Source organism: Paenibacillus sp. FSL F4-0125 (assembly GCF_038008565.1).
GTDB lineage: Bacteria > Bacillota > Bacilli > Paenibacillales > Paenibacillaceae > Paenibacillus_AQ.
The window spans coordinates 1845489-1960831 of the sequence record NZ_JBBOZJ010000001.1; the positions used below are offsets into that span (position 1 = coordinate 1845489).

At 44.1% G+C, this 115343-nt stretch carries 95 protein-coding genes, 1 pseudogene, 1 riboswitch and 1 other annotated feature (2 of these 98 cut by a window edge); of the genes and pseudogenes, 80 read left to right on the plus strand and 16 right to left on the minus strand.

The annotated features are described in order from the left end of the window. The 3 genes in view from NST74_RS08095 to NST74_RS08105 are tightly spaced (at most 22 nt apart) and all read right to left on the minus strand, a layout consistent with a single transcriptional unit that may run on beyond the window. A protein-coding gene (locus NST74_RS08095) for a glycoside hydrolase family 130 protein (protein WP_445668133.1) crosses the window boundary here: on the minus strand, nt 1-556 show its start. 614 nt of this gene lie to the left of the window's left edge; 556 of the gene's 1170 nt are visible here — the first part of the coding sequence; its start codon is at nt 554-556; its stop codon lies off the left edge, out of view. Continuing rightward, a complete protein-coding gene (locus NST74_RS08100) occupies nt 556-1770 on the minus strand; it encodes an AGE family epimerase/isomerase (protein WP_341111399.1) in 1215 nt (404 codons plus the stop codon). Before NST74_RS08100 ends, NST74_RS08095 begins: the two co-directional genes overlap by 1 nt. A gap of 22 nt (nt 1771-1792) precedes the next feature. Continuing rightward, complete coding sequence (locus NST74_RS08105; protein WP_341111400.1) at nt 1793-2743, minus strand: glycoside hydrolase family 113; 951 nt, start codon at nt 2741-2743, stop codon at nt 1793-1795. 304 nt (nt 2744-3047) lie between these two features. Here NST74_RS08105 and NST74_RS08110 point away from each other — a divergent pair, with 304 nt between their 5' ends. The 8 genes from NST74_RS08110 to NST74_RS08145 all read left to right on the plus strand — a co-directional run bounded on the left by NST74_RS08110 (nt 3048) and on the right by NST74_RS08145 (nt 14592). Further along, a complete protein-coding gene (locus tag NST74_RS08110; RefSeq protein WP_341111402.1) occupies nt 3048-3827 on the plus strand; it encodes a response regulator transcription factor in 780 nt (259 codons plus the stop codon). Nucleotides 3828-4146: 319 nt separating this feature from the next. Further along, complete coding sequence (locus NST74_RS08115) at nt 4147-5517, plus strand: ABC transporter substrate-binding protein (protein ID WP_341111403.1); 1371 nt, start codon at nt 4147-4149, stop codon at nt 5515-5517. A gap of 127 nt (nt 5518-5644) precedes the next feature. Continuing rightward, the gene (locus NST74_RS08120; protein ID WP_341111404.1) at nt 5645-6526 is read left to right on the plus strand and encodes a carbohydrate ABC transporter permease; all 882 of its coding nucleotides are present in this window, start codon (nt 5645-5647) and stop codon (nt 6524-6526) included. A 3-nt stretch (nt 6527-6529) separates the two neighbouring features. Beyond that, the gene (locus NST74_RS08125; RefSeq protein ID WP_042186110.1) at nt 6530-7363 is read left to right on the plus strand and encodes a carbohydrate ABC transporter permease; all 834 of its coding nucleotides are present in this window, start codon (nt 6530-6532) and stop codon (nt 7361-7363) included. Nucleotides 7364-7435: 72 nt separating this feature from the next. Then, nucleotides 7436-8467 carry a glycoside hydrolase family 130 protein gene (locus NST74_RS08130; protein ID WP_341111406.1) on the plus strand — a complete coding sequence of 344 codons (1032 nt, stop codon included), beginning with the start codon at nt 7436-7438 and terminating at the stop codon, nt 8465-8467. 518 nt (nt 8468-8985) lie between these two features. Beyond that, a complete protein-coding gene (locus tag NST74_RS08135; RefSeq protein WP_341111407.1) occupies nt 8986-9948 on the plus strand; it encodes an acetylxylan esterase in 963 nt (320 codons plus the stop codon). A gap of 48 nt (nt 9949-9996) precedes the next feature. Then, nucleotides 9997-12069, plus strand: coding sequence for a methyl-accepting chemotaxis protein (locus NST74_RS08140; RefSeq protein ID WP_341111408.1), 2073 nt, complete (start codon nt 9997-9999; stop codon nt 12067-12069). A 714-nt stretch (nt 12070-12783) separates the two neighbouring features. Next, nucleotides 12784-14592 carry a peptidoglycan D,D-transpeptidase FtsI family protein gene (locus NST74_RS08145; protein ID WP_341111409.1) on the plus strand — a complete coding sequence of 603 codons (1809 nt, stop codon included), beginning with the start codon at nt 12784-12786 and terminating at the stop codon, nt 14590-14592. Here NST74_RS08145 and NST74_RS08150 read toward each other — a convergent pair. Beyond that, the gene (locus tag NST74_RS08150; RefSeq protein WP_341111410.1) at nt 14553-15752 is read right to left on the minus strand and encodes an AI-2E family transporter; all 1200 of its coding nucleotides are present in this window, start codon (nt 15750-15752) and stop codon (nt 14553-14555) included. The genes NST74_RS08145 and NST74_RS08150 overlap by 40 nt on opposite strands. 208 nt (nt 15753-15960) lie before the next feature. Between NST74_RS08150 and NST74_RS08155 the strand changes: the two genes are divergently transcribed. After that, complete coding sequence (locus tag NST74_RS08155) at nt 15961-17361, plus strand: polysaccharide deacetylase family protein (RefSeq protein ID WP_341111411.1); 1401 nt, start codon at nt 15961-15963, stop codon at nt 17359-17361. Between the two features lie 173 nt (nt 17362-17534). On the opposite strand, the gene ilvD is transcribed toward NST74_RS08155, so the two are convergent. Together ilvD and NST74_RS08165 are read right to left on the minus strand one after the other, a co-directional pair. After that, nucleotides 17535-19220, minus strand: coding sequence for a dihydroxy-acid dehydratase (gene ilvD / locus NST74_RS08160; protein ID WP_042125516.1), 1686 nt, complete (start codon nt 19218-19220; stop codon nt 17535-17537). Nucleotides 19221-19536: 316 nt separating this feature from the next. Further along, nucleotides 19537-20577 carry an acyltransferase family protein gene (locus NST74_RS08165; protein WP_341111413.1) on the minus strand — a complete coding sequence of 347 codons (1041 nt, stop codon included), beginning with the start codon at nt 20575-20577 and terminating at the stop codon, nt 19537-19539. Between the two features lie 189 nt (nt 20578-20766). Between NST74_RS08165 and NST74_RS08170 the strand changes: the two genes are divergently transcribed. The 3 genes from NST74_RS08170 to NST74_RS08180 are packed head-to-tail and all read left to right on the plus strand — an operon-like array spanning nt 20767 to nt 23085. Further along, entirely contained in the window at nt 20767-21507 is a 741-nt protein-coding gene (locus tag NST74_RS08170; protein ID WP_341111414.1) for an alpha/beta hydrolase, read from the plus strand. A 38-nt stretch (nt 21508-21545) separates the two neighbouring features. Continuing rightward, on the plus strand, nt 21546-22310 hold the full coding sequence (locus NST74_RS08175) for an HAD family hydrolase (RefSeq protein ID WP_341111417.1): 765 nt from the start codon (nt 21546-21548) through the stop codon (nt 22308-22310). 34 nt (nt 22311-22344) lie between these two features. Beyond that, nucleotides 22345-23085 (plus strand): NAD-dependent protein deacylase, encoded by a 741-nt coding sequence (locus tag NST74_RS08180; RefSeq protein ID WP_042125524.1) that lies wholly within the window; start codon nt 22345-22347, stop codon nt 23083-23085. Nucleotides 23086-23178: 93 nt separating this feature from the next. On the opposite strand, the gene NST74_RS08185 is transcribed toward NST74_RS08180, so the two are convergent. Further along, nucleotides 23179-24075, minus strand: coding sequence for an AraC family transcriptional regulator (locus NST74_RS08185; protein ID WP_231574082.1), 897 nt, complete (start codon nt 24073-24075; stop codon nt 23179-23181). 188 nt (nt 24076-24263) lie between these two features. Between NST74_RS08185 and NST74_RS08190 the strand changes: the two genes are divergently transcribed. The 13 genes from NST74_RS08190 (at nt 24264) to pulA (ending at nt 42639) form a co-directional block, all read left to right on the plus strand. Further along, nucleotides 24264-25439, plus strand: a complete 1176-nt coding sequence (locus NST74_RS08190) for a galactokinase (protein WP_341111419.1) — start codon at nt 24264-24266, stop codon at nt 25437-25439. 4 nt (nt 25440-25443) lie between these two features. Further along, entirely contained in the window at nt 25444-26430 is a 987-nt protein-coding gene (galE, locus tag NST74_RS08195; protein ID WP_076120839.1) for a UDP-glucose 4-epimerase GalE, read from the plus strand. A 49-nt stretch (nt 26431-26479) separates the two neighbouring features. After that, nucleotides 26480-28060 (plus strand): UDP-glucose--hexose-1-phosphate uridylyltransferase, encoded by a 1581-nt coding sequence (locus tag NST74_RS08200; RefSeq protein ID WP_341111421.1) that lies wholly within the window; start codon nt 26480-26482, stop codon nt 28058-28060. Between the two features lie 224 nt (nt 28061-28284). Beyond that, nucleotides 28285-29448 carry an iron-containing alcohol dehydrogenase gene (locus NST74_RS08205; RefSeq protein WP_341111422.1) on the plus strand — a complete coding sequence of 388 codons (1164 nt, stop codon included), beginning with the start codon at nt 28285-28287 and terminating at the stop codon, nt 29446-29448. Nucleotides 29449-29824: 376 nt separating this feature from the next. Next, nucleotides 29825-30361, plus strand: coding sequence for a protease (locus NST74_RS08210; RefSeq protein WP_076120836.1), 537 nt, complete (start codon nt 29825-29827; stop codon nt 30359-30361). Next, nucleotides 30361-31935, plus strand: a complete 1575-nt coding sequence (locus NST74_RS08215; RefSeq protein WP_445668134.1) for a flotillin family protein — start codon at nt 30361-30363, stop codon at nt 31933-31935. Before NST74_RS08210 ends, NST74_RS08215 begins: the two co-directional genes overlap by 1 nt. A 111-nt stretch (nt 31936-32046) precedes the next feature. Beyond that, complete coding sequence (locus NST74_RS08220; protein ID WP_339289866.1) at nt 32047-32754, plus strand: ABC transporter ATP-binding protein; 708 nt, start codon at nt 32047-32049, stop codon at nt 32752-32754. Then, a complete protein-coding gene (locus NST74_RS08225; RefSeq protein ID WP_341111423.1) occupies nt 32747-34360 on the plus strand; it encodes a hypothetical protein in 1614 nt (537 codons plus the stop codon). The genes NST74_RS08220 and NST74_RS08225 overlap by 8 nt, the downstream gene beginning before the upstream one ends. Before the next feature lie 129 nt (nt 34361-34489). Then, the gene (glcT, locus tag NST74_RS08230; RefSeq protein ID WP_341111424.1) at nt 34490-35365 is read left to right on the plus strand and encodes a glucose PTS transporter transcription antiterminator GlcT; all 876 of its coding nucleotides are present in this window, start codon (nt 34490-34492) and stop codon (nt 35363-35365) included. Nucleotides 35366-35702: 337 nt separating this feature from the next. Beyond that, entirely contained in the window at nt 35703-37766 is a 2064-nt protein-coding gene (gene ptsG / locus NST74_RS08235) for a glucose-specific PTS transporter subunit IIBC (RefSeq protein WP_341115853.1), read from the plus strand. 98 nt (nt 37767-37864) lie between these two features. Then, on the plus strand, nt 37865-38140 hold the full coding sequence (locus NST74_RS08240; RefSeq protein WP_042131974.1) for an HPr family phosphocarrier protein: 276 nt from the start codon (nt 37865-37867) through the stop codon (nt 38138-38140). Next, complete coding sequence (gene ptsP / locus NST74_RS08245) at nt 38133-39845, plus strand: phosphoenolpyruvate--protein phosphotransferase (protein WP_341111425.1); 1713 nt, start codon at nt 38133-38135, stop codon at nt 39843-39845. Before NST74_RS08240 ends, ptsP begins: the two co-directional genes overlap by 8 nt. 454 nt (nt 39846-40299) lie before the next feature. After that, nucleotides 40300-42639, plus strand: a complete 2340-nt coding sequence (gene pulA / locus NST74_RS08250) for a type I pullulanase (protein ID WP_341111426.1) — start codon at nt 40300-40302, stop codon at nt 42637-42639. Nucleotides 42640-42698: 59 nt separating this feature from the next. Here the strand turns inward: pulA and NST74_RS08255 are convergent, their stop codons facing one another. Beyond that, entirely contained in the window at nt 42699-44309 is a 1611-nt protein-coding gene (locus NST74_RS08255; protein WP_341111428.1) for a diguanylate cyclase domain-containing protein, read from the minus strand. A gap of 468 nt (nt 44310-44777) precedes the next feature. Further along, nucleotides 44778-44879: pseudogene (locus NST74_RS29945) on the minus strand (hypothetical protein); the annotation flags it as partial. A gap of 255 nt (nt 44880-45134) precedes the next feature. Between NST74_RS29945 and NST74_RS08265 the strand changes: the two are divergent. Together NST74_RS08265 and NST74_RS08270 are read left to right on the plus strand one after the other, a co-directional pair. Beyond that, nucleotides 45135-45308 (plus strand): hypothetical protein, encoded by a 174-nt coding sequence (locus NST74_RS08265; protein WP_341111430.1) that lies wholly within the window; start codon nt 45135-45137, stop codon nt 45306-45308. Nucleotides 45309-45314: 6 nt separating this feature from the next. Then, the gene (locus tag NST74_RS08270) at nt 45315-46271 is read left to right on the plus strand and encodes an S-layer homology domain-containing protein (protein ID WP_341111431.1); all 957 of its coding nucleotides are present in this window, start codon (nt 45315-45317) and stop codon (nt 46269-46271) included. Nucleotides 46272-46341: 70 nt separating this feature from the next. Here the strand turns inward: NST74_RS08270 and NST74_RS08275 are convergent, their stop codons facing one another. From NST74_RS08275 to NST74_RS08285, 3 genes are read right to left on the minus strand one after another with little or no spacing between them, the layout of a single operon-like run. Continuing rightward, nucleotides 46342-47301 (minus strand): sugar ABC transporter substrate-binding protein, encoded by a 960-nt coding sequence (locus NST74_RS08275; RefSeq protein WP_341111432.1) that lies wholly within the window; start codon nt 47299-47301, stop codon nt 46342-46344. Further along, on the minus strand, nt 47298-48893 hold the full coding sequence (locus NST74_RS08280) for a response regulator transcription factor (protein ID WP_341111433.1): 1596 nt from the start codon (nt 48891-48893) through the stop codon (nt 47298-47300). The genes NST74_RS08275 and NST74_RS08280 overlap by 4 nt, the downstream gene beginning before the upstream one ends. After that, on the minus strand, nt 48890-50689 hold the full coding sequence (locus tag NST74_RS08285; RefSeq protein ID WP_341111435.1) for a sensor histidine kinase: 1800 nt from the start codon (nt 50687-50689) through the stop codon (nt 48890-48892). The genes NST74_RS08280 and NST74_RS08285 overlap by 4 nt, the downstream gene beginning before the upstream one ends. 262 nt (nt 50690-50951) lie before the next feature. Here NST74_RS08285 and NST74_RS08290 point away from each other — a divergent pair, with 262 nt between their 5' ends. The 8 genes from NST74_RS08290 (at nt 50952) to NST74_RS08325 (ending at nt 63340) form a co-directional block, all read left to right on the plus strand. Next, nucleotides 50952-51983 carry an ABC transporter substrate-binding protein gene (locus NST74_RS08290; RefSeq protein WP_341111436.1) on the plus strand — a complete coding sequence of 344 codons (1032 nt, stop codon included), beginning with the start codon at nt 50952-50954 and terminating at the stop codon, nt 51981-51983. Between the two features lie 84 nt (nt 51984-52067). Beyond that, the gene (locus NST74_RS08295; RefSeq protein ID WP_341111437.1) at nt 52068-53579 is read left to right on the plus strand and encodes a sugar ABC transporter ATP-binding protein; all 1512 of its coding nucleotides are present in this window, start codon (nt 52068-52070) and stop codon (nt 53577-53579) included. 6 nt (nt 53580-53585) lie between these two features. Beyond that, nucleotides 53586-54626, plus strand: coding sequence for an ABC transporter permease (locus NST74_RS08300; RefSeq protein WP_042125563.1), 1041 nt, complete (start codon nt 53586-53588; stop codon nt 54624-54626). Beyond that, on the plus strand, nt 54616-55584 hold the full coding sequence (yjfF, locus tag NST74_RS08305; RefSeq protein ID WP_042125565.1) for a galactofuranose ABC transporter, permease protein YjfF: 969 nt from the start codon (nt 54616-54618) through the stop codon (nt 55582-55584). The genes NST74_RS08300 and yjfF overlap by 11 nt, the downstream gene beginning before the upstream one ends. Before the next feature lie 113 nt (nt 55585-55697). Further along, a complete protein-coding gene (locus NST74_RS08310; RefSeq protein ID WP_341111441.1) occupies nt 55698-56732 on the plus strand; it encodes an ABC transporter substrate-binding protein in 1035 nt (344 codons plus the stop codon). A gap of 186 nt (nt 56733-56918) precedes the next feature. Then, nucleotides 56919-57205: a binding site (T-box leader), on the plus strand. Nucleotides 57206-57265: 60 nt separating this feature from the next. After that, complete coding sequence (gene pheS / locus NST74_RS08315) at nt 57266-58300, plus strand: phenylalanine--tRNA ligase subunit alpha (protein WP_076120826.1); 1035 nt, start codon at nt 57266-57268, stop codon at nt 58298-58300. Nucleotides 58301-58637: 337 nt separating this feature from the next. After that, nucleotides 58638-61082 (plus strand): phenylalanine--tRNA ligase subunit beta, encoded by a 2445-nt coding sequence (gene pheT / locus NST74_RS08320; RefSeq protein ID WP_341111443.1) that lies wholly within the window; start codon nt 58638-58640, stop codon nt 61080-61082. Between the two features lie 206 nt (nt 61083-61288). Next, nucleotides 61289-63340 (plus strand): hypothetical protein, encoded by a 2052-nt coding sequence (locus NST74_RS08325; RefSeq protein WP_341115854.1) that lies wholly within the window; start codon nt 61289-61291, stop codon nt 63338-63340. 238 nt (nt 63341-63578) lie between these two features. On the opposite strand, the gene NST74_RS08330 is transcribed toward NST74_RS08325, so the two are convergent. Beyond that, a complete protein-coding gene (locus NST74_RS08330) occupies nt 63579-63962 on the minus strand; it encodes a cupredoxin domain-containing protein (RefSeq protein ID WP_341111446.1) in 384 nt (127 codons plus the stop codon). A 326-nt stretch (nt 63963-64288) separates the two neighbouring features. Between NST74_RS08330 and NST74_RS08335 the strand changes: the two genes are divergently transcribed. Continuing rightward, on the plus strand, nt 64289-65302 hold the full coding sequence (locus NST74_RS08335; protein WP_052414522.1) for a diguanylate cyclase: 1014 nt from the start codon (nt 64289-64291) through the stop codon (nt 65300-65302). A gap of 68 nt (nt 65303-65370) precedes the next feature. On the opposite strand, the gene NST74_RS08340 is transcribed toward NST74_RS08335, so the two are convergent. Then, on the minus strand, nt 65371-65718 hold the full coding sequence (locus tag NST74_RS08340) for a phage holin family protein (protein WP_060625232.1): 348 nt from the start codon (nt 65716-65718) through the stop codon (nt 65371-65373). A 150-nt stretch (nt 65719-65868) separates the two neighbouring features. On the opposite strand from NST74_RS08340, the gene NST74_RS08345 reads away from it, so the two are divergent. From NST74_RS08345 to NST74_RS08355, 3 genes are all read left to right on the plus strand, one after another. Beyond that, on the plus strand, nt 65869-68235 hold the full coding sequence (locus tag NST74_RS08345; RefSeq protein ID WP_341111448.1) for an endonuclease MutS2: 2367 nt from the start codon (nt 65869-65871) through the stop codon (nt 68233-68235). 31 nt (nt 68236-68266) lie between these two features. Then, the gene (locus NST74_RS08350; protein ID WP_042125581.1) at nt 68267-68686 is read left to right on the plus strand and encodes a DUF350 domain-containing protein; all 420 of its coding nucleotides are present in this window, start codon (nt 68267-68269) and stop codon (nt 68684-68686) included. 215 nt (nt 68687-68901) lie between these two features. Then, nucleotides 68902-69444 (plus strand): hypothetical protein, encoded by a 543-nt coding sequence (locus NST74_RS08355; RefSeq protein ID WP_341111451.1) that lies wholly within the window; start codon nt 68902-68904, stop codon nt 69442-69444. 55 nt (nt 69445-69499) lie between these two features. On the opposite strand, the gene NST74_RS08360 is transcribed toward NST74_RS08355, so the two are convergent. Continuing rightward, nucleotides 69500-70756 (minus strand): NAD(P)/FAD-dependent oxidoreductase, encoded by a 1257-nt coding sequence (locus NST74_RS08360; protein WP_341111453.1) that lies wholly within the window; start codon nt 70754-70756, stop codon nt 69500-69502. Nucleotides 70757-70933: 177 nt separating this feature from the next. On the opposite strand from NST74_RS08360, the gene NST74_RS08365 reads away from it, so the two are divergent. From NST74_RS08365 to NST74_RS08515, 31 genes are all read left to right on the plus strand, one after another. Next, complete coding sequence (locus tag NST74_RS08365) at nt 70934-71167, plus strand: hypothetical protein (RefSeq protein WP_042125585.1); 234 nt, start codon at nt 70934-70936, stop codon at nt 71165-71167. Between the two features lie 31 nt (nt 71168-71198). Further along, the gene (locus NST74_RS08370; protein ID WP_042125587.1) at nt 71199-71588 is read left to right on the plus strand and encodes a spore coat protein; all 390 of its coding nucleotides are present in this window, start codon (nt 71199-71201) and stop codon (nt 71586-71588) included. Nucleotides 71589-71848: 260 nt separating this feature from the next. Continuing rightward, nucleotides 71849-72349: an Lrp/AsnC family transcriptional regulator gene (locus NST74_RS08375; RefSeq protein WP_042125589.1), complete on the plus strand. Its 501-nt coding sequence runs from the start codon at nt 71849-71851 to the stop codon at nt 72347-72349. Between the two features lie 13 nt (nt 72350-72362). After that, nucleotides 72363-73583 (plus strand): aminotransferase class I/II-fold pyridoxal phosphate-dependent enzyme, encoded by a 1221-nt coding sequence (locus NST74_RS08380; protein ID WP_341111454.1) that lies wholly within the window; start codon nt 72363-72365, stop codon nt 73581-73583. Between the two features lie 316 nt (nt 73584-73899). After that, entirely contained in the window at nt 73900-74088 is a 189-nt protein-coding gene (locus tag NST74_RS08385) for an aspartyl-phosphate phosphatase Spo0E family protein (protein ID WP_076120863.1), read from the plus strand. 182 nt (nt 74089-74270) lie between these two features. Beyond that, nucleotides 74271-75944, plus strand: coding sequence for an amidohydrolase (locus NST74_RS08390; protein WP_341111455.1), 1674 nt, complete (start codon nt 74271-74273; stop codon nt 75942-75944). 97 nt (nt 75945-76041) lie between these two features. After that, nucleotides 76042-76608 (plus strand): cob(I)yrinic acid a,c-diamide adenosyltransferase, encoded by a 567-nt coding sequence (locus NST74_RS08395; protein ID WP_042125597.1) that lies wholly within the window; start codon nt 76042-76044, stop codon nt 76606-76608. Between the two features lies 1 nt (nt 76609). Continuing rightward, nucleotides 76610-77599, plus strand: a complete 990-nt coding sequence (locus NST74_RS08400; RefSeq protein WP_341111457.1) for an RluA family pseudouridine synthase — start codon at nt 76610-76612, stop codon at nt 77597-77599. Nucleotides 77600-77689: 90 nt separating this feature from the next. Continuing rightward, on the plus strand, nt 77690-78064 hold the full coding sequence (locus tag NST74_RS08405) for an arsenate reductase family protein (protein ID WP_042125601.1): 375 nt from the start codon (nt 77690-77692) through the stop codon (nt 78062-78064). 257 nt (nt 78065-78321) lie between these two features. Then, on the plus strand, nt 78322-79248 hold the full coding sequence (locus tag NST74_RS08410) for a 5'-3' exonuclease (RefSeq protein ID WP_341111459.1): 927 nt from the start codon (nt 78322-78324) through the stop codon (nt 79246-79248). Between the two features lie 300 nt (nt 79249-79548). Next, entirely contained in the window at nt 79549-80907 is a 1359-nt protein-coding gene (locus NST74_RS08415) for a hypothetical protein (RefSeq protein ID WP_341111460.1), read from the plus strand. Then, a complete protein-coding gene (locus NST74_RS08420; protein WP_341111462.1) occupies nt 80908-81789 on the plus strand; it encodes a hypothetical protein in 882 nt (293 codons plus the stop codon). Beyond that, nucleotides 81768-82595 (plus strand): hypothetical protein, encoded by an 828-nt coding sequence (locus NST74_RS08425; protein ID WP_341111463.1) that lies wholly within the window; start codon nt 81768-81770, stop codon nt 82593-82595. The genes NST74_RS08420 and NST74_RS08425 overlap by 22 nt, the downstream gene beginning before the upstream one ends. Before the next feature lie 13 nt (nt 82596-82608). Beyond that, the gene (locus NST74_RS08430; RefSeq protein ID WP_341111464.1) at nt 82609-84081 is read left to right on the plus strand and encodes a CpaF family protein; all 1473 of its coding nucleotides are present in this window, start codon (nt 82609-82611) and stop codon (nt 84079-84081) included. Further along, nucleotides 84059-85042, plus strand: coding sequence for a hypothetical protein (locus NST74_RS08435; RefSeq protein ID WP_042125613.1), 984 nt, complete (start codon nt 84059-84061; stop codon nt 85040-85042). Before NST74_RS08430 ends, NST74_RS08435 begins: the two co-directional genes overlap by 23 nt. After that, the gene (locus tag NST74_RS08440; protein ID WP_042125615.1) at nt 85039-85920 is read left to right on the plus strand and encodes a hypothetical protein; all 882 of its coding nucleotides are present in this window, start codon (nt 85039-85041) and stop codon (nt 85918-85920) included. The genes NST74_RS08435 and NST74_RS08440 overlap by 4 nt, the downstream gene beginning before the upstream one ends. A 29-nt stretch (nt 85921-85949) precedes the next feature. After that, on the plus strand, nt 85950-86165 hold the full coding sequence (locus NST74_RS08445; protein WP_076119201.1) for a hypothetical protein: 216 nt from the start codon (nt 85950-85952) through the stop codon (nt 86163-86165). A 1-nt stretch (nt 86166) separates the two neighbouring features. Beyond that, on the plus strand, nt 86167-86640 hold the full coding sequence (locus tag NST74_RS08450; protein WP_042125619.1) for a hypothetical protein: 474 nt from the start codon (nt 86167-86169) through the stop codon (nt 86638-86640). 45 nt (nt 86641-86685) lie between these two features. Continuing rightward, nucleotides 86686-87159 carry a hypothetical protein gene (locus tag NST74_RS08455; RefSeq protein WP_341111469.1) on the plus strand — a complete coding sequence of 158 codons (474 nt, stop codon included), beginning with the start codon at nt 86686-86688 and terminating at the stop codon, nt 87157-87159. Continuing rightward, a complete protein-coding gene (locus tag NST74_RS08460; protein ID WP_341111471.1) occupies nt 87159-87407 on the plus strand; it encodes an EsaB/YukD family protein in 249 nt (82 codons plus the stop codon). The genes NST74_RS08455 and NST74_RS08460 overlap by 1 nt, the downstream gene beginning before the upstream one ends. A 14-nt stretch (nt 87408-87421) precedes the next feature. Beyond that, nucleotides 87422-88261 carry a DUF5050 domain-containing protein gene (locus tag NST74_RS08465; protein ID WP_341111473.1) on the plus strand — a complete coding sequence of 280 codons (840 nt, stop codon included), beginning with the start codon at nt 87422-87424 and terminating at the stop codon, nt 88259-88261. After that, nucleotides 88254-92138, plus strand: coding sequence for a type VII secretion protein EssC (gene essC, locus NST74_RS08470; RefSeq protein WP_341111475.1), 3885 nt, complete (start codon nt 88254-88256; stop codon nt 92136-92138). The genes NST74_RS08465 and essC overlap by 8 nt, the downstream gene beginning before the upstream one ends. A 16-nt stretch (nt 92139-92154) precedes the next feature. Beyond that, complete coding sequence (locus NST74_RS08475; protein ID WP_341111477.1) at nt 92155-92502, plus strand: WXG100 family type VII secretion target; 348 nt, start codon at nt 92155-92157, stop codon at nt 92500-92502. A 45-nt stretch (nt 92503-92547) separates the two neighbouring features. Further along, a complete protein-coding gene (locus NST74_RS08480) occupies nt 92548-92847 on the plus strand; it encodes a WXG100 family type VII secretion target (RefSeq protein WP_042125627.1) in 300 nt (99 codons plus the stop codon). A 99-nt stretch (nt 92848-92946) separates the two neighbouring features. Next, nucleotides 92947-94086: an Mbeg1-like protein gene (locus NST74_RS08485; protein WP_341111480.1), complete on the plus strand. Its 1140-nt coding sequence runs from the start codon at nt 92947-92949 to the stop codon at nt 94084-94086. A 37-nt stretch (nt 94087-94123) separates the two neighbouring features. Then, the gene (locus NST74_RS08490; RefSeq protein ID WP_341111481.1) at nt 94124-94960 is read left to right on the plus strand and encodes a hypothetical protein; all 837 of its coding nucleotides are present in this window, start codon (nt 94124-94126) and stop codon (nt 94958-94960) included. After that, nucleotides 94960-96882 carry an Mbeg1-like protein gene (locus tag NST74_RS08495; RefSeq protein ID WP_341111482.1) on the plus strand — a complete coding sequence of 641 codons (1923 nt, stop codon included), beginning with the start codon at nt 94960-94962 and terminating at the stop codon, nt 96880-96882. The genes NST74_RS08490 and NST74_RS08495 overlap by 1 nt, the downstream gene beginning before the upstream one ends. Before the next feature lie 33 nt (nt 96883-96915). Continuing rightward, a complete protein-coding gene (locus NST74_RS08500) occupies nt 96916-97773 on the plus strand; it encodes a copper amine oxidase N-terminal domain-containing protein (protein WP_341111483.1) in 858 nt (285 codons plus the stop codon). Nucleotides 97774-97816: 43 nt separating this feature from the next. After that, nucleotides 97817-100543 (plus strand): hypothetical protein, encoded by a 2727-nt coding sequence (locus NST74_RS08505; protein WP_341111485.1) that lies wholly within the window; start codon nt 97817-97819, stop codon nt 100541-100543. 264 nt (nt 100544-100807) lie between these two features. Then, nucleotides 100808-101689, plus strand: a complete 882-nt coding sequence (locus tag NST74_RS08510; RefSeq protein WP_341111486.1) for an ROK family protein — start codon at nt 100808-100810, stop codon at nt 101687-101689. A 212-nt stretch (nt 101690-101901) separates the two neighbouring features. Then, a complete protein-coding gene (locus NST74_RS08515; RefSeq protein WP_341115855.1) occupies nt 101902-102918 on the plus strand; it encodes an HRDC domain-containing protein in 1017 nt (338 codons plus the stop codon). 82 nt (nt 102919-103000) lie between these two features. On the opposite strand, the gene corA is transcribed toward NST74_RS08515, so the two are convergent. Next, nucleotides 103001-103936 carry a magnesium/cobalt transporter CorA gene (gene corA / locus NST74_RS08520; protein WP_042125638.1) on the minus strand — a complete coding sequence of 312 codons (936 nt, stop codon included), beginning with the start codon at nt 103934-103936 and terminating at the stop codon, nt 103001-103003. A gap of 397 nt (nt 103937-104333) precedes the next feature. Next, a riboswitch (SAM riboswitch) is annotated at nt 104334-104464 on the plus strand. A 114-nt stretch (nt 104465-104578) separates the two neighbouring features. Here corA and metA point away from each other — a divergent pair. The 10 genes from metA to NST74_RS08570 all read left to right on the plus strand — a co-directional run. Beyond that, nucleotides 104579-105499, plus strand: coding sequence for a homoserine O-acetyltransferase MetA (gene metA / locus NST74_RS08525; RefSeq protein WP_042125640.1), 921 nt, complete (start codon nt 104579-104581; stop codon nt 105497-105499). A gap of 36 nt (nt 105500-105535) precedes the next feature. After that, nucleotides 105536-106708, plus strand: coding sequence for an aminotransferase class I/II-fold pyridoxal phosphate-dependent enzyme (locus NST74_RS08530; RefSeq protein ID WP_341111488.1), 1173 nt, complete (start codon nt 105536-105538; stop codon nt 106706-106708). A 268-nt stretch (nt 106709-106976) separates the two neighbouring features. Beyond that, the gene (gene mqnC, locus NST74_RS08535; protein ID WP_042125644.1) at nt 106977-108113 is read left to right on the plus strand and encodes a cyclic dehypoxanthinyl futalosine synthase; all 1137 of its coding nucleotides are present in this window, start codon (nt 106977-106979) and stop codon (nt 108111-108113) included. Nucleotides 108114-108326: 213 nt separating this feature from the next. Further along, complete coding sequence (locus tag NST74_RS08540) at nt 108327-109169, plus strand: SPFH domain-containing protein (RefSeq protein WP_042125646.1); 843 nt, start codon at nt 108327-108329, stop codon at nt 109167-109169. Between the two features lie 11 nt (nt 109170-109180). Continuing rightward, nucleotides 109181-109351 (plus strand): toxin-antitoxin system HicB family antitoxin, encoded by a 171-nt coding sequence (locus tag NST74_RS08545; protein WP_042125648.1) that lies wholly within the window; start codon nt 109181-109183, stop codon nt 109349-109351. 495 nt (nt 109352-109846) lie between these two features. Next, nucleotides 109847-111784 carry a threonine--tRNA ligase gene (thrS, locus tag NST74_RS08550; RefSeq protein WP_341111492.1) on the plus strand — a complete coding sequence of 646 codons (1938 nt, stop codon included), beginning with the start codon at nt 109847-109849 and terminating at the stop codon, nt 111782-111784. Nucleotides 111785-112088: 304 nt separating this feature from the next. Next, the gene (locus NST74_RS08555) at nt 112089-112796 is read left to right on the plus strand and encodes a 3D domain-containing protein (protein ID WP_445668181.1); all 708 of its coding nucleotides are present in this window, start codon (nt 112089-112091) and stop codon (nt 112794-112796) included. A 174-nt stretch (nt 112797-112970) separates the two neighbouring features. Further along, on the plus strand, nt 112971-113114 hold the full coding sequence (locus NST74_RS08560; RefSeq protein WP_156114753.1) for a hypothetical protein: 144 nt from the start codon (nt 112971-112973) through the stop codon (nt 113112-113114). Between the two features lie 239 nt (nt 113115-113353). Beyond that, a complete protein-coding gene (liaF, locus tag NST74_RS08565; protein WP_341111497.1) occupies nt 113354-114430 on the plus strand; it encodes a cell wall-active antibiotics response protein LiaF in 1077 nt (358 codons plus the stop codon). Beyond that, nucleotides 114431-115343, plus strand: partial view of a HAMP domain-containing sensor histidine kinase gene (locus NST74_RS08570; protein WP_042125653.1) — the 5' portion only. 164 nt of this gene lie beyond the right edge of the window; only the first 913 of its 1077 coding nucleotides appear in the window; the start codon lies at nt 114431-114433; its stop codon lies off the right edge, out of view. It abuts the gene before it with no gap.

A 115343-nucleotide genomic window follows, 5' to 3' on the forward strand; every position in this document is an offset into this window, starting at 1 on the left:
TCTTAAGATCAGCAAGACGTTCCCAGGTCTTTAAATCCTTTGTGCGAACAATACCACATTGTGCTACTGCGCTGGAAAGATCGCCGTGTGGGGCGTTTGGATCTTTGCGTTCTGTACAAAAGAGACCGTAGATCCAGCCATCTTCATGGCTTACGAGGCGCATGTCGTAGACGTTGATATCCGGAACTTCTGTCTCAGGCAGCACGACTGGGTGATCCCAGAAGCGGAAGCCATCCACCCCATTGTCACTTTCAGCTACAGCAAAAAAAGATTTGCGATCATTACCTTCAACGCGGGCTACGAGATAGAACTTGCCGTTCAGTTCAATCGCACCAGGGTTGAATACACCGTTTACACCGATTCTTTCCGCGAAGAAAGGGTTGGTGTCTGGGTTGAAGTCGTAACGCCAGATTAGGGGAGCATGCTCAGCGGTAAGCAGTGGATAAGCATAGCGGTCATAAATACCGTTTCCATAAGGAAGCTTTTCATTTTTACGGGTGATCAGTGTTTCATAACGATCTGTTAATTGTTGTTTGCGTTCTTGAAATAATGACATTATACAGTCTCCTTTATAGTTGATTTCAGTCGTGCGATCATTTCGAAGCAGGCTCTGCTGTTATGATAAGGACATTTCCAGGCACTAACCTTTGGAGCATGAGCTAAAGGCTGGTAATTCTCATCTACACTCCAGTACCATTCGCCTAACTGGTGATCTACCATATATTTATCAATAAAAGTCCAGGAGGCTTGGGCAGCCTCGTTAAATTTGCTGTCACCGGTCAGCTGATAAGCATTATAGAATCCTACAACCGCCTCGGCTTGCGGCCACCAATCTTTCTCTTTGCTCAGTAATCCGTTCGGGTCTGCTTCATTCCATATTCCGCCGTCGTTATCTATGCCTTCCGCAAGAACAGCCTCTGCCATGGAGATGGCTACTGTATGTACACGATGCAGTAGTTCTTCATGTCCAAGGGTTTCTGCTGCTTCCACAAGTAACCAGCTACCTTCGATATCATGTCCGTAGGAGATAATATCTGATTTCACAGTCCATGCTTCATCTAAGAAAAGATGAAAATGCTTCCCTTCCTTATCAATGATATGATCCAGCATTGTTTCGATTAGCTCAGCCAGCTTGCTCTCTAGTTCCTTTGACTTCCATACTCGAAAAAGTCCGGTATAAGCCTCTAACACATGCAGATGCGTATTCATAGATTTTTTCTCATTCATATCCTTACTGCTAAGACTTAGGTTATCCGTGATTTGCCATTCCCGGGATAAAGCTTCAACATAACCTTTATAAATAGAATCATAGCCGTATTTCTCTACAAGCTGGAACAAATGAATCGCATCATCCAATACCTCAGATCGTTCGGTCGCATGGTAGTACTCAGCCAATGCGTAGATAGCAAAAGCTTGGCCGTAGATCTGTTTTTTCTCCTGAGCAGGTTTGCCTTCAGCATCGACCATCCAGTATAATCCGCCATACTCTTTATCGATGAAGTGATCCATCAGATAGGCATAGGCACGTTCTGCCATAGCCAGATATTCTGTCTTGCCGTAAATCCGGTAAGCGCTCGCAAAGGACCATAGAATACGGGCGTTAAGCACAAGGCTTTTCTCCGCGTCAGGACTAGTGTTCAGCTGATTGTCAATCTCGCCAACAAATCCCCCATTAATTTTGTCCTTCGTTTGTTTCATCCAAAAACTGAGGATATTACCCTGCAGCTCATCTTCAAGCTGAGTAATCCATAATTCTGGTGAATTAATCATTGGTTATTAGTCACTCCTCACATTACTTATTGATTTTTGAGGTGAAATATTCGTTGATAATCCCTGCGGCTTGCTTGCCATACATACAATAATCATCATTCTTAGCAGCTTCATGAATGGGATAAAGTTGAGTAGGCCAGTCCCAGAGCATAAAGCCCTGAACCCAATCTCTGCGCTCACAGCCTTGAAACATTGCCCGATAGAACTTGCTTTGTTCCTCTTGGTTCGGTTCACCCTTTAAGGTCCAGTCATTAGGAATCGCGGCGCTTCCGCTCCGGCTTGGGCAACCGGCTTCCATGAAAAAGAAAGGCTTATTCTGTGATCGCACTACATTCTCAATGCGGTCTAGCTGAGCTTCCCAGTCGTTAGCTGGATAATACCCACTTGAAGAAATCACATCGAGCGCATCCCACCAGGTTACGTTGTCCTCCTGATACTTATCGCAATTGTAAGTAAGAATTCCTGAGTAAACCTTCCGAACCTCAGCAATAAGTGTGCGCCATTCAGTTTCCCGCCTATCCGTTTGTACAAGCTCACAGCCGATACATAACATCTCACAGCCTGTTTCCTCAGCGATGGAGGCATAGTGCAGAATGAATTTGGTATATGAGCTGAACCACTCAGACCATTTAGGCTCGCAAGGAACATCCTTATCGAAAAAGTTAATGTGAGCACGCCAAGTTCCGTCAGCGCAATTAACAATCGGCTTCAGGCATACCTTTAACTGTAATGATTTCGCTTTACTGATGGCCGATTTCACTTCTTCATCACTAACGGTTGGAGTTTCCCAATAGGGAATTTCCGTTGAATGAGCGGTAGCTTGAAGCGCACTAAGAGCAATAGCTGTCCAGTTCGCTCCAGTAACTGAAGACATGAGTTCCATCGAACGTTCTGCTTCTTCTGTTTTCCATGAACCACGAGTACCCGAGAAACCCCAGGTTACACCTGCAATGTATTCGTTGTTAAATCGCATCGAGAATCCCCACCTTACATTGAAAATAGAAAAGAGAAAAATTAGAAAAACTTAATTTTGTTATATAGTTATTATTAATTTGTTAGTTTATAATAACAACTTAATTTAGTTATATACTTTTTTGAAGATGATTTCAAGGACAATTTATAGTTGCGGCTGGGAAATTTGAATAACTTTCGTTATAGTAAAGACAAGACTATAAATGAGCGCAATCCTACATTGACGTAATACTTGGGGAGAATACTATTCGTGATGATAGCGCAATCATAATAACTGGCCGATACAACTGGAGGGAAGTACTCAAATGATAAATATTATGATTGCGGACGACGAGGAAGTCATTCGCAGAGGGCTTGAAAAAATCACATCCAGGATGGAATTAGACGTACATGTAATTGGATCCTACGGAAACGGGTTGGAAGCTTGGGAGCATATTGAAAAGTTATCCCGAGAGGATATGGATCTGCTTATTACAGATATAAAAATGCCTAGAATGGATGGTTTTAAGCTAATTGAACAGGTTAGAGGACAGATGGAGGATATGCCTATTGCTGTCCTTAGCGGGTTTAGTGAATTTGAATATGCCCGTCGAGCAATCCGTCATGGGGTGATGGATTATTTATTAAAACCGATTGATAAGACTCAGCTATATGAACTGCTCAAGAGAGTAGAGGGTGCGAAGAAAAAGAATGTCAAAGAACAGGAGGAGATGTTCTCTCAAGCGGCAGACGGTGGAGAGCATTACGTAGTTGAACAGACTAAGAGCATACTGGAGAGGGAGTATGATCAGAACTTCGAACTCGAGCGCTTGGCGGAGACCGTCGGTATGAATGCGAGCTACCTCAGCCGTTTGTTCAAAATAAAGACGGGACTTACCATTACCGATTATCTAATTCGGATTCGTATTACTAAGGCGAAAGAATTGCTGATGGAGCATCCTGACCTGAAAAATTATGAAATTGCCGATAAGGTAGGTTATAGTGATCCTGTTTATTTTAATAAATTGTTCAAGAAAATGTGTGGTATGACACCTAAGGATTATAAAAGCGGCTGTAAAATATCGAAAATGGAACGAGAGTTTTAGACTTATATAGGAAGCTATTATTTAAGAGGGCGATAAGCTCTCTTTTTTTGTGGTTATTTTCGATAAATTATATAACATAATATAAATAACAAAAACAAAAATAACAAATACAAGACCAGAAAAAGCAATTCAAACCATCGTTTTGCGTTAAAAATAGATTTATAATGAGTATGTAAGCGATATCATCACTTGTTTTCATGAGTAATTCAATAATTGTGGAATTGATAAATACTCATCCCAACTATTCGTGATGATAAAAGTTATTATTTTGTTATTTACTAAAAATTAGATTCGAAACGAAGAGAGGGGTCGTAAAAGCATGAAAAAAGGCAAAACAATAGTGAGCTTAATGGCACTGACACTTGTTGCGGGATTGTTTAGCGGTTGTTCCTCAAACAACAACTCCAACAATGAGGGTGCAAAGAACACAGGGAATAAGGGGACATCCACAGAGGCGACGGCAGCTCCGGCTGATGATGCAGCAACCAAGGATATTAAAGGGGATATCACGGTTATTACGCAAAGAACGGATATTGTTGATACCGTATTCAAAGAGTATGCGGCTAAGTTCAATGAGAAGTATCCTGATGTAAAGGTAAACTTTGAAGCGCTTGCTACTTACGAAGATCAAATTAAAATTCGCATGAGCACTAGTGACTATGGCGACGTTCTTTTGTTACCTACAAGCATAGCTATTAAAGATATTCCCGATTTCTTCGAACCACTAGGTACGCTCGAAGATATGCAAAAACAATATACAGGTGTGGAAGAGCGTGCAGTAGACGGAATGGCTTACGGAATTCCAATGACCATCAACTTTAACGGCATTATTTACAACAAACAAGTCTTTAAAGATGCCGGGATTACACAGGTTCCAAGAACGCCTGAACAATTCTTAACTGCTCTGCAATCTGTTAAAGACAAAACAAAAGCTGTACCGTTGTACACAAACTATGCAGCAGGTTGGACATTGACCCAATGGGAAGCGGATCTGGCTACAGTAGCTGGTAACCGTGATTATGTGAACATTGGTCAAGTTGCTAGTGATGACAACTATGTTCCAGGTCAACCTCACTATGAGCTGTACAAAATTCTATATGATGCAGCGCAAAAAGGTTTGATTGAAGAAGACCCAACGACAACAGATTGGGAATCTTCCAAAGCGGATCTGGCAAACGGAAAAATCGGCACGATGGTTCTTGGATCTTGGGCGATTGGTCAAATTAAAGGCCTTGCTACTAACCCTGATGACGTTGGCTTTATGCCATTCCCTACGAATGCAGATAAAGTGCTTGTACCACTAGCGGGTGACTACAATCTGGGTGTCAGCGTTCATAGTAAAAACAAAGAAGCTGCTAGAGCTTGGGTGGATTGGTTCATTAACGAATCTGGCTATCCAACGACTGAAGGTGGCGGTATGAGCCCAGCTATCGGTGCTGAGCTTCCAGAAATTCTGAAACAATATGAAGGCACTGAAGTAACCTTTGATACACTTGCAGCTGCTAAAGCCGGCGAAGAAGGCTGGTCTGATGAAATTGACAAGCAAGCTGAAATCGGTGCTTGGCAGCCAGACTTCAAGAAACGCATTATTGAAGCAGCAATTGGCAACAGAAAAGAATCCTATGATGACATCATGAAAGACCTGAATGACAAGTGGAAGGCCGCTCGCGCGAAAGTCATAGCTCAGTAACATCTATAAGCTTTTAAATGCTATAGGCGGTAGTGGATGTGGGAGGGGATTTGCTAACAGGCATTTCCCCCTTCACATTTAAATGAGTCATAAATAAATGAGGATGCTTTTTCTGGAGGTGTATCGGGTGTTCAAGTTTTCGAATTTGAGTTACAAAAATCAACGGATTGCCATCATATTCTTGTTCTCATTAGTGCCGATCGTATTACTACTAACGTTTGCTTATTATCCAGTCATCAGTATGTTTCGATACAGCTTCACCAGCTGGAATGGACTAAGTAAAAATATGGAATACGTTGGGCTGGAGAACTACAAGACTATTTTTACGAAACCGGAGTATTTTTCTGTATTTAAGGTCAGCTTGTATTATTTCTTCACCACCTTTATTCAGATGGCGCTTGCTTTATATTTTGCGACCATTCTGAGCTTTAGTGTTCGTATGAAAAATTTGTTCAAAGGGATTTTGTTCTTCCCAACCTTGCTAAATGGTGTAGCCATCGGTTTTATCTTTCTTTTCTTTTTCAAACCAGATGGAACGCTAGACACGATTCTTAACCTGCTCGGACTTAGTGGTTTACAACAGAAGTGGCTGCTCAATCCGAATTTGATTAACTTCTCACTTGCAGGTGCGTCACTGTGGAGATACATGGGGATGAACTTCCTGATCTTCCTTGGGGCTATCTCCTCGATCGGTTCGGATATTTATGAAGCCGCTGAGATTGATGGTGCAAACAGATGGCATCAGTTTATGCATATTATTTTGCCAAGTATTAAGCGTATTCTGCAATTGAACTTGATCTTAGCGGTTAGTGGCGCCATTGGTGTATTTGAAATTCCATACGTCATGACAGGCGGATCTAACGGAAGTAGCACATTTGTTATTCAGACAGTCGATGTAGCGTTCAAATATAGCAAAGTTGGATTAGCATCAGCGATGGCCGTAGTTTTGCTGGGTATCGTTATAGTAGTTACTATTTTGCAGCGCGTTCTGATCAAGGAGGAGAAATAAACTATGCATTCTGTAAAATATACCACTGCTAGTATATTCAAATATCTCACCTTGATTTTGGGAGCACTTGCAGCATTAATACCAATCGTAGTTGTATTCTTCGCCTCATTAAAGACAGGGCCAGAATATGCTTCTACCGGACCGTTAACACTGCCAGAGAATTGGCTGAATTTCTCTAACTACACTAAGGCTTTTGTTGATGGCAAAATGCTTCTTGGTTTTAAAAACACGGTCATTATCGTTGTGATCTCTATCCTGGGTGCAACGCTGACGGGTTCGATGATGGCTTATATTTTATCCCGCTTCAAATTTAAAGGTAGTAAAGTCCTCATCAGTATGTTTTTGATTGCTACCCTGATTCCGGGTGTTACCACGCAAGTGGCGACTTTCCAAATCATCAATCACTTGGGCTTGTTTAATACCAGATGGGCACCCATCGTAATGTACCTCGGTACGGATATTATCGCTGTATATATTTTTATGCAGTTCTTGGATTCGATCTCCGAATCACTGGATGAATCCGCGATGCTGGACGGAGCTTCTTATTGGACGATTTATTGGAGAATTATTTTGCCATTGCTGAAGCCGGCGATTGTGACAGTAATTATTGTGAAGGGCGTAAATATTTATAACGATTTTTACACTCCTTTCCTTTATATGCCGAAAACAGATCTCCAAACGATCTCCACCGCACTCTTTAAGTTTAAAGGTCCATATGGATCACAGTGGGAAGTCATATGTGCGGCGATTATGATCGCAATTATCCCGACATTGGTTGTGTTTACCGCGTTGCAAAAGTATATCTACAATGGATTTTCGCAAGGTTCAGTGAAGTGAGTTAGTAGATTTAATAACTTTAATAGATAAAATAGCAACTCGATAGGTTGCATACATTTGGAGGGAATACTAATGAGTGAAGTGAAATTGGTAGGAGCTAGTGCAATTAACATCCCTAATATGCCTTGGCAGGATAAGCCTGCTGGCTACGAGAATCCGATTTGGAGACATAATGATAACCCGGTTATCAAGAGAAATCCTGCAAAAGGTGTGGCGCGTATTTTTAATAGTGCGGTTGCTGCGTATGAAGGTAGCTTTATCGGAGTATTTCGTGTAGAAGATAACACAACTCGCCCACATCTGCGTATGGGACAAAGTGTTGACGGTCTGGATTGGAAGATTGATGATGAGCCGATCCAATTTATAGATGAAGAAGGTAAACCTTATCAGCCGCGTTATGCTTACGATCCACGTCTAGTTAAGGTCGAAGATACATTTTATATTATCTGGTGTACTGATTTCTACGGTGCAGCAATCGGTGTAGCTAAAACACAAGATTTCAAAACATTTATCAGCTTGGAAAACCCATTCCTACCCTTCAACCGGAACGGCGTATTGTTTCCAAGAAAAATCAACAATAACTTCGTGATGTTGTCCCGTCCAAGTGACAGTGGTCATACACCATTCGGTGATGTATTCCTTAGTGAGAGTCCTGACTTTGTATATTGGGGTAAACACCGCCATGTGATGAGTAAAGGTGGTCAAGGCTGGTGGCAAAGTGTCAAGATTGGCGGCGGACCTGCACCGATTGAAACTACAGAAGGCTGGTTGATGTTCTACCATGGCGTTACTGGAACCTGCAACGGTCTTGTATATAGCATGGGCGCGGTTATTTTGGATATTAATGAGCCTTCGAAGGTGAAATATCGCTCAAAGAACTTCGTATTAACACCGGAAGAATGGTACGAGGAAAGAGGTTTTGTAAATAACGTTCTTTTCCCATGTGCTACTCTGCATGATGCAGAAACCGGTCATATCGCTATCTATTATGGCGCTGCTGATACTTATGTAGGCGTTGCTTATACAACGGTTGATGAAATCGTCAACTATGTGATCGACACCCATGAAGAGGTTGGAGACGATGCGGGTTTAGGTAAGATCTAATAGGGTGAGCAATCTTTTGGGGAACAACTTTTTGTTAGAGTGAAATTGGGTAGATGCTTGGCGCTGTGTTTTGATGCTGGGTTCTACACGTTGTGAGCTCTATATTCATTGATTTGGGCTTTTCATTGCATTCTTTGCAATAGAAACTCTCGATTTCGTCTGAAAAATAGAATCTATTGCACTCTCTGCAATGGTTTTCCGCAAAAATAAATTTTATGCTCGTTTTCGCTCTAGCTGATTGCACAGAGTGTACTTAAACTAACCTGTTTGGTGATGTTTAGTGTAAATAGCTGCACATTGTACACTTATCTCAGGCGATTTGCCTCGTAATCCCTGCTGTGAGCAAATTTAGTTGTATGGAGTGCAATTAAATGAACAACACATATATTTTGTTGTAAATAGTTGCAGAAAGTGCAATTATCGAGTCTTGTTATTAGAAAAACGAACGGAAAATCCGATTCAGAGGATTTTCCGTTTCCATTATTTTCGAGAGGGAAAACCTAAAGGAGGATCTTAATATGGGAAGCGACATGACATTGTCACAATTGAAAAATTATAACGGAAGCAGCCCAAAGCCGGATGATTTCAATTCATTTTGGGAGCAGGCTTTGCGTGATCTGGACGCCCAGTCACTAGAGTATGAACTAGAGCCTGCGGAGTTTGTCAGCGAGCTGGCAGAATGTTTTCATCTCTATTTTACCGGCGTTGGCGGAGCAAGAATCCATTGTAAATATGTAAGACCGAAGAAAAGAGGGTCAGAAAAAGGTTCAGGTGTAGTGATGTTCCACGGATATTCCTGTGACAGCGGGGATTGGATGGAGAAGGTGACTTATGCGGCCCATGGAATTAGCGTTCTTGCAATGGATTGCCGGGGACAGGGCGGACTTTCCGAGGATAATCTAACTGTAAAAGGCACAACCATTCGTGGACACATCATTCGCGGCATTGATGATCCTAATCCGGACAATCTTTACTATCGTAATGTGTTTCTGGATACAGCACAGACTGCTCGAATATTGATGGCTATGGAAGAAGTTGATCCGGGACGTGTAGGTGCTTTTGGTTTATCTCAAGGCGGAGCGCTTACAGTAGCTTGTGCAGCATTAGAGCCGCGGGTGAGTATGGCTGTTCCTGTGTACCCGTTTCTTTCGGATTACAGACGGGCTTGGGAGCTTGATATCACTACGTCAGCTTATGAGGAAATTAACTACTATTTCCGCTTTTTTGATCCGCATCATTTACGTGAGGAAGAGATTTTTAATAGACTGGGCTACATCGATATTCAGAATCTCGCAGAGCGAATTCAGGGTAACGTGTTGTGGGTTACAGGGTTATCCGATACGATTTGTCCCCCTTCTACACAGTTTGCCGCATACAACAAAGTACTAGCGCCCAAAGAACTTATGGTTTATTATGAGTACGGTCATGAGTATTTGCCGTATCTTGCCGATCGGGTGTTACAAATGTTCATGACCTTGTAAATGATAAGCCAGTAGGCATTACAGACAACAATGGTGGTGAATGATTAGATGAAAGAACAAGTAAAAAAAGAAAAAAGGGCATTCCAGCTGCATCCATCCAAATCCATTGGGGTGCGGCTTTTTCTCATCTTCTTTGTTTCGACGATGGTGCTCGTGCTCTCGCTTGGCTACACTTCCTATTCCGTAGCAGAGCATACGATCGAGACGAATGCGCTGTCAGCCAATCAACAGACAGTCGTTCAAACCGCCGAGAAGTTTGATGTGGAATTGTTACGTTATGAGGATGGTCTAGGAAGAATCTTGTACGACAATGAAATTCAAAATGCACTCAAACAAGGGAATAATCCCACTACAAGTAATGAGGAACGTAAGGTACTGTCTAATCAGATTAGTGCGGAGCTAAATGATTGGCTCACTGCTTCAAACGGTGTGGAAGCCGTATACCTTATTCCGATGAATGAAGGTTTTCCAATTTCTTCGGCGGGTACAAAAGATAACGCTTTTATTGAGAGTTTCAAAGAATCCTCATGGTTTAAGCAGCTAGTGGAGAAGCCGCAGAGTGTATGGATTCCACGTGAGTTACAGGGCCAGGAAGGAAATACGTCAGGTGTTTTCCATTTGGCTAAATCGATTGCCGGTGATTCTAAAAGCTCGGGATACATAGTCATTAGTGATATCAGAATTAGCGAATTAGAAAATCAGCTTCGCAAAGTAGATCTTGGAACAGGCTCCTACATGCAATTGCTGACGAATAAGGATGAATTGATTGCCTCTTCTCAGCAAGTGGGGACGGATACATATTTGAATCTGGGAGGAACGCTTCTGGGGGGGCTGCAGAATACAGCAGGGTCATTGCCAACAAAGGATGAGAAGGGGAAATCCATATTAGCTGTCTATGGGACACTAGAAACCTCGGGATGGCGATTACTTGGTGTTGTACCCGCTGAGAACTTGACGAAAGACGCGCTGCGTATTCTCAACACTACCTATCTTATCGTAGCTGTAGCGGCAGTTATCGCGATTCTGATTGGGTACTGGATGGTAAGGATGGTATCTCGTCCGTTGACCAGACTTAAGAATCTGATGTCTGAGGGAGCCGAAGGGAATCTAGGAGTGCGTACGAATATCACCTCACGTGATGAAATCGGCCAGTTATCCAGCTCTTTTAACATGATGATGGAACGGATAACAGAGCTGGTTATTCATACGAATGAAACTGCTCAGAAGGTACTGGAAACCGCCGATGAGCTTAGCGGTGTATCACGTAAGACAGCTGATGCAGCCATGGATATTGCCGCGGCCACGGAAGAAATTGCGGGTGGTGCAGGCAGTCTAGCCTTGGAAGCTGATCGTGGCAATGCGTTGACGGGGCAAATTTCGGTACAGATGGATTTAGTCAATTCAGCTACTCACGAGATGGATCATACCGCACACAGCATCGGCGAACTCAGTGAGGAAGGTTTCAACAGATTGAAAGAATTACTTAATGAGACGAATAGGACGGGCCTGAAGACGAATCAGCTTGTGATGAAGGTTAACGAGCTGACAGAAACGGCATCTTCCGTTATGAAGGTTCTTAATGTGATGCAAAATATTACTCAGCAGACGAATATCTTGTCTCTGAATGCCACCATTGAAGCAGCAAGAGCAGGCGAGGCTGGACGCGGATTCATGGTGGTAGCTGATGAAATACGCCAGCTTGCTGATCAATCGAAAGAGTCTATTGCTGTTGTGGCAGAAATAACAGATACCGTAATGAGAGATATGAACGAGACAGTTGTGGTTCTATCAGAAGTTGCACCGCTTTTTAATCAGCAAATGACCTCCGTGCAGAGCACCAGCAATATCTTCGTTTCTGTGCAGGATCAGATGCAGCATTTTATCGCCCGTCTGAATGCTGTAACTGTGTCGATGGACAGCCTGAGCCAATCGCAAAAGGTTCTATCCGATTCGATGAGCAACGTAAGCTCTATAGCTGAGGAATCATCAGCTGCATCTCAAGAGGTTGCCTCACTTAGTGGAGAGCAACAAAGTGTAAGTGATCATTTGGTAGAGCTTTCTTTGAAGCTGGAGGATGCATCCTTGCAGTTAAAGGAGAAATTATCCAAGTTCAGCGTGTAGAGTAGGCTTAACAGAATACTAAATTAAAGAACCGCTTATTCCTTTAGGAGAAGCGGTTCTTTGTTTTGAGCGGCATGTAGCCAGTATAAAATAATCCAGATGCATCTGAAGATAGTCTAGATAAGCCCGAAAAACGACCCTACGAACCTGCTGATCTGAAGGCAAACATTACGTTACATTGCAGAATGTACAATAGAAGACGCCATTTCCGCTCATAAAATAACATCTACTGCACTTTGTGCAATCAAACTACTGGAAATATGCTATTAAAGGGCATTTTTTATTTATTGGTTGTACAAAATATAATCGAATTACAATTCAGCATGATTTATAAAAATTCTGCTGCACGAAATACAACGACTCTACCAGAAAATAAACATTACGAATCAATTGCTTATGTGTAACGGACTCAGATGCAGCTATTTGCGCATTTTGATGCTTATGGGGGGAGTTGCGGACTCGAGAGACGTTAATCATCATAATCAGGGGCGATATCGTAATTTTTAGTCCGATAAAGTCCCTGGCGTCCGAACGCATTGCTGGTGAGGTGATAAATGAAACAGAAGGACAAACGCTTTCCGTTCTTACAGGACGACGAAGGCGTTTTTGTTTGGAAAAAAATTTTGCTACTGATGTTGTGAAGGCAAATTTATGGCGATTCTAATGGATGTAGGTGGGACATAATAGTGTTGAGTCTGGTCAGGAGGGAAGACATTGCGTAATAACAAACACCGGCGTGTATTCAGCGGTCTTTTTATTTTATCTGCGGCTGTAGCCGTGTTGATCCTTAGGCTGGCGTGGGTTCAACTAATTATGAAGGAACAGACGGTTCCTGGAACAAAATATACACTTGCGAAGATGGCGGAAATTCAAAGTGAACGGGAGACGGTACTGGACAGTGGTCGGGGACGTCTGTATGACCGCAAGAATGAACCCCTTGCCGGGGAAACTATTTGGACGGCGGCGTTTTTTCCACAGGAGGAGATGGCTAAGAAACCTGTGACGAAGGTTGTTTACGAAGAAGCGAAACCCATGCACCGACTGGCGGAGATTCTGGGTGTCAGCTATGAACAACTGCTGAATAAGCGATCTTCGCTTAAAGAACCTTTACTTTGGCCATCTTCAGTGGGAAAAGAACCCCTCGCGTTGTCCCAGGCACAGGCAGAAGAAGTGAGTGCACTGGGGATTGACGGAGTAGGCGTGCTTCCTTTTGCACGCAGATATGACGGGAATTCTTCAGGTCGGCAATGGCTAGGCTATTTATCGGAAGCCACCATGCATGCTGGAGCTAAAGCCTCTCCTACGGGTCTTAGAATACCTATGACAGGAACGGATGGTTTAGAAAAGACGTTAGAGCCTTTGCTTCAAGGTGTGGGTCACACCGAAGCTTATGTACAAGTGGACGCGCGAGGCAATCGCCTTCCAGGCAGCCCCATCCAAGTTAAAGCACCGGGCAATCCTTATTTCCCACTGTCTTTATATACAACAATTGATAAGAAGCTTCAGGAGGAGATTGAGGCGTTAGCGCTCAAATCCGGAATGAAGGAAGGAGCCATAGTGGTGTTAGACAGCGGGACGGGAGATATCGAAGCCATGGTATCTTTACCCTTCTATAACCCAGAGAAGATATCTCCTCAAGGGGGGGAGTGGAATAATCGGGCGCTCCAGGCCGCCGTTCCTGGATCGATCTTCAAAATCGTTACAGCCGCCGCAGCGTTAGAAGCGGGTGTAACCTCCGCTGACGAGCTTTTTTATTGTTCAGGGCAATATGAGAAATATGGATTGTCTTGCCTGACAGGAAAAGGACACGGCCCCCTTACGCTGGCGCAAGGATTTGCCGTGTCCTGTAATACTGTATTTGCTGCTCTGGCAGAGCGATTGAGCGGTGTTCAGCTTCAATCAACAGCATTTGCGCTAGGACTTGGAAGAGATATTAGCTGGCAAGCGGAGAAGACGCTTGGGTTCCCACTTCTAAAACCACTAGCCGGCGAGCAAAAGGGGACCATCTTCACTACCTTACTTCCAGATGACAAGGGAGCCAGGGTACAGACTGCAATTGGACAGCGAGATGTGCAAGTCACACCTTTACAAGCAGCAAATCTAATCGTAACGCTACTGCATGGTGGGGAAGTAAGAGCACCAAGAATTCTGCAGCGAGTCACGTTTGCAAATGGACAGAAGCTGGAGGAGCTTCCGGGTCATCTGTCCCCATCCTCCGCAGGTAGGATCTCTAAGTCTACAGCCCGCCAGTTACTGTCCATGATGCGCAAAGTAGTGACGGAAGGCACCGGAACCCGTCTACAAAGCACACACTGGCCCGTTGCAGGTAAATCAGGGACGGCACAGACCCAAGTTAAGGGTATAGCACGCAACAATCAATGGTTTATCGGCTACGGTCCGGTGGATCACCCAAGATATGCTGTATCAGTTGCTGTAGAGAATGTCGCTCCGGACAGTCAGCATCTTGCCATTAAGCTGTTCGGTCAGATATTTGATTTGTTATCGGATTCGTCAGAAGCTTGAGTCTCCGGAGGAGCAGCAGGAGCAGGAGTAGCCTTGCCCTTAGATGAAGGGCCGTTTGCGGCAAAGGGCGAAACGATAAACTCCTCTTGAGGCAAATAGATCCAGCTCTGAAGATATCCTTGTTGGATAAGCTCTTTGATCAGAATAAGCAGAATCGGCGACAGGATCAGACCGGCCATACCGAAAGCAGATGTGGACAGAATGACGAAGGACAGCATTAGAAAAGCGGACGATACGCCAATCGAATTCCCGGTAATCTTAGGCTCCAGTAGCTGTCTTACAATCAGTACAATCGCGAGAAGTACGATTAGACCGATTGCTAAAGAGGTATTGCCAACAATGAACAGATAAATAATCCAAGGAACTAAAATCGTTGTTACACCAAGCAGTGGCAAGACATCAAATACAGCACAGATAAGCGCCATAGTGATTTCGTTACCGGTCCTTAGTATGAATAAGCCAACCAGTACGATAACAAAGGTAATGCTGATCAGAATAAGCTGAGCTTTTAAATAAGAGCCGATGGCTTTAAATACATTACCCTGCAAAAAGGCATAAGCGGTTTTAAATGTTTTTGGCATTTTGTCATGGGCGATTTTGCGCCAGTCTTTAATTTCCATACTAAGAAAAAATGCTAAAATAATGGCAATCCCAAAATTGGCCATGAAAGAGGAAAAGGATCCAAGAACACCGACCATGTATTTTAGAAAAGCAACAAGCCATCCAGTAAGAACATTCGTGGCATCTTTAAAGTATCCATTCACTTTGTCGGTAATATCCGGCGGCAGGCTATTGATTTTTTGCTGAAGGTAGGTTGTGAATTCCGCGAAATGTTGTTGTACCACATATGTATACTTAGGAAGATTATCTTGAAAATGAAGCGCTTGGATCGTGACCAATAGCCCAGCACCAAATAACGTACCTAGAAGAACGATTAGAAACAGAAGCACTGAGATTGCCGAAGCGAATGGTTTGGCTAGTCCCCGCCGGTTCAAGAAACGGGCAAGCGGTTCAATAAGCAAAAATACAAAAAAAGATAGGAATACAGGTGCAGCTAACTGATACAATTTACTGAAGGCAAACATAACCAGATAGACCGTGAGGACAATTAATCCAATGTCGAAGAACGTGCGCCAATATTTTTTGTATAACGGCAGCATAGATATAAACAACTCCCTCTTTAAATTGTTGATAGGTCAGGTTGAATACATTGTACATGATTTTACTTAAAAAACGTCTATTTCTTTGATACATGTGTTAAAATAGGGGGTAACGTATTTTTTGTCTAATTTCACTTGGCCGTATCACAGGTTCTGCTTGCAGACGTAAGGCGAGCCAAAGTCAACTCTGGAAAAGCGAGGAATTCATATGCAGACTTTGCTGCTCTGGTTATTTTATATCTCATCTTTTTATGCTTTTATCCCGGGTATGATTAGCCGCATTTTTGGTTACCGTGTCTTTCGTAAAGGAACTGGGCTGAATGAGTTCGCGTTGACCTTTGACGATGGACCTGACCCTCGATTTACACCGTTACTCCTGGATTTATTGAAGAAGTATGATGCAAAAGCAACCTTTTTTGTAGTAGGATCTAACGCTGAACGTTATCCGGAGCTTATTAGGCGGATACATGAAGAGGGACATCTTATTGGAATTCATAATTATGTTCACAAGACGAACTGGCTCATGCGGCCCGCAACCGTTCGTCGGCAGATTCAGCGCACGAACGATATTATCTACAACATAATAGGCGAGCGTAGTACGTATTACCGTCCACCTTGGGGGATTGTCAATTTGTTCGATATTTCTAAGCGTCGCCAAGTTGAAATTGTTCTTTGGTCGGTAATGTTTGGCGATTGGCGTGAGAAGCTTGGTGCGCAGCGGCTCACCGAAAAAATGCTTGCCCGATTGAATCCCGGTGAAGTAATGCTGCTGCATGATAGCGGTACAACGCTGGGTGCCGATCCGGACGCACCCGAGAATATGCTTGTAGCCCTTGAACTGACGCTGCAGGAAGCCCAAAGAAGAGGACTGCGTAGCATTCGAGTGGATGACATGATCAAGATGGCGGAGAAATCACCGATTCGGCGTTTATCCTTTGGTAAACGAGTACTGGTAGGACTCTGGTTGGCTTGGGAGCAAGTATTTCAAGCATTGTTCCAGCTTAAGACGATTAACCCGGCGGATCCATTCATGCATTATCGAATGCGTAAATATCAGGGAGAGCCTGTTCAACTCGGTGATGGAACTCAGCTGAGAAAAGGCGATAAAATCATTGAGCTGCATATTGATAACAAGCAATTATTCGAATTAGGTATTCATTCTCGTTCTTCTGCTCAACTTGCGATTCGAATGATCCGCAGAATGGAGAAAGGGTTGCCAATGCTGGCGGAAGTCATTGCCAAGGATGTGGATCTTGCGCAAGCCAAAGCACTTTATGGGGTTAGTATGATAAACCGTGGGCCAGAGAAATTCGGCTTTAGTGTACATGATTTGCCGGATGGTTTATTCGCACGCTCCACCAAGTTTTACTTAAAGATCCTGTTAAGTGTGATTCATCCAGATGGTGGTGCTAGGCTCAAGGAGCGGAGTGAGGTCCTTGTACCGAAGCTAATCTTGATGCCTGTCTCAGAATTGCTCAAGAAGATGAATCAGCAACTGCCTCATGATGAAAGGTCAGTAAGAAAACGTAAACCACAGCAAGAGGAAGCATTGTCGCTTAACGATTCACTTTCAGAAGTGGAATTACCAGGAGCAACAGTAACGAATTGATTCTTGATATTATTAGTCTTATATAATGAACGGCAATGTAGATGCCTCACAAACCAGAAATGGATTGTGGGGCATCTTTTCTTATGTCCAATAAAAAAGAGCAGTCCGACCATAGATTATCTAAGGTGGACTGCTCTTGTATGCTAGGGACAATTAGAACTAGGGTATGCGAATTAAATCTTCAGTACTGCACCGTTACTTGCGTTGGTAACCATTTTGGAATAGCGAGCCAGGTAACCAGTCTTAACTTTAGGCTCAAACTCTTTCCAGCCTGTACGGCGAACCGCCAATACTTCTTCGTCAACCAGCAGTTCAATCTTACGATTGTTGAGGTCGAGTTCAATGATGTCACCATCCTCAACAAAAGCGATCGGGCCGCCTTCAGCAGCTTCTGGAGAAATATGACCGATACTGATTCCGCGGGAAGCCCCCGAGAAACGTCCGTCAGTAATCAGACCAACCTTAGCACCCAGACCCATGCCCACGATTTGCGAAGTAGGAGCTAGCATTTCCGGCATTCCCGGTCCACCCTTTGGACCTTCATAACGGATAACGACTACATGGCCTTCTTTAACCTTACCGTTAGCGATACCTTCGAGTGCGGATTCTTGGGAATCAAAGCAGATCGCAGGACCTTTGTGATATCCGCCAACAGAAGCATCTACTGCACCTACTTTAATGATGGAACCTTCAGGAGCCAGGTTGCCGTATAGGACGGCGAGACCGCCTCTTTCGGAGTAAGGGTTATCGATCTTATGAATTACGGAAGTATCTTGGATCTCATGTCCGATTACGTTTTCGGCTAATGTTTTGCCGGTAACCGTCATGCAGTCTCCGTACAGAGCACCTGGTTTCTTCAGCAGTTCATTCAAGACGGCACTAACGCCGCCTGCGCGGTCCACATCTTCGATGAAAATATCGGATGCTGGAGCCAGCTTCGCCAAATAAGGAACACGGTTAGCCACTTCGTTAATACGTTCAAGCGGATAATCGATACCAGCTTCTTGAGCTAGCGCAAGGGTGTGCAGCACCGTATTGGTGGATCCGCCCATTGCCATATCCAGTGCAAAAGCGTTATCTAGGGATTCCTTAGTTACGATATCTCTTGGTTTAAGATCTAATTTAATTAATTCCATCAATTGAGTAGCAGATCTGCGTACAAATTCTCTACGCTCATCAGCTACAGCTAGGATGGTACCATTACCTGGCAATGCAAGTCCAAGTGCTTCTGCCAAGCAGTTCATGGAGTTGGCTGTGAACATTCCTGAACAAGATCCGCAGGTAGGACAACCGAATTGTTCTAATTCAAGCAGCTCAGCATCGTTGATTTTGCCGACTTGGTGAGCACCTACGCCCTCAAATACGGAGGTAAGGGAGAGTTTTTTACCTTTACTGTCTACGCCGGCTTTCATTGGTCCGCCGCTTACGAACATGGTTGGGATGTTGACACGCAGTGCGCCCATCATCATACCCGGTGTGATTTTATCGCAGTTAGGGATGCAGACCATGCCATCGAACCAATGCGCGGAAACTACAGTTTCCAAGGCGTCAGCGATGATCTCACGGCTTGGCAGTGAATAACGCATGCCGATATGTCCCATTGCGATACCGTCATCTACTCCGATCGTATTGAATTCGAAAGGAACGCCGCCAGCTTCACGAATCGCTTCCTTAACGATCTTACCGAACTCTTGCAGATGCACATGACCTGGAACAATATCAATATAGGAATTGCAGACCGCAATAAACGGCTTTCCGAAATCTTCTTCTTTTACTCCGGCTGCACGCAGGAGACTACGGTGTGGAGCACGGTCAAAGCCTTTTTTAATCATGTCTGAACGCATTTTCTTAGCTGCCATATTGACATTTCCCCCCTAAATAAATTGCAATGAAATATAGTGTCGCATTAACGCAATGAACTCCAAAGACCTGCGTATATACGGTTTATAGAATGAACGGGGACGAGCTTCCTAGAGAAGAAGGGCGAAGCCGATTCTATAAATTATGCCGCTGTTTTGGTATAAACGTTTCCCGCCTATAATGAACGGAAAAGTCATTGTTATTAGTGAGTCTATCACAAAGAGCACGTTTTTTCTACCGGACAATGTGAAGTTTCTCATGAGGAGAGCAGCCTTAAATCGTATAAAAAAACCTATCCGCTAGGGGATAGGCCACTTATAATGAGCGCCTTAAGGCAACACGCTGCAGGGTGATCATCCAGCCAACGGGGGGCTCAACAATAGGATGCATCAGTCGTTTTACACTTGGTTGGGCTAAGAGAATGGTTAGTAAGATTGCGGAGAACACTAATAAGACGGCGCCTATAGAATGGTTGATATAGGAGTACAGGCCAGAAACGGCGGCAAAACGAATGATAAATCCGTGAAGTAGAAAAACATACAATGTACGGGAACCCCAGTCAGTCATCCGGCTGAGCAAGTAAGGAATCCACCCCATAAAGGCTATTGCAGCAGTGATTTGCAGACCGTAAACAGCTAACCGATAAATTCCTGCGTACCATTCATGAAGTCCAAGCTGCATGTAAGTCATACTTCCGTAAAGCCAGCCTATCGGGAACTCTGAGCCCCAAGATGCAAACAGAAGGAATAGAAGGATGGAGACTGCGGCAGCAGTGATTTTAATCTTTTTTTGAAAAAAGCGTAAAAAGGTCTGGAACGGAAAATGATAACCTAATACGAAAAATGGCAGGTATACGAAAGTGCGGCTAATGCTGAACCATATGCCATCAAGTTGTAGGTATCCAATGGCAATTCCAGCAACGATAGCAAAAATGAATTGCATGGCAGGCGTCCATTTACGCATCCCGATCATTAGCAAACGCCAGAAGGCATGACTTGCCAGGAACCATAAGAGCAAATAGGGGGCGAAAAAAGAATGATGGATACCCTGTACGTGATATATGGCGGCGTCTAGCACAGAGTAGAGGCTTTGAAAAATAATGTACTGCAGTCCGATTTGCATGATTATGCGACGGCCTTGCGTCCCTGTAAGGTGTTTATTGGCAAAAAAGCCTGTAACGAGCACGAAGAGGGGCATATGGAAGCTGAAGATCCACAAATATAAGCTATGCAAGCTGCTCATTGAGCCTATCAGTGGTTCTATGGCGTTTCCAACGATTACAGTGACAATGAGAACAAAACGTAAATTTAGAAAAAAGGTCTTTCCAGGTGTGTCTAGCGAGTTATCCCCTACCATGACTTCCCCCCAAAGATGCTTGATGCTTTAATTTTAAAATACAAAATTTTCTTCGATTGAATTGTGAATTAACTCACTAGTGAAAGCGTTATCATGAGTACCAAATGTGGCGATGTGTTGAAGGTTGTTAGAATAGTGGGTTTCCACTATAATTTTCTTATATACAGTAACATCCGGGAGTGGAGCATATTGAAGAGAAGAATAAATAAGCGTCGTATTGGTTTAACTGTACTAATCATTCTTGTTATAGCCGGATTGCTGTTATGGAAATATTTAACTCCGTATGCACCAGCCGAACAAGCAGAAACTGCCCTGATTTCCAGTGGTGGAGTTACCGTCGAGCAGAATGACAACTGGATCTCGTTCGAACCTTCCATTACTAAAGGTGCCTCGATCATATTTTACCCTGGAGCTCTGGTGAAACCAGAAGCTTATTCCCCGCTTGCGAAGGGCATTGCTGCTGCGGGACATCCTTTCTACATCGCCAAAATGCCGTTTAATTTAGCAGTAACAAAGGGCGATGCCGCAGAAGAGATTATTCGTGTACATCCGAAGCAATCTTTTGTTCTAGGTGGACATTCCCTTGGGGGCGTCATGGCGTCACGTTATGCAGTTGAGCATGCGGACCAGCTGGAAGGTGTATTTTTTCTAGCCTCTTATCCGGATGAAAAAGGTAGTCTACGAGAGACCACTTTGTCAGTATTGTCGCTGGTAGGGACTGAGGATCAAGTGATTGACAGAGACAGCTACAGTAAAGGGCGCTCTTATCTGCCGGATAATACGGTCTATAGTTCAATCGTCGGTGGTAATCACGCTCAGTTTGGAAGCTATGGACCTCAAAAGGGAGACGGGAATGCAGCCATTTCTGAAGAAGAGCAGCAAAAAGAAACAGTGAGAGCTATGCTGGATTGGCTAGGGAATCTTAGGTAGTCTCCGGTTCGGTCTTTCCAACAAAGGGAGTGAGGATTATGCCATTATTACACATTAACGATGACTGCATTCCCTGTTCAGGAATATTGTTCGACAAAGATGGCACGCTATTGGATTTGTTAGCCACATGGGGGAATTGGGCCGAGCTTGTTCTTCGTGGAATGGAAAACCAGCTTACGGTTATGGGAACTGATTTTATTGTGGATCGAAGTAAAGTGCTTGGTACTCAGCATGATGCTGCAGGTAAGTTGATTGGTTATGATCCTGCAGGGCCGCTCACCATGGCTACAGAGGAAGAAAGTTATGGAGTGCTTGCCTGGCAGCTATATGCTGCGGGCGTGCCTTGGAATGAAGCGTTGACCCGTGTAAAGAGCATAGCGAAGGACGCAATGTATGAGTTGCGCAGACGCCGCACGGTACAGCCGCTAGAAGGTCTTCATTCTTTTCTGGAAAATTGCGCGGCTGCATCGTTGAAGCTTGGTGTGGTTACCTCAGATGGTGCGAAGACGACTCAGGAGCATCTGGATTGGCTTGGTATTGCCCATTATTTCGATTCGGTAGTTACAAGAGACAGAGTATTAAACGGAAAACCCGAACCTGAAATGGCTGAATTAGCCTGCAGGGAGCTTGGACTTTCTCCAGAAGTAACGATTATTATTGGTGACAGTAATGCAGATATGCAATTGGGTAAAGGTGCAGGATTACGCCTCGCCGTTGGAATCTCCAACATGGGTGATGGAAATCACTTGATCGACGCAGATGTGATTATTTCTAGCTATAATGAGCTAAGGATCACCTACTGATCAGCATACTAATGGAAAGGATGTGCTACAACATATGGATCAATTGCAGACACTTGCTTCTTGGATTAAAGACTGTGACAATATCGTTTTTTTCGGAGGGGCAGGTACATCAACAGAGAGTGGAATCCCGGATTTCCGCTCGGCAGCGGGATTATACCAGACTCAGCACAATTCACCTTATCCGCCTGAAGTGATGCTGAGCCGCACTTTTTTTATGTCCTCACCGGACATTTTTTTTGATTTTTACCGTAGTAAAATGATTCATCCCGACGCTCGTCCGAATGGTGCTCATCAGCTGCTTGCAGAATTGGAACGTCAGGGCAAGCTTAAGGCTGTTATTACGCAAAATATTGATGGTTTGCACCAGCTGGCAGGCAGCCAAAAGGTACTTGAGCTGCATGGTTCCATTCATCGTAACCATTGCATGGACTGCTCACGTTATTACGGGTTGGAGCAACTCCTAAGTTCCAATGAGATCGTCCCTCGCTGTCCTGAATGTGGTGGCATTATTAAGCCGGATGTTGTGTTATATGAAGAAGAATTAGATCACTCGGTGCTGGTGAATTCCGTTGAAGCGATAGCAGCTGCAGATATGCTTATGATTGGTGGCACCTCTCTTACGGTCCAGCCTGCGGCTAGTCTGGTTACTTATTTCAGGGGGAAACGTACGGTGCTGCTGAATGGCGACCCGACCCCCTATGATGATCGAGCTGATCTTCTGATTACAGATCGGATTGGGAAGGTACTCGGCAGTGTAAAGGATCTAATTGGTTAGAGAAGGAATAGTAATAGAGAAACAGCCCGGTTCCTTAAGCTAAGGAAGCCGGGCTGTTGTTGTAGAAGTGAATTTTTAAAAGTGAAAAGCCTCTTAAAGATCTGGCTTCTTTACATGTCTGGTCGTTGTGAGGCGGTAGGCAGTGGGTGACTGGGCGCAAAAGCGTTTAAATTGACGCGAGAAGTATAGGGCGTCAGTGAGTCCAACGGAAGCGGCAACCTGTTCGACAGACAGTTCTGGTCGCTCACGGAGCAGTTGTCTAGACTTCTCAATACGCAGCTTCAGCAAGTATGTTACCGGAGACAAACCGGTTTCTTGCTTGAACACACGGGAGAGATAGGCCCGGTTATAGCCAAGGGTATCACACATTTGTTCAATAGATACTGGATGAGCGTATTGGGAGGCCATGTAGTGGATCATTTGCTTCACAGTACGCTTAACCTGCGATTCAGCTCCGGGAAGACGGGAGAAAGAAGAGAGCAAATCTGCAGCTTCACCTACAATGAGATAAAGATATCCCAGAGAAGTTAGGTGGGCACTTTCTTTGTTTGCTTTGAAGGCTTGCATGATACTGGAAAGGGCACCTGGGATGACGCTGTCACCCGTTGTAGTCAACACAGGTTTTTGAGGTGTAAAGCCAGTCTGCAGCACAAGGTCGTCAGCCTCGCTCCCAGTAAAGGCTGCCCAGCGATAGCACCAGGGCTGTTCTTTATCCGAAACATAACTGACCAGCTGCCCTGGATGAATAAGGAAGCAGTCACCTTGTCCTAGTGTATATTGATGATGTTCAGTACGGAAAATACCTGAGCCTGACTCTATAAAGTGAAGTAAATAATAATCGTAAATCTTAGGGCCAGCTTGATGCATAGGAATCGTCTGACTTTGACCGGCAAACAATACATGGAGATTTTGTTTATCGTAATACACGGGATTGGATCCTACGGAATAAGTATGCTCCATATGGGACAGCCTTTCTTGTGTTATTGTCATTTTATGGCTTATAGTTTAGGGTGTATCATTTCTCTGTGTAATTATTATATTATGGGAAGTCACATTTATCCATACATTACACACATGATTGCATTATCAGAGGATCACTGATTACATTATAATGAATACATAAAGAACGCTTTACTAATTCCCACTGGCTGAAGCAGCGAAAGGATGGAGTGGCATTAATGAGCACACAGGAACTTAATAAGAAATTCATCGAAAAATACGGGGTAAGCGAGCAAGAGGCTCAAGTATTTTATGCACCAGGACGTGTCAATCTCATTGGAGAGCACTTGGATTACAACGGTGGATACGTGCTACCCGCAGCTTTGGAATTCGGTACAACTTTGATTGTTCGCCCACGCAGTGACAGCAAAGTGAATTTTGCATCTACTAATTTTCCTTATGAAGCATCTATTGATTATAGTGAAATTGGCAAGGCCAAAACGGGAGAATGGATCGACTATCCGGTTGGAGTAATGGTTGAATTGGAGAAGAAAAACACTCCAGTATCTAAAGGTTACGATCTGCTGTTCCATGGTGATATTCCGAATGGCGCAGGCTTGTCCTCATCGGCTTCTCTTGAAGTCGTGACTGCTTATGCTTTCCTGACGCTTGAAGGCGGCGACACGGATACCGTTGAGATTGCACTCTTGTCTCAGCGTGCTGAGAACCAGTACGTAGGTGTAAACTCCGGAATTATGGATCAGTTCGCAGTTGCTAATGGCAAACGAGATCATGCAATCCTGTTAATGTGCGATACGCTTGAATATAATCTGGTACCTTTCATCACAGGTGCTTACAAACTGGTTATCGGCAACACGAACAAACGCAGAGGACTTGTAGATTCCAAGTATAATGAGCGTCGTCAGCAGTGTGATGAGGCCTTGTCTATTTTGCAAAAAGAAGTGCCTTCACTAGCTTATCTGGCACAGCTCAACCGTGAACAATTCGAAGCACATCAAGATAAAATCACGGATGAAGTTGTTAGACGCCGCGCTCGCCATGTTGTGGAAGAGAATCAACGTGTACTAGATTCTGTTGAAGTATTAAAGAACAATGACCTGAAGCAGTTTGGTCAGTTCATGAATGACTCACATGCTTCCTTGCGCGACTTGTATGAAGTTAGCTGTGAAGAGCTAGATATTATGGTTGAAGAAGCACAGCGTATTCCGGGTACACTCGGTTCCCGTATGACTGGCGCAGGTTTCGGTGGTTGTACTGTATCCTTGGTACATGAAGATGATGTAGAACGTTTTATTTGTGAAGTAGGCGAGGCGTATACCACAAGATCTGGTTTGGTTGGTGAGTTCTACGTTTGCGGCATCGGTAATGGTGTCCAAGAATTGAAGGGAGTGTAATCAAATGGCGATTTTAGTAACAGGTGGAGCAGGTTATATCGGATCTCATACTGTAGCGGAGCTGTTGGATCGCGGCGAAGAAGTGGTAGTCATCGACAACTTGCTGACAGGGCATCGTGAGGCGCTATTGGGTGGCAAGCTGTACGAAGGCGATCTGCGTGATAAGGAGCTGCTAAGTAAGCTGTTTGCTGAGAACGAGATTGAGGCAGTCATTCATTTCGCGGCGAGCTCTTTGGTTGGTGAGAGCATGAAGGACCCCGTTAAGTATTATGACAACAACGTATACGGCACACAATGTCTTTTGGAAGCTATGCAAAAAGCTGGCGTGAACAAAATCGTATTCTCGTCCACAGCGGCAACCTATGGCGAACCGGAAAAAGTGCCGATTGAAGAAACTGACCGTACCGAGCCAGCTAACGTTTACGGCGAAACGAAGCTGACCATGGAACGCATGATGGCTTGGTTTGATAAAGTACTGGGTATCAAATATGTAGCGCTTCGTTACTTTAATGCTGCAGGTGCACATGCTAGTGGCAAAATCGGTGAAGACCACCGTCCGGAAAGTCATTTGGTTCCGCTGGTATTGCAAACCGCTTTGAAGCAACGGGAGAGCATCGCCGTGTTCGGAGACGACTACCCTACAGAAGACGGTACTTGCGTGCGCGATTACATTCATGTGAGTGATCTGGCTGATGCCCATGTTCGTGCAGTAACCTATCTTCGCAGCGGAAGCAGCAGTAATATTTTCAACTTGGGGAATGGACTTGGCTTCTCGGTGAAACAGGTTATTGAAACAGCGAAGAAGGTTACAGGACTGGAAATCCCTGTAGTTATTCAAGAACGACGTGCTGGAGATCCGGCAGTGCTGGTAGCCTCCTCCGACAAAGCGCGCTCTATCCTTGGATGGAACCCTCAGCATGCTGACTTGGAAAATATCATTCAAAGCGCCTGGAACTGGCATTCTGCCAATCCGCAAGGATACGGAGAATAAGGGATTTAGCTCGAATTGAGCTTACGATCCTACTTAAGGAGAATTAAAAATGCACAACGAGAATAAGGTTACGCCTGCTGGCCAGAAAGCATTATATGCGATTGAGCAACTTGTTCTGTTCGCACTCCGCGAGCAGCTCATTGCACCATCCGATGAAGATTTTAGCCGTAATGTGCTGCTAGATCAGTTCGGATTTAGTGAGCCGTTCGTTGGCGAGGTCGATCAAAGTCCACTTACAGGTCCACAGGTTCCACTGGATGCACTGATTGATTATGGTTTTGAAATCGGGTTGATTCCAGAGAATAGCGACACTTACCGTGACTTGCTGGATGCTAAGATTATGGGGCTCCTAATGGCCCGTCCATCAGACGTAAATGCGGAGTTCAACCGTTTAGCTGCTGAAAAAGGCATCTCCGCGGCTACAGATCGCTTTTATAAATTAAGCATAGATTCCAACTATATCCGGATGGACCGGATTTCCAAGAACGTCTACTGGCTGCAAGATTCGCCTTATGGTGACATCGAGATGACAATCAATTTGTCCAAGCCTGAGAAAAGTCCGAAGGAAATTGCTATGGCCCGGCTGCTCCCGCCGCCGGTCTATCCAAAATGTCTGCTGTGCCGTGAGAATGTTGGGTATGCTGGACGGGTTAATCATCCGCCGCGCCAGAACCTGCGTGTCATTCCGCTTCAGCTGAATAATGAGAAATGGCTCTTTCAATACTCACCTTATGTTTATTACAACGAGCACTGTATTGTATTCCATCATGATCATGTACCAATGAAACTTACCAAGGATACCTTGAAGCGGCTACTTAGCTTCGTGGAATCTTTCCCGCACTATTTTATTGGCTCGAATGCAGACTTGCCGATTGTTGGCGGCTCGATTCTGACACATGACCATTTTCAGGGTGGACGTCACACCTTCCCTATTCAGAAAGCGCCTAAGGAAGATACGTTCACGCATGCATCTTATCCTGGTGTCAGCATTAATATCGTAAAATGGCCTATGTCCGTATTACGTTTGAATGGTGACGATCCAGCTGTATTGCTGGAGTGTGGCAATGCACTTTATGAAGCTTGGAAGGCGTATAGTGATCCTGAAGCAGAAGTGTTGGCGTTCACCGAAGTTGATGGTGAAGTGCAGCCTCATAATACCGTTACTCCTATCGTTCGTCGGGCAGAAGATGGCGGCTTCGAGATGGATCTCGTGCTGCGTAACAACCGGACTAACGAGCAATATCCTGAGGGGATTTTCCATCCCCATCGGGAGATGCACCACATCAAGAAAGAAAATATCGGTTTGATTGAGGTTATGGGACTCGCAATTCTGCCAGGTCGTCTGAAGGAAGAGCTCGATTCTATTGCGAGCATCCTTGCAGGAGATCAAGCACGATTAGAAGCGGTGAAGAATGATCCTAGTCATCCACTTGCGCAGCATGCTGCTTGGGTTCAGGAGCTTGTAGAGCGTTTTGGAACGGCATTACAGCATGAAGAAGCCGTCAAGATTGTGCAGAACGAAGTCGGCATCAAGTTTACACATATTCTTGAACACGCGGGTGTCTATAAACGGACTCCGGAAGGGCAAGCTGCTTTCCGTCGTTTCGTGAAGAGCTTCGGCGCGATATAAAGTTTGGAAAGGGGATGTCCTTAAGCCTGTAGGCTTAAGGACATCCTTTTTTTAGGTTATATATTTGGGGTCCCCGCAAAGTATCTGAGTTTGCATCGAAGCAAAGCACCACTTTATGGGGATATTTATATGGCTCGAAGCTGCTCCATTTGAATGCGGCTATTCAGAGGTTTATAATACGAGTGAGCAAAACATTCTGAAATAACTAATGGAGGTTTACACATATGCGTAATTTTGATTTTTATAATCCCACCAAGCTGATTTTTGGACAGGGTACACTGGAAGCGTTGAAGACTGAGGTTCCTAAGTACGGCAAGAATGTATTGTTGATGTACGGTGGCGGTAGTATCAAGCGTAGCGGTCTGTACGATAAGGTAATGGCTGAGCTGAGTGCAATAGATGCTGTGGTAACTGAACTCGCAGGCGTAGAGCCGAATCCACGCCTTTCCACCGTACATAAAGGTGTTGAGCTGTGTCACGAGCATAAGATTGACCTCATCCTCGCTGTAGGTGGCGGTAGCGTGTTAGACTGCGCTAAAGCAGTTGCTGTTGGGGCGAAATATGATGGTGACATGTGGGACTTTGTTGAACGTAAGGCAGCTGCTCAAGACGCTCTCCCACTCGGTACAGTGCTGACGATGGCAGCTACAGGATCAGAAATGAATAGCGGCTCTGTAATCACCAACGAAGTGACCAAGGAAAAAATGGGCTGGGGCAGTATTCATGCATTTCCAGCATTTTCGATTCTTGACCCAGAGAACACCTTCACTCTGCCACGTGATCAGACGGTCTACGGCATGGTAGATATCATGTCTCATGTTCTGGAGCACTATTTCCATACTGATGGCAACACACCGGTACAAGACGGCTTCTGTGAGACTTTGCTACGTACGGTGATCGAAACCGCACCGAAGCTAATTGAAGATTTGAATAATTACGAACTGCGTGAGACGATCATGTACTGCGGTACAATGGCGCTTAATGGTATGGTTAGCATGGGGTTCGCTGGCGATTGGGCGACTCACAACATCGAGCACGCAGTTTCAGCCGTATATGACATTCCACATGGTGGAGGATTGGCCATTTTGTTCCCACAATGGATGAAGTATAACCTGGATACGAATCCTGTTCGTTTCCGCAAGCTTGCTGTAAATGTGTTTGGTGTTGATCCAGCTGGCAAGACGGATAAGGAAATTGGGCTGGAGGGTATTGAAGCTCTGCGTAGCTTCTGGGATTCCATTGGTGCGCCGAAGACACTCGCTGATTACGATATTGATGACAGCGAGATCGGCAGTATGGCTGACAAAGCTGTTCGTTTCGGACCGTTTGGTAACTTCCGTAAGCTTGATCGTGAGGATGTAGTAGAAATTTATAAAATGGCTCTGTAAGTAATTTCTTCTACGAAAGAGATTATCTGTCTTTATTTTAGAAGACGTAATTGAAAATCAAGGAAGCGATTCTCCTGTAATGGATGAATCGCTTCTTTGCGTTTAGGGGTCTAATGTGACTAGTTTCTCATACTATATTTTATCTGACCTCGTCCGTTAGATATCATGTGAGTTTTCAGCAAGAAGGACTGCTTCCGCAGCCATTTAATCGTCTTTTGGAACGTCTTCCTATGTAATAAAAAAGTGCATATGTGAGCAAGCTTATCCTCAGAATGGAACTTTATTGGGATAATATCCAAAGTTTGTGAAACCAAGGACCTACTTTGTACGTTTAATGTAATATGACAGTCCTGATTGAAGACAGGAGGAAGTAAGTATGGAAACGCTGTATTTAGGCTGCTTGGCGCTAGGCGTCATATTTGCCATAGTCAGCGTCCTGGTGGGCGATGTGATCGGAGATGCCTTACATGGGGTCTTTGATTTCGTATCTGTTGATTTTCTGAATCCCACCGTGCTGGCAGGAGGAATTACCGTGTTCGGCGGAGCGGGCCTTCTTCTTTCCCGGTACAGTGCTCTGGAAACTGGGGCGATCATTGCTTTGTCTTTGTTAACCGCCGCTTTTTTGGGAGTACTAATGTATCTAGGGGTTGTTAAGCCCATGGAAAAAAGTGAGATGTCCAATGGGTTCTCTATGAGTGATCTGCCTGGAAAAATCGGGGAAATCACAATTCCTGTTCCCGCCACGGGTTATGGTGAGATTATGGTAAAGTTTGGCGCCGGCAATAGCCTGCATACGGCAGCAAGCTTTGATCATGAGTTGCTTCCGGCAGGGATTAAAGTTGTTGTAGTGGAAGTTAGAGAAGGCGTTGCGTTGGTGTCAGAATTCGAGAAGAGAAGAGGAGTGGATCTTTAATGTTCGGTATTCCTGAGTATTTGTTAATTCCTGCTGTTGTCGTCGCTGTTCTGTTTGTGCTAGGGATCGCATTTTGGGCACGTTACAAAACGGTAGGACCAGATGAAGGGATGATCGTAACCGGTTCGTTTTTAGGGAGCAATCATATTTCTGACGATGGGTCTGGACGTAAAATAAAGATTGTGCGCGGGGGCGGAGCGTTTATCCTCCCAGTCTTTCAAAAGGCTGAATTCATGTCACTTCTTTCTCATAAACTCGATGTGACGACCCCAGAAGTATACACTGAGCAAGGTGTACCGGTAATTGCTGACGGGGTTGCGATTATCAAGGTGGGCAGTTCCACTGAAGACGTGGCAACAGCCGCTGAGCAGTTCATGGGGAAACCCATTGAGGCGCTGAAGAGTGAAGCTCAAGAGGTACTTGAGGGGCATTTACGTGCAATACTCGGCTCCATGACTGTTGAGGAAGTATACCGTAACCGTGATCGTTTTGCGCAAGAGGTTCAAGGTGTGGCGGCACGCGATCTTAAGAAAATGGGTCTGCAAATTGTCTCCTTCACCATCAAGGATGTGCGAGACAAACATGGATACTTAGAAGCGTTAGGTAAGCCGCGGATTGCTGCGGTGAAGCGGGATGCAGAGATCGCTGAAGCAGAAGCCGTGCGTGATGCGAGAATTCAAAAGGCGAACGCTGAGGAGCAAGGGCAAAAAGCAGAGCTGCTGCGGGATACGAATATCGCTGAAGCCTCCAAGGATAACCAGCTTAAGGTGGCAGCGTTTAAGCGGGATCAGGATACTGCTAAGGCGGAAGCTGACCAGGCTTACCATATTCAAGAGGCACGTGCGAAGCAGACCGTTGTCGAAGAGCAGATGAAGGTTGAGCTGGTGCGTAAGGAACGTGAAATCGATCTGCAAGCGAAAGAAATTCAAGTTCGTGAGAAGCAGTACGACGCAGAAGTGAAGAAAAAAGCGGAAGCGGATCGTTACGCAGTAGAGCAAGCGGCAGAAGCTGATAAGGCGAAGAGAATGCGTGAAGCGGATGCGTTGCAATATAGTATCGAGACGCAGGCTAAAGCAACAGCGGAGCAAAAGCGCCTTGAAGGTCAAGCGATGGCGGATGCAGAGCTGGCAAAAGGTACTGCAGATGCCGAAGTTATCCGCTTGCGCGGTCTAGCGGAAGCAGAAGCAAAAGAGAAGCTGGCTGAAGCCTTCCAGAAATTCGGCGAAGCAGCCGTGCTCGATATTATCGTCAAAATGCTGCCAGATTTGGCTGGACAAATTGCGAAGCCGCTGGCATCCATTGATAAGCTTACTGTCGTAGATACCGGTAATGGTGAAGGTGCGGCACGTGTCAGCAACTATGTAACTCAGTTGATGTCTACGGCTCCTGAGATGCTGAAGAGCGTCTCTGGGATTGACGTAGAGGCCCTGATCAAAGGGCTGACGACGAGATCCTCAGGGTCAGCTGGAAGCAAGGCAGTTCCAGTCGCACCCGCGGCCTCCCTGCAACCTCCAGCAGCCTCGGAGGGAGCGAGCAAAGCTTCAACTTCTGTGGCGGAGCAACCTGAAGGCTAGTGTAAGCAATAATTATAGAATAATTTAACTTAAGGTAAGCTCGGTGATTGCTGCCGGGCTTACTCTATGTTTTTAGGTCTTTTAGTTATTGAATGGGAGAGGTGCGAGAACGTGCAGTTGATTTTAGATGATATTCAAAAGAGCTTTGATGGTAAACAGGTCATTAAAGGTGCAGACTTTACCTTTGAAAGAGGGAAGATATACGGGCTGCTCGGACGAAATGGAGCAGGCAAAACCACACTTTTCAATTGTCTGAGCGGTGAGGTTCAAATGGATAGCGGCGCTGCCTTTATCGGTGAGAAGGATAATGCCCGTCCGCTTCGTGACGAGGACATCGGATATGTATTTTCTCTCCCCATCTTACCTGAGTTTCTGACAGGTTATGAGTTCGTCAAGTTTTATATGGACATTAACCGTGAGAAGATTGATCCGAATAAAAGCATTGAAGATTATTTTTCCATTATTAAGTTTGAGGAAGAAGATCGCCACCGGCTGATTAAGGGCTATTCCCACGGAATGAAGAATAAAATTCAAATGCTCTGCTTTATCATTACTCGACCGCCTTTGATTTTACTAGATGAGCCTTTAACTTCTTTTGACGTTGTTGTCGCTCTTGAGATCAAGAAGTTGCTGCGCGAGATGAAGCAGGATCACATCATTATTTTTTCTACGCATATTTTGCAATTGGCCGCCGATTTATGTGACGAGTTGGTTATTCTAAATCATGGAACCCTTCAAGAAATTCCGCGTGAGACCCTACAAAGTCCAGAATTTGAGGAACAGATTATAGCTTTACTTCAGGATGGCAACAATGATTAGGACACTTCGCAGCATCCAGAGGATTCGAGGTTCGTCCGGAGCCAATCGGCTGATTTACTATTTTAGAAAGCTACCTGTTCTTGGCAAACTTTTAAAAGATGATATCTACTCCAATGTTGCCCTAAAACAAGTCTTCGCTGGGATTGTAGCTGTACTGAAGGTACTGTGGGGATTTTTAAATAAGTTCGCTTATTTGGGAATTGTGATATATTTGCCAATCATTCTCACACACAAAGAAATGCCGCTCGCCGAACAGTATGCATTGTTCCTACATATTTTTATCATTCTAAGCTTTATAGTGGCTGGGGTTTCGAATGTATTTATATTAGAGCCCAAACGGGATAAATATATATGTGTGAAGCTAATGAGGATTCCAGCTAAACAGTATATGCATGCTACGCTATTACTTAAAGGCCTAACATTTTTTATTTATTTTCTGCCAGCTTTAACCGTTTTTGCGGAGATTTTTGGCGCACCGCTGTGGCATGGCATATGGCTTACAGTACTGTTAACGGCCTGGAGAATAGTCACCGAGGCACTGAACCTTTGGTTTTTTGATAAAAAGGGGATTGTGTTAGTTAAAAAGATGAGTTGGGTATGGTCGGTAATTGGACTAGGTGGTTTACTTGCCTATGTTCCCCTTTATCTTGGAAATGCTTTTGTAAATGATACGGCAGGGTTTAGTGTCCCATTGAGTCTTGTGATTGTTGTACTTGGAGGAATTGCAGCTGTGTATATTGGGAAATATCCTAACTATCGCAGTGCTGTAGATGTTGTCACCAAGATAGATGATCCACTGCTGGATATGAATCGGATGATGAGAGAGGCGAGGGTGGCGGAAGTCCAGACCAAGGAGAAGGACTTTTCGTCGGAAGAGCTTAAGGGTAGAGCTTTTCAAGGAAAAACAGGTTACGCCTACCTGAATGCTATTTTTTTCTCCAGGCATAAACGCTTGTTAATTCAACCCATCCAGAGACGTTTAACCATCATTGGTGTGCTCTTTTTAGTGGCTGTCCTAATGATGCTCATTTCGCCAGAGACTTCGTCTAAGTTTACGACCTATCTGCTAAGCGGACTTCCTTTTTTTGTATTTATAATGAACTATACCTCTATAGGTGAGCGTGTATGCAAAGCGATGTTTTACAATTGTGATCTAAGCTTATTAAGGTATGGTTTTTATCGTGAACAATCAGCAATTCTGGACAATTTCAAAATACGTCTTATTAAGTTGAGTGGGCTTAATCTTATTCCTGCTTTCGCTATATGTTCTGCATGTACGCTGCTGTTTCTGCTCTCTGGTACAGATTGGGGTTTGATGGATGCGGTGATCTTTTGGGTAACGATTCTTTGTCTTTCCTTGTTCTTCTCGGTGCACCACTTGTTCATGTATTATATTTTTCAACCGTACAGCACAGAGCTAAATATGAAGAATCCGTTCTTTGTTATCGTCAACAGCATTGTCATGGGACTAAGTGTGGCATGTATCGGATTTCCAAAAGCATCGTCAATTTTTACACTAGTTGTTCTGACGGGAACGATAGCTTATATGGTTATTGCCGTGACATTGGTATACAAGTTCTCCAGCCGTACCTTTCGGGTAAAATAGAACGCAGAGTGTCCTTCTAATATCGGAATGTTGATGATATGATGGTAACGAGAGTTTTTTAATCGTACCGTTTCATGTTGCGTTTGCTGCTTGGAAGTCAGGTGTTTAGAAATAAAAGAGGTGGCAAATATGAGTAGCATAACTGTAGCAAAGGTGTTAAATAACAACGTTATCATTGCGGACCATCCCCAATATTCCGAGGTTGTTGTGATTGGCAAAGGGATAGGGTTTAATCGGAAATTGCATGATCAGATTAATCTATCCTCTGTGGAGAAGATGTTTATTCTCCGTAGCCAGGAAGAGCAGGAACAATATAAACAGCTTCTTCCCCAAGTGGATGAGAAGTTGATTGAGATTGTACATGAAATTTTGTTATATATTATGAATTGCAGTAGTCAACCGCTTAATGAACATGTTCATATTGCACTCACCGATCATATCTCATTTGCTATACGGCGTTATGAACAAAATATTCCTATTCATAACCCGTTTCTGTATGAGACTAAGGAAATTTATCCTGAAGAGTTTAAGATGGCAGAGTATGCGATTGAGCGGATTAATGAAGGTATGGGTGTGGAATTACCCGTAGATGAGGTGGGCTTTGTGGCACTTCATATCGTTAGCGCGTTGAGTAACAGACAAATTTCTGAGGTTAGACAACATTCGCTTTTGATTGCGGATTTGATTGGAATCGTAGAGAATAACCTCGAATATCGAATTCCTCGTGATTCACTTGATTATTCGCGATTGGTGACTCATTTACGATTTGTTCTTGAAAGACTGCGCCGTGGAGAATCGGTAAGGGAGACTTCTACGCTGGATGGTCTAATGAAACGGGAATATCCCGAAATGTATACCTTGGCTTGGCAATTAACTAAGGTTATCGAGAACCGAGTGCGAATTCCTGTGTATCCAGCAGAGGTCAGCTATTTGACAGTTCACCTGCAACGTCTTGCTCAGAAGAAAGAGGATGAAATGGATATGGAGACGAAAGGTAAAGCTTGATAAGCATAAACGTCTTTGGCTCCTCATAAGGCCGGAAAGCGTTTAAGCGAGAAAAATATGGATAAAGTATAGTGTGGAATTTATACTTTCTAATAATAAAAAAAGCTTGTCACTTCAAAAAAACGGTGCTACAATATCCGTGTCCTAATTAAAACAGAATACCAAGCGTGTAACTGATTCGATCAGGCATGAGTGATTTACAGTATTTTGGTTGCTAGTCCCCATCTTGGGGTAATCTAACCTTAGCGTTAGATAACAACCTTTATACTGTGTTGCTCATGCCTTTTTTGGCATCTGTTTTTACTGAAAATGTGAATAATGAAAGGAAGTGACCATGATGTTCAAAAAACTTTTCGGCGTTTTACAAAGAGTCGGTAAAGCGCTAATGCTCCCGGTAGCCATACTGCCAGCAGCCGGTCTGCTCCTTGGAATAGGAAACATGCTGGTAAACCCCGATTTTCTACAATACGTTCCCGCTCTTGAGAACGATGTAGTTCAGGCAATTGCGAACGTATTGATGAACTCAGGGCAAATTGTATTTGATAATTTATCCTTACTATTTGCCGTGGGTGTTGCCATCGGTTTATCCGGTGGTGAGGGTGTTGCTGGTCTAGCCGCTATTATCGGTTTCCTCGTAATGAATGTTACGATGGGTACTGTAATTGGCGTCAATGATTATGTCCTGAGCCAAGGTGATTTTTCCTATGCTAGCGTCTTAGGAATTCCCACACTGCAAACGGGGGTCTTTGGAGGTATACTCGTCGGTATATTGGCATCGTCCATGTACAAACGATTCTTCAAAATCGAACTTCCATCCTACCTGGGTTTCTTCGCAGGTAAACGTTTCGTTCCGATCATGACTGCGGTAACGTCTTTGCTTCTTGGTCTGGCATTGACCTTAGTTTGGCCGCCCATTCAACACGGTCTGAACTATGTATCCCAAAGTATGATTGATACGAATAAAACGCTCGCCGCGTTTATCTTCGGTACGATCGAACGCTCGCTCATTCCTTTTGGTCTGCATCACATCTTCTATTCTCCGTTCTGGTATGAATTTGGTACCTACGTTGATAAAGCAGGAGAATTGGTACGTGGTGACCAACGGATCTTCATGCAGCAGCTTCGTGATGGTGTAGAATTCACAGCAGGAACATTTACAACAGGTAAGTATCCATTCATGATGTTTGGTCTTCCAGCAGCTGCTCTGGCTATTTATCATGAAGCTAAACCTCAGAACAAAAAACTTGTCGGTGGCTTGATGCTTTCTGCAGCATTAACTTCATTCCTGACAGGGATTACTGAGCCGCTCGAATTCTCGTTCTTGTTCGTGGCTCCACTGTTGTTCGCAGTACATGCTGTTTTTGCTGGTTTGTCCTTTATGACCATGCATATCCTTAATGTCAAGATTGGTATGACTTTCTCGGGCGGCTTTATCGATTACGTGCTATTTGGTATTATCCCGAACCGCACGGCTTGGTGGCTCGTAATTCCAGTAGGTCTTGCTCTTGCCGTAATTTACTACTTCGGATTCCGCTTTGTTATTCGGAAGTTCAACTTGATGACTCCGGGTCGTGAAGAGGATACGGGTGAAGTCGAAGATACAAACACAGAAGCAGTTTCTAAAACGGGTGATGATTTACCACGAAACATCTTGTCTGCGTTGGGTGGTAAAGAGAATATCGCTCATCTGGATGCTTGTATTACCCGCCTTCGTGTGGAGGTTAAAGATAAATCAGGCGTGGATAAGACTCGTCTGAAGAAGTTAGGTGCATCAGGTGTACTCGAGGTGGGTAATAACATTCAAGCGATCTTCGGTACACGTTCCGATACCATAAAATCGCAGATTCAAGATGTAATTAGCGGGAAGACACCTGCAGCAACACCGGTAGCGGCTAAGCCAGAGCCTGAGGAAGAACAGCAGGCAGGTGAAGCAGGTGAAGCGATTATCAAAGAGGATATCGTCTCTCCGGTAAATGGTGAACTGGTGGATATCACTGAGGTTCCAGATGCAGTATTCTCCCAAAAAATGACGGGTGATGGTTTTGCTTTCCTATCTGATGATGGAAAAATTGCTTCACCAGTCTACGGTAAAGTGTTTAATGTGTTCCCGAGCAAGCATGCTATCGGCATCATGTCCGATGGAGGCAAGGAAGTGCTCGTTCATATAGGGGTTAATACAGTTAAGCTTAAAGGTCAAGGCTTTACAGTTCTAGTTGAAGAGGGCGACCTTGTAGCTGCTGGACAGCCGATCATGGAAGTGGATTTAGAATATGTAAAAGCACATGCGCCATCTGTAATGTCTCCTGTTATTTTCTCTAATTTGCCAGAGGGATCTTCCGTAACCTTGAAGAAGCCAGGCAAGGTGTCAATTGGTGATAAAGATATTATTACCATTCAGTAAAAGTGCAAGGGCTGACGCTTCCTTTAAAGCTTAAAGGGAGCGAAGCTTTCACTATAAATTAAAATATTCTATTAAAAGAAAGCGAGTTGGATAATATTATGCAAACAACATTCAGAATTATCGATGAAGATGGAATTCACGCACGTCCGGCAACTGCCTTGGTAAATACAGCAACGAAATTCAAAGGTACAGAAGCTTATGCAGAAGCAAAAGGTAAAAAAGTTACATTGAAATCTATCCTTGGCGTATTGTCATTGGGTCTGGAAGCTGGAGACACTTTGTCTCTGATTACTGAAGGCAGCGAAGAAGCTGAAGCTCTGAGTGCACTTTCTGATGTAATGATCAAAGAAGGGCTAGGGGAAATCCATGAATAAAATTTCAGGAATCGCGGCTTCAGCAGGGATTGCAGTAGCCCGTGCTTTTATCCTGAAACATCCGGATTATACAATTACGAAGACTAGTGTCAGTGATCCTGAGGCAGAAGTCGCCAAGTTGAATGACGCACTTGCTAAATCGAGTGCTGAACTGCAAACCATTAAAGAGAGTACTTTAGCGGAACTAGGAGAGAAAAAAGCGGAGATCTTTGCATCCCATCTGCTGATTCTTGAGGATCCTGAGCTAATTAATCCTGTAATTGATAAAATTCGTCAGGAATCGGTTAACGCGGACTTTGCACTAAACGAAGTAGCTACACAATTCATTGAAATGTTCGAGAACATGAAGAGTGCTTACTTACAGGAACGTGCTGCTGACATGCGTGATGTGACCAAACGCCTGCTGAACCACTTGCTGGGTATTCATTATGTTAGTCCTGCAGAAATCAGTGAAGAGGTAATTGTAATCGCTGAAGATTTGACGCCATCTGACACAGCACAGCTAAATCGCAAGTATGTTAAAGGCTTCACAACAAACATTGGTGGACGTACGTCCCACTCAGCAATTATGGCACGTTCGTTAGAAATTCCAGCAGTGGTTGGAACTAAGAATGTCATGACTGAAGTGAATTCTGGGGATCTAGTGATTGTCGATGGTCTGAACGGAGACGTTCTAATTAATCCTAGTGAAGCAGAAGTGGCTGAATATGTACGCAAGCAGGAAGCTTACGACTTGCAAATTGCAGAGTGGAAGAAACTTCGTGATAAACCAACCATTTCTGCAGACGGTAAGCACGTGGAGCTGGCGGCTAATATCGGTACACCAAACGATGTCAATGGTGTACTTGAGAATGGTGGCGAAGGTGTAGGCTTGTATCGTACTGAGTTCCTATACATGGGCCGTGATAAGCTGCCTTCCGAGGAAATTCAATACAACGCCTACCGTACTGTGCTTGAGAATATGAAAGGCAAACCGGTAGTTGTACGTACACTGGATATCGGTGGTGATAAAGAGCTTCCGTATCTGGATCTTCCAAAGGAAATGAACCCTTTCTTAGGATTCCGTGCGATTCGTCTTTGTCTGGATCGTCAAGATATTTTCCGTACGCAGCTGCGTGCTTTACTAAGAGCGAGTGTTCATGGAGATCTTCGCATTATGTTCCCTATGATCGCAACACTTGGTGAATTCCGTGCAGCCCGCGATCTTCTACTTGAAGAGAAAGCAAAGCTTCGTGAAGAAGGCAAGGAAGTATCTGACAACATTCAGCTCGGCATAATGGTTGAGATTCCTTCTACTGCTGTATTGGCAGACCAGTTTGCGAAGGAAGTTGATTTCTTCAGTATTGGTACGAATGATCTTATTCAATATACAATGGCTGCTGACCGTATGAATGAACGGGTGTCTTACCTGTATCAGCCATACAATCCTGCCATCCTGCGTTTGGTCAAGAATGTAATTGATGCAGCGCATGCAGAAGGTAAGTGGACAGGAATGTGCGGTGAAATGGCTGGGGACGCAACAGCGATTCCACTCTTACTAGGTCTTGGCCTTGATGAATTCAGTATGAGTGCAACGTCAATTCTGCCAGCACGTAGTCAAATTTCTAAATTGTCGGCTGCCGACATGAAGGAACTGGCTGCAAAAGCACTGCAACTTGGCACTGCTGAAGAAGTAGCTGCACTTGTTCAAAGCATCACTAATTAATTATTTCCATATGCATTACTCCGTTTAAGCGTGTTATAGCGCTCCAACTACTATTACCGACTTCCAATGTTTTGGAGGTCGGTTTTTTTGTGTTTAATTGCTATTATTTTGGTATCAGCACACAAGGATTCGTGGTGTGGTCTTAGTTCATGCGCTTACATTGGCTTCTATTCATACATGAGCGTTATACTCAATTAAAAATAACTAAATTCGCTAATTATTTGCTTTATTGCACAGATGTCTATGCCGATAGTAATAGTGATGAGTATAAAGTCGGTAAGGAACCCAAACCTGTAAATATGTCTTACATATAATAGTATGGATCCATAGAAAGTTCATACTCCTTATTCAACTTGCAGAGCTGTGCAAGTATTATTATGATCGTAATTGGAAATATTTGGACTTATAAGCATCCCTGCAAGTTAGGTAGGGAGCCATAGGATGGTGTTAACTCATGAGTAAAAATGTTATAAATACAGAATTAATGTTAGAAGTCTATGAAGGCAGAGACCTGGGTTTAACGTACTCGGTGGAGTACAGTCTATTTAAAGTCTGGGCACCTACTGCTTTTGCTGTGTCTCTTGTGTTATACGAAACGGATGGAAATCAACTTAACATTGAATATGATCTGAGCTCTACAGATAGTGGGCGCATAATATATATGCAACGCCAGAACGGCGGAGTCTGGCAGACTAAGTTATCAGGTGATCTAAAAGGGAAATATTATATGTACCGTGCTGTATACGCTGATGGGAATGTGACGGAAGCAGTAGATCCTTATGCAACAGCCGTATCGGCAAATGGTTTAAGAACAGCAATCGTTGATTTACGGGAGACCAATCCTGAGCATTGGGAGCAGGACGTTGCTCCTCCGCTGCAACATCCTGCTGATGCGGTTATTTACGAGCTGCATGTGCGTGACTTCTCCTCACATGAGAGCTCTGGGATGTACTATAAGGGTAAATTCAAAGCATTTACCGAATTTGGATTAAAGGATTTGGAAGGAAATGCAATAGGTATTGATCATCTGGTTGAATTGGGTATCACCCATGTACATCTGATGCCAGTGTTCGATTTCCAGACTGTGGATGAGTTAAGTGTAGTGAAGCGCGGTACGTCCATTAAACAGACCGACTACAATTGGGGTTATGATCCTCAGCATTATAACGTACCGGAAGGATCATATAGCACAGATCCTACCGATCCAGAGCTACGAATTCGCGAATTCAAAGAAATGGTTCAAGCTTTGCATAGCCGTGGAATTTCGGTGATTATGGATGTGGTTTACAATCATACGTACGCTGTGGAGAAGGGGCCCTTCGAGCCGCTTGTGCCAGATTATTTCTATCGCCGTGATTACTTGGGACGTTTATCTAATGGCTCGGGAGTTGGAAACGAGCTAGCGACAGAGCGTCCGATGGTACGCAAATATATTAAGGATTCGTTGTTTTACTGGGCTTCTGAGTATCATATTGATGGCTTCAGATTTGATCTTATGGGTCTGATGGATAGTGTGACCATGCGTGAAATAACGGAAGAGCTTCGACTTGAGGTGAATCCTAATTTGCTGTTATATGGAGAACCTTGGACAGGAGGAGATTCTCCGCTGGCAACAAAGACGCTCAAAGGTGTGCAGCGGGGGAAAGGATATGCCGTCTTCAACGATAACTTTCGTTCGGCAATCAAAGGAGATAGCGATGGATGGGGACGGGGCTTTATTACAGGAGAATACGGTAAAGAAGGGGCTATTGCATCAGGAATTAAAGGAGCTATCCACGAATTTACGGACTCCCCTGTGGAATCTGTGAACTATGTAACCGCCCATGACAATTTGAATTTGTGGGATAAAGTGCTTACCGTTCAAGGGGGATTTCAGGATGCCGTTTCACGGGCTAATCCTTACTCTAATGTAGATCTTGATAATATTCTTAGCAATGAAACCGTACGCCGTTCCCTGCTTGCTAACGGAATCATCCTGACATCACAAGGTATTCCATTTCTGCACGCTGGTGATGAGCTGTTGCGTAGTAAATTTGGAGATCATAATAGTTATCGCAGCGGTGATACGATTAACGCGATCCGCTGGAATATGAAAAGTGTGTTTAAGCCTGTATTTCAATATTATAAAGGCTTGATCGAACTACGGCGTACACATCCGGCATTCCGTCTACATGGCCGGCAGGAAATTGAGCGTTCGCTGGAATTTATGCGCTGTGATGGTGGTATAGTGTCGTACCTGCTTAGTAATCATGCAGGAGGCGACCTCTGGAACAATATAGCAGTCATTTTTAATGCCAATAACGATCGAATAAGGCTGTCTCTTCCTGAAGCTACTAACGGTTGGAATGTAGTAGTGGACCATACCCAAGCGGGGACAGAAGCATTCCGAAAGGTTGCAGGTAGCGAGGTAGAAATTGAGGGCTTGTCGATGATGGTGCTCTATGATGAATGTGGTGAGCCTGCACCGCGGTCCAAAATCATCGAAGTACACTATGAACGACCAGATGGAGATTATAAGGGCTGGAATCTTTGGGTTTGGGATACAGGAATACAGGATGGACAATGCGATTTTCGGTATATGGAGGACGGACGTGCAGTTGCACGAATAGAGGTATTGCCTGATACCAATTCTATCGGGTATATATTACGGCTTAATGACTGGGAAGAAAAAGATGGAGATGGCGACCGATTCATTGATTGTTCTGAGAATGGAGACCTTATCAAGGTCATGGTTATAGATCGTGAGCAAGAGAATGATGGGATTTCAGATGATCATCTGCAGTTAACCAGTTAAAAGAAGAAAAGAGCTGCTTCGGGGTTAATGTTACTCCGAAGCAGCTTTTTTTGTTGTTCTTATGGTTTTCCGATAGTCTGGTTAGATAAACCTACATCCAAAAGCTCGTAGTAGAGATTAGCTTCATTTCCTCCACGTTCTTTGGAAAGGTACATCGCTAGATCGGCGGCACGCAGAAGTTCATTAATACTGCTTCCGTGTTCAGGAAATAGAGCTACACCAATACTAGCAGAGGTATGGAAGCTTGATCCATTATCAATAGACCAGGATTTGTTGAACAGCTTAAGCAAACGTTGTAGCATTTCATCTAACATTTCTGGAGAGGTAAATCGGTGCAGTACCACCGCAAATTCATCACCGCCAATCCGAAATGCCTGACCCACACCTTTGACGGTCTGCAGAAGCTCTCGAGAGAGCAGTTGGAGAAATTCGTCTCCAGCCAGATGTCCTAAGGTATCGTTTAGCTGCTTGAATCTGTCACAATCCAACAGTGCGAGTGCAATATTCTTTCTCCGTTCTTCCGGTTGGTTGATGAGATTCTCCATGTACATTTTAAAATGAGCCCGGTTGGGAATCGCGGTTAAATGATCATAGAAGGCTAGCTTATGTAATCGTTCTTCATATTGCTTCCGTTGTGTAATTTCACGGGAGACTAACATAAATTGTGCTGGGAAAGTATTACTTCCTCGAACAGGTGACACCTTCGTTTCCAACCATACCCATTGCCCTTCAGATCCACGCATTCGTAGCTCTGAGATACGGGGGGTTCCCTGAACGACACTCTTTAGTTTAGCCCAGGCGATCTCCGGTTCACGAATGTAGTTGGATAGTGGATCACCCTTTTTAGGGACATAGCCGAGAATACTTGAGTGAGAAGGGGAGCTATACAGAATTAACCCGTTAGGATCGGTTAATATAATGAAATCAGACATGGTTTCGCCGATTAGCTGATAGAGTGTTTGTTCCTCCAGCATTTCATTCTTGAGCCAAATGATTTTGCGGCCCAGATAAATAATAACCAGAAGCAGTATAAAAAAGACGAGTGAATATAGCGCAAAGAGCGCGCTCTTTTTATCTTGGAACCCATTTGTTACTTGCAAGGCATAAGTGTTTATCAGGTCTTCTGATTGATCTAGATGACTTCTAACTTCATTTAACTCTATGTTCAGATTAACAGCATGATATGAAGCAGGATCCCATCCGATCTGCATCCGTTCAGCTATCAATTTACTCCCTGTGCTCTTCCATAGGACTAGGGATGTTTCGAAGGAATGGAGCTCGTTCTCTAATTTGGTAAGTATATTGGCCTGCTTCAAATCACTGAAGGGTTTGTTGATTGATTTGATGTCTGAACTTGCTAGACTTACCCGTTCCTCTGCTTGCTGATTATTGTCCTTAAATTCCTGAATAAACTGATCACGTTCAGCTTCAGTGAGGTTCGAGCTCATTGCGGAGTGGAGAGCGATTGCGGCCTGATACAGATCACGATCAGCGCTTAGGATGAGCTCAGAGTTCTCAAATACATCGTCATATAAAGAATCTGACATTCTGTTAATGGTCTGATTTAGATAGAGTAAAGAAGCCACACTAATCCCAACCAGCAGAATGGAGATCGCAGCGAAAATAAAGATTAGCTTGCGTGTTACTTTGATACTGAAAAATCCGGCCACGGTCATCTTCTCCCTGCATAAGATGATTAAAAAATCTTATTGCTTCTAACGTATAACCTGCTTAACTACCATCAGTGGCAGGTGTATTTTTATTTTTAGGCAAAGATGTTGAGAGTAATTAAGTGAAAAAGAGGTGTTCTAACATTGTGGGAAATGAGGCATAGGAAAGATAAATTGTGTGTGGATCGCAGTTTGTCGTACAACAAGTATATAGGACGTCCTACTTATAGAGCAATCGCTTCCTCAAATAATTATCAATAATAAAAATTTAAATGATTAGGGTATGGGCCTATTGCCTTATCTATATTCAAATCCATAAATCCTATTACCCAACTGCTCCGTAAATGATACCCGGCTTTGCTTCGATGCCAACTCAGGTCCTTTGCAGATGCCCAAAAAATATACGTTCTGTTAGTTAAAAAAGCTGCCCCAATCATATTATGACTGGGGCAGCTGACTTTGAAGTAACTATTCGTTACGTAGTGCATGAATGGGACGAAGTCGAGCGGCTTTGTTCGCAGGCATCATTCCGAAAATCACGCCGATAAGCAAGGAGAAAACAAAGGATATCATCACCATATCCCATGCAATGGATACAGTAAGTGAAGTGTATTTTCCTAGCAACCAACTGCCTCCTTGCCCCACAGAAACGAGGATGACAACGGATGATACATCAATAATAATACCCAGCATCGTTAAAAAAGCTCTTACTTTACTGTTGTAAATACTTTTTAGAGCCATCCGCATACTTTGAAATAATTTCACCTCGCATTCCTCCGATTTTTATACGAGGTTACCATTCTGAATTCGAATGATCCCCTTCGCTTGCTGTGCAATTTCTTTGCTGGTGAAGCTGAGGTAATCTCGATCACGGTTATGTCAAATCCGGACAGTGCAGTCGCTCAACTGAACACAGATATGCTGAAGGAGCTTCAGGATAAAAAGATCGTAATCGAATTGCGGACCAGCCAGGGAGATTATAAGGTTCCTGTCTCTTAAATCAAAATGAACACGTTGGGATCACAAGGAACTTTGGTTAATATGCAAAATATGAAGTTACAAATTGAAATCAGCGTACCGGAAACGATGATGACAAGGGCAGCTGAAAAATCGGCAGCAGCAAAAGGCTTTACACTGAGCTCAGCTCTACTCGATTTTAAGGTTTCAGTTGTAAGCGGATCTATCGTTAAGGAAGTCCCTTCATTTAATGGATATGTGGAGCGTGTGATCAACCTTGCTGAGGGAACAACCGCTAACCAAATTACCACCGGTATCGTTATTGAAGCGAATGGTGAGGTTCGTCAGGTACCAACCCAAGTAGTTACAGAGAATGGAAGAGTATACGCGAAAATCCGCAGCCTAACCAATAGCACCTATGCAGTGGTCTCAAATTCGGTGAAATTTGCAGATGTGAATACGCACTGGGCGAAGGAGAGCGTAGATGACCTCGGTTCCCGAATGATTCTGGTCGGAACCGGAAGCGGTTTGTTTAATCCGGATGCAGAAATTACCCGGGCTGAATTCTCCACACTGCTGGTACGGGTACTTGGACTTCAACCGGATGGAGGAGAGCTGATGTTCAAAGATATTATGGCGTCGGATTGGTACGCCGATAATGTGAAGACCGCGCAAGCATTCGGTCTTATCACAGGGTATGCGGACGGCTCCTTCCGTCCTGACGAGAAGATTACGCGGGAACAAGCCATGGTCATTGCAGCCAGAGCGATGGAACTCAACGGGCTGAAGAATAACCTGACAGGACGGACAGCGGAAGAGATGCTGGAAGGGTACGAAGATGCAGTTAGCGTCTCCGACTGGGCACAATCCGGAGTTGCAGATAGCCTGAGGGCGGGTATAATCTCCGGAAGAAGTACTTCCGCCCTGGTGCCCAAAGGAAATATTACCCGCGCAGAAGCGGCCAAATTGACCCAAGAGCTGATGGAAAAGTCAGGATTATATTAGAATAAAGCAACATCTGCAAAACAAATGGCATTCTCCGGAAGGGAATGCCATTTGTTTGGGTGTGAACCGGTTAGTTGCGTATTTCTGTGATTTCCGTATTAATATACTCTGGCAATGTCTCATCCTGAGCCAGTTTACGTAAGTTATTAATGATCGCTTGGCCCCAATTTTGCTCATTTTGTGAGATGATGCGGGTAATTTGGCCATTCTCAATGGATTGGTTGACATAGGGGGTAAGACCCAGCGCGACATTATAGCGATTTAGTCCCTTAGCCTTCCAGACCAGCACAGAGCTGGAACTCGACACGAAATCCAAATTGATCAGCGCACTGAAATGCGGGTGATCCGTTATCATTTGTTCCAACTGCAGAATGGCGTTTGCTTCGCTGCCGTCGTTATGACGAACTTCTAGCATGTCTATCTCTGTATGCTGCGCCACATAATCCTGAAGTCCCTGTAGCCGTTGGGTCAACCCAAGCATATGGGGCATCCCGGATTGGACCAGAATCATACCCTTGCCGCCAAGCAGTGTGTCTACGGTCTGACCAATCACAATACCGGTCTTATAGTTATCAGCTCCGATAAACGCATTCCGCTGACTGGACGGGGAGTCGGACTCAAAGCATATAACCGGGATCCCGCTGGATACAGCTTTGTTGATGACATCTATCAGTGCCTCAGAGTCAACAGGATCGATGGCTATGCCGTCAACCTCCTGCTTGATCATCATCTCCATGATCCGAATCTGCTGCTCCAGGTTTGCTTCATCCGGAGCTTGAACTATAACTTTGATGTCATGGTCGGCGGCTGCAGCTTCGGCATTCTCCGTTACCATTTCGTACGTATCGTTTACCATAGGATAGATTATGCCGAAGGTTAGCCGGGGTCCGCCGCTTGCAGCGGTTGTAGGTACCTCGTCAATCGGTTCTCGGACATTCACCCCGTTCTTGGTCCCTATACACCCGCTGAAAATAAAGGTGAACCCTAATAGCAGCGCCAGCGTCTTAAACGTTTGGTAGCGGACTGTCACATCCGTTGCCCTCCTTTGGCGCTGGTTTCTGCCAGTTTACTCGGATGACCTTGTTTGCGGTACTCCATTGGTGTCATTCCGGTAACTTTCTTGAACAGGTTAGAGAAGTAATGCTGATCGTTGTAGCCTACCTGAAAAGCGATCTCAAAGGTTTTGTACCGGGTTGTTTTAAGCATTTCTTTCGCCCTGCCAATCCTAGTGGCAGTTAAGTACTCTGTCATTGTCTGCCCGGTTTCCTGGCTGAAAACTTTGCTGAGATGGCTGGAGCTGACTCCGATCTGTTTTGAAGTTTCATGAAGGGAGAGCTGGTCATTGTGATAATTTTCCCGGATGTAAAGTTTGACTTTCTCGATTAATTCTCCGTATTTGCCAGAACCTTCAGACCGCCATTTCCAGAGCCGGTCGAATAATTCAAGGAAATAATCCAGACATTCTTCACACCTGGAAATATTCTGGATTTTCTTCTGCAGCTCTTGCATCGTTTCTGTAGGATTACTGTCTGAACGGAAGGTGAGCTTTGCTGTCTGGACTAACTCTAAAGTGATGTCATTGATCAGGTAGTAGGCATACACGGAATTCCAGTTTATCTGATTAAGTCCGGAAGCAAACTGACGGATAAAGCCAGGGGCCTCCTGAGGAGTGCCCAGCTTTAAAAAATCAATTAGACGATTGCGGTCTAGCAGCACACTGTCAGGAGAATGATCGATCGAGGCCTCTATCATTGCCTCTTTGTTCTGTCTCGACAGCTTCTTGAACATTCTGTCGTCCTCAGCCTCCTGGAAGGAAAGATGTATCCCCTGAAGACGTTCATGGATATCTCCACAGCTTATAGACAGTTGCAAGTCTGCATGGAATTTTTTATGCTTCAATACTTGAATCAGCGTATCCATTCTGCCGGAAATTTGATCCGGCTGGCCGCCCTTCAGAATAACCACTGTTTCGTTACGGCTCCGCCTGAAAAAGCAGAGTTCAGGATACTCGGTCAGTGTGTTTACAAGCAACTGCTCAGCAGCCTGAACCTGAGACTGGTCCATATCCGATTCATTAAGGGAAGATGGAATATAGGACAGGATAATGGCTGCGTAATAAGGAGCCATAAGCATCAGGTCCAATTGAGCTGCCGCCTCGATGGCGGCTCCAGTGCCGATTAGGCCTCCGCATAGATCAGCATACAGCTTGTCAGGGGTGTACGTATTTTTTTGTTTTAACCGATGCTCTTCGTCAATTCTGGCGCTGACAGCACGCAGCATATGAATAAGTTCCGCAGCGCTGACCGGTTTCAGGCAATAATCCTCAACGCCAAGCCGGAGTGCAGTCTGTGCATACTGAAAATCATCATGGCCGCTTAAAATGATAATTTTGATGTCGGGAAATCTTTGCCTGACTACGGATGTCAATTCAAGTCCGTTCATAAAAGGCATTTTAATATCAGTAATCAGAATGTCGGGTGCTTGTTCTTCAATAAGCGGCAGTGCCAGCTCACCGTCGGGAGCGTCACCGGAATAGAAGAATCCTTCCTTCTTCCAATCTATAGAATCCCGGATACTCTCACGGATTAGAATTTCATCATCGACGAGCATGACCTTCTTCATGTCAAGTTCCCCCTGTTCTTAGGTATCCGCACAGAGATTGTCGTACCTGTACCTGCGATACTTTCCAGCAGGACTCCATATTCACTACCGAAATAAAGCCGTAAGCGCTGATGCACATTCTGCAGTCCAAAACCACCTTCGGTGGGCTCCTCTTCCTCAGACTGGAGAGGGTGCTTCAGTTGTTGATTCAGCAATGCTAGACGCTCTGTGGATATGCCTATACCGTTGTCCTTAACGGTAAGAATCACCGCCGAATCTTCCATATAACCGCCAATGATAATCAAGCCTTTACCTCTTTTATTTTTAATACCGTGGTACAAAGCGTTTTCTATCAGTGGCTGGAGAGTCATATTTAGAATCGGATACTCCAGAATTTCAGGATCGACTTCAACTCGATATTCAAGGATATCCCGGTAACGCATTTGTTGAATTACCAGATAGCTCTGGGCATGAGCCAGCTCAGTGTGGATCATCACCCAATCCCGTCCTTTGTTTAAACTAATCCTAAATAAGTCAGATAGCGCTTTCACGAGTTGGATAACGGCGTCGCTTTTGCCCGCTTCCGCCATCCAGATGATGGAATCAAGGGTGTTGTATAAGAAATGGGGATTGATTTGGGCTTGCAGCGTACGCAGCTCCGCTTTCTGCAGTTGCTGCTGTTTACGTATACTTTGCTCCAGAAGCTCTTTTATTTTCTCCACCATGATGTTAAAGCTTTGTCCCAGATCGGCGATTTCATCCGTTCCGACCGGCTTGACTTTGGCCTCGAGATAACCGCTTGCGGTAAGCCTCATTTTGTGCTGAAGGAGCTGAATAGGGCGGGTAAGCCTTTTGGTCAACAGATAATGCAGAGTGATAGCAAATACAATGCTGAGTACCACGCTCACTATGATCAGCTGCCTGATGCTATTAGCTTCGGCAACAATTTCCTGCAAGGGAGCGATACCGATAATTGTCCAACCCGTGTAAAGAGAAGCGGTATGTACGATGAACCGGGGCATCTTGTCAGTCCTAAGCACAAATCCGTCAGGCTGATCGGAAAAAGGAAGTTTTGTCTTTCGAATGATATTCCAGTCAGCATTGTCTATAGGAGGAACGTAGATTGGATTGCTATGCTGATCAAGAATATAAAAAAAACCTGTCTTACCTATCTTGACCTGGTCGCAGAACGTTTTGATAAACGAATCATCCAGATCCACGGTAATAAATCCGATGACCTCATGTGTAATTTGCTGTCTGACCGCTGCCATAATCGAAATGACTCCCTGATCTTCATAGGTAAAACCGTCAATTCGTTCATTGCTCTTAATCAGTGCCGGCGGAATTCTCAGCACAGAATCAGGATTCTGCGCGAGTGTCTGAAAATGCTGATCCCGCAGCGGATTCATATTGGACTGGAAAATCCCTCTGCGCTCGCTGATCCCTTTCCCGTAACGGTTAATCAAGCTGATGTTGAGAACATTCTCATATTTGTAGGTGTCGCGGTATAGAGCAAAGGTCTGAAGAATGTCTTTGGCTTCCTCGTAAGTCTCCGATTGTGAGAAGAGGAAGTGAATAACCTTGGGGTTATTACTTAACTCTAGAAGCCTCTCGGTATCTTTAAACATATTATCAATATTTGTTCCAAGCATATCAGCCTGGAGCATGCTGGAGGCCTTACTGTGACTGGAAACTGAATTGTAGGATTTCTGATAAGAGATCACTCCCACAGTCATTAGCGGTATGGTGGTGAGCACAATAAACAAGGCCAGCAACTTTGCCCTCAGGCTGGACGAGATCCAGCGCTTGATCCTCATCAGTAGGTTCCTCTCATACGGTCTATGGTTCATGCAACTTATAGTTTATACCAACTATGACCTATTCGGAAGCAAAAAAGAAAGCGTAACCAATATTCACACTTTTTAATTAAAAAATTACACCAAAAGAGACCTGTTCTTAATAAAAACCAAAAAATATAAACAAATGCTAAAGACTGTCCGTATCAGGTTGATTTGTAAGCGATTTATAATCAGGCCAACACCAGGTAATGGTGATTGATAAGGGGGAGGACAACAGTTTATGAAGAGACTTGGAAAAATGGGTGCAGTGTTAGCGTTAAGCTTGTCCATGATGATCGTTGGAGCTTGCGGTAGTAACAGCGGCGGCGGAGATGCTGGAAATAACGGGAATACTGCCGGAGGGAATGCAGGAAGTTCCGGAGCGAAACCGTCTAAGAGTATCACGCTCGGCTTCTCACAAGTAGGAGCAGAAAGCGGCTGGCGCAGTGCGAACACCAAATCGATACAGGATTCGGCCAAAGATGCCGGTTATACGCTGAAGTTTTCGGATGCACAGCAAAAACAGGAGAACCAGATCAAGGCACTTCGCTCATTTATTCAGCAAAAGGTGGATGTTATCGCCTTCTCGCCGGTCGTGGAATCCGGATGGGACACTGTACTTAAAGAAGCCAAGGATGCAGGAATTCCGGTGGTTCTGACTGACCGTGCCGTCGACTCGAAGGACACTTCGCTATATGTGACATTCCTAGGTTCTGACTTTGTAGAAGAAGGACGGAAGGCTGGTCAATGGTTATCTGACCAATATAAGGATGCCGCAGAAGACATAAATATCGTTGAACTGCAGGGAACCACAGGCTCTGCTCCGGCTAATGACCGTATGCAGGGATTCAAGGAAGTGATCTCCAGCAATCCTAAGCTTAAGATTGTTGCTTCCCAGACAGGAGACTTTACACGGGCCAAGGGGAAAGAAGTTATGCAGGCGTTTCTGAAAGCCCATAAGGATATTGATGTTCTTTATGCGCATAACGATGATATGGCGCTGGGTGCAATCCAAGCGATTGAAGCTGCCGGACTGAAACCCGGAGAAGATATTAAAATCATTTCGGTCGATGCAGTTAAAGACGGAATGCAGGCTGCCAGCGATGGAAAAATCAACTTTATCGTCGAGTGTAACCCCTTGCTTGGACCTCAATTAATGAAAGTGGTTCAGGATGTTGTCGATGGAAAAACGGTTGAAGCCCGTATTGTGACCGAAGAAACGACATTTACTTCCGAACAGGCCAAGGAAGCTCTGCCAAGCCGTCAATATTAATCCTGACCTATTTAACACCGCCGCTCCGTAGCTGGTGACCAGGTTCACGGAGTGGCTTCATTAAACCAAGGAGTGGATGATGATATGAGCATGGCAAGGCCCATACTGCAAATGACCAATATTCATAAACGGTTTCCGGGAGTCAAAGCACTTAGCGGTGTAAGTTTACGTCTTTTTCCCGGAGAAGTACATGCGCTTATGGGTGAAAACGGCGCAGGAAAATCAACGTTGATCAAAGTACTGACCGGCGTATATTCCATTGATGACGGAACTGTAGAAATGGAAGGCATTCCTATAACGGTGCACAATCCACTGGAATCACAGGCGGCCGGCATTAGCACAGTGTATCAGGAAGTCAATCTTTGCCCCAATCTGACAGTGGCAGAGAATATATTTATCGGGAGAGAGCCCCGAAAACTGGGCCGCATCATTTGGAAAGAAATGAACCGAAAGGCGGAAGTGCTGCTAAAGGACCGTTTGAATCTAGATATAGACGTGGCTCAACCTCTGCACATGTATTCCGTTGCTGTACAGCAGTTAATCGCTATTGCCAGGGCACTAAATATTTCCGCAAAGGTTCTGATTCTGGACGAACCAACCTCCAGTCTGGACAAAAATGAGGTCGAACAATTATTCCGTGTAGTGAGGAAGCTGAAAAGTGACGGGCTTGCGATTCTATTCGTTACTCATTTTCTGGATCAGATGTATGAAATCTCCGACCGGGTAACCATCCTGCGAAATGGGGAATTTGCCGGGGAGCATATGGCAAAAGATCTGACTAGGCTGGATCTTGTTCTGAAGATGATCGGCAAGGAACTGAATTTGCTGGAGGAACTTCCTGTTCTTTCAGGAACCAATAAGGATAAAGCGGGAGAGGAGCTGCTCAAAGCTGAAGGACTGGGTCGGAAGGGATCCATCGAACCGTTTGATCTGTCTATCTCTAAGGGAGAAGTTGTTGGCCTTGCCGGTCTTTTGGGTTCGGGCCGGACCGAAGCTGCACGGTTATTGTTCGGAGCCGATAAGCCTGATACCGGTAAGCTTACGTTTGCTGTTGGAGGAGAAAACGTACGCTCGCCGCGTGAGGCGATTCATCGGCGGATTGCCTTCTGTTCAGAAAATAGAAAGACTGAAGGCATCATTGGAGATCTTTCGATCCGGGAAAATATTATTCTTGCCCTGCAGGCCAAACTGGGCTGGTTCAAGACCATTTCCCGAAAGCGTCAGGACGAAGTTGCAGAGGAATATATCCGTATGCTTAATATCAACCCGCCCAATCCCGATCACCTGATTAAGAATTTAAGCGGTGGTAATCAACAAAAGGTGCTACTCGCCAGATGGCTGTTAACTGAGCCGGATTTATTTATTCTGGACGAACCGACCCGCGGGATAGATATTGGCGCAAAAGCGGAGATTCAGAAGCTGGTACTGTCACTTTCACGCCAAGGAATGTCCTTTGTGTTTATTTCTTCCGAACTGGAAGAAGTGATTCGCGTCAGCGACAAAATCGTTGTTCTACGGGACCGGCATAAAGTAACGGAAATTTCAGACAAGGATATGAGCCAGCATACAATCATGCAGGCAATAGCAGGGAGCTGAGATCATATGAAAACCATTTATAAACATCATTTATTCTGGCCGCTGTGCGTACTGGCTGCATTGATGCTATTTAATCTTTTTTATTCTCCTGATTTCTTCTCGATTACGCTGCAAGACGGGCATTTATACGGCAGTCTGATCGATATTCTCAACTTTGGCGCCCCTTTGGTACTCGTGGCGATCGGAATGACTCTGGTTGTGGCTACGAGCGGGATTGATTTGTCCGTCGGATCAATCGTGGCTATATCGGGAGCTATTGCCTGTCTTTCCATTAGCAAAGGCTCGGATCAGAATATGCTGTCCTTGATTCTGATATCGGTACTAATGGCAGTGGTGCTATCTCTCCTTCTGGGGGTATGGAATGGGCTGCTGGTGTCAGTCGCTGGCATTCAGCCGATTATTGCCACCTTGATTCTTATGGTGGCCGGGCGCGGAATAGCCCAACTCATTACTGGCGGACAGATTATCACAGTGACGAGCGATAAATACACTTATATCGGCTCCGGTTCATTGGCGACTTTGCCGTTCTCCATCTTTGTAGTAGCGGCCGTTCTTGTTACAGCCGTACTGCTCACAAGAAAGACAGCACTGGGGCTGTTTATTGAATCGGTTGGCTGTAACCCGATGGCAAGTCTGATGTCGGGTATTCGTGCCAAATGGGTGATGATGTCCGTATATATATTCTGCGGATTGTGTGCCGGTATAGCCGGATTGCTGTTGAGTTCAAATGTATCCAGCGCAGATGGAAATAACGCAGGGCTGTGGTATGAACTAGATGCCATCCTGGCAGTCGTTATCGGCGGAACATCACTAAACGGCGGACGCTTCTATTTACTTGGAACTGTTGTCGGAGCCCTGATCATCCAAACGCTGACCACCACAATCTACATGATCGGTGTTCCGCCGGAAATCACGCTGGTAGTCAAAGCGTTCGTAGTGCTAGCGGTCTGCTTGATCCAGTCGTCTGCCTTCCGGGCAGCACTTGCCTTGCGGTGGAAAAAGCGGCATTATCCAGGAGAAAAGGAGATTGCACGCCATGTTTCTTAAACGCAAGTATATTCCTATTATTGTAACGATTGCACTGTTTCTGGCCATGTTTGCTGCAGGTTCTTTCCGCTATACCGGTTTTTTCTCTCTGCAGGTACTGATGAACCTTTTCGTGGATAATGCCTTTCTGCTGATTACCGCCATCGGCATGTCCTTTGTCATTCTGTCCGGAGGTATTGATTTGTCCGTCGGCTCAATCATCGCTCTCACAACAATGGTGTCAGCGAGCCTGATTCAGCAGCAAGGATGGTCTCCAGCAGTCGTTATTCCGCTAGTACTTCTTATGGGCGCCGTTTTTGGATCCGGAATGGGCGCCATTATCCACTATTTTAAAATTCAGCCTTTTATCGTGACTTTAGCGGGAATGTTTTTAGCTCGTGGATTGTGCTATGTAATCAGCATTGATACGATAACGATAGATAACGCTTTCTATACGAATGTAGCGCAGACCAAGATCACGCTCCCGGGTGGCAGCTTTATTTCAATCAGTGCTATTGTTGCGTTGATTGTCACAGCCGCCGCTATCTTCATCGCGCATTATACGCGATTTGGCCGCAATGTGTACGCTCTTGGGGGAAACGAACAATCGGCGCTGCTGATGGGGCTTCCGGTTGCGCGAACCAAAGTGCTGGTATATGCGTTTAGCGGATTCTGTTCAGCTTTGGCTGGCGTCGTGTTCACATTCTACATGCTATCGGGATACGGGCTTCATGCAGTTGGTTTTGAGCTTGACACGATTGCTGCGGTTGTCATAGGTGGAACGTTACTAACTGGAGGCGTCGGTTATGTACTTGGTACCTTTTTCGGTGTGCTAATTCAGGGCGTAATCCAAACCTTAATCAGTTTCGATGGTACACTCAGTTCCTGGTGGACCAAAATTGTTATCGGTCTGCTGCTCTTCACCTTTATCCTGTTTCAGAGAATTCTTAGTGCAAGACGTTCTATCCTAAGGCAGTAGCAGTTGCTCTTACTATAGAATTGTTGCTACAATTACCATCGGGCTCCGTTTTCTTGGGTTCCCGATAGTTTTCGTTTATAAATGCAACCGTTACCAAAATGGGGGAGAGTTCAGTGAAAGCAGGGAAATGGATAGTCTGCTTAGTGTTTGTGTTCCTGACTGGCTGCTTTGGAGCAGGGGTCAGGAGTGCGGAACCTTCGCTCAGGCCTACGGAAATCCCCTTGAAGATCAATAATCCTCCGCAGGCAGATCTGCCTGCAGCCAAAACTATATTACTCGGATTCTCCCAGTTGGGCTCGGAGAGTACATGGAGAGCTGCAAATACGAATTCCATTAAGGAGGCAGCTCGGGAAGCGGGCATTTCACTAATTATGAAGAATGCTGAGCAATCTCAGCAAAAGCAGGTGGAAGCCATCCGTTCATTTATGAAGAGCAATGTAGATATCATTGCAATTGCCCCTGTTGTGCAGACCGGATGGGATGATATTTTAGAAGAAGTAAAGCAGGCAGGCATACCCGTCATCATTCTTGACCGTTCTATTAATGTGCAAGACCACTCACTTTATGTGACCTGCATAGGCTCTGACTTCTTTGAAGAAGGGGTGAAGGCCGCTAAATATATGCTGGACAAAATGCGGCATCATACCGGACAAATCAAAATTGCCGAACTTCAGGGTACTATCGGATCCACCCCTTCAATTGACCGCGGACGCGGGTTTCGGGAGACGATAAAGGGGCGGAATACCTTTGAAATTACACTTACCCGCCCTGCGGATTTTACTAAGGCAGGAGGGAGTAAGATCATGCAGGAATACCTGAGCCTGCCTCAAGATGAGTGGCCGCAGGTGCTGTTCTCCCATAATGATGACATGGCCGTTGGTGCAGTTGAAGCCATTGAGGAGGCCGGACTGAAGCCGGGTACTGATATTATAATAATTTCAATTGACGGGACACGCCGGGCCTTTGAACAGATGATTGCCGGGAACATTAATGCTGTCGTTGAATGCAATCCGCTCTTGGGTCCTTTACTAATGCAAGCTACCCAAGAGATTATGTCGGGCCGGACCCTCCCCAAACGTATGGTTCCAGCAGAAGATATTTACCCTCAGGAACTGGCCGCAATGGAAGTAGATAACCGGACATATTAACCAGATGATAAAAAGCTTTCGCTTTGAGGTGTTCCTTCCGGGGGTGCAGCTGGAGTCAGAAGCTAGCTTAAAGCCAGATCAAAATTGACCTAATTATGCTTGAACTTGTCAAAACGACAGATTTTGCATATAATAAATAGACATATCTCTTACATTAAAGAGATACCTGACAATTAGATTGAATTGTGAAATGTATTGATGGAGAAGAGTACACAGTGCCTGACTTACAGGGAGGAGACGCCGGTGATTGAGAGCGTTTCTAGGAAACAGAGCTGTCGAAGTTCACTCCGGAGCAGTTCCTTGAATTCCTTAAGATTGCCTTGCAAGGAAGCGTAGGGGAAACCGGTCACAGACCGTTATTTCTGTATAAAGTGAGATAGGTATCTGTCCAGCCAAAAGAGGGAATGAAGCTCTTAAGGGGAACAGATCAGCTTATCTAACAAGGGTGGTACCACGGTCTTTTCGTCCCTTACCGGGAGGAAAGGCCTTTTTTTGTTGAACTAGACAATGATTGAAGGGGGCTGTACACGGCCATGAAAGAGAAGTTGGAAGCATTGAAGGTAGAGGCACTGGCTAAGTTGCAGGAGGTTATGGATCCACAGGTTCTGAATGACCTAAGAGTGAAGTATCTCGGTAAAAAAGGTGAGCTTACAGAAGTTCTACGTGGTATGGGAGGACTTAGTGCTGAGGAGCGTCCGGTTATCGGGCAAGTAGCGAATCAGGTGCGTAGTGCGATTGAGGAGATTATTGGAGCGAAGCAAGAGGCATTTCAACAACAGGAGACACAACAGCGTCTGCAGGCTGAAAAAGTCGACGTAACCCTGCCGGGCCGACGCATGCAGCAAGGGGGCATTCACCCGCTTAGCAGAGTGGTTCAGGAAATTGAGGATATTTTCATTGGTATGGGTTACCGTGTGGCTGAAGGTCCTGAAGTGGAGACCGATTATTATAACTTTGAAGCCCTAAATCTGCCTAAGAACCACCCGGCTCGTGATATGCAGGATTCCTTCTATTTGACGGATGATCTGCTCATGCGCACTCAAACATCTCCGGTACAGATTCGTACTATGCAGGCTATGAACGGTGAAGTTCCAGTTAAAATCATCTGCCCGGGTAAAGTATTCCGCCGTGATGATGACGATGCAACGCACTCCTTCCAGTTCCATCAAATCGAAGGTTTGGTTATCGGAAGCAACATTCGGATGAGTGACCTGAAAGGTACGCTTCAGCAATTCGTGCAGGAGATGTTCGGCCCGAATACAGGCATTCGTCTTCGTCCGAGCTTCTTCCCGTTCACCGAGCCTAGCGTTGAAGTGGACGTAAGCTGCTTCAAATGTGGCGGTGATGGTTGCAGACTGTGCAAGCAAAGCGGATGGTTAGAAATTCTTGGCGCGGGTATGGTGCATCCAAATGTTCTGAAAATGGGTGGCTATGATCCTGCTAAGTATAGCGGCTTCGCATTCGGTATGGGTGTTGAGCGGATTGCTATGCTTAAATACGGCATCGATGACATCCGTCATTTCTATAACAACGATATGAGTTTTGTAAAGCAGTTCAAGGGCGTTTAGATTTTTGGTGGGCGAGCTGGCTGACGGATTCGGAGGATGGATTTTGGAGCATTTGATTTCATGTTGTAAAAACCCTATTAAGCTAGGATCGGAAAGGAATTTTGGAACTGTAGGAGCGATAGCGACCGCCTTTGTCCCCGGATTTCCACCGCGAAGAGCGGTTTAGATCAAGAAATCTGGGGACAACAGCGGCCGGAAGTCCAAAGATTCCTTGCAGGGACCGCTCTTAATAGTGTTTTGTAGTTGAAATTGAGAGCTCTTAATCAAGCCTCCGACTGGAAGCAGATCGAACGGCAAGTAGATAAATACATCTGAAACATAAAGGAAGTGAGCGGACATGAAAGTATCAACCGGATGGTTGGCTGATTATACATCGATTGAAGGAGTAACCGCTGAAAAGCTAGCGGAGAAGATTACCGCTGCCGGCATTGAAATTGACGGAGTAGAGCGCCGAAATAAAGGGATTTCGGGCATCGTAACCGGCTATGTGAAATCGAAGGAAAAGCATCCTGATGCTGATAAGCTGAACATATGTATCGTGGATGCAGGTCAAGGTGAAGATCTGCAAATCGTCTGCGGCGCAAAAAATGTGGCTGCGGGACAAACCGTTCCTGTAGCTCTTGTTGGTGCTAAGCTGCCAGGACTCGATATCAAAAAAGCAAAGCTGCGCGGAGTATTATCGCAAGGGATGATCTGCTCAGCTAAAGAATTAGGACTGAATGATAAATTGCTTCCTAAAGAGCAACAAGAAGGAATTCTTGTGCTTCCAGAGGGAACAGAGATCGGTCAAGATATTTCAAAGTTGCTGGGTTTAGATGATGAGATTCTGGAATTCGATCTGACTCCGAACCGTTCAGATTGCCTAAGCATGATTGGTGCTGCTTATGAAGTGAGCGCGATTCTTGGACGCGAGATCAAATTGCCTAATCCAGCAGGCGAAATCATTGAGATCAGCGGAGCAGCTGATAAATCTATTTCCGTTAAGATTGAGAATGAAGAACTTTGCAGCCACTACGCTGTTCGTTATATCTCGGGTGTTAAACCTGCAGCATCACCGCTGTGGATTCAGAATCGTCTGATGGCGGCAGGGATTCGTCCAATTAACAACATCGTAGACATCACTAACTATGTGATGCTCGAATACGGACAGCCGCTGCATGCTTTTGATGCAGATAAAATAGACGGTGGAGAACTCGGCGTTCGTCTTGCTCATGAAGGTGAAGTCCTGACTACACTTGATGGCCAAGAACGGAAGCTTGAGCCACATATGCTCGTTATCGCTGATGGAGCTAAAGCAGTAGCTCTGGCTGGAGTAATGGGAGGTCAGGATACGGAAGTTACTGCTGAAACGGTAAATCTCGTTCTGGAATCCGCTAAGTTTGATGGAGGAACTGTTCGTAAAACCTCGCGTCAACTGGGTCTTCGCTCGGAAGCATCCCTTCGTTTCGAGAAAGAAGTGGACCCAAATGCAGTGATTCCTGCATTGAACCGTGCAGCAGTACTTATTGCACGTTATGCTGGCGGATCTGTGCATGAAGGAATTGTTCAAGCAGGAACAGTCGCAACTGAAGAGAAGGTACTGACTTTGTCCTTGGAGAAGCTGAACCGTTATCTCGGAACAGATCTGTCCTTGCTAGAAGTGAAGACATTGTTTGGACGTCTTCATTTCAAGTGTGGTGATACTGCACAAGGGCTGATCGAAGTTCAGGTGCCGACTAGACGTGGCGATATCAGCTATGATGTTGACCTTATCGAAGAAATTGCTCGTCTGTACGGGTATGACAATATTCCAACGACCCTGATTGAAGGAGTTACAACGCCAGGTGCATTAACGCATAAGCAATCACTCCGCCGTGAACTGCGTCGCCTGTTGTCGCATGGCGGTTATCAGGAAGTGATGGGTTACTCCTTCATCCAGCCGGCACAAAGCAAAATGTTCCCTGAGTTATCAGAAGGCTCACAAGCGGTTAAATTGGCTATGCCAATGAGTGAAGAACGCAGTGTACTGCGTACTAGCCTTCTGCCACAACTTTTGGATATTGCTAGCTACAATACCAACCGTCGTCAAAGCGATCTAGCGTTGTTTGAAATCGGCAATGTCTTCTTCACGGATGAAGAACAGTTGACTCGCCAGCCGCGTGAGTTGCCAGTGCTGGGGTTGTTGCTTAGCGGTAGCCTAACCGTGAAGCAATGGAACGTTTCAGCACAGCCTGTCGATTTCTTTGATTTGAAGGGTGCGCTTGAATCGGTATTTGCTTATTTGGGTCTTACAGACAGAATCATCTACGAGGGAGACGGTCCAGAAGGATATCATCCTGGACGTTCCGCGTCTGTGTACCTGCTCGGAGACGAGGGTCGTGTGAAGATCGGAACGATGGGTCAGCTCCATCCAGAACTGCAGAGAGAGCTTGATCTAGTGGATACCTATGTCGCTGAGATTTTATTGCAGCCGCTGTATGATAACACGCACAGCCGTCTGCAATATAATGAGCTTCCGCGTTTCCCGGGAATGGAACGGGATATTGCTGTGGTTGTTGATTCAACTGTACCAGCGGGCGATCTGCTAGCTTCCATCCGTGCAAACGGAGGGACTTTGCTACAATCCGTTCAGGTATTCGACGTGTACACTGGCGGCAAGTTAGAGAGTGGGAAGAAGAGCATTGCGATCTCACTTCTGTATCGTCACGGTGAACATACATTGACAGATGAAGAGGTTGGAGAAGTACACGATAAGCTATTATCGTCCCTTCAACAAACTTTTGGTGCAGAATTAAGAAAATAGCAGGAATTGTGTAAAGCCGCAGCGAATCCATTTAGAAACTGAGATTCGCTGCGGCTTTTTCTGGGTAGAGTGAAATGCGGAGGATGTCAGCGAGAATCTATTGAATTACAAGGGATTTTGCCAAATGCTTAAGAAAAAAGCTACAATAGAAACAGTAAGACTAGCTTAGAATCCGCACACATACAAAGGAGGGCACAACTGTGGCTATGGACCGGACTCGTGTCGCCGTGGAGATATACGGAACTTCCTATAAACTCGTCGGAAGCAGCACTGAATATATGAAACAAGTGGCCCGTTATGTTGACGAACATATGCGCACGATTTCTAAATCACACACCAGACTGGATACGCCGCGTATTGCGGTGCTTGCAGCAGTACATATGGCGGAGCAGGCTATTCAGGTTCAGGATTTTAAAAATGAACTCAACATGATGACAGGTGAACGCAGTGAACTGCGATTGGAAGTATCTCGCCTGCTGGAGGTTCAGCGGGAGCGACAAGAAGAATATGAACGCCTTGAAGCGGCAGCTAAGGAAGAAGCAGAGCGACTGATTGCTGCGATTGAAGAAGAACGCAAGCGTCATCTGGAGATCCAGGAGAACGAGCGCAAGGTACATGTGGACCAGCTTCAGGAGGCGACCCAAGCGGCTGAAGCTGCGCGAGAGAAGCTGGAAGAGGAGCTGCTTGCGCGTGAGCAGGAGCTTCAAGCGCTACGGGCAAGCTATGAGGCAGAACAGGCTACAATTCGTGAGAATCATCGAGAGGAGCTAGCGAATGCAGAAGCCATCCGTCTGCAGCAATTGGAAGAGCAGAAGACGGCGCATCTGCAAGAGCTGGAGAACATCCGTGAGACGCTGATTAAGGAGAAGACAGATACTTTGTCTGCTCTGGAGCTTGAGTTAACTGAGACCAGGTCAACATTAGAGAAACAGCTTGAGGAAACCAAATCGACATTAGGTAAGGAACTCGAGGAGACTAAGTTAACACTGGGTAAGGAGCTTGAGGATACAACAACGAAGCTAGGTAAGGAACTGGCTGAAGAGCGGGAAGCTTTACAACGGGAGCTTGCTAAGAATAAGGAGCTTCGACAATCGCAAGGCACTCAGGAACACAGACATAAGCAAAGCATTCAAGAGCTTGAAAAACAGCTGGCTGAGCTCCGTGGTGGAACAGGACAACTTCAGTCTAGACTCCGTGCGGCTGAAGCCAGTCTTAAGAGTGAACGAGATGCTCGTCAAACGCTGCTCGGACAATATGAAGCAGTGGTTAAACGCGAAGAACAGCTCAGTGAGGAACTGCGTACGGCTACTGAGTTAGGTGTGCTGTTGAATGAAGAGCTGGAAGAATTGCGTCAGCGTTATCAGCTGTCACAGAATGAAGCATCAGAGCTGCGGAAGTCATTACAGGAAACGAGTGATAATCTGCACCGTGTTCAGGAAGAACTCGCTGGATCTATGGCGGAGGCAGCGAATTGGCAAGAGCTTTCGGATAAACGGATGGATGATATTGGCGAACTCGAAATGAATCTGCTGGAGTCCGAGGAGAAATCACTGACACTTCAGAAGGAAATTGAGATTCTTCGTGGTCAAGCGGATGGATTAGTACAACAATTAGATCATCAAGTTCAACTTCGTACAGATGCAGAAGAGGAAACTGCAGCACTCCGTAAACAAGGTGGACAGGTTCAGAAGGAACTGTCTGCGCTTCGTGAACGCTATGAGGAACTGATCTCTCAATATGACGAAGTACTGCAAGATGGCGAACGTCTGCAGGAAAGATATCAGCTGCTGCAGGAAGAAGGCGAAGAGACAGCACGACGTTTAGAAGAGCTGTCTGAAGCTAGCCGTGAAGCTGCTGCTACTGCTGCTGAGCAGCAGGAAGTGCTGAAGGAGGCCGAGGCGTACGGAGCTTCCTGGAAGCACAAGTACGAGGAGTTATTCGAGCGGCAGCAGCAGTGGAGTGATTTAGAAGCGAAGCTGCGCGAAGAGATAGATATTTGGCAGCAGGAGGCCGGTGAGGCTGAGGCGAAGCAGGAATCTATTGAACGTGAACGCAGTGAGGTGCTTCAGCAGCTTGGTGAAGTCGGCGAGAACTATGAGTTGGCTCAAGGACAACTGCGTCTGCTACAGGTTCAGTTTGAGATGCATCAGAATGAGCTACAGAAGATGACGGATGAGCATCGTAATCTTCAAGAGGAATATGCCAAGCTTCAAAATGAATATAATGAATGGATTCAACTGATCGAACAGGATAGTTGAATGTCGGATGCAAGAAAAGAGGGCTGTACCTGAGGTGTAGAGAGATCTATTTCAGGTCAGCCTTCTTTGTCTAAAATATAAGTTAGTATAAGCTCCACACTATCCTCTCTTATATTTCTCGCTTAAATGCTTAGCATTCTTATAGAGTCGCCGAAGGCGTTTATGCTAGTGACCACAGCGTAAATAAATAGCCGATCGTAGGGAAATTCCCTGGTGATCGGCTATTTTATTGAGTCATCTATTCTACGATGATTTTTGCATTCATACCGCTATGTCCGGAACCGCACATAATCGAACAGGTCATTTCGAATGTGCCGGCTTCTTCCGGAACAATTACCTTTGATGTTTTTTTGCTATTAAGCTGGAGTTCAAATTCAGGGATAAGGATGCCATGATTGCCGCTATCGTTTTTAAAAATAATTTTGACGGGTACACCTTTTTTTAAATGATATTCTTCCTGATCAAAGCTGTAATTGGTAGCCGTAATTATGAGTTCTGTTTCTGCTTCGATTTCTGGCTTAGATTCATTACCGCTATTACTTGCTGTATTATTGTTACTGTTGGTGCAGGCAGTGAGAGCTATTACAAACACAATGGAAAGCAGAATTGCAACTCTCTTCATAATCCTTATCCCCTCCCAGGAAGTACAATCTCAGAAATATTGTGACAATTATGTAAACATCATAACTTAAAATTTCTGTCATCACTTTGATGAATTGTGAATAATCCGTGAACGAGGGGATCGCTCAAACTTTGTCGAAAATTGCAAAAAATTGATGTGAATCTAATTTAGATTTATTATAATGAAAAAAGAATATATTAACGATTAAGTAGGGGATACAGATTATTAATAATAACGATGTGCTAAAAACAGAGATTTGGCACCGTAGAATTTTAAAAGGCTTCTGGATAATAGTCATTTTAATGATGGTTTCAGAGATCCTTTTTATGATAAATGTTGACCTTCCCCACACACAAACGCAATCACATTTGTTTCTAGCTTGCAATTTACTGATTGTGATCTTTATGATTGCAGCTGAGCTGTGGCTGCGGTATAGCAGACTTTCTCCTAAGCTCGGAGTGGTCAGTTGTGGATTTCTAGTATCCTATCTTATGTATTTTGTATTAGAGCCTTATGTTGATGGTGCGCAGATGACGTTAATGATGCCTATTATGGTTGCTCTAATTTATTTTGATAGTAAGCTTCTGTACATTATGGGGATATTCAGCGTAGTGTTTTATGCAGGGAATTATTTTGGATTAGAACGGATATTTCTGAATAAACCGTTGCTTGAATTCTTAATGGTAGAGTGTGTATTTATTATTTTCGTAGGGATGGCTCATGCAGTAATAATCCGAGCTCGGGAAGCGCGTGATAATCTAGAGAGATTAACGAAGGAAGGCCAAGATCTCATGGTGGAGAGGGCTGTTTCTGATAAGCTGCTCAAGACAGATGCACTCACTGGGCTGTACAACCATAAAACATTTCATGAATACCTGGATACATTATTAGAGCAGTGTGAGAGCAACAACCTCAAATTACAGCTGGCTCTTTTCGATATCGATAATTTCAAGCAGGTTAATGATACATATGGGCACTGGGTAGGGGATCTTGTACTTAAGGCGGTTGCGGAAAAGGTTGGCGGCATGATCGAACTTAATGATTTTGCAGCCAGATACGGCGGTGAAGAGTTTGCAGTGATTTTTACGGACAAAAGTTATTCTGAGGCCTATAAAGCTATAGAGGAACTACGGATCAACATTGCTCGAATAGAGCATTTGCACGCTGGCAATAAGCCGATCACCGTAAGCATTGGAATATGTGAATATCAGCTAGGGGACGGGAAGGAGATTCTGTTCCGCAAAACGGATAATGCGCTATATGCAGCGAAGAAACGTGGCAAGAATACAGTCGTTAATGCTTTTGACAATGATGGAGCTGAAATTGCGACTTATGGATAAAAAAACACAGAACCCTTATTGCCGGAAAAGAACCGGGAATAGGGGTTCTGTGTTGTGGAAAGCTTTCGTTACTTTGCCGCTTCGAACGGGGTGGATACCGGTAAAAACAAGTCGACAATACCGATAACCAGTGCTGCCAGGATTGCGCCTAGAATGGATACGCTAACTCCACTCACTACGAATTGGGCGACCCAGATGACTAATGCACTGACGATAAAACCGACAATACCGCGACCGAAGGGTGTTGCTTTCTTGCCGAAGATTCCTTCGACAACCCAGCCGAGTAACGCGATCACCAGTGCAAGGATAAGAGCGCTCCAAAAGCCTCCAATAGTGAACTGTGGAACAATCCAACCGACAACCATCAGAACAAGCGCTGCTACAATAAAACGACCCACATGACTCAAGAAATTCAATGTACTAACCTCCTTTGGCCCAAGCTAAGGATATGTGCAGTTCTTATTGTGACCTTAATACTTGTTTTTATGCTTAATCCTATACCAAATAGCGAAATTGACTTGAATTCTGTATAATGGAAACATCTATGAAGGGAGCTGTGACTGTAATTGGACGACAAAATTTTGCATACGCTTGAATATCGCAAGATTTTAAATAAATTAATGCAATATACGCAAACCTCAATGGGGCGATTGACTGCGGAGCAGCTAAGACCTTCCGGTGATTTTGAAGGCGTGAAAAAACTACTTCAAGCCACGGATGAAGCGGCTAATGTGGATCGCCTGAAGGGTATTCCTTCATTTGGCGGGATAAGCGATATTCGAGCTGCACTAAAACGTGCCTCTATAGGCGGAATGCTGGGAACAACTGAACTGCTGGCAGTGGGAACTACCATTGGCGGAGCAAGAAGAGTCAAACGCTTCCTGGCAGCTATGCATGAGGAGGAGAAGATTGAATTCCTATTTTCACTCAGCGATGTTTTGTCGGAGCAAAAACATGTAGAGGATGCCATTCGTTTATGCATAGACGAGAACGCAGATGTTCTTGACACAGCTAGCTCTGAATTGGCTACGATTCGACGTGAATTACGCGGCGGAGAGACTCGAATTCGTGAGAAGCTGGATTCCATGATTCGTTCTTCTTCCGTATCTAAAATGCTGCAGGATCAGCTGGTAACGATTCGTGGGGATCGGTTTGTTATTCCTGTAAAAGCGGAGTATCGTGCGCATTTCGGTGGTATCGTACATGATCAGTCTGGATCAGGTGCGACTTTATTTATCGAACCTGAGTCTATTGTGGCGATGAATAACAAGCTGCGTGAAACACGGCTGCGTGAAGAGCGGGAGATCGAGATCATTTTGCACAGGTTGACAGCGCTTGTAGCTGATATAGCCGAAGAAATGACTTATGATATCGATATTTTAGGTGAGCTTGATTTCATCTTCTCTAAGGCACGTCTTGCACGAGATATGAAGGCTACGCAGCCTCGCATGAATGATCGCGGGTATTTGAAGCTGCGCAAAGGACGACATCCGCTGATTCCTGCGGAGCATGTGGTTCCTCTGGATGTGGAGCTCGGCAACCAATATAGCTCGATAATTGTAACTGGACCGAATACAGGTGGTAAAACCGTTACACTCAAGACCATTGGACTGTTGAGTCTTATGTCGATGTCTGGTTTGTTCATTCCAGCAGAGGAAGGCAGTCAAATGTGTGTGTTTGATGCCATTTATGCAGATATTGGCGATGAACAGAGCATTGAGCAAAGTCTGAGTACGTTCTCCAGCCATATGACGAATATTATATCCATTCTGCGCCGAATGACTCCGAAGAGTCTTATTCTGCTTGATGAAGTGGGTGCAGGAACCGATCCGGCGGAAGGTTCCGCGTTGGCAATTGCCATTCTGGAGCATATTCACCGGACTGAATGCCGTATGGTCGCTACCACGCATTATAGCGAACTGAAGGCATATGCTTATGAGCGTAAAGGGGTCATCAATGCCAGCATGGAATTTGATGTCCAAAGTCTTAGTCCTACCTATCGTTTGCTGATCGGTGTTCCTGGACGAAGCAACGCTTTTGCAATTGCAGAGCGATTAGGTTTGCCAGGCGCGATTCTGGAGCATGCACGCGGTGAAGTGAAGGAAGAAGACCTTCGTGTGGAGCATATGATTGCTTCTCTTGAAGAGAATCGACTTGGTGCAGAACAGGAACATGAGAGAGCGGAGAGTATCCGCCGTGAAGTGGAAGAACTGCGCAGCAGACAGCAGCAAGAGCTTGAAAAGCTGGAAAGCCAGCGGGACAAACGACTGGAGAAAGCGGAGAAAGATGCCAATGCGATTTTGGAGAAAGCGCGTAAGGAAGCTGAAGAAATCATCAGCGATTTGCGCCGCTTAGCTATGGAAGAAGGCGCTTCAGTCAAAGAGCATAAGCTGATTGAAGCACGGAGACGTCTAGATGAAGCGGAACCTTCACCCCGTAAGAAGGCCGCTACTCGGAAGCCAGCTAAGGCTCCGCGGACGATTGGCCCTGGTGATGAAGTAAAAGTAGATAGCTTAAATCAAAAAGGTTTTGTAGTGGAATTAAGCGGCACTAAAGAGGCTTTAGTACAGTTTGGGATCATGAAGATGAAGGTGAGACTGGATGATCTTGAACTGCTCTCATCTAAGGCTGCCTCTGCACCGGTGCCTCTTCGGCAGGCGACAACCGTTAAACGTTCCCGTGACGAGAATATTCGTAGAGAACTGGATTTACGGGGGACCAACCTAGAGGAAGCAATCATGGAGACGGATCGTTTTATTGATGAAGCTTTCTTAGGCAACTTGGGCCAGATTTCAATTATTCATGGTAAGGGTACAGGTGTGCTCCGCACAGGGATTCAAGAATATTTGCGTAAGCACAGACATGTTAAGAGCTATAGGCTTGGAAATTATAATGAAGGCGGCGCAGGCGTAACCGTAGCTGAGCTGCAATAGCGGGATTGCCCGGCAGAAAGAAGGGAAGAGTGTGCAAGGAGATATTGATCTTTTGCTGGGTCATCCGCTAGGTGCCTTGCTTGGCTACTTTGCAGTGGCAATTCTAGGGCTTGTTGTATTTCTGTCTATTTTTGAAATGGTAACGAAATATAATTGCTGGGAAGAAATTCGCAAGGGAAACTTGGCAGTAGCCATGGCTACTGGCGGCAAAATCTTCGGAATTTGCAACGTGCTGCGCTTCAGTATTGAATCAGGTGTCTCGATTTATGAGACGATGAAGTGGTCGGTTGTTGGTTTTTTACTGCTGCTGCTTGCCTATTTTTTATTTGAATTTCTAACCCCGGTATTCTCTATTGATGAGGAGATCGCTGCGGATAACCGTGCTGTTGGGCTAATAGCAATGCTGATCTCGGTATCGTTGTCTTATGTGATCGGTGCAGCTATATTTTAAATAAAATAGGCGGTTTTGCACCTCCCTACAAAGGATTCCAGATGGATCTGGACAAGCTTTGAAATGAGCAGCTCCACTTTGTGGGGGATTAGGAGGATATCATGAAGATTCTTACCCGAGTTCTGTTTGTGTCAGCCATTGCTTTTATAGCAGCAGGTATTATTTATTTAATGATGAACTAAATTTAAACGTGAAGTAAGAAGGAGATTATAAAGATGGAAACAACTGTGTGCCCTTGGTGTCATACTGAAATCGTATGGGACGAGGAATTCGGACCAGAGGAAAATTGTCCTCACTGTAACAATGAACTTAACGGATATCGTACTGTTACTGTAGGGATAGACGGCATCGAAGAAGAGGAAGAGGAAGTTGTAGAAGAACCTAAACAAGAGGTTATTAATGATGAGGATCTTTGGGGCGACGTCGACAAAGACAGTGTAGTGCCTATCTACAACACGCTCAACCAATTCGGTGATGATTATGATTTGAATAAGTATGAAGAGCGTGTATCGGGTATCTTAGCGATTCAGGAAGAAGCACCCGAATGTACACAATGCCATGAATTAACAATCCTTGCTGGAAAGCAGCTTGTTAACAACTTCGAGCCTTCTGCACCGGCTACACTGGGTGGACCTGTATTAACATCTCCATTCTCGCTTAATGTCTATGTGTGCCCATCATGTTTCCATGTACAGCATAGTCTGGCGCAGGAAGACCGTATTCAGCTCGTACGTAATCTGAGTACCGATAGAGCATAAGCATCATCATAAAAAGCTTAGTCCTCTAATTGACTATAAGGGGACTAAGCTTTTTTTAATTCCATTTCTGTGTATTTACGTTCGTATTCTGAGAAGGAGAAGGTTTAACTGATCGTGTCAACGAGAATAGATCTAGCTCCGGCCGGTGTTTACCCGCAATCGTATCTGTTAATAACTCCGCAGCAATCATGCTGTACACCGTTCCATTGCCTCCATAACCCTCGATGAAATAGCAATGAGGGAACTTGGGATGTGGGCCGATATAAGGGAGCCCATCACGCGTGGAGCCGAATACAGCTCCCCAGGAGTATTCTATCTCGATGCCTTTGATTTCAGGAAACAGAGCTTCCAGCTCTTCCAATAACCGTTGACTCTGAGAGATTACTCTGACATCACGACGCTCGGGATCCGTCAATGGCTCATCTTTGCCTCCTGCAATGATACGTCCCTCCGGTGTTGTCCGAAAATACAAATACGGTCGGGCGGTTTCCCAAAGAAGGCTGCGCTCATGCCATTTCGGAAATTCCTTCAGAGGCTTGGTCATCACAGCATACGTATTGATCAGCTCAGCGCCCCGGTCTTTTTTAAACTCCTGCGTTTCATAGCCCATTGCAAAGATAACCTTTTTCGCAATGATGCGTCCATGCTCTGTATGGCAAATTACGCCATCTTCAGTAAATTCATAGCGTTTAGCCTCGGTTTGCTCATAAACATGTACACCATTCATTGCTGCCTTGGCGATCAGGCTGTGAACCGTCCGGAAAGGATTCGCCTCTGCATCACCGCGTGAATAAAGCGCAGCGGGTTTTGAAAAAGAATACACCGATGCTATTTTTTCCTCTTCCCAGAAATCAGAATCGAATCCGTGAGCAACGAGATTCTCATATTCTTCTCGCAAAGCGGGTACATCCTCAGGTGTACTGGCATATAAAAGGCTGCTGCGAGGAATGATTTGGGGATCGATATCGAGTTTGGCCGGCAGATCCAGAATATTTCTAACCCCTGCTTGGCATAGCTGATAAAAGAGCAAGCCGTTCTTTTCTCCAAAGGTGTTCATACATGAGGTTAACGATTTGTCGTTAGATATTTGCAGCAAACCAGTATTGGCATGTGAACTTCCGCTGCCGACTCGTTTTTTTTCGATCAGAACAGCCTCCGCTCCGCTTAACGACAAGCGATAGGATGCCATTGCTCCGCCCATTCCAGCGCCTACAACCAGGCAATCACAGCGTATGGTATCCTCTAGCGCGGGATAAGTTGGAGGGTCTTGTAAAGTGTTTCTCCAAGGGGTGGTGCCGCTATTTAGTCTCATGAAATTGATCGCTCCTTCATTCGTTCCATAATTAAGTATGGGCGGCATATTACCGTCTCATTCGCAGCATGTTCTTATATTTGTCATATCTCTCTAATGCTGTCGGGCAAATAAATGGTGTTCGTTGGCGGTATACTAAAGCCTGTTTGGATCAACTACAAGGAGGGACTACAACACATGCAATCAAATCAAATGCAGGCATTAAGCGGAAAAGAACTGGAATATATTGCCGACTCCATTTCCAATGAGGATTTGCTCCTCAAGCAATGCGCGGCCACAGCTGCGACAACACAGAATGAGCAGGTTCGTCGAATTTGTATGGAGCACATGCAAAACCATACACAACACATGACTACACTTACTCAGTTAATCCAGCAACATCAGCAATATGCGCCTACAAGCCCACAATAAATGCATTATTAAATCTTAAGGAGGTTATTTTATGAACGCACAAAATTCAGCAGCATTTATGCCAGATGAGGATTTGATGAACACCATTTTGTGTGATTTGAAACGGACGGTCCGTGAATATGCGACCGCCGCTACAGAATCGGCATGTCCAGCGGTTCGTCGGGTGTTTAACGACATGACCATGAACACGCTTCGACTTCAGGGCGAGCTTTATACGCAGATGTCCCAACTGAATATGTATCCTGCACCTGCAAAAGCATTGCGCCAAGATGTAGACAAGCAGCTCCAAACTGCACAGCAATTGCAGCAAAAAGCCGGACAATTTGTTCAGCAAAAAACCGGACAAGCTGGATCCTTTGCTCACAATGCGAACGCGCATCTTCATTCGAATGGGCAACATCAACCGTCTCATTTAATGTAACCAAGTTGGTTATCGGATGAAGCATCCTGCCTCATCGCTTTAAGAATGACGCCTGTTTATACCGGAGGGATCCAGTATAAACAGGCGTTTTTTGTATATAAATCCATTTAGCTGATTAAACACAGTCTTCTATGCGGACATCATATGGGGTTATTTTGTTTGCAGAGATGCTCAATTCATGTCATATTAGTATTAAACTCTTTTCGCGGGGCGACGCATGAATAGCGCAACGTCATTTGCGAACTATCCGGAGGGAAGGCATGAAGGAAATGAACGAACTAAAGAGGAAAGTGCTGGAACTGCTTAAAGAGGACGCGAGAAGATCTACTGCACTCTTAGCTACGCTGCTTGGCGAGGAAGAAGAAGACGTAAAGACGGCGATTGGGCAATTAGAGAAGGACCATGTAATTGTTAAGTATGCAGCCGTTGTAAACTGGGATAAAGTCGATGACGAGAAAGTGACAGCGCTGATTGAGGTACAGATTACACCCGAACGGGGTCGCGGATTTGAAGGCATTGCCGAGAGAATCTACCTGTATCCACAAGTGAAATCCGTTTATCTGATGTCAGGTGCTTACGATCTTCTGGTAGAAGTTGAAGGCCGAAACTTACGTGAAGTGGCCAATTTTGTTTCCGAGAAGCTGTCTCCAATTGATTCAGTACTCTCAACTAAAACGAACTTTACCCTAAAAAAATACAAACAGGATGGGATCATCTTCGAGGAGCATGAGGAAGACAACCGTCTGATGATCTCTCCATAAAGGAAGTAATCATATGATCACGAATAAAACGCAGCTAACTGGAGAAGACAGCAAATCAATGAATTCTTATTTGGCCCCGCTAGTACAGCAGATTCAGCCTTCGGGTATTCGCAAGTTTTTTGATCTGGCAGCAGGCAGCAAGGATATCATATCACTTGGAGTCGGGGAGCCTGATTTTAAGACCCCTTGGCATGTCAGAGAAGCTTGTGTCTATTCGCTGGAAAGAGGGTTTACAGGTTATACATCCAATGCAGGTATGCCTGAACTGCGGGAGGGCATTGCGAATTATTTGCACACCCGTTTTGCAGTGGAATATGATCCTGCGAATCAAATTATAGCAACGGTCGGCGGAAGTGAGGCCATTGATCTGGCTTTGCGCGCTTTGATCACGCCAGGTGATGAAATTCTCATACCAGAGCCTTGCTATATTTCCTATTCGCCGATAACGGCTATTGGCGGGGGAATTCCTGTAGGCATTGAAACGACTGGAGAGAATAACTTTAAACTTACTGCGGAGAGTTTGGAAGCGAAAATTACTTCACGCTCTAAAGTTCTGATTCTGTGCTACCCGAGTAACCCAACGGGAAGTGTTATGACCCGAGAGGATTGGGAGCCGATCGCCAAGATTGTTGAGAAGCATGATCTTATTGTAATTTCAGACGAGATTTATGCAGAATTGACTTATGGAATTAATCATGTCAGCTTTGCTTCATTGCCAGGTATGATGGACCGTACGATTCTGGTCAGCGGCTTCTCCAAGGCTTTTGCCATGACTGGATGGAGAATGGGTTATGCTTGTGGTCACCCTGATTTAATCTCCGCTATGCTTAAGATTCACCAGTATACTGTGATGTGTGCTCCTTCTATGGGTCAGGTAGCTGCACTTGAGGCACTGACGAATGGGATGGAAGAAAAAGACCGAATGGTTGATTCGTATAACCAACGGCGGAGGCTGATTGTTAAAGGTCTGCGTGATGCCGGACTGGAGTGCCATGAACCACAGGGTGCATTTTATGCTTTTCCTAGCGTGCGCAAAACGGGACTGACTTCTGATCAATTTGCACAGCGTCTGTTGCTTGAATATAAGGTAGCAGCTGTACCTGGAAGTGTCTTTGGATTAGGTGGTGAAGGATACCTACGCTGCTCATATGCCACGTCAGTATCTCAACTGAATGAAGCGATAGAACGCATTGGTACATTTGTCACACAATTGGAACGAGAGAGAATGGAATAGAGAAAATTGGACTATAGCCTATCTCATAATCCTATGGTATTATTTTACTTTGAGAGTAATTAGCCCCTATAATAGAACTAACAAGGATGTATTTTACTCTGGAATTAAGCGTTGCTTTGAAGTTAATTTTTATACTTTGATGATATTTTGTGGCACGCGTTTAATAATACTTTTAGGCTTATGCTTCTAAAGCGAGTTTTGTACAAAGCTCTTACGAGAAGCAACGCTGTACAAACTTTTAGGAGGGATGATTGTGCTTAATGCCGATTATTACTTACCTTCCTATGGAGGGCAATGTTTTTCTGGAAGTGGGAAACTGTCCCCCAAGGGTGATGCATCTGCTCGCATACTCTCTCTGGAAGATGAAATTAGAATACTCCGTACCAAGATGGAGCAACTTTTTTTGCAGGAAAAATCATTCACTTCAGATAATGTGATTGAAATTAGCAGTTTACTGGATCTCAAGATAAATGAATACATGAAGGGGCGTCCAGTTGGAAAATAACGTCGCAACATGCTGATGAAGAGGACCTTAGGGTCCTCTTTTTGTTGTTTCTTTTAAGCTCACACATCGCAATATTGCAGACGGAATTGGAGAGAATATGTTTTAAAGTAGATTCCTACGGCGGATGAACGGGGTATTCCCACTATAGTTCCTAGCTGAGAGGTATGAAGGAGGCTTTTGTTATGATTGATTTGGAGTTGTTGATTGTGAATGCAAATGTGTTGACCTTAGATGGGGAAAATAAGAAGGCTGGATCTGTAGGTGTTACGAACGGAAGAATTACGGGGATTTGGTTAGAACAGAAGCCACCCTCAAGTGAGGTGAATATTACTGAAAGAACCCAGTGTATTGATCTACAGGGCGCGACCTTGCTTCCTGGATTTATAGATACTCATAATCACATGATCAGCGCTATTATGCTCAGACAATATCTGGATTGTAAAAGTCCGCCTAATCGTGATATTTCCGATATTCAGTTCCGTATCAAGCAAAAAGCTTTAAGTGTAGAGAAAGGAAACTGGATTGTGGGTTTTGGATATGACGATACTGCCTTATCAGAGATGAGACATCCTACCAAAAAAGAACTTGATGAAGCGGCGCCAGATCATCCAGTGATCATTTATCATATTTCCGGTCATTTGGGAGTTGCTAACTCTCTAGCTCTGGAACTGGCAGGTGTTGATGAGCAAACCCTTGATCCCGAAGGTGGAAGCTTTGGTAGGGACGAGGAGGGTCATCTTAATGGGGTTCTCTACGAAGGGACGGCGCAAGCGGTTGGTGCTTATGCTCCAGAGCCTAGTGAGCAGGAGCTTCTTTCGTTAATAAGTGAAGAGACGTTGTCTTATTTATCGCAGGGGATTACAACGAATACAGATGCGAAGATTGGAGTGACCAATGAGATAGATGATTTGGAATTGTGTTTCAAGGCCATTGCACAAGAGCGACTACCTATGCATATGAAATTGATGATCGCGAGTGATAGGCTTCGAGAAGGCAGCCAAATGGGTTCAATGACTGCGAATGAAGTGGATGCGTATATCCGCAAACGTTCAGGTGGCCGTGCTTCATTAGATAGTGCTAAAATGTTCCAGGATGGTTCTATTCAAGGATTAACCGGAGCGCTTCGTGAGCCGTATTTCAATAATCCGGATGTGTCAGGTAATCTCATCCATGCTCAGGAAGAATTAGACGCTGAAGTGAAAGACTTGCATGATAGAGGCTTTCGTATTGCGATTCATGGGAATGGAGACCGCGCAATAAGTTCGATTTTGGATGCCTTTGAGCAGGCAATTCTAGAAAATCCGCGTCCCGATCATCGTCACCGGATTGAGCATGCCCAGACAGCAACTACTGAAGATCTGATCCGAATGCATGACTTAGGTGTCGCAGCCTCTTTTTTTATCAATCATGTGTATTACTGGGGTGACCGTCATGAAAAGATTTTTCTAGGACCGGAGCGGGGGCGAAGAGTGAATCCCTTGGCAGAAGCGGCAAAGCATAACGTGTTATTTACGCTTCATTCAGATGATCCAGTAACCCCTATCTCCCCTTTGTTCTCAGTATGGGTAGCCGTAAATCGGTTAACTAGCGATGGAAAAATCCTCGGTCCGGAGCAGCGAATCGATGTAGTCACGGCTCTGCGGGCAATGACATCTTACGGGGCACAACTGATTTTTGAAGAAGATGAGGTAGGAACGATTGAGCTTGGCAAGCGAGCTGATTTTGCTATAGTAGCAGAAGATCCAACATCTGTTGATCCGCTTCACATTAAAGATATTTCTATTCTAGGTACGTTGATTGACGGGCGGATTGTCTATAATAATGGCCTTACGCTCTTTAAAAACAATTTGGTATAGATGTCGATTACTAACTATATTCTTCATTTGCCAATTTTATATAAGAAAGCTTAAACTAGCATTATGTGATTTGAAGAATGGATAGGAGGAACAAGCCTTGGTGATTTATACACGTACAGGTGACGCGGGTCAAACTTCAGTGATCGGCGGCCGGGTTGGTAAGGACGATGTCCGAGTTGAAGCCTACGGAACCATCGATGAACTGAATTGCTTTGTAGGGCAGGCGCGGAGCCTGATGGAGGACGATCAGTTTGACGATGTACGCGAGCAGCTGCTGGAAATCCAGCATGAACTATTCGATTGTGGAACCGATCTGGCTTTTATTAAGCTGGGTGAGGGTGGTCAATATATGGTAACAAGCGAGATGGCAAAACGGCTGGAGGGCTGGATTGATGATCTTCAAGCAGAGAATCCGCCGCTAGAAAAATTCATCCTCCCTGGGGGCAGTCCGCTAGCTTCGGTTCTACATGTGTGCCGCACGGTTTGCCGCCGGGCGGAGCGTCGGGCAGTTACACTAGGGCGAAATGCGGACATTAACCCGGAAGCGGTTATTTATTTGAACCGGTTATCGGATTATTTCTTTGCGCTGGCTAGAACGGCTAATACACGGGCAGGGATTACTGATGTAGAATATATCCGCAGTAAAAAGGTGTTCCGGGACTAATATGACAAGCTATTATTCACCTATTACTTACATCATACCGCCTGAAGAGGATGACTGGCTGTTGAAGACGATCCTGCATAAACGGATGGATGTCTCACGCAAATTGTTGTCGCGCCTTAAGCAAACAGAACAAGGGATTACATTAAACGGAGAACGTGTTTATATCAGCGTACGTGTTAAAGCAGGCGATATAGTACAGATTCGCATGGAAACAGAGACTTCGGATGATATTTTACCGCAACCGATTCCCTTTGAAATTCTATTTGAAGATGAGCATCTGCTTGTTGTAAACAAGGCTGCAGGGATTATTGTACATCCCACGCATGGACATTACACCGATACACTGGCTAATGGAGTAGTTCATTATTGGGCGCAAAAAAATGAACGGTTCCGCTTTCGACCTGTCCATCGTCTGGACCAGGAAACCTCCGGTGTGTTAGTCATCGCCAAGAATCCATATAGTCATCAGCATATTTCCGAGCAGATGATTGCCGGCACTGTGGACAAACGTTATGCTGCTTTTGTTCATGGCGTCCCTACCAAGCCTTTCGGTGATATTGACGGACCTATTGATCGTGATCCTGAGGAGCCGCATCGGCGTATCGTGACACCGGATGGATATCCTTCTCTGACTCGTTACGAAGTTAAATCTATATATACACAAGGATCAAAAGTTGAACTGAAGCTGGAGAGTGGGCGTACGCATCAGATTCGGGTTCATATGACCTCAATCGGCTGTCCTTTGATTGGTGACAGCATGTATCGACATGAGCTGTATAATCTACCGGATTTGACTCCAACTCAAAGCGAACAGTTGGAGTCCGTTGCAGCACTAGATGCATCCATACCGCGTCAAGCACTGCATGCGGTACGTCTAACGTTCAAGCACCCAGTGCTATTACAGGAAATGATCTTTGAAGCTCCTTTGCCGCCTGATATGGCGGCCTTGGAGGAGATACTGGAGCAAGGACCGATAGCGAATTTGAGGTAAGATTAATACTCAGGCTATGAAGTAATGAAGGGGAAGTCCGAACATTCCCCGTAGTTACGAATTATTAGCTGACAATTAAAGGAGAAAAACATGAGCAAACTAAAAGTATATCAATATCCTAAATGCAGCACCTGCCGCAGCGCGGTGAAATGGCTACAAGCTCAAGGTCATGAGCTGGAGCTTCAGCACATCGCAGAACAGCCACCTACAGTTGAAGAATTACGTGAATTGCTGGCTAATAGCGGTCTTGAACTGAAAAAGTTTTTTAATACAAGCGGTGAAGTCTATAAAGCATTAGGTCTTAAGGACAAAATGGCACAGCTTAGTGAGCAGGAGAAGCTAGAGCTGCTTGCTAGCCATGGTATGCTGAATAAACGTCCGATTGTCACCGATGGAGTTAAAGTTACAGTAGGATTTAAAGAAGATCAATATGCTGAAGCTTGGACCAATACCTCCAAGGCATAATCCCGTAATGGGATGTCCCCATTCTCGACCGTATGCTCCCTATGGAATAATTGTCTTTAATTAAACAACAAAAGACCATGATTCTCATTTTGAGAGCCATGGTCTTTTATGTTATTTTTAAAGGATATGAATAAGCTCCCATATGTGTAACTTTATGATCCCTTATCAGATCAGGTATTTTCTGATAGAATACTCTTTGTGCAATAGCTTGGACAAATGTGTAATATGAATAGAACGATTAAAGGAGAGGTTTATACATGAGAGCAGAAACAAAGGGCCGTGTAATGCTTGTAGATGGAATGGCTCTGCTGTTCCGGGCCTTTTATGCGACCTCTTATGGAGGATATATTCGCAAGACAAAAGCTGGATTACCGACGAATGCAGTGTATGGTTTTTTACAGTATTTTTTCGATGCGGTAAGTACATTTGAGCCTTCTCATGTCGTATGCTGCTGGGATATGGGCAAAGGAACGTTCCGCACCGAGAAATATGATGGGTACAAATCGAATCGGATTGAAGCGCCGTTAGAGCTGATTCCGCAGTTTGATCTCGTAAAAGATGTAGTAGCTGAGCTAGGCGTTCCGAATATTGGTCTTGCAGGCTATGAAGCGGATGATTGCATTGGTACACTATCTTCTTGTTACAGTGAAAATTCTGAGGTATATATTTTGACGGGCGACCATGATATGCTTCAGCTCATTGATGAGAACGTTAAGGTCGTAATTATGAAAAAGGGCCGCTCTAACTATAAAGTGTATGATCTTGCAGAGCTGCTGGAGGAAAAGGGGCTTACTCCTAGACAGGTGATTGACCTGAAGGGCTTCATGGGAGATACAAGTGACAACTATCCTGGAGTAAAAGGGATTGGTGAGAAGACTGCACTGAAGCTGCTGACCGAATACGGCACAGTTGAAGGTGTAATTGAGAATCTGCATCTGCTTCCTAAGGGTGTGCGTACCAAAATTGAAGCAGATTTGGATATGCTGCATTTATCGAGAGAGCTAGCTGAAATCCGTTGCGATGTACCGGTGGTCTGCGAGTTGACGGAAGCCTTGTGGCAGCTTCAACGGGAAACAGCCGCGCGCAAATTTCAGGAGCTAGAGTTCGGCAGCTTGATGCATTTGATTGCTGAGGTGCAGGACGAACGGGGAATTGTCCATTTTGAGTTAGGCGATTTGGGTTAAGGAAAGAAGAGTTCTCTTCTGATAAAAATGTGAATAAACATAATGGCAGGTCAAGGTTATATCCTTGGCCTGCTTTTTTATAGGTAATCATTTATCAAATATTGTAATAAAATGTCTTTGTTTATCGAAAATACATTTTAATGTTTCTTAATGAACATATTTGTTTAATTTTTCCTTATGTTAAATAGAAGGATGGAGGAATTATAGATCAAATATAGTAAATAAATTGGTTATTTATGCACTGTTGTAAAAATATTACTATGATAGCATAAAAGAATAAAATTGCAGTAGGTGATGAAGATGAAGGTTCTTTTGGTCACGCACAAATTTCAAAAAATAGTAGTCAACTACTTTAAGCGGACCATAGATATCGTAAATGACACAGATTTAACACTAAGTGAGGTACTGCATTATTTGGAGGATACTAATCCAATTGTAGACAGCATATTGATAACAGATGAGGCTTTGTCAGTGAAAACTGAGCAAAACAAGAATGACTTAAACGATCTTGTAAATTGGCTGATAGCTAATCGAAGGTTAGATGTAAAGATTTTGGTTGTCACGAGGAACTTCAAACAAGAGGCGGAGCTAGAGAGTGCGATCAATAAATACTCGAATCTCCAAATTAAGATTTGCGAATACATACGAATACCACCCGCTGTTTTCCGTGAGGCTGTGGAGTATTTATCCGACAGTAAAAGCAGTGTAGAAACCGCTAGAAACCTGGAGAATAAGGGGAATAAAAGCAGTACGGAGAAAAAAGGATCATTTCTGGATCGGTTTAAACCAAAACCTAAATCCCTAGCTGAATTTCAGGCTACGGATAATCTTACAAAAGAGCTGGATAAGGTTAGTCGAGGGATTAGCCGAATTGTTGCGATCACTGGCCACAGAGGTTGCGGAATAACGAGTACAACAATCAACGTGGCGAGTGAAGCTAGCAAACGGGGATTAAGTGTTTTGGTTCTAGATATGGATATCGAATATCGCAGCACCAACATGTACTTCAGCAGCTTTCACGAACGTTCTAAAAGGGATGAAGGGATTAACGCTTCATTAATTCGAACACTGGCTAGGCCGCAGGATTATATGACAACGGCTTTTCATGTGAAAGACAATCTTTGGATGGCAGGGCTTGGCTACAGCTTCACTGATCCGAGGCTGATAGAGCAATTTTATAATAGTTCGAAGCTAGTCGGTCTTGTATCCTTACTGAGAAATAAGTTCAATTTAATATTATTGGATATGCCACTTCATTTATTGGAAAAATTTAGTGGTGTAATGATTCATATTGATAGCTTTGGTATGTGCATCCCTAATAATCTCTACTCTGTTTTGAGTACATTAAAGAACGTTGAAGGTACCCTTGATAAGGAGAAAGCGGCTTATTTGAATGCGAAATCAAAGATAATTGTTACCAAATACAATGATAGATCACGGTTTCAAGGAGATATATTCACACCGGACAGAGTAAGCGAGATTATGGCATCGGGTTTACTAGAAAGTTTTACATATGAAATGAAAGTAGCAGGTTATGTCTCGTATAACAATGATTTTGATTCGCAAATCGAAAGTGACGTACCGCTTGTATACACGGGCACAGACCATGAGAGGACCTACGGAAACATACTTCTACGATTACTGGAGGGAGTAAGTTAAATGGATTTGAGCGGGATTAAGAGTAAGACTCCGAACAGACATATGTTCAAACGAGTCGCAGCATTGCTCTTTAGCATATTGATCATTGTAATCTCTTATATGGTTATGACAAAGGCTAGTAAGGATGCCAATGATGTCGTTGAAGTGTTGCGAGTGAAATCGAATGAGGGCATTCCTGCCTTCGTTGTGATCTCAGACAATACGGTTGAGAAATACCAGATCATCAAAAAAGAATACACAGAAGATATGCTGTTATCTGAGGATTTGGATTCTGTAAAGGGAAAGCTTACCGCCTATTATATTCGAGGAAACAGCGTACTTTATAAAGATCAATTAATCGATGAGAAACCTAAACAAAATGAATGGCTGTATCAGGTTAACGAAGAGAATGAGGTGTTGACACTCCCATACAATTTCCTTGAGGTAGGGGGCGATATCCTGATGCCTGGTGACCGCGTTCGTATCCGGGTTTCTTATGAGGTTGACGAGAAAAGTGCAGTGGGTAGCAACCCTAATACTATTTATTCAGAGTCAACTAATACGATCAAAAAGACAGAAGTGTTGTTCGATAGCATTATCGTAAAGGATATGCTCAACTCTAGTAGTCATTCCATTTATGAGGTTTATAAAGAGGTTCAAAAGCTGAATTCACAGAAGAAACAGGATGTTATGAAAAGTAAAGATTTTCTGAAGAACATTCAACCTAAAGCTTTGCTTCTGGAAGGAACCAGCGAACAAATTAATAACTATGCCAAGTATAAAGGGTTAAACGGGAATTCATTTTTAATTACCATTCTGAGCAGAAAAGATAGTGATGTCATCATTGATCAATTACCCACGTTGGAGAATGAGGTGGAATCGTGGATAGGCGAAGAGGATTAGGGCTCGATAGTATTTTTCAGAAAATATCATCCAAAGATCTTGTCGGTGCAGAGCTTCAAGAGAACAACCTAATTTATAGTGTAGTTGGCTTTATTCCCGCTTGCGATGGTGTTGATAATGCGATGCTTATCAGTAACTTAGCTTATCTTATTTCACAAAAGGGGTTGAATACCTGTGTAGTTGATTTGAAAGTATTCTATCCGAACATATATCAATTTCTGGATGTGCCTACACAGAAGAAGGGGAATGGTCTAATCAAGGTTTTGAAAAGCGATAAGGTGGATTTCAGGGATGAATTACAGCAGACCAAATACGATAAACTGTTTCTTTTAACTCCAAGCCCGCAAGACTTAATGGAAGAATACTTTGATTTTGAGTTTGAGAATATAGAGCGCGTCATTACTACACTTAAGCAAATGTTTGATATCGTACTGATTGATATTCCCAACAATCCACCGCTCGAATTCTGTCTCGGAGCCATGAAATATTGCCATATCGGCTTTTTTACAGCAACAGAGCGAATGGAAGCCACAATCAATATGGTAAAGCTGCTGGACTACGCCAAATCAGTGGGAGTCAGTACAGCGAAATTTACTAGTATAGTCCTTATGAATTTTCAGAATATTGAATTTGATTATAAGGTAATGAAGGATATGGGCTTTAATATCGTGACCGTATTACCGCTAGTGAAGGATGCGGTGGTTCGTGCACATGAGGGAAGGCTGTACATAAAGGATAACCCCCTAATCAACAAATATTTCAAAAAAGAGATTCAAAAACTGGCGGATCAGTTGGCGGATCAGTAAAGGGGAGAGTAAATTGCTGACACGCGGGAAAATAAGTGATATGCAGCAAAAAGTGCTACATCAGGTGGGTCCCAAGGAAAGTATGGAGGAATTGACCAATAAGTATACGACGATCAGCTTTGAAGAGGCTTTGGAATTGTGCCAAAAGTATATTACCAAAATAACCACACATGCTTACAGGCGCGAGAATGACCCTGCCCGTAAACGTGAAATGACGAAGGCATATATCAATGAATTTGTAGATGCTCAGAAACCATCTGTCGAAGGATATCATGATTTAACCCAGTTGAAGCACGCGCTTACGAATGAAATCACGCATTATGGTCCGATTACCAAAGCGATGGACGATCCATCCATTGATGAGATTAGAGCGAATGGTCCAGATCAAATCTTTGTGGAAAGCGGCGGCAGAAGCATACAGTGGGATCAGCATTTCACAGATCGTGATCATATGGAAAGAATCATCTCCAAACTTATTGGCGTGTCTAAGGTACGTTTAATCCCTAAAATCCCCATGGTTAATGCCAGAACGATTGAAGGGTATCGGGTAAATGCAACGCATGCAGATATATCCCCTTACGATCAGCCTGCTTTTGTAATTCGAAAGTTCAGTAAGAAAAGCATTGTTCCGAAAATGCTGATCGAGAATAAATCATTCTCTTCTAACATGTATAAATTGTTGTCTTTGATCCCAAAGTCAGACTTATCGTGGATCACGGTGGGACCTACAGGAAGTGGGAAAACAACACTTAATGAAATTTTGGTTAAGGAGATCAATCCTCTTTCCAGAATTATAACGATCGAGAATCCTTCAGAGATGCGATTGATTCAACGAGAAGACGGTAGTGAACACGGTAGAGTATTGAATGACGTCCTGCAATATGAATCTGTGCCTGATGATGATGATTCAAGCCCGGCGACGATGGAGAATTTGCTTATTAACGCTATGAGGCAGTCACCACACTGGATAGGGCCAGGGGAACTACGGACACCCGGTGAATTCGCAACGGCACTTCGAGCAGCCCAAACAGGTCATTATTTTTTCTCTACACTCCATGCTGAAGGAGATAAGGAAGCGATATATCGGTTTTTGACCGCGTATCTTATGGCATCTAGCGAACCTGCGGAACTTGCACTTCGAAATATATGCAGTGCGGTAAAATTCGTGATTTTCCAAGAGAAGCTAGCGGATGGCACCCGTAAGGTTACCTCCATATCGGAAGTTCTGGGGTCGGAAGATCTGAATCCGCTGATTAATCAAATTTACAGGTTCGATTGTGATGATGTTATTGAAGAGATGGTGGATGGCAAGAAGGTCGTCAAGATTGTTGGAAAACATTTGCGGGTAGGAAAAATATCCGAGAAGGTGCAGCAGCTTATGCTGAAGGCCGGAATAAAGAAGAGCAGATTTGAATTTTTTACGAAGGATCCTACGGAGGATGAAACAGAGGTGTACGAATTCGATGAATACAACTTTAATCATTAGTCTTCTTTTGGGAACGGCAGGATTTGTGCTTATTAATGCTATTTTTGAAGTGAGATTCTTCCAAGGCTCATTAAGATATATTCTCGATGTCATTGATACCCTCGCAGAGTATTTAGGCAAATACAATACGAAGCGATATGTGGACCGTATCAAGAAAGAGAGAATCGTCAGGCAGAAGGAGAATATTTATGCGAAATACAATCGCTTAGTAGAAGGGCTAATTCTTGATTTTAATATGCCTTTTACATTAGAAAGCTTTACCTCTATGCTCTGCATTTGTTTCGCTATTATAGCGCTGCTTGTCGTTCTTGTTATGGAGAGTATTACGCTTTCGGTTGTAATCACCATTTCGATCTTTGTAGGATTGCTTACTTTTTTTGTGATGCAGTCTAGAGCCATACAGGCGGAACGACTTGAGAATATTATGGATGCCGAGGATATCATTTGCCCGTTAGCCCGGGAAGGTGTCCTTGTAGCCATCAAAAAAGTAATGGAGAACGATGAATATATCAGCGCTAATCTTAGGCCGTATTTCCAGCAGTTTATAGATAATTGTGATAATAACGGTTACTCCTTTCGGCAAGCAATTACGCTATTGAACAGACAGCTTGGACCTAAATTTGATAATTTCACCAAAAAAGCAGTCGTCTTTGAATACAACGAAAGAAGAGGAATGGCAGATATTTTTCTCGATATCGTGGATGAAAACGCGGTGCTTCGTGAAATCAACACCAAAAAGGAACGAATCTTCAGAAAAATGAATCGCGACTTTATGTTTAAAACTGGAATTATTGTGCTGTTTTTCTTATATGCATTGACGGTGAAGGATTTCAGACAATTCATGCTAATGAGCAATGCCGGGAAATTGATTAATACGCTGTTAATTAGTGTGATCTGCTTGAGTTTTGCACGAAGTCAGGTGCTTCAAGGGAGCGTGGGTACCGGAGGTAGGCGCAAATGATATTTCTGATGAAGCTCATCGCTATGTTGTCCATTCTTTACTTGATAAAAGTCCTCTTGTATCCCTTCTTTAAGCCTGTAAGCAGAAAACAGAAAAAACGTGCACGTCAATACATAAAACAGCGTAAAAATGCCATTTTCCAAGAAAAATTCAATCAATATAAACGAAGAATTGCTAGGAAATATGTCAAAGGCCTGCTGGGAAGTGCTGAAAGGCTAAGATTCAAAAAAATAATAGACAGATTAGACCTTCAAAAAACACCTGAGGAAATACGTACTGAGCAATATATGTTCACGCTGGGTGCGATCCTAGTTACTCTATTTTTTCTAAAGGTAAATATTCTGCTAGGCTGCGCTTCTGCCATCTTCATCATGCTGGGCTGGTTGTATCCGGTCGTGGAGCTTGAAAAGGTCATTGAGAAGAAGAATAAAAATATCTCATTGGATTTCCCGGCTTTTTACAGCATGGTTTATTACCAGTATGTAAAGTCGGTCAATATACATTTTGCCGATGTACTCAAGGATTATATCCCAAATGCGAATCCGGATATTGCGGAAGAGCTTGGCGTAATGCTGGACAACATCGATTATGGAGAAGAGTTTGCCTTTAAACAGTTGAAGAAACGTATCCCGATGCACTACATCATCAAATTCTGCGACATTATGGAAACCAGACTAAAGGGGTATGACAATGTGTCTCAGATGGCTTATCTCAAGAATGAATTGGATGGTTTCAGAATCAGGGCACTGGAAGAGGAACTTGAGAGCAGGGAGCGCAGCAGTGCAAGAATTCAGTTAGTACTTATTATTGTTCTGGCTATTTACATCGTTATCTATTATTTGTTTACCATTTTGAGTTCTATGAAGCTGTTTCAATAATTCGAAATTATTTCTAGGGAGAGATTAGGATGAAAGAGACTATGGAAAAATTCAAGGGGTTTTGGGCTGATGAAAAAGGGGAAGTGGGCATTAAGCAAATTGCGATGACAGTCGGTGTTATTATTCTGATTGGAGTTGTAGTTACTTCTTTGAGCAGCGGGAGTACTCTAGCTGATTGGGTTGGAGATGTTTGGGATGCTGTTTTTGGTAAAATAAAGGATGTTTTTGATCTCCCAGAGTCATGAGATGCAAAGTATAGCAAAAGCAATCCTAATCACTATTGTCACAACGGCAATGATTCTGGTGTTTATGAATCTGGCGTTCTTCTTCCCATGGTACTTGACGCTAGTTGTTGAAACCTATAATGTCTCACAGATCGTAGCTGGTGATAATTATTTGAAGAATTCTGATTATGAGGATGCACTGGATAGATTGCAGAAACGTCCGATTTTCCGGGACAAGGCAGATGATATTAAAATTACAGTTCTGAATGAAGACAAAGAGGATGCCCGTGGGGGAGATGATGCAACTGATTATTATGAGATGCCGGAAGCAGATAAACCTTACCGACAGAGAGGGAAGTCTCTTCAAGTAGAGATCAAAGCGGTATATCCTTTTTCAATCACCCTCTGGGGGAAGCCAGTGGAGCGTGAGATGCCTGTCAGATTCTCCATGACGACCACGGGTCTGAAGCATTATAAAGATCTAGACTACTATTAGAATTGATAGGGATGACTGACGGTGAAGAATATTGCTATAGGAATAATGTTGGTTATTTTTCTTTCGGTTATTATTGAGCCTTTGGTAGAAATGGCCCTTGTGTTTAAAGAAAATGTAGTACTAAGCACAGCGATTAATAACGCATGTAGGGTGGCAAAGGATCGAAGTCTGGAGTATGAGTCGCTACGCGGATTAGATGCGGAAATAGATGAAGAGAAGTTCAAAGAATATTTCTCGGATGCCTTCGAGAGTGCCATGGACTTAACATTACTGACCAGTGACGGCGATACACTTGAATTTAAATCGAATGACAGCAAATACAACGATTTTCAGGTCACTTTAAATTTCTCCTCGGTTACCAATTACGAAACAGAACAACTGGTGACGAAAGTAGAAATCAAGGCCGAATCCACTTATAAATTTAAAACAGAATATTTAAAGCTGGCCGAAGCAGCGGGGGAAGATGTCGATTATAAGCTGATCAGTGAAAGAACATACCTTCTCTCCGTCAAGAATTAATGAAAGGAACAATCGGAATGGACTATATCATGGTAACTTTGCAGACCGGTATTGCTCAAAGGATAGACCTGAAGGTTCCGGTGTTTGTGACTATAGAGGAACTATTGGTTATGTTCGCTTCTTCACTTCACGTAAAGATGAACGGTGATGTTAGACTTCAGGCAGAACCGCTCGGGAGAATTCTGAATAATAGCAAGACTTTGGATCAAGAAGGTGTAGCCCATGGCGCACTGCTCACACTCATCTGAGAAGGAGCGATGAAATGAATGGCAACCTGTTAAGCGGTGGATTAGTCATGAAAGCTGGAGAATCACTGCTTATTACGGATATCAAGAACTATACAGGCACTTACTTCGTTGATTTGGATCATCCTCATGCAGCGCCAACTCACTATGAAGGGCTGTTCTGGTTCATGAACGAAGCCGGCAACTTCCTTTATTACAGTGATCAGTTAAAGGGAAATGCACTCTGTAAGCTGGATATCGAACAACAGAAGGAAGAACTATTACTTGATAAACCCTGTTATCAGCTGCTGCGTCACGAAGATTGCTTGTATTACATTCATGAGGAAGATCATCGATTGTACTGCTATACAACTAACGGTAAACGTAATACAAGGCTGATTGATGAGCATGTAGATAGCTTTCTTATGTATGAAGGTTTACTTTATTGTGCAACGCCACGGGGAATCATCCGAAGTACTGAGTCCGGAGGGCAGAGCGAATCGATAAGCGGCATGGTAACGACTGGGCTGATTATGGTTGGAGACATTCTCGCATGTGCGGACAAGAAGAATAGGCATTGCTTGACGCTACTCGATCTTAAAACTAACGACACAACAGTTATGAATGGTATAGATGTCGCTAGTATCAGCACAGATGGCAGATACATTTATTGTGCTAACCGGCTAAACGGTAACAGTATTTATCGAATAGACCCAGTGCATGGGGGAAGTATTCGGATATGTGGAATGAGCGCTGATTATTTGCATGTTCTGGAGAATGATCTTTATTTTTGCAACGGTCGTGATTGGCATCGACTCTCTCTATTTGGGGGAGAAGCCGAGACAATAACCTACACAGGAAGGTACAGCCATGAGTGATGAATTCAGCCGTCAGCCCCGTTTCCTGCCGGATATGCCTAGGGGAGAAATTGATGTTCCTAATCCACCCATGATTAACGAGAAGCCAGAAATCTCTTGGTTTGGAATATTACTCCCACCTATCGTGATGTTGATTATTACCGTATTAATTGCAATGACTTCACAGTCCATCTATTTACTGATCTCAGTTGCGACTACCGTGATGACTCTAATCGGCTCTCTTACAGGGGCGACAACGCAGATCAGAAAATATAAACGGAAAAAGAAAGAACGAGAAGAGAAATACCTTCAGTTTATTACCGATGTGCGCAGTGAATTATCAATCGCTCGCGAACAGCAGGTAAAAGCCATGAATGAAATGAGCCCGGAGCCGGCGGAATGTGTGCAGAGAATTTTGCGTAGAGATAACAAGCTGTGGGAAAAAACACCGTCTCATAATGATTTTTTGGCTCTGCGAATCGGGGTAGGCAGTGCACCGCTCGAGCTGCAGATCAAATACACCAAACAGGCGGTTATTCTTGAAACGGACCCGCTCTTGATGGAGCCGCAAAGATTGGCTATGGAATTCGATAAGGTCTCGAACGTTCCCATAACGGTTAATCTAGTGAGCTCTGAAATATGCGGGATTGCCGGGGAAAGTAATAAGACAGCCGACCTTATAAAGCTAATGCTGCTACAGCTAGTGACTCATCATGGTTATGACGATGTCAGGATTATTGTTCTTGCCGCAGAGGATGAGCTGGATAAATGGGATTGGCTAAAATTTGTACCCCACCTATGGGATGACGGTTTCAATATCAGATTTCTTTTATGTGGTAAAGCCATTGCTCATCAGACTTTGTCCGAGATTTATGGCGCTTTGAAGGAAAGAGAGATGAGGCCTTTGGGCGGTGGGGTTTTGCCGCATTATCTCTTTATTGTTGAAGATGCTTCCTTGCTCGAGAGTGAGCTAATCAGTAAATATTTATACAACGGCAGTGCAAAGCTTGGAGTATCAACCCTTTTTATCGCCATGAATTCCGCTTATTTGCCCATGAACTGTAAAACCGTTATTCATTTAAATGGAAAAAGCGGTGAAATGGCCAATCGATTAACCGGAGAGAAAATTGTGTTTACACCGGACCAGGCAGACATTAAAGACTTGGATCTGGTGGCGAGAAAGCTTGCGCCGCTACGGATTAAGAATGCAAGCGCTAACTTCTCGTTACCGTCCTCCATCACACTGATGGAAATGCTGAAGAACGAAAAGGTATCTGAAGTAAATGTGATGTTGAACTGGACCCGTAACAAAACTTATATGGGTATGAGCGTACCTATAGGGATAAGGGCTGGTGGAGAAGCTTTACATCTGGATATGCATGAGACTGGGTTCGGACCCCATGGTCTAGTAGCCGGGACCACAGGCTCTGGAAAAAGTGAATTACTGCAAAGTATCATCGTATCCCAAGCGATTCATTACCACCCCCATGATATTGCTTTTGTACTCATCGATTACAAAGGGGGAGGCATGGCAGATGTATTCAAGGGAATGCCTCATCTAGTCGGTACCATTACGAATCTGGATGGGAATCAAACGACGAGAGCTCTGCTATCTATCAAAAGTGAGCTCATGCGGAGGCAACGTGTCTTCTCGGAATATGGCGTGAACAATATTGATAAATACCAAAAATTATTTTATAGCAAAAATGTAAAAGGTGACATGCCAGCCATCCCTCATCTGATTATGATTGCGGATGAGTTCGCGGAGCTTAAGCAGGATCAACCGGATTTCATGAAAGAGCTTGTAAGTACGGCCCGGGTAGGTCGAAGCCTTGGTGTTCATTTGATCCTTGCCACACAGAAGCCTGCCGGCGTAGTAGATGACCAGATATGGAGTAACTCGAAATTTAAAATATGTCTTAAAGTGCAGGATGAAGCTGACAGTAGGGATGTTATTAAGCGTCCTGATGCGGCCATGATTAAGGAACCGGGACGGGCCTATATACAAGTAGGGAATGATGAGATCTTTGAGTTGTTCCAGTCCGCTTATTCCGGTGCTGATTATGATCCAAAAGGCGAACTGCAGAAACAGGAGAACAAGCCAAAACGAATTTATAAGATAGCCCTGAATGGTAGAAGCGAGCAGATCTTCCCACTGGAGGAAGAGAAAATTGCCAAAAACGAGTCGGCCTCCCAGTTGCATGCCATGGTTGAATACATTACAGAGACCGCCAAGCAATATGGGATTTCTCCCATGAAGGGGCCTTGGCTACCGCCGCTGCCTGAAGTAGTCTACCTTGATTCATTGCTTACGAATAGCTTTGCGGAGGGTAGATGGACGAAGCAGCAGAAGCTGCTCAGCGTGCCCGTGGGGATCATGGATGATCCAAGAGGACAGAGACAGGAAGCGCTGGAGATAGATTTTGCATCTGAAGGCAATCTGTTTGTCTATGGAAGCCCGGGTACGGGTAAAACCGTGTTCCTCAAAACGTTATGTATTTCCATGGCCCTGATGTATCCGCCGGATGAGGTCAATATCTATATTATGGATTTTGGGGGGAGCTCGCTTAAAGCTACGGAGAAACTCCCTCATGTCGGCGGGGTAATGACACTGGAGCAAGAAGATAAGATTGATCAATTTATACGTTTTGTGTTCAGGGTTATGGAGGAACGAAGAACGTTGTTTGAAAATACGGACAGTGAAGGATTCAGCGATTACCGTAGAAGTGGTCGGAAATTGCCATCATTTGTAGTCATGGTCGACAACTATTTCGCTTTATCGGAGACCTACGAAGATTTTGATGCACAAATGGTGCTGCTGGCTCGTGAAGGCTTTAAATACGGTATTTATATGGTCGCCACAGCAACCAACAGTGCATTGGTCAGATATAAATTTTCGGTCAACTTCAAGATGGCGATTAGCTTCCAGATGACCGAGAAGAGTGAATATGATGGTATTGTGGGACGAACGGAAGGGTTGGAGCCAGCAAAGGTTCCAGGCAGAGGGCTAGTACGAGGCAAACCGCCTTTGGAATTTCAGACATCGCTTCCTGAATATCAACATACCGCTACAGAGCTTATCTTGGAGAGAATGGAGGCCTTGCATCTAAGCGGTGCCACTCCAATTCCAGTGATGCCTTCTAGAATTGACCTGTGGCAGCTCAATAATGATACAGAGCAACTGGCTGTAGGCTTGGCTAACAATGATTTACAACCCGTCTTTATAGATCTTCTTGCTACGCCGGTACTGATGGTAGCTGGAGAAGCGATGTCAGGCAAAAGCACTTTGCTAGTCTCGTGGATGAAGATGCTGAGTGATAAACAGGATCTTGAGGTGTATGCGTTGGATTCCTCCGCTATGGGAATTTACGAGCTGATGCAGCAGCCATACGTAACGGATCTATCGAATGTGGATGATCTGGATGATTTCATTGAAGGGATAAAGGAACAACTGGAAACCAGACGCAGTGAGCTTCTCTCTTGCAGAATGTCCGGTGGTGACGTTGGTACATTGATGAAGCAGTGGAAGCAGATGATCTTCGTCATTGATCGTCTAAGTGAATTTACAAGCGGAGACATGTATATGCTGCAAGAGCTGATTGAGCGAGTTGTGAAGCAAGAACGCGGTATGAAGGTGGCTGTTCTAGCGGCAGATAACACAAGTGATCTTACCTCTAATTGGGATTCCTTGGGCAAGACGATAAGGGAAGAACAGGCCGGGATCTTGCTAGGTAGAATTAAAGAACAAAATCTGTTCAATGTGTCCTTACCTTATGGAACCCAAGAGAAGGATGGGGAGCAAGGCGATGGCTATCTCATTGTGAAGAATAAATACACCGGATTAAGATGCGCTGTATGGAGTAAGGAGAATCAAGTTACTGCAGGTATAGGAGTCTAGGATGGAGGTGCAGCAAGTGTCAGTTAGTCCATCAGAAATCAGGGGAAACGCTTCACAGATCCATAGTTTAACTAATGAAGTGAACAGTGCTTCAAAAAAGCTGCAAAGTGTTTATACACAATCAGCCAGCTATTGGACCGGTACAGCTTCTAAGGCATTTCAAAGTGAATACAACGAGTTGGATCATGAGATTAAGACCTTGCTCAGAACGCTGGATAGGCTCGAAAGTGGAGTCCAAAGAGTGGCTTCAGAAGTGACCCGTGCCGAACAAGAGAGAGAAGAAAAGCGAAGGCTGGCAGAGAAAGCGGCGCAAGAGGCGCTGAAGCAAAAGCAATTGGAAAAACAAAGGCAAAGCCAAAAGTAGTGACAGGGTGTTGAGGTAGAGCTGCTTTGAAAGGAGGTGAATAATGTGGCGGGAAACAATCTTACATTTAATCCAGATCAGGCACTTGGTGTAGCTAAGTCAATCAAGACTAAAGCAAGCAATGCAGATACACTTATCAAACAATTGCAAACTGAAATCCATGCCGTTAGCGGTTGGTGGCAAGGAGAATCACAGACTGCTTTTGTACAACAATTCGACGGACTTATGCCTAGTTTTAAAGAGCTGGTTCTCTGTGTAGAGAATATCAGCAAGAACCTAACACAAATTGCTAACATCAAGCAACAAGCTGAGCAAGAAATGGCAAGTAAACTGCGCGGAAAATAATGCGGGTTGTACATAACAAGGCAGATCTTTGAATCATCTGCCTTGTTAGTATGATTTTAAGGAATGATGAAGTGATTTTTATTTGGGGGGGATCTGAAAATGAAGCTGACCGAACAACAATACATAACACTGGCAACCGTTCTAGAAGCAGCAGATGGTCTCGAACTAACAGATAAATTGGCTTTTGCAGGTGCAACAGCCTATGCCTATAAAGATGAGCATAACGATAGATTAATTATCTTTACATATAAAGGCGCGGATTGGCTCGCTGATCTTCAGTCTCTGTTAAGCGGCCAAAGCAGTATGCCGGAGGAAGCTTCAAGATTTGTACTGAAGAACAAAGGAGAGGGGAATTGCCAAGTTACAGGTTATTCCATGGGCGGAGCTTTAGCCCTTTATGCAGCATCGGTTAATGAGGGGATCGGTGGTGTAGTATTCGATGCTCCGGGAATCGCAAACCTTTTGACCATGGAGCAAAGTGGGAAGGTTCAGGTTAAGAATATTGTGGCCTATAACAGTCTTGTATCTGCATTAGGTAAACATAACGAAGAGATTGTATTTGCTAGATCGGGTATAGAAGGAACGGATTTCTTAATTCCTGATTCTCTTTGGCAGCGGTATACCTTTGATTCCCAGGGGAATGTGATTACAGGTGAAAAAGGGAATGCCTATGCTATGTTGTCCAGGATTAATACCTTAACGGAAGAGCATACGCCTGTTTTTGATGCTGTTATGAGTGGATTTGGGGATACCGTCGGACTAACCGAACGTGCATCAGATCATTTGGGGTATGTGATCTTTACCTTAATAGATCAACTGGATGTTGGAAAAGTACGAGGTGCACTGACTGAAATTGCTCACAAATATGAGCGAATGGTGGATGAAAAGTTCAGTGTGTGGAGAACCGAAATGAATAATATTCCGGAATCCTTTCTCTTTGACGATATTCATGCGAAGTTCGAGCAATTATCTGAGGCAGCCATGCTTGAGGCAGCGGAAGCGGCGGAGGAGTTTAATGAAATTACACAGGCTGTCTTATCCATTCTTCTGATTTGCAGTCCGATAGGGGATCAACTGATAGATCATATTGAGGAGTGGCTCGATAAATTGACGGACGCCATCATGGAACGTATGGAGAAGCTATCTAACCAAATGACAGGACACCTCGATAAGGTGGTTGAAACTTACATGAATCAAATGTTCAAATTCCCGGAATTGAAGCTGGATTTTGAATTCTAGCATGAACTGGATCGTCATCACAAAGGAGCGAAGCTGCATGAACAAGATTTGTACAAGGAAGGTGTTGACTCTGATGTTGTTAGTATCAATGTTTAGCTTTATGGGTTGTGGATCTGAGTCCAAAGATGAGAAAGCGGCAAAGAAAATTTTGAGCTCCTTACATGAAAAGTATGGAGAGGAATTTGTCCTTGACGGTATAGGCGGCGGCTGGGGAACGATGAACAACAATACGTTGAAGGCGATGGTTTATCCGAAAAAAGATGAAACGCTAAGATTTCCTGTTGAAATTACGAAGGATCTGAAAAAGGTCTATGACAAGTACTTAAACCAAGTAGTTGCCAGAAATGAGGAACCACACATTCAAGAAATGGCTGCTAGTATTTGGCCTGACAGTAAGGTTATCGTCGCCAACGAAACAGGTCTGGTTTATCCCGAACATAGCGATACCAAGATATCCTATGAGCAATTTCTGAAGTTATATCCAACGAATACGCAGGTTGTAACAGTATATTTAAATTGTGATAACTATATGGATAATAAAGGAAACACGGATCGGGATAAAGAAATTGAAGCCCAGTTAGCATTTGTGAAAAGGCTAGAGGAAAACAAATATGTCAGTAGTCTAATTACTATAGCTTACCTCACTCCTGAAGCTCATAGTCGCTTGGATGACATCAAAAAGACAGAATCAGATGTGGATCTTTATTATAGTGATGAAACGAAGAAAACAGGAATAGTTAACATTGTAACGATGGTTGGTTACAGTTTAGGGGCAGATGGGGAGATTGAAGAATCCCGAGAAGAAATAGAAGAGTATTATGAAATATGGAAAGAGAAAAGAATGGAAAGCTTTAAACAAAGAGGGGGATTGTAATGGCTGATCCTGATATTCTTTCAGAGATTGAGTTAAAGCAAATCTCCCAGATTGTTTATTTAGATATATTAGATAATAAAGACCTTGGGAAAATATATACACGTAAGAACGACAAAATCACTCTGGGTGAAGTTCTCGGTTTCTACTCTACACCCGAAGGTCAGCGGCAATTAAAAGAGCGCTTTCCCAACGATCTTAACGGAGTTAAAGAATACGACCAGTGGATTGTTCTCATAGAGCAGATGAATAAACCTCCATATAAGAATTGGGAGATTTCCAATATCGTCTCTCATAATAAAAAAGAGGAATCAGGCTTTGTTGCATTTACAGTGGATACCCTTAACGGAGAAAAGGTAGCTGCGTTCCGGGGTAGTGAACCTATGGAAAACCCACTTTACCGCAATGACTGGAAAAATAACGGGACAACGGCGTATTCCATTGAAGCTATGCAGCAAACGGAAGCGAGAGAGTATATGAAAAGCTTTAAGACCGACGGAAGTTATGATTTATATTTGACCGGGCATTCGCTAGGAGGCAACCTGGCTTTATATTCTTCCTTTATTCTGTCGGAGGATCTGCGTAAACACCTCATTTCGGCTTCAACCTTTAATGCTCCGGGATTTAATGGAGATGTACTAGACAAGTTCAAATCGAATATTGATGAAATGAATGAAAAAGGGCAAATCAAAGAGTTCAGGAATAAATATGACATCGTACCGGCCTTATTCCTAAATCCCTCGGCAGGTATTTATATAGATACTGAATCTGAACGGGATGACGTACTGGCTCATCACTCCTTATTCTCACTGAAGACCAATGGAAACAACACCTTTCTACTTTCGGATTCCCAGACACGGGGTTTAGTTCCTAACCTCGTGCATAATATTACGGTTGGTTTGGAGGTCATCCCTGATTTTCTGAAGGAGAGTTTGGTTGAAGGGGTGTTCAAAGTACTGGATGGGGAAGTGGATTTACGGCCATTAGCGATTGCAGGAATAACGGTAGTTGGAGTATTACTGGCGACTGTTGGGCCTGTTGCAGTTGTTACTGCGGCGATTACTACAGCGTTAGCTGTACTCGTTGGTACTATAAAAGCATTGATTGCGCTTTATATAATCGGTTTTGTCATTGACAGTGTCATTCCCTGGATTAAGCAAAAGGTGGAAGACATCAAGGAGAGAGTGGTTTCCTTTTATAATCAAAGTGTTGAATTTGTAACGAATATGGTTACAGAAGCTGTCCGAGTCACTAATCTAATCGGTGAAAGAATTGCGGAGTTTTCACAAAAGGTAAAACAAGCAGTCTCTGATGTTATGACGAAAATGAAAGATGGCTTCAACCGGTTTGTGGATAACACTATTCAATATGTAAAAGCTCAGAAGGAATATTGGATCGGTGTAAAAGACAAAGCGATGAAGAAAATGGGAGATATATTCCAAAGTGTAAAAGCTAAAATCAAGAAAACCAAGGATGAATTTATCGCTGGTGCCCGTGCCATTAAAGATTCAGCAATCAGCAAAGTTAAATCGACCATAACAAAAACTATAACGAAAATTGCAGTTGCATCCGCCAGTGTCATTCAAGGAGCCAAGATTTTGGCGAATATGGATAAACTGGAGAGTCTGCAGAAAAGCCTGGTGCGTAAGGAGGAGAGCATTGCTGAAATCGTCGAAAGGATATTGTCTATAGCTTCTGGAGTAAGTTCTAATGTGGGCAGAGCTTATAGTGAATCTTATGTGCAAGCCCAATTAAGAGAGTTGCAGCGTATAAGCAATGAAGTTAGGACACAAAAAAATCGTGTAACAACAGCAATTCATAGCAAAACCGCAGGCCTAAAATACACGATAACAAAATATCGAGACATCGAATCCAAGATTGTTGCGGCTGCCCGTGCAAGTACTACTACAATGCGCCTGAACTAAGCAATAGGCAACTAAATTGAGAGGAGTAGTTATATGAAAAAAATAATGAGTTCGCTGGTTGTATTATTAATGGTAGCCCTGTTCTCTTCGAGTTTTACGGGGCTAGCCGCAAGTCTCCCATTGAGGGTAGTAGTTAATGGAGAAAAGGTGATTTTTCCAGATGCCCAGCCTTTTATTGATGCGCAGCAAAGAGTTCAGCTTCCAGTTCGTTTTATAAGTGAAGCTCTTGGAGCTGAGGTGTTATGGGACAGTAAGGCTAAAAAAGCGACAATTTCGCTTGAAGGCAAAACCATGGGTGTCTATATCGGGAAAAAGAGCTATGAGCTTAATGGAACGACGAAGCAAATGGATACGGCTGCACTGTTTAAGCAATCAAGAACGTTTGTCCCGCTTCGTTTTGTATATGAAGGGCTCGGTGTAAACGTGAAATGGGATGATGCCGTGAAGACGGTTTATATAACTACTCCGGGTAACGAGCCTCCTACGAGTACCCCAGAAACAGGGAATTCAAGTGAACCAAAAGTAGCAACGGTTGAAGGTTTTAAAATTCCATACACTGAGTTAGGACCAAATAGGGAACCTGTCTATATTTCAAATTCTAAACTCACAGTGTTTGGTAGTTCTGAGCCAGCAGAGGGTAAATACCTTTTCCAAATCACAGTTCAATATGAAGTTAAAGATGCTGATCCTGTGCAAGCAGCTAATGAGGCAGAAGAAATTCTAAAACAAAAGATTGAAAGTAATGTGGTGGATTCTATTATGGAGTATGTAAGATCTAAAAGAGAAAGAGTGGATGTATTACCAATAAAGGAATTCTCAGATAAAAACTTTAAAGTTATAGTGCAATCTAAGGAGTGGGGGAGTGTGCATCTTTCCATATGGAGGAAATAGGATTTATGAATAGATATGAAAATATTATGAGATAGGTGAATATATGAAAAAATCTATACGTATTTTTGCGATAATCGTATTATTATTTCAATCTATTAATACTTTTGTTTTCTCAGAGGAAGCGATAGACGATCCTTTGGAGAGCTTACCTAAAACACCAGAGGAAGTTATAAAATATATTAATAATGATATGGAAAATATATATGGCTGGCCTGATTATTACCCAGTTAAAGTAGGTAGCAGGGACCTAAGAAAAGATTTACTTCAAAAAAGTATTGATTCTAATCGTAATAATTATGAAATAGTTTACGGAGAGCCTCATTACTGGTTGGAACATAGTAAAATGCATGCCTTCTCTGGTTATTCAAAAGATGGCGAGGATGTCTCAGCGGAAGGCGCGCCCTGGTATGCAGGTTGGAGTGGAAAGCAGATACAAGATTTCAATATGGTTCATCGTCCATGGAAAAATGAAAAAGTTAAAGAGTTGTACAATATTACAGAGAATAATTTCGATGATTATAGCAATAAGAAAAGTGAATATCTGAAAGATTCTAATGGAACTTTTGAAAAATCCATTATCGATGGATTAAATAGAGATTACGCTGAAAAAACATACGCTGAATTCATCTATAACAATCAAAACAATACACTTAAAGGCAGTCCTGTGTATACAAGTGATGCGACTCCGTCTAAGGGGGGGCAGTGGATAGATTATGTACACGTCCTGCAACCGCCTACATATCTGTCATGGGGATCGGGTCGTATTTACATTGAGGGTTCTAACGGAAATATCACTTACTTAGGCATTCCTATCGCTCCTTTTATTTTGCAGGTAAATGACTTATCCCCTCATTTCGAAACGATGCCAACCGGCGCATTAGAGGGACAAGAGGTAACTGTTGGGATTAGACTCAGATCCAGTTTCGCTACCCAGAAAACAACAGATTTTGCTTGGAAGATTACGAGTAACGGGAAGGAAATTCCCGTAAAATACCACGGCCATGCGTCAACGTTGGCTGGTGAAATTAAGCTTGCAGCTAATGCGGCGGACAATATTCTTTACGCGACATTTACTATGCCTGATGGGGATGTGAACATACGATTTAATCTGAACAGTCAAAAGTCACCTAAGGAAGTTTTGTACGAAAATAATGAGCTTTATGGATGGATTCAGAAGGTCACCGCGATGCCAACGACCAAAGGCTCTTTTGATCTGGATTACAATGTGTTATCGAAAAAAGTGAACTTCGGTTTAGCTGATGGCGCTGCTATAAAAGCTGTTTTACAGCCGCCCTATGCTAATTTCACTTGGAGTGGCAATGCTACAGGTGCTTTGGAAGTTACTAATAATACGGATGCGATCTATCGCTATTTTCGAGTGGAGAACAATCCCGCTGTGAATGATGCTGCCAGTACAATAGTGAGAAAACCTGACATCATTGCTAGCTTGCAGCGCCCTGATTTTGGTGATGATCCGGTTAATGGCAAATGGTATAGTAATCCAGCTCCGTACACACCTAATCAGAAGTCAGGAAATATAAGTTTCCAAGGTACTGTAAGCAGAAATTATACCCGTGATTATGAGGTTTGCAGCACCAGTAAGAACGCGGAAGGCAAAGATGTTGAATCTTGTAAAACATATACGACGAGCGGCAGCACCTCGGCTCCGTTTACACCCGGGCAAGACGTCAAAACCATTCGGACCTATATTTATAATGGGCTCGAACAAATCGCGCCGAAGTTATATAAGAATTCAATAGACAAAAATGAAACAGATTCGTTAATCAGAAAGCTACTCTGGACAAGTGAACCTTACAACTATAATGTAATTCGCTGGATGGCTCATGAAGATGAGAATAAGATCTTGCAGGACTGGACGAAGGTTAAGGGGAAATTCGAACGGATCTTTACACAGCAAGCAAGCGGAGATATTGGCTGGAAGGTAGAGAATAGCATGGCTCAAGCTTATAAGAAGGCCAGAGATACCGCAAAAAAAATGATTAACAACAAAGCTGCTTACGACACTGCCGTGTTTGCAACTGATAAACAACTGCAAGGTTATGATTATCCAATTAAATCGGGGTATTATTTTAATCCAGTTGGAACCTATACCTTTACGCTGGAGACAGTGATGTTTAAGGACACGGATAAAGACACCGTGGATCATAAGGAGCTTGTTGAAGACCTTACGAAATCATTCCGCTATGAAACTGATCTTATGTATATTAATAAGGATAAGGTTGCGGTTAATTTGCGGAATGAGCCGCTCAGCAAAAACGGTAATAACTTTGCGAGAAAGCCAGCAGCATTATCAGTAGAGAATGACACGGGTGTGAATAATGAGAAATTGCTGACGGTTGAGAAAGGCTTTACTAAAGAGGTAGAAGAAATTCCATATTCACAGGATAGAGAAAGTGATAAAGGCACCCATGAATTCTGGAAGAATATCCTGGAAGGTTACTCGCAGTCTAGCACACTGGGTAGCTTCAATAATTTCAAATACCGTGAATATGTAGGCTTGAATCAGCATATGTACAAGATCACGGAGAAGTCTACAGTAACAATTACGATCAACAAAGACAAACTCCCTGTCTATACTACAGCTGAAATGCCAGACGGCAAGTACTATGTGAAGGCTTGGCTGGCAGATGTGGAGCTGTCCAAGAGTACCAATGCCTACAAATCATTAGGCAAATTAAACGGCATTAAGCCGCTGGATCAGATTGAGGTTACGGTAAAAGGCTCCATGTTCGATGACTTGAATAACTAAAGGACAGACACCCCTCATGCAAAGTTGCATGGAGGGTGTTTTTATTAAATTGTAAGACAAATAAGTTTCACGCTATACATTATCCTTATCTTTCTCGCTTAAACGCTTACGGTCCTTATCAGGATGCCGAAGGCGTTTATACTTGTTGTGATAGCGCTTCATTCGACGTATAATTAGGACTGGTGATTGCTTTTTTAAATGATATTATTCATTTTTGTATGGGTAGCGTATTTACTTCTAACTAGAGAAAGGGAGATCATTGCTGTGAAGCTATTGGGAGCGATTGAAGCAGGAGGAACAAAGTTTGTATGCGGGATTGGTTATGAGGACGGTACCATTGTCGACCGAGTTAGCTTTCCGACAACTACACCGGAAGAAACGATGGGACTAGTAATAGATTATTTTAAAGAGAAGAATGTAGAAGCTTTCGGAATCGGATCTTTTGGGCCTATTGATCCTGTACTGGACAGCCCTACTTATGGTTACATAACAACGACACCAAAACCTCATTGGGGACAATATAATCTGGTAGGCACCATGGCTGAGCAATTTAACGTTCCGATCGCCTTTGACACGGATGTGAATGGTGCGGCGCTTGCAGAGAGTAAGTGGGGAGCAGCTAAAGGTCTGGACAGTTGTCTGTATATTACGGTTGGGACAGGCATTGGAGCAGGAGCGGTTGTTGGCGGCCAGATGGTCCATGGATTGTCTCACCCTGAGATGGGACATATTCTAGTTCGTAGACATCCAGAAGATACGTTTGAAGGATACTGTCCATATCATGGCGATTGTCTTGAAGGATTAGCCGCAGGTCCGGGGATCGGCAAACGCTGGGGACAACCGGCAGGCGACCTTCCGGTGGATCATCCGGCATGGGAGATGGAAGCGCACTATCTTGCGCATGCACTCATGAATTATGTACTGATTCTGTCTCCTCAAAAAATCGTCATGGGCGGTGGTGTTATGAAGCAAAGCCACCTATTCCCGTTAATTCGTACCAAGCTGCAAGAGCTATTGAACGGTTATGTTCAGCATCCATCGCTTAATGTCGACATTGATAATTATGTTGTGTCACCAGGTCTTGGAGATAATGCTGGGCTTGCTGGAGCGATTGGACTGGCTACATTAGCTCTAGCTAGAAGCTAGTATAAAAAGACATTGACTGTTCGGTAATATATGGTATTCTAGGATTTAACAGTATAGCACTTAATGAGGAAGCACCTCTTTCACGTTTATCGTGAGAGAGGTGCTTTTTTTGCGTTTCGGGGTCTACTTGAGAAAGGATTTGTTCGTTCCGAAGAAGGCTCTGTCCGGGAAGTTATTGTGCTTGCTGTAAGTTGAGAAAGGTAGGGATGAATATGCAAATTGTATTTATGAACCGTTTATCCAGAATATCTGGAGTGGATCAAGAGATGTACGCCCAGCTGTGGATTGGAGAGGAAGAGGGGATCTGGAGTTTGGGCTGGCGCGATTTTTCAGGGGGGGAGAATTACATCGAGAATTTATGGTATGAAGGTGGTTCTTGGAATGAAATGCTCTGTGTATACAGGCATGAGCTAGCGGTGAAGATGGGAGATGGCTATCGCCCCTTAATTGATGGGATATTCCACGAGGAGGATAGTCTTACTGGACGGAATCAGGAGCAACTGAAGCTTCAATATTACAGCGAACATCATGGGAATGAGGTTGTTTATGAGGAATTATGTGCTTGGCGCCGTGGAAAAGCTTCGAGTGAACGTAAGGCGCCCTATATTCTCGCCAGTAATCGTCTGTTGCGCTTGTTAAGCACATTTCTACCGCATACGCCAGAGGAGCTGTTGCAAATTCCAGGTGTAGGAGAAGGTAAGGTAGCACAGTTTGGGACCGATTGGCTGGCAATAACTACTGTGGCGGCAAGGGAGCATTCCTTTCCTCTAAATTGGGTTCACGAAGTAATTGAAGAGGAGTCTTTTGTAAATTGGCTTTATAAACAGAAAGAGGTCAAATATAAGAAGCAGCTCGAACGACTGCGCTTACGGCGGATTTTACTGCAGGGGATCGAGAGTGGATTGGGCTTGGAACAGCTTAAGGTGAATAGTGGAGTGAACCGGCGTGAACTGATTGAAGTGGTAGAGGAACTAGAAAGAGAAGGTTATTCCGTTGAGAAGCTGATCCATGTAGAGCTTGGTAATATGCCACAGAATGAGCAAGAAGCGGTATGGAATGCATATGTGGAGCTCGGTGATCTCTTTCTAAAACCGGTGTTAAATAAGGTTTATGGAGAGGGGTTTTCCGCTGCTGAAGGATTGGATATTTACTATGAGCGCCTGCGATTGATCCGCATTCGTTTCCGTCGAGAGCAGACGCATAAAATGGGGATGGCAACTAGTTTTTAATTGTCCACATACAAAAAAGACGAAGGCTACCTTATACCTTACGGTTACAGAGCCTTCGCCTTACTTATTCGTCCGATTCGTTTCATAGCCATTCCTTCTTGCGGAAAACATACAGCATCCCACAGCCTAACGTCAACATAACGCCTATAACGCCATAATAGCCGTATTTCGTATGAAGCTCGGGCATATGATCAAAGTTCATACCGTAGATTCCGGTAATTACGGTCAGAGGCATGAATATTGTTGTGATCGCAGTAAACACTCTCATAATTTCATTCGCACGATTGGCGATACTGGATTGGTAGGCCTCTCGTAAGTTGCCCATGAGATCGCGATACGTCTCAAAGGTTTCAGATATTTTAACCGCATTTTCATAAATGTCGCTAAAATATTTCTGCAGCTGATCATCAATCAGACGGAGATCTTTTTTATTTAGGGTATTGATTACTTCTTTTTGTGGTCCCAGCATTTTCTTCAACCATAGAATTTCACTTCGCAGACCGATAATCTCACTTAGATGAGATTTCTTGGTATGCATTAGGATATCTTCTTCAAGCTTCTCAATTCGAGCTTCAATCCGGTCGCCGACGGAAAAATAGTTATCCACGACAAGGTCAATAAGTAAGTAAAGGAACATATCCGGTTCGCTTACCTCTTGCTCCCAGAGCATAGGCTTTAGGATTCGAAGTTCATTGATCTTTTGTTTCGTTACAGTGATGATGTAATGTCTTCCAAGGAATACATTGAGCGCCCGTAGGAAAATTTCTTCATCATCAAAGCGGATGCTATTTACAACTATAAAGTAGTGGCTTTCGTATATTTCTATCTTCGGACGCTGATCCTCTTCGCTAAGGCAATCCTCAACAGCAAGATCATGTAGATTGAACAAAGGCTGAAGCAGCTCTAAATCCTCTACATCGGCGTCAATCCAATAGAACCCTTCCGTTGGGGGTGTCAGTGTTTCATCAATTTCATCAATAGGTGTAAAAACCCCTGCATTCACCAGCCGGATTTTCATCTGATTTCACTCCTCCTATCCCCAGGTCTTCACCAGGGACTGCTAAATTAAGCACAGAGAAAAAAATCAGCTTGGCCGGCGTTACATCAATACATAGGGCCAAATGACGTTTCGAGGGCATGAAGAAGAACTGCTCCCGCCGCCGGCAAGCTGATGATTATCCTGTGTGGTTGCTCATTCTGTACACTAATTTGCGAGCTCGGGTCGCCTTCCATTCTTCTTCTCACCTCTTCTTTTCGTTCAGGTATGAAATACTTGTCTAGTATAACAACGGAGTATGCCTCTTTCAAGCAAATTTATTGTGATTTTGAGGCTTCTTCAGCATTGTATGGACTTGACGAAAAGGAGGTTCATGATTTAAAGTGAATTTTAAAGTAATTTAATTGAATACAGCTAAATCTTATCAAGAGCAGGTGGAGGGACTAGCCCTATGAAACCCGGCAACCGGCGTGTAAACGCACGGTGCTAATTCTTGCGGAACTTCTGCAGACGACTAATCGTCTTCAGGAACATTCTGGCAGATGAGAGAGGCGCATATGACTGTAGATATGACCTTTCTCGATTTCCGAGAAAGGTCTTTTTATTGTTCAGCAAGCCGCAGAGCGGCAAAACAACTAAATTCAGCTAAGGAGTGGAAAGACAATGCCAATTAAAATTCCCGACAGTTTACCGGCGAAAGAAGTACTATCCGGAGAAAATATTTTTGTGATGGACGAAAGTCAGGCTTTCCATCAGGATATCCGTCCACTACGGATTGCTATTCTGAACCTCATGCCGACGAAAGAGACGACAGAGACTCAATTGCTGCGTTTAATTGGAAATTCGCCACTACAAGTTGATGTTACGTTATTGCATCCACGATCCCATATTTCCAAGAATACTTCTGCTGAACATTTGAAGAGCTTTTACAAAACCTTTGACGAGATCAGTCACCGCCGTTTGGATGGCCTAATCGTTACAGGTGCTCCTGTAGAGCAAATGGAGTTCGAGGAAGTATCGTATTGGGAAGAGCTGAAAGAGATTTTTGAATGGAGCAAGGATAATGTGACCTCAACCATGCATATTTGTTGGGCGGCACAGGCAGGCTTATATCATCATTTTGGTGTTCGTAAAGTGGCATTGCCTGAAAAATGCTTTGGCGTCTTCGCTCATACGATAAATCAAAATAACATTAAATTGTTGCGCGGCTTTGACGAGGTATTCCATGTACCACACTCCCGTCATACCGACGTCTCCCGTGAAGATATTGAGAATAATCCAGATCTGCAGATTCTGGCGGAATCCGAAGAAGCTGGTATGTATCTAGTGGCTACAAATGACGGTAAACAAATATTTGTGACCGGACATTCCGAATATGATCCTCTATCCTTGAAATGGGAATATGACCGTGATGTGACTAGAGGGATGGAGATGGCTTTGCCGAAACATTACTTCCCTAAAGATGATCCTGAACGTACACCTCCAGCAGTATGGCGTGCGCATGCCAATTTATTATTCTCTAACTGGCTCAATTACTATGTATATCAAGAAACGCCTTATGATATCGACCCGATTGTTTATTAATAACAGCGTTACAATATAAATTAGGAGGCATTAATCATGGATGACAAACTTAGGATTGAAAGTAGACTGGCTCAAATAGGTTCTCAAGAAGATCCAGCCACAGGAGCAATTAATTTTCCGATTTATAATGCAACGGCATTTCGTCATCCAAAACTCGGTCAGAGCACAGGGTTTGATTATAGCCGCACCAAGAGTCCGACCCGTTCGGTGCTTGAGAATGCAGCTGCGGAACTGGAATCTGGAGATGCAGGATTTGCTTGTAGCTCAGGAATGGCAGCTATTCAAACGATTCTTACCTTGTTCGCTCAAGGCGACCATCTAATCGTTTCGCTGGATCTTTACGGCGGTACCTATCGTTTGTTGGAACGGATTATGTCCAAGTTCGGAATCACTGCTTCTTATGTAGACACGAATGATTTGGATGCACTGGAAGCTTCGCGTCGTCCCAACACGAAAGCTGTATTTATTGAAACGCCAACGAACCCACTGATGATGATCACGGATATTGAAGCCGTATGTACTTGGGCACGTCACCATGGGCTGCTCAGCATTGTAGATAATACGCTGCTGACACCGTTTTTCCAACGTCCTATAGAATTAGGTGCGGATATTGTAGTTCATAGCGCTACTAAGTATTTGGGTGGTCATAATGATGTGCTGGCAGGCTTAATTGTATCCAAGGGTGTAGAATTATCTGCTGAAATAGCAATTCTACATAACTCTATCGGTGCTGTTCTCGGACCAACAGACAGTTATCAGTTGATGAGAGGCTTGAAGACGTTGGCTCTGCGTATGGAGCGCCACGAGAGCAATGCACTAGCAATCGCCCACTACTTTTTAGAGCATCCAGCAATTGCGGAAGTGTTCCATCCAGGACTGCCAGATCATCCGGGGCATGAAATCCAGAATCGCCAATCTTCAGGGAATACCGGTATTTTCTCTTTCAAATTAAAAGATGCCAGATACGTAGAGCCTCTTCTTCGTCATATTCGTCTTATCGCATTCGCAGAGAGTCTGGGCGGCGTTGAGTCACTAATGACATATCCGGCTGTACAAACACATGCTGATATTCCTGTGGAGATTCGAAATGCTGTGGGTGTAGATGATCGTTTGCTGCGCTTCTCTGTCGGTATTGAGCATGCAGAGGATTTGATTGCTGATCTTGGCCACGCACTAGAGGCGGCACGGGCCGAAATTGAGTCGAAATAACTGGGATATACTTTTAATCAAGAGTTAGTGGAAAAATAGAGTATAAACTAGCAGTATCGCTTAGTGCGATGCTGCTTTTCTTCTGGAAGGGATTTTACGAAGAACGTAAAAGCATTTTTCAAGCTGTTCAGATTGTGATACGATGAGGAAATGAACTGTTCATTTGTATGAGAAAGGGTTGTCATCTTGAAAGGAGACAACGTTTTTTCTTCCTGTTATTTTGTGATTCTACCAATACCCCTAAGGGTTTAAAAGGAGGATGCGAACGATGAGTGCGATAGATCTTATTTTGGACAAAGCCCTACGGGGTGAACGTCTCCAATTGGAAGATACCATCCGACTGTTCGAGAGCAACGAAATTGAGAAAATGGGTGCTGCTGCAAACACCATAATGGAACGCTGGCATCCGGACCCGATGGCCACGTTTGTAATTGGTCGTAATATTAACTATACGAATGTATGTGATGTTTACTGTCGCTTCTGCGCATTTTATCGTAGACCGGGCTCTGATGAGGGCTATGTACTGCCGGATGAGACGATTTACCAAAAAATCGCTGAGACCATCGCTGTAAATGGTACAGAAATACTAATGCAAGGTGGAACGAACCCTAATCTTCCTTTCAGCTATTATACAGATATCCTTCGCGGAATTAAGCAACGGTTCCCTGAGATTACAATGCATTCCTTCTCACCAGCAGAGATTATGAAGATGAAGGAAGTATCGGGATTATCGCTCGAGGAAGTAGTACGTGAAATTCATGCTGCTGGTCTGGATTCTTTACCAGGCGGGGGAGCAGAGATTCTCGATGACCGTACACGCCGCAAGATCAGTCGTCTTAAAGGCTCATGGCGCGAGTGGATGGACGTAATGCAGACAGCGCATAAGATCGGTATGAATACAACGGCTACAATGGTCATTGGACTTGGAGAGAGTATGGAAGAACGGGCACTGCACTTACTTCGTGTGCGCGAGGCTCAGGACGAGTGTATTGCTAATAAATATGATTCAGAGGGTTTCTTGGCCTTTATCTCTTGGACATTCCAACCGGACAATACCAACCTGAAGCTGGATAGACAAACGCCTGAGGAATATCTGAAGACGGTAGCGATTAGTCGCCTTGTTCTAGACAACATCAAGAATTTCCAGTCCTCTTGGGTAACTATGGGACCAGAGGTCGGCAAGCTTTCCCTTCAATACGGCTGCAATGATTTCGGTAGTACGATGATTGAAGAGAACGTAGTATCTTCTGCGGGTGCAACTTACAAGGTCAACATTGAGTCGATTACTCAATTGATCCGCGAAGCGGGCAAAATCCCGGCACAGCGGAATACTCGCTACGATATTCTGCGCGTGTTCGATGATGCTAATGCGAAGATTGATAATGATTTCATCATGCAGAACTAATCCCAATTTCATACGGTTACATTTATCGCTTGTTTGTCGTTCATCCTCTTAATTGGATGAATGATAAACAAGCGTTTTTGTGATGTGGAGCTGATTCTAACCGCATTTACCTGTGAACATAAATTCATTATTTGATTACATTTTTGTATACACATTATTATCCAAAAGTGATATCATATTCATATCAAATGAATATCTTGTGGGGGTGCTTTTATGAAGGAGAAAATGCTTCGTCCTGTCAGCGGATTTTGGGTTATCGCATTGATTGCAGTTTGTTTAGCTGGTGGAATTTATGGTGCTGTTCAGGAGTATGTTGCAGTGCCGGTTATTCTGTTCGTTGTAGCTGGGGTACTATGTACCAGTATTACGGTTGTACAGCCCAATAAGTCGGTCGTTGTTACCTTTTTCGGGCAATATGTAGGAACTATTGCAACGAGTGGATTGTTCGCAGTCATTCCGTTCAGCGTACGTAAGACGGTTTCCCTGCGCGTTCGTAACTTTAACAGTGTGAAGCTTAAGGTCAATGATGTTGAAGGTAATCCGATTGAAATTGCTGCAGTTATTGTCTTCAAGGTGATTAACTCTGCTAAAGCTCTTTTTGATGTAGATAAATACATGGCTTTCGTAGAGATTCAGAGCGAGACAGCACTGCGTCATGTAGCCAGCAAATACCCTTATGATAATTTCAATGAATCCGGCATGTCCTTGCGTGCCAATGCAGACGAAATTGCTAAAGAATTAGCGTCTGAGCTGCAAGAGCGCTTGTCTTTATCTGGTGTAGAAGTGATTGAAGCCCGGCTTACACACTTGGCTTATTCAACAGAAATTGCCAGTACAATGTTGCAGCGGCAACAAGCTTCTGCCATTCTGTCAGCTCGTCAAATTATCGTAGAAGGTGCAGTTGGCATGGTTGATATGGCGATTAAACAGCTTAAAGAGAGCGGTGTAGTCGAGCTTGACGAAGAACGTAAAGCTGCAATGATTAATAATCTGATGGTGGCGATCGTGTCGGAGCGCGGAGCGAGTCCGGTCATTAACACCGGCTCGTTGTATTAAGGCGGTGCATCATGGCGGCCAAGAAAAGCTTTCCATTGCGGATCGATCCGGATCTGCATGAGGCGTTGGAACGTTGGGCGGGAGAGGAATTTCGCAGTGTAAACGGACATATCGAATACTTGCTGCGTGAGTCTTTGAAACGTGCAGGCCGCTTACCTGAAAGGAAACGACGAGAAGAGTAACCTCTTAAGGACAGTTCTAGGAGGATAACCAGAATGTAGAACTGTACGTGTCGGTAACTGGTGCCCGGTGTTTACAAAATTTTGCCCCCTCTATAGACTTGACTGTCAGAGAGGACAGATTTATAATTACTCCATAATTCACGTTAACAGCATTGACAAAGATATGAATCGATTGTTCTGGACCGTTCAGAGAGAGGGAACATAGGCTGTAATTTCCTCCGGTATCTACTATTGATTTACCCCTTTGTAGCTGCGGTTATGAATTCCCAGAGATGGGATAGTAAGAACCGCCGGTTCATGGTCGTTACTCCATGCTTACGAAGGATTCTGTCTCAACTCTGATTTAAGAGCGGATTGAGAGAATCGAATTTGGGTGGAACCACGGGTGCAATCGCTCGTCCCTTTGCGGGACGGGCGTTTTTTTGTGCGTGGATATTTCCGTTTCGCAAAATTTGAAATTGTTGGTTGGCTTAAGGAAATGAAGGAGGAATTTAAATGGTAAGTATTAAACTTCCGGACGGCTCCGTTCGGGAATACGCAGAAGGTAGTAATATTGATGATGTAGCGGCTTCTATTAGTAGTGGACTTCGCAAAAACGCGGTGGCAGGGAAACTGAATGGTATTGTCGTGGATCTGTCCACTCCGCTTGAGGAAGGCGCATTGATTGAAATCGTAACTTTGGATTCACCTGAAGGTTTGGAGGTTATGCGTCACAGTACTGCCCACTTGATGGCGCAAGCTGCAAGACGTTTGTACGGAACAAAGGAAGTTAAGCTAGGTGTAGGCCCGGTTATCGAAGATGGCTTCTACTACGATATGGATTTGGAACATCCACTTAATCCTGAGGATCTACTAAAGATTGAAAAGGAAATGGATCGTATTATCTCTGAAAACCTGCCAATCGTACGTAAGGAAGTTAGTCGCAAGGAAGCGCTCCAAATGTTCGGGGAGCTAGGTGATCCTTATAAGCTTGAACTGATCGAAGCGTTGCCTGAAGATAGTGTGATTTCGATCTATGAACAAGGTGAATTCTTCGACTTGTGTCGTGGACCACATGTTCCGTCTACTTCCAAAATCAAAGTCTTTAAATTGATGAATGTAGCTGGTGCTTACTGGCGCGGCGATAGCAAGAATAAAATGCTTCAACGCGTATACGGTACAGCTTGGATTAAAAAAGCACAGCTCGATGAGCATCTTCGTCTGCTTGAAGAAGCGAAGAAACGTGATCACCGTAAATTGGGTAAAGAGCTTGAAATCTTCACATTTAATCAATTGGTAGGCCAAGGCTTGCCGATCTGGCTGCCTAAGGGTGCTAAACTACGCAGTATTCTAGAACGTTACATTGTGGATCTGGAAGCAAGTTTAGGATACCAGCATGTATATACTCCGGTGCTTGGTAATGTTGAACTATATAAAACTTCTGGACACTGGGAGCACTATCAAGAGGACATGTTCCCTAAAATGACTATTGATAATGAAGAATTTGTGCTTCGTCCAATGAACTGCCCGCATCACATGATGATTTATAAGAGCTCCATGCACAGCTACCGTGATCTGCCGATCCGTATTGCTGAGCTGGGTATCCAGCACCGTTATGAAATGTCTGGAGCATTGACTGGCTTGCACCGTGTGCGTTCAATGACTCTTAATGATTCCCATATTTTCTGCCGTCTGGATCAAATTAAAGGCGAGTTCATTCGTGTAATCGAGTTGATTAAACAGGTTTACAGTGACTTTGGTATTAATGACTACCGTTTCCGGTTGTCTTATCGTGATCCTAAGGATACTGAGAAATATTACGCAAATGACGAAATGTGGGAAACTGCACAGCGCATGCTGCGTGAGGTTGTAGAAGAAGCTGGTCTGCCGTTCTACGAAGCAGAAGGCGAAGCTGCCTTCTACGGTCCGAAGCTGGATGTACAGATCAAGACTGTACTAGGCAAAGAAGAAACGCTCTCCACTGTACAGATCGACTTCTTGCTGCCTGAACGCTTTGAATTGGAATACATCGGTGACGATGGTCAGAAACACCGCCCAGTCGTTCTACACCGCGGTATTTTAGGTACTATGGAGCGCTTTGTAGCTTTCTTGTTAGAGAACTTTGCCGGATCACTGCCGCTTTGGCTGTCTCCACAACAAGTTAAAGTTATTCCTGTCTCCACTGCCTTCGACGATTATGCTAAGGAAGTTACGGACAAGCTGCGTCGCCGTGGTATCTCTGCTGAGGCAGATTTGCGTAATGAGAAGCTTGGTTATAAGATCCGTGAAGCTCAGCTGGAGAAGCTGCCATACATGTTCGTAGTCGGCGAGAATGAAATGAATGCCGAAACAGTTTCCATCCGTAAGCGCGGTGAAGGCGATATTGGAGCTAAGCCACTTCAAGAAGTGATTGAGCTACTAGCTCAGGAAATTGCAGACCGTGTAATCTCCTAATTACATGAAATAATCTACACCAAAAGTACGTTTAATAACGACCTCTGTCATATGCGCATGTGGATCTAAAATGGATCTTCATGTATAAAATTTTGTGAATCGGGAAACCTTCGCTAATAAGGGGGAGGTTTATCACATGAACAAAATGGGCATATTTCAGAGGTTTTGGTGTCTTTTCGTCACAATAGTTCTACTGTTAACTGCTGCAGGTATCATTCCTGAATCAAAGCATCAAGCAGTTGTGGCTAATGGGACAGGAGACACGTTACAACACACAAACATGAGCAAAACGCTTTCGAACGAGGTGCAACATACCCAAACTAACTCTGGTTCACTGAGAACCAAAGAACAACAAGTCGTTCTAACTACAGGCCGCGCCACGATATTGTTTAATGAGTCACATGCAAGCTCACCTGTATTACCTGCGACAACAATAAATAAACCAGTATCTACAAAGTCACCACAAAGCACTGTTGCTCCAACTACCAAGGCTCCAGCCACCAAAGCTCCGACTGCCAAAGGGAGTGGAGGCACTGGCGCTTCGAAATCACCGAATTCTATTCCTGTAGCTGCACCAGCTCCTGACCAAATTATTACTTCAATGAAAGTGATGGCGACGGGTTATACTGCGGGTTATGAATCTACAGGTAAAACATCTAAACATCCCGAATACGGAATCACCTATTCAGGTGTGAAAGTACGTAGAGATAAGAATACAGTCTCGACTATTGCGGCTGACCCTAAGGTAATCCCGTTAGGGAGTATACTTTATATACCTGGTTATGGATACGGCATCGTTGCTGATACAGGATCTGCCATTAAAGGGCGGAAGATTGATTTGTATTTTGCTACTACGAAACAGGTGTATAAGGAATGGGGTAAAAAATCAGTTGTGGTTCAGCTCATTAAGCGTGGTAACGGAACATGTACGGAAGTCATGCTGAAGAAGCTTACCCAGGCGATTGAGACTTATAATGCTGTACCGCAATCTCTGCTAGAAGAATCCATCTAAATTTAGAATTGTATTTCAATGAATTTGGCGGATTGAACTTATTTTCACTTGGCCATGCATAATAGTGACATCACCTTGCCATAATACGGACTGGGGCAGAGCGTTAGCCTCATCCGAGATGTTCTCTTAGTAAGCATTATCTATGCTGCATAAGGGATAAGGGAGGTGAATTCCGTGGCTAATAATAAAAAATCTAAAGTTCAAGAAAATTACAAAACACCGAATGAAAAATACAATGCTGAGTTTGCTGTTGAGAATGACGGCACTACTAAGCAAAGTGGAAATACTTCTAAACCAGCTCAGAAACCGCAACAATAATGCGCTGCTGATGCAGAAGACTGCTGAATAAAGAGACCGTCCCAGATCAGTTTATAACTGAGGGGCGGTCTTTTTTATATATATATAGTAGTATATAGAATAATATCCCAAACGTCTCCGTCTAGAGACTGAGTGGAAGTTCCTTCTCTCGCCGCTGTTTATGAGCGCTTTCTTCCTGTAGACTAAGGCTATAAGATTGAAGAAGAGAGCGTTCCACTAATTTAAAGGGGAAATGGAATATGAAAAGAAGGTTCACAAGTCAGATTTTTGGCGGCTTGATCCTGATAGGGATTGGAGCCATGTTTCTACTCAGACAATTGGGTTACACCGATTTCAGCTTAGGATATGTGATCTCAAATTATTGGCCTGTTATCTTGATCCTAATGGGAATGAAACGGCTTCTGGGAACGGGAGACGAACATTCAAAAGGTGGATCTTCACCAATCGGCGGTTTTTTCTTTCTGGCGATCGGAGTGTTCTTCCTTGGGCGGAATTTGGACTGGTTCGATATTTCAGCCGGGGATTTTTTCAAAATGTTCATTCCAATCATGCTGATTGGCGGCGGTCTTTATGTGATTTTTAAACCTAGAGGTTCAGTACCTCCAGTGCCGCCAGCTCCGCCGTCACCGCCAGATTACTTTCCTCCGGGAAAAAGCTCGCTGGATGTGGAGCCGCCAAAGCCGCTGGATTCCACGCTAGATGAGCAATTCGAGCAGAAATTTGGTAAAACTTCTGGTGGGCGAGACTGGAATATTAATCTTCAAAAAGATGAAGAAGAGGATGAAGATGGAGGAGCATTTAAAACCACCGCTGAATCACGTTGGCAAGAGAAGCAGGAGCGTCATGAGCGCAGACGTCAGGAACGTCATGAGCGGCATGCTAGAAGACATGGGGAATGGCATGAGGAGTTCCATGAGACAGAGAGTAACAACAAGGAGTCAACCAATCGCTCTGCTTTTATAGGGGATGTTCATATGGGTCGCGAGCATTTTCAACTGAAGAACACGAATGTCTCACAGTTTATTGGTGATACTGTACTGGATCTGACGAACGCACAAATTGCTTATGGTGAGACAAAAATTAATATTTCCGCTTTTATTGGTGACATCAAGGTATATATTCCAAATGATATGGACCTTGGGATCTCAGTGAACAGCAGTTCTTTTATCGGCGATATGGAAGTTCTGGATCAGTCCCGCAGTGGATTCATGAGCAGTGTTCAATGCAAAACGCCTTATTATAAAGAAGCAGGCAAAAAAGTTCGTATTAACGTAAGTGCTTTTATAGGTGACATTAAAGTTAAAACGGTGGGTTAGATGGGGACAATATTCAGTAATACCAAATGGTTGTTGTTGTTTTACTTTCTACTCACTGGAGCCGTAAGTGCCGGGTTGATGTATGCAGGCACTTGTCTTGGTTATATCGAGGTTATGGATTATCGAATGTGGCTGTACTTATGTCTTGGGATCGTGTTGTTCACTGTTGTAATCGGTTATATGGCAGGTCAGCGGATTCAGCGCCGGATTGATCATCTGGATCTAAATATGCTGCAGGTGGCAAAAGGGAATCTGTCCGTACGTATGCCAGAGAGTGATGACCAGTCTTTTGCGAGAGTGTACCACGAATTTAATGTCATGATGGATACGGTAGAGAACAAGATGCAGCTTCTGCAGCGATTGGGTGAACAAGAGGTTATTGAGAAGGAACAGGCAGCGGAGAGTGCGGTGTTGGAGGAAAGAAGACGTATGGCCCGGGATTTGCATGATACGGTGAGCCAACAGCTTTTTGCCATCCATATGTCGGCTTCTTCGCTGCCTAAAGTGCTGAAGGTTAATGAAGCTCAAGGTCAATTGGTAATGGATCAGTTAATTGCAATGTCACAAATGGCACAAAAGCAGATGAGAGCGCTCATTGCGCAGTTACGGCCGGTGGAGCTGGAAGGCAGGAATCTTTTCGAAGCATTGGAAAAATGGTTCCCTGATTATTGCCGCCAGAACGGCTTAAAAGGAATGAAGGAGCTTGAGCTGCAAGGAGAACTGTCTGAAGCAATTGAGCATCAGCTGTTCCTGATTATTCAGGAGGCAATGGCGAATATTGTGAAGCATGCTGAAGCTAGGCTAGTTAGTCTATCGCTGCGTGAAGGGTCAAGACAAGTTGTGCTAAGTATTAGCGATGACGGTCAAGGCTTTGAACATATACAGCAAAAACAGGGATCATACGGTCTTACCA

Bases quoted from the DNA above. Each gene is read 5' to 3' on its own strand.
- NST74_RS08155 (WP_341111411.1), top strand. From the start codon at position 15,961: ATGCAGACTTTGCTGCTCTGGTTATTTTATATCTCATCTTTTTATGCT.
- liaF (WP_341111497.1), top strand. From the start codon at position 113,354: ATGAAAAGAAGGTTCACAAGTCAGATTTTTGGCGGCTTGATCCTGATA.
- NST74_RS08460 (WP_341111471.1), top strand. From the start codon at position 87,159: ATGAAAGGAACAATCGGAATGGACTATATCATGGTAACTTTGCAGACC.
- NST74_RS08110 (WP_341111402.1), top strand. From the start codon at position 3,048: ATGATAAATATTATGATTGCGGACGACGAGGAAGTCATTCGCAGAGGG.
- NST74_RS08410 (WP_341111459.1), top strand. From the start codon at position 78,322: ATGAGAGCAGAAACAAAGGGCCGTGTAATGCTTGTAGATGGAATGGCT.
- NST74_RS08215 (WP_445668134.1), top strand. From the start codon at position 30,361: ATGTTCGGTATTCCTGAGTATTTGTTAATTCCTGCTGTTGTCGTCGCT.
- ptsG (WP_341115853.1), top strand. From the start codon at position 35,703: ATGTTCAAAAAACTTTTCGGCGTTTTACAAAGAGTCGGTAAAGCGCTA.
- NST74_RS08545 (WP_042125648.1), top strand. From the start codon at position 109,181: ATGGCGGCCAAGAAAAGCTTTCCATTGCGGATCGATCCGGATCTGCAT.
- ilvD (WP_042125516.1), bottom strand. From the start codon at position 19,220: ATGGCAGCTAAGAAAATGCGTTCAGACATGATTAAAAAAGGCTTTGAC.
- NST74_RS08140 (WP_341111408.1), top strand. From the start codon at position 9,997: ATGAAAGAACAAGTAAAAAAAGAAAAAAGGGCATTCCAGCTGCATCCA.
- NST74_RS08360 (WP_341111453.1), bottom strand. From the start codon at position 70,756: ATGAGACTAAATAGCGGCACCACCCCTTGGAGAAACACTTTACAAGAC.
- NST74_RS08135 (WP_341111407.1), top strand. From the start codon at position 8,986: ATGGGAAGCGACATGACATTGTCACAATTGAAAAATTATAACGGAAGC.
- NST74_RS08495 (WP_341111482.1), top strand. From the start codon at position 94,960: ATGGCTGATCCTGATATTCTTTCAGAGATTGAGTTAAAGCAAATCTCC.
- NST74_RS08515 (WP_341115855.1), top strand. From the start codon at position 101,902: ATGCAAATTGTATTTATGAACCGTTTATCCAGAATATCTGGAGTGGAT.
- NST74_RS08280 (WP_341111433.1), bottom strand. From the start codon at position 48,893: ATGAAGAAGGTCATGCTCGTCGATGATGAAATTCTAATCCGTGAGAGT.
- NST74_RS08390 (WP_341111455.1), top strand. From the start codon at position 74,271: ATGATTGATTTGGAGTTGTTGATTGTGAATGCAAATGTGTTGACCTTA.
- NST74_RS08365 (WP_042125585.1), top strand. From the start codon at position 70,934: ATGCAATCAAATCAAATGCAGGCATTAAGCGGAAAAGAACTGGAATAT.
- NST74_RS08335 (WP_052414522.1), top strand. From the start codon at position 64,289: ATGATAAATGTTGACCTTCCCCACACACAAACGCAATCACATTTGTTT.
- NST74_RS08240 (WP_042131974.1), top strand. From the start codon at position 37,865: ATGCAAACAACATTCAGAATTATCGATGAAGATGGAATTCACGCACGT.
- pheT (WP_341111443.1), top strand. From the start codon at position 58,638: ATGAAAGTATCAACCGGATGGTTGGCTGATTATACATCGATTGAAGGA.
- NST74_RS08485 (WP_341111480.1), top strand. From the start codon at position 92,947: ATGAAGCTGACCGAACAACAATACATAACACTGGCAACCGTTCTAGAA.
- NST74_RS08435 (WP_042125613.1), top strand. From the start codon at position 84,059: ATGAATACAACTTTAATCATTAGTCTTCTTTTGGGAACGGCAGGATTT.
- NST74_RS08115 (WP_341111403.1), top strand. From the start codon at position 4,147: ATGAAAAAAGGCAAAACAATAGTGAGCTTAATGGCACTGACACTTGTT.
- NST74_RS08540 (WP_042125646.1), top strand. From the start codon at position 108,327: ATGAAGGAGAAAATGCTTCGTCCTGTCAGCGGATTTTGGGTTATCGCA.
- NST74_RS08285 (WP_341111435.1), bottom strand. From the start codon at position 50,689: ATGAGGATCAAGCGCTGGATCTCGTCCAGCCTGAGGGCAAAGTTGCTG.
- glcT (WP_341111424.1), top strand. From the start codon at position 34,490: ATGAGTAGCATAACTGTAGCAAAGGTGTTAAATAACAACGTTATCATT.
- mqnC (WP_042125644.1), top strand. From the start codon at position 106,977: ATGAGTGCGATAGATCTTATTTTGGACAAAGCCCTACGGGGTGAACGT.
- NST74_RS08505 (WP_341111485.1), top strand. From the start codon at position 97,817: ATGAAAAAATCTATACGTATTTTTGCGATAATCGTATTATTATTTCAA.
- NST74_RS08105 (WP_341111400.1), bottom strand. From the start codon at position 2,743: ATGCGATTTAACAACGAATACATTGCAGGTGTAACCTGGGGTTTCTCG.
- NST74_RS08210 (WP_076120836.1), top strand. From the start codon at position 29,825: ATGGAAACGCTGTATTTAGGCTGCTTGGCGCTAGGCGTCATATTTGCC.
- ptsP (WP_341111425.1), top strand. From the start codon at position 38,133: ATGAATAAAATTTCAGGAATCGCGGCTTCAGCAGGGATTGCAGTAGCC.
- essC (WP_341111475.1), top strand. From the start codon at position 88,254: ATGAGTGATGAATTCAGCCGTCAGCCCCGTTTCCTGCCGGATATGCCT.
- NST74_RS08325 (WP_341115854.1), top strand. From the start codon at position 61,289: ATGGACCGGACTCGTGTCGCCGTGGAGATATACGGAACTTCCTATAAA.
- NST74_RS08465 (WP_341111473.1), top strand. From the start codon at position 87,422: ATGAATGGCAACCTGTTAAGCGGTGGATTAGTCATGAAAGCTGGAGAA.
- NST74_RS08175 (WP_341111417.1), top strand. From the start codon at position 21,546: ATGCCATTATTACACATTAACGATGACTGCATTCCCTGTTCAGGAATA.
- NST74_RS08370 (WP_042125587.1), top strand. From the start codon at position 71,199: ATGAACGCACAAAATTCAGCAGCATTTATGCCAGATGAGGATTTGATG.
- yjfF (WP_042125565.1), top strand. From the start codon at position 54,616: ATGTTTCTTAAACGCAAGTATATTCCTATTATTGTAACGATTGCACTG.
- NST74_RS08420 (WP_341111462.1), top strand. From the start codon at position 80,908: ATGGATTTGAGCGGGATTAAGAGTAAGACTCCGAACAGACATATGTTC.
- NST74_RS08185 (WP_231574082.1), bottom strand. From the start codon at position 24,075: ATGACAATAACACAAGAAAGGCTGTCCCATATGGAGCATACTTATTCC.
- NST74_RS08295 (WP_341111437.1), top strand. From the start codon at position 52,068: ATGAGCATGGCAAGGCCCATACTGCAAATGACCAATATTCATAAACGG.
- NST74_RS08225 (WP_341111423.1), top strand. From the start codon at position 32,747: ATGATTAGGACACTTCGCAGCATCCAGAGGATTCGAGGTTCGTCCGGA.
- NST74_RS08165 (WP_341111413.1), bottom strand. From the start codon at position 20,577: ATGGTAGGGGATAACTCGCTAGACACACCTGGAAAGACCTTTTTTCTA.
- NST74_RS08330 (WP_341111446.1), bottom strand. From the start codon at position 63,962: ATGAAGAGAGTTGCAATTCTGCTTTCCATTGTGTTTGTAATAGCTCTC.
- NST74_RS08130 (WP_341111406.1), top strand. From the start codon at position 7,436: ATGAGTGAAGTGAAATTGGTAGGAGCTAGTGCAATTAACATCCCTAAT.
- NST74_RS08355 (WP_341111451.1), top strand. From the start codon at position 68,902: ATGGAAACAACTGTGTGCCCTTGGTGTCATACTGAAATCGTATGGGAC.
- NST74_RS08450 (WP_042125619.1), top strand. From the start codon at position 86,167: ATGCAAAGTATAGCAAAAGCAATCCTAATCACTATTGTCACAACGGCA.
- NST74_RS08400 (WP_341111457.1), top strand. From the start codon at position 76,610: ATGACAAGCTATTATTCACCTATTACTTACATCATACCGCCTGAAGAG.
- NST74_RS08290 (WP_341111436.1), top strand. From the start codon at position 50,952: ATGAAGAGACTTGGAAAAATGGGTGCAGTGTTAGCGTTAAGCTTGTCC.
- NST74_RS08440 (WP_042125615.1), top strand. From the start codon at position 85,039: ATGATATTTCTGATGAAGCTCATCGCTATGTTGTCCATTCTTTACTTG.
- NST74_RS08415 (WP_341111460.1), top strand. From the start codon at position 79,549: ATGAAGGTTCTTTTGGTCACGCACAAATTTCAAAAAATAGTAGTCAAC.
- NST74_RS08375 (WP_042125589.1), top strand. From the start codon at position 71,849: ATGAAGGAAATGAACGAACTAAAGAGGAAAGTGCTGGAACTGCTTAAA.
- metA (WP_042125640.1), top strand. From the start codon at position 104,579: ATGCCAATTAAAATTCCCGACAGTTTACCGGCGAAAGAAGTACTATCC.
- NST74_RS08300 (WP_042125563.1), top strand. From the start codon at position 53,586: ATGAAAACCATTTATAAACATCATTTATTCTGGCCGCTGTGCGTACTG.
- galE (WP_076120839.1), top strand. From the start codon at position 25,444: ATGGCGATTTTAGTAACAGGTGGAGCAGGTTATATCGGATCTCATACT.
- NST74_RS08445 (WP_076119201.1), top strand. From the start codon at position 85,950: ATGAAAGAGACTATGGAAAAATTCAAGGGGTTTTGGGCTGATGAAAAA.
- thrS (WP_341111492.1), top strand. From the start codon at position 109,847: ATGGTAAGTATTAAACTTCCGGACGGCTCCGTTCGGGAATACGCAGAA.
- NST74_RS08500 (WP_341111483.1), top strand. From the start codon at position 96,916: ATGAAAAAAATAATGAGTTCGCTGGTTGTATTATTAATGGTAGCCCTG.
- NST74_RS08270 (WP_341111431.1), top strand. From the start codon at position 45,315: ATGAACACGTTGGGATCACAAGGAACTTTGGTTAATATGCAAAATATG.
- NST74_RS08180 (WP_042125524.1), top strand. From the start codon at position 22,345: ATGGATCAATTGCAGACACTTGCTTCTTGGATTAAAGACTGTGACAAT.
- NST74_RS08125 (WP_042186110.1), top strand. From the start codon at position 6,530: ATGCATTCTGTAAAATATACCACTGCTAGTATATTCAAATATCTCACC.
- NST74_RS08200 (WP_341111421.1), top strand. From the start codon at position 26,480: ATGCACAACGAGAATAAGGTTACGCCTGCTGGCCAGAAAGCATTATAT.
- NST74_RS08150 (WP_341111410.1), bottom strand. From the start codon at position 15,752: ATGCTGCCGTTATACAAAAAATATTGGCGCACGTTCTTCGACATTGGA.
- pulA (WP_341111426.1), top strand. From the start codon at position 40,300: ATGAGTAAAAATGTTATAAATACAGAATTAATGTTAGAAGTCTATGAA.
- NST74_RS08405 (WP_042125601.1), top strand. From the start codon at position 77,690: ATGAGCAAACTAAAAGTATATCAATATCCTAAATGCAGCACCTGCCGC.
- NST74_RS08530 (WP_341111488.1), top strand. From the start codon at position 105,536: ATGGATGACAAACTTAGGATTGAAAGTAGACTGGCTCAAATAGGTTCT.
- NST74_RS08100 (WP_341111399.1), bottom strand. From the start codon at position 1,770: ATGATTAATTCACCAGAATTATGGATTACTCAGCTTGAAGATGAGCTG.
- NST74_RS08380 (WP_341111454.1), top strand. From the start codon at position 72,363: ATGATCACGAATAAAACGCAGCTAACTGGAGAAGACAGCAAATCAATG.
- corA (WP_042125638.1), bottom strand. From the start codon at position 103,936: ATGAAAATCCGGCTGGTGAATGCAGGGGTTTTTACACCTATTGATGAA.
- NST74_RS08205 (WP_341111422.1), top strand. From the start codon at position 28,285: ATGCGTAATTTTGATTTTTATAATCCCACCAAGCTGATTTTTGGACAG.
- NST74_RS08490 (WP_341111481.1), top strand. From the start codon at position 94,124: ATGAACAAGATTTGTACAAGGAAGGTGTTGACTCTGATGTTGTTAGTA.
- pheS (WP_076120826.1), top strand. From the start codon at position 57,266: ATGAAAGAGAAGTTGGAAGCATTGAAGGTAGAGGCACTGGCTAAGTTG.
- NST74_RS08190 (WP_341111419.1), top strand. From the start codon at position 24,264: ATGAGCACACAGGAACTTAATAAGAAATTCATCGAAAAATACGGGGTA.
- NST74_RS08455 (WP_341111469.1), top strand. From the start codon at position 86,686: ATGTTGGTTATTTTTCTTTCGGTTATTATTGAGCCTTTGGTAGAAATG.